The following is a 113,512-nucleotide window of genomic DNA, read 5'->3' as shown; positions in this document are numbered from 1 at the left end:
TGCGCGTCTGCCAGATCTACGAAGGCACCAGCGATATTCAACGTATGGTTATCTCGCGCAATCTTTGAACAGGAGTCCTTTTTGTGAATTACGAAACGATTTTGCTGGAAATCCACGGTCGTGTTGGCCTGATTACCCTGAACCGCCCGCAGGCGCTAAACGCACTGAATGCGCAGATCGTCAGCGAGCTCAACCAGGCCCTCGATGGTCTGGAAGCGGACTCGAACATCGGCTGCATCGTGCTGACCGGCTCAAAGAAAGCCTTCGCGGCCGGCGCCGACATCAAGGAAATGGCCGAGCTGACCTACCCGCAAATTTATCTCGACGACCTGTTCAGTGACAGCGATCGAGTGGCCAACCGCCGCAAGCCGATCATCGCTGCGGTCAACGGTTTTGCCCTGGGCGGCGGCTGTGAGCTGGCGCTGATGTGCGACTTTATCCTGGCGGGCGATAACGCTCGTTTTGGCCAGCCGGAAATCAATCTCGGCGTACTGCCGGGCATGGGCGGCACCCAGCGCCTGACCCGCGCCGTAGGCAAGGCCAAGGCCATGGAAATGTGCCTCAGCGGACGTCTGATCGATGCAGTGGAAGCGGAACGCTGCGGCATCGTCGCGCGTATCGTACCGGCAGATGAGTTGCTGGCTGAGGCGTTGAAAGTCGCTGCGTTGATCGCCGCGAAATCCCTGCCGATTGCGATGATGGTCAAGGAAAGTGTGAACCGGGCGTTTGAGGTGAGCCTGTCTGAGGGTGTGCGCTTTGAGCGTCGGGTGTTCCATGCGGCGTTTGCGACGCAGGATCAGAAGGAGGGGATGGCAGCTTTTGTGGCCAAGCGTGAGGCTCAGTTCCAAGGCAAGTGATTTATCGTTTTCGGCGGCGCCATCGCGAGCAGGCTCGCTCCCACAGTTGACTGCGCCTTTCCTGAAAAAACGCGGTCAACTGTGGGAGCGGGCTTGCTCGCGAAGCTTTTCAGATTTCACCCCGAAATACTGTGAACAGAATGAACAGCTTGAAGCCATCAGTTAGCCCGTATTCGAGCTGCAGATCCTCAATTACCGTGAGATTGCCTGGACGCTAACCAGGGCTTCAGGACGAAGCCGTCGTTTCAGGGCCAATCAATTCACTGTATTCAGAGGTTTCCATGGCCAAATGTCATTTTGTACACACTGCCTGCTGCACGCCGGTAAAGTACGCCCCGCAAGGCACCTTCCTGGACCGCGAGCCCATCGTTGGCGATATCGTCTACTGGCCGAGACATGAGGGCAAGGCGGTTCTGATCACTCAGCGCACCATCATTTTTGATGAGAGCGACAAAGTGATTTCGGTAATGTTCAAGGTCGATGAACTGCCTGCCGAAGGGCAGGGCGCCGCCATACGGGCATTTGCTCTATAGTATTTTCCCGCGCCCCCTCAAGGGCGCGGGATTAACTCGCTCGCGATGGGTACAGATCTTTAGAACTGGTAATTCTTCAGTTCACGGGCAATCACCATCCGCTGGATCTCGCTCGACCCCTCATAAATCTGCGTGATACGCGCATCCCGGTAATAGCGCTCCACTGGATAATCTTCCAGGTATCCATACCCTCCATGAATCTGCATCGCCGAAGAACAGACTTTTTCAGCCATCTCCGAAGCAAACAACTTGGCTTGTGAAGCCTCCGACAGGCAAGGCTTGCCGGCACTGCGCAGGCGCGCGGCATGCAGGATCAACAGGCGGGCCGCGTTCAGGCGGGTGTGCATGTCGGCCAGCAGGTTGGCGATGCTCTGATGCTCGATGATCGGCTTGTCGAACTGCACACGGTCACGGGAGTAGGCCAGTGCTGCTTCAAATGCCGCGCGGGCGATCCCCAGCGCCTGGGCGGCGATGCCGATGCGACCGCCTTCGAGGTTGGACAGGGCGATGGCCAGGCCCTTGCCCCGTTCGCCGAGCAGGTTGGCCTCAGGAATGGTGCAGTTGTTCAAGGTCACCGCGCAGGTGTCGGAGGCGCGAATGCCCATCTTGTGTTCGGTGCGGTCGACAATGAAACCGGCGGTAGCGGTCGGCACCAGAAAGGCCGAGAGGCCACGCTTGCCCAGGTCCGGGTCGGTCACCGCAAACACGATCGCCAACTTGGCCCGCTTGCCGTTACTGACAAACTGCTTGGCGCCATTGATGACCCACTGGCCATCGCGCAGCTCGGCGCGGGTGCGCAGGTTGTGGGCTTCGGAACCGGCCTGGGGTTCGGTCAGGCAGAAGCAGCCGATGGTTTGCCCGCTGGCCAGGTCCGGCAACCAGGTCTGTTTCTGCTCATCGGTGCCGTAGTTCAGGACAGGTCCGCAGCCTACGGAGTTATGAATGCTCATCAACGCGCCAGTGGCGCCATCGCCGGCGGATATTTCTTCCACCGCCAGCGCATAGGCCACGTAGTCGACATAGGTGCCGCCCCATTCCTCGGGGACCACCATGCCCAGCAGACCCAGCTCGCCCATTTTCGCTACCAGGGCGTCGTCGATCCAGCCGGCTTTTTCCCAGGCTTGTGCATTGGGCGCGATTTCGCCGCGGGCGAAATCCCGGGCCATGTCGCGGATCATGACTTGTTCTTCGCTCAATTCGATATCGTGCATGCTCAGCTCCCGCTCTGGTCGAAGCCTTCGAAGAAACCCGCCACATGCCCGGCGTCCAGCGCCTGCAGAGTCGGCGGGTTCCAGCGTGGGGTTTTGTCTTTGTCGATCAGCAAGGCGCGTACGCCTTCGATCAGGTCGCCACGCTCGAACCACTGGCGGTCCAGGTGCAGCTCAAGGGCAAAGCAGTCTTCCAGACTCAACTGGCGACCGCGGCGTAGCATTTCCAGGGTCACGCCCATGGCCAGCGGCGAACGGGTTTCCAGCAGGTCGGCGGTAGCCAGCGCCCAGTCGTGGCTATCCGCGACCGTCACTTCACGCAGTTGCTCAACCATACTCTGCACGTCGGGCAAGGCGAAGAAGTGGTCGATGGCCGGGCGCAATGCACTCAGCGGCGCATCAGGCAGTTGCTGCACCGCAAGCTTGGCCAGCACGCCTTGCAAGTCCTTAAGCGGCGCGTCGTGCCACTCCAGCTGATCAAGCTGCTGGTCCAGGGTGGCGATCCTGGCGCTGTCCATGCACCAGTCGGCCAGGCCGCAATACAGCGCGTCGGCGGCACGAATCTGTACCCCGGTAACGCCCAGATAGATTCCCAGTTCACCCGGAACTCGCGGCAGGAAATAGCTGCCACCGACATCCGGAAAATAACCGATGCCCACTTCCGGCATCGCCAGGCGGCTCTTTTCGGTCACCACCCGCAGGTCGGCGCCTTGCACCAGGCCCATGCCACCGCCGAGAACAAATCCATCCATCAGCGCCAGGATTGGTTTGCGGTAATGGTGGATAGCGAGGTCGAGGGCGTATTCCTCGACGAAGAAATCCTGGTGCAGCGTGTCGCCATTTTTGAAGCTGTCGTACAGCGAGCGAATATCACCGCCGGCACAGAAGGCTTTCTCGCCAGCACCGCGCAGGACCACTGCATGCACGTTCGAATCCTGCGCCCAGGCGTCGAGCTGGCGCTGCAGGTTGCGCACCATGTCGAGGGTCAGGGCATTGAGGCCGGCGGGGCGGTTGAGGGTCAGGTGACCTATGTGGTTGCGGACTTCGGCCAGCACGTCGTTGTGTGTGGCATCCATGGACTGAGTCCGCGGAGAAGAAACCTGAGCAGTCATCACTAACTCCCTGCTTTTATTGTTCTTTATAGAGAAGCTCGCGCGCGAGCGATCCCGGATCGTACCAGTGCAAATTTGTGATGTACAACCGAGATATCTGCAGGTCGAGTCTGCATATTTACCCGAGGGAGGATCAGCTTGGGCTTACTGGGGGCGTCCGCTAAACACATCGCCGATGCTGCGACGCCGGGCGTGCACTTCACTGGCGTGAATCAGCTGCTCCAGGTCTTCGGGGGTGACGTCGTAGAACGCTTCCAGGTCGGCCAACGCGAGCTTCAGGTCCTGAGCGGTGATGGCCTGGCTGTCGATCGCCGGCTGGGCGGCTGGCACCACTGCTGGAGCTTGGGCGGCGAGTTTCGGATAACGAATGCGTGTCAGGTTGTTGTAGAGCAGGGCACACAGCAGCAGGGTCGCAGCCCCAAGCATCACCGGGCCCAGGGCCTTCCAGTCGAGGGCGATAGTTGCCGGGTCGGCGAGCACCAGGGTCAGCGCCAGTGCACCGGCTGGCGGATGCAGGCAACGCAACCAGCACATCAGGATCAAAGCCATGCCGGCCGCCAGGCAGGCGCTGGTCAACGTTCGACCGAGTACATGCGCCACCAGCAACGCCAATATCGCAGCACTCAGGTATCCCCCCAGGATCGCCCAGGGCTGGGCGAGCGCACCGGAGGACACGGCGAACAACAGCACGGCTGAAGCGCCCAGCGGCCCGATCAGGTGCTGCGCCACTTCAATGCCAAACACCTGGCTGCACAGCCAGACGGTAAACAGCGTGCCAAGGGCCATGCCAATCGCGGCGCGGCTCCATTCGGTAGGGCGGGTATTGATAGCAGCAGGTAACCAGCGAGCGAGCATGAGGCAAACGATCCGTTGAAAATCCGGGCAAAAAAAAGGCTTGGCTGGAAACCCAGTAAGCCCTTGAAGAGTTCCAACTGTTGGGGGAGGAACTCGTACAGTTTGCCTGCCGCTGCCGGGCCTGACAAATTCATATTAATGCAGTTTGAATGCATTAATTTTGAACTGAACCAGGCTGACGCCCAAGTGATTCCAAGCACGCGGATTTGACTTTTACTACTACGACCGGCAGGGTTGGGAGCCCCTTCGGGGCTCGTCTGGTGGCCAGGGTGCTGCTCCCTGGACAAGCTCCGCAAAACTTCCGTGCTCAACGCACCGTTCCACTCAAGGCCGTTTCGTTTGACTGACTTACCCGATTCCGCTGTTCCCAAGGCCAATCCGCTGACCATCTACCTGGCGCGCTTGGCGCCCTCCAGCCAGTTGACGATGCGTTACGTCCTGCAGGATGCCGCCGATCGGCTGGGCTTCGAGGACATGAATGTCGAGGAAATTCCCTGGCATCAATTGCAGCCGGAGGACGTCGTGGCGCTGGTCGCGGCCCTGCGCGAGGACGGCTATGCGCCGAACACTTCCTCGTTGTACGTCAACGCGGTACGCGGGGTCATGAACGAAGCCTGGCGCATGAGCCTGATCAGTCAGGAACACCTGTTGAAGATGCGCTCGGTCAAGGGCATCGCCGGCACACGGCTATCCCAGGGCCGCAACCTGCGCCGCTCGCTGATCCAGGACCTGATGGAGGTGTGTGCCGCCGACCCAAGGCCCCAGGGACTGCGCGACGCGGCAATCATTGGCATTCTTTACGGTTCGGGCATGCGCAAGTCGGAGTCGGTCAACCTGGACTTGAGCCAGATTGATTTTACCGAGCGCAGCCTGCGCGTCACCGGCAAGGGCAACAAGCAGCTGATCAAGTACGCGCCGACCTGGGCGTTCGCCAAGCTCGACGCCTGGCTCGAACTGCGCCGCTCGCAACTCAAGGAAGGGGAGGTGGATGACCCGTTTCTGTTCAACCGCATCCGCCGCGGCAGCCACATCACCCGTGAACGCATCACCAAGCATGCGATCTACTACATCGCCCGCCAGCGCGGCGCTCAAGTCGGGGTGAAGATCATGCCCCATGACTTTCGCCGATCATTCATCACCCGGGTCATTGAGGAACACGACCTGTCGATCGCGCAGAAGCTAGCGCACCACAGCAACATCCAGACCACCGCCAACTATGACGTGCGTGACGACAACGAGCGGCGGCGGGCGGTGGATCGCTTCGATTTGTGATCGCTCCTACTGAGGGGCGGGGCAGGTTTTCTGCGGATTGTTGGCGGCCTGGCTGATTAGCGCGGCCAGGCGCCTCACGTTGTTCTGCTGGGCCGTGACCAGGTCGTCAATTGAAGGCCCGGACGGGGTCTGCAAGGTGCTGCGACAGGTGAGCAGTCCATTCTCGGTCTGCCCAACGTCCCGCAAGCGCCACTTGACGTCGATCAGCCCATATTGACCCGGGATCGAGTCAAAGCGCTGCACCTCAAGCCGCACCGAGATCTTGCGCCTGGGGTTGCTGTTGACCATCTGGTCGATCAGCGCACTGCGCAGCTCATCCACCAGACTGGCGCCCCACCATTGCGTCTCAAGAATGGCGATCCCGGTATTGCCCTGGCGCACGACAATCTGTGGGCGATCGACCTGGGGTGGCACCGTGAGTGTCTCGATCTGAATCTCCGCAGTGGACCTCGAATTGGCGTTCATCAGTGCCGGGGTCAAGGTATGAAACTGGATCGGCTCACTGCGGCAGGCGGCGAGCAACGCCAGCGCGGCGAGCAGGGTGATCTTCAGCGGGAAAGCCATGTTTGATGCTCCTGTGGTCATTTGCTCGGCGGCCCTTGCAGGTCGATAGGCGCGGCATTATTGGGACGTCCGCGAATCAGCGATTCGGGATGGCGTCCCAGGTAATCCGCCAGGTCACGCAAGGAACGCGAGGTGCGACCAAGATCGTCCAGGGTTTCGGAAAGCTGCTCACGTTGCGGTGAATCCTCGGCCAGCGTCGAGTTGGCCGATTGCAGGGTCTTGCTGACGTCGGCCAGGGTGCTTTGCACGCCAGGCAGGGTCTTGGCATTGAACTGGGTCAGGCCCTTGCGCAGCTCGACCAGATTGCCGTCGAGGTTGTTGGCGATGCGCTCGATCGGCAGTTTGTTGATCTTGTCGACCATGGCCTCAAGCTTGCCCTGGATCTCTTCCAGGCTTCCGGGCACGGTCGGGATACTGACAGGGCGGGCGCTGGCATCAAACGAGACCTTTGGTGCCTTCGGATAAAAGTCCAGCGCGATGTACAACTGGCCAGTCAGCAGGTTGCCACTGCGGGCCTGGGCGCGCAGGCCGTTCTCGACGAATGTGCCCATCAGGCGTATGCCGGCCGCTTCGTCATTGGGATCATGATTCAACACCTTGAGCATTTTGCTGTGGGCCGTGCCCAGGCGCTGCGGGTAGATGACGATGCCGACATTCACCGGGAAGGTGCGCTTCTGCGGGTCGAAATCGAGATTGACCGAGACCACCTTGCCGAATTCCATGCCGAGGAACTCTACCGGGGCGCCGACCTTGAGCCCTCGCAGTGCCTGATCGAAACGCAGGGTCAGGTACTGCGCCTTGCCATTGGGAGGGGCGAGGGCGGTCTGCTGATCGTCGAACAGTTCATAAGCATATTCTTCGGCAGCCGGCTTATCGTCAGGGCTGTACTCCGGTGCTCGAAAGGCGATCCCGCCGACCAGCATTGAGGACAACGACTCGGTTTTCAGCGCAAAGCCATTGGCGCCGACACTCACGTCAATCCCGCTGGCGTTCCAGAACCGGGTGTTTTCCGTGACGTAGGCGTCATTGGGTGAGTGGACGAACACGTCGATGTTCACCCCTCTGCCATCGGCATCCAGGGCGTACGCCACCACCTGGCCAACCGGGATCTTGCGGTAGTAGACCGGCGAGCCGATGTCCAGCGATCCCAGGTCCGGGGTGTGCAGGGTGAAGCGCTTGCCCGGCTCACCGTAGGTAATCGGTGGCGGGTTTTCCATGCCCTTGAAGTTCTTCGCCCGGGCGTTGGCCTGGCCGATGTCGGCGCCGATGTAGTCGCCGGACAACAGGGTATCGATACCCGAGACGCCGCCTGCGCCGATGCGCGGGCGCACGACCCAGAATTTCGAGTCTTCACGGGTGAAGCTTTCGGCCTGCTTGGCCAGTTTGATCGTGGCGTTGACGCTCTTCTGGTCGTCGCTCAGGTCCACTTCCGAGACATGGCCGATGACCACGTTGCGGTATTTGACCTCGGTCTTGTTGGCCGTGAGGCCGTCACCCGTCTTGAAGGTGACAACGATGGTCGGGCCTTCCTGCAGGATGCTGTGCACCACCAGGGAAAGACCTACCAGCACCGCGACAATCGGCACGATCCATACCAGCGAGACGCTGAACCTGCGGGTCTTGATCGGTGCCTGGCCCGGGGCCTGGGGCCCGTCAGTGACTTGCGACTTCATCCATGACCTCCTCGTAAATGCGGTTCATCGTGCGGTTCATTCCGCGATTCATTGCGCGTTTCATTCCGCTGTTCATCCCGCTGTTCATCCCGCTCTTTATTCCGCTCTTTATTCCAGATCAGACGAGGGTCGAAACTCATCGCCGCGAGCATGGTGAATATCACCACCAGGCCGAAAAACAGGATACCTGGCCGTGGTTCGATATCCGCCAGGGCCTGAAATTTTACCAGCGCGGCGACGAGCGCCACGACGATCACATCGAGCATCGACCAGTAGCCGATCACCTCGACGAAACGATACATTTTCGAACGCTCCTTGCGCGCCCAATCGCTGTTGCGCTGCACGGTCACCAGCAGCAGTGTCAGGGCCACGAACTTGATGCCGGGCACCGCGATGCTGGCGATGAAAATGATCAGAGCGATGTCCCACGCGCCACCTTCCCAGAACTCCAGGACGCCGTTCATGATGGTGCTGTCGGCGCCGTTGCCGACCATCTGGGTATTCATCACCGGCAGCAGATTGGCCGGAATGTAAAATACCAGTGCCGCCAACATATAGGCCCAGGTACGCGCGAGCGAGTTGGTCTTGCGCCGATGCAGTGGCGCGCCACAGCGCTCGCACTCATGGGGCTCATGGGTCATGTCGCAGGCCAGGCCACACGTGTGGCACAAGCACAGGTTGAGTTCGCTGGCCAGTGGAGGTCGGCTCATAGGATGTCCCACAGATCACGCACATCGCGCCCGGCGATGCGGATCATCATCAGGCTGAGCACGGCCAGGGCGAACAGGCCGATACCCGGCAGTACGTCGAGTAACCCCGCGAGTTTGATCACTGCAACCATGGCCCCCAACAGGCAGACTTCGAGCATGCTCCAGGGCCTCAGGGTTTCGAGCCAGCGCATGCAGAATTTGAACCCGGGGCAGCGCTGGTGGTTGAGTGCAAAACTGAGGACCCAGATCAGTAGCACCAGCTGGAAGATTGGCGCGATGATCATGGCAATTGCCGCCACCATGGCAATGAACGTGATCGGCCCCTGACTCAGGGCCAGTACCGAGTCCCACAGCGTGGCACTGTTCTTCAAGCCTTTGAGGCTGATGCTCATCACCGGGTAGAAGTTGGTAAAGATCCACACCACCAGCGCAGTGAGGCTCAGCGCCAGACGCTGTTCGATAGTCATGCCGCTGTAGCGCTGCAGCACACCGCCACACCGTGAGCACAAGGTTTTCTGATGTTTGGCGAGCGTTGCTTTTTCGTACACGCAATCACAATGCTCGCAGATGATCAGCTGGGCAGTCGAGGCCATGGGTCGCGCTCAATAGGAGGCATTAATGACAGAGCACCTCCTCAATATAGAGGTGAGTGGCGAATCAGCAAATCGAAATCGAATCAAAGGCATGGGAAATTATACCTGACGAAATTCAGCAACCCCTGTAGGAGCTGCCGAAGGCTGCGATCTTTTGACCTTGATTCTGAAAACAAAATCAAAAGATCGCAGCCTTCGGCAGCTCCTACGGGGGCGAATTTCAATTCGCGGAGTGTATTTTGACTCAGCCCAGGATTTCGCGCACCCGATACCACAACATCCCCAGCGCCAGCAGCGGCGAGCGCAGCATCGGGCCACCCGGGAAGGTCATATGGGGCACGGCACTGAACACATCAAATCCCTGGCTATGCCCGGCGTGAATAGCCTCGGCCAACAGTCTGGCGCACCAGTGGGTCACGTTCAGGCCATGGCCTGAATAACCCTGGGCATAGAACACATTTGGGTGCTGGCTCAGGCGGCCGACCTGGGGAAAACGATTGGCCGTGATGCCGATCTTGCCACCCCATTGGTATTCAATGCGCACATCGGCCAGTTGCGGGAATACCTTGAGCATCTGCGGTCGCATATAGGCAGCAATGTCCGCCGGATCCCGCCCGGAATAATGACACGCGCCCCCAAACAGCAAGCGGCGATCAGCCGAGAGCCGGTAATAATCCAGCCCGACCTTCTGGTCGCACAATGCCAGGTTGTGCGGGATCAATGCATTGGCCGCCTCTACGCTCAGCGGTTCGGTCGCGATGATGTAGCTACCGGCAGGCAACACCTTGCCCCCCAGTTTCGGCTCCAGCGCTTCCAGATGCGCGTTACACGCCAGCACCAGGCGGCCGGCGCGCACTGTGCCGCCGTCGCAGCGCACCTGCACCGTATCGCCGTGGATCAGCTGCAGCACCGGACTCTGCTCGAAGATCTGCACACCCAGGGATGCCGCCACTCGCGCCTCGCCGAGGATCAGGTTGAGCGGATGCAAATGTCCCGAGCCCATATCGACCAGGCCGCCGGCATACACGCCGGAGTTCACCACCTCCTGGCGCATCTGGTCAGGCTCCACCAGGCAGGTGTCGTATGCATAACCTGAATCATGCAGCGCTTGCTGTTCGACCTTGAACGCGGCGAACTGCGCCTGGGTGTTGGCCAGCTCGCAAAAACCCCAGCGCAGGTCGCAATCGATCGTGTTATCGCGGATGCGCTGGCCGACCAGCTCCACCGATTCAGTCCCGGCACGCTCCAGGTACCGCACGCCATCGGCCCCGACGTAGCGGGCAAACCCGCTGACGTCATGGCCGATCCCGCGGATCAGCTGCCCGCCGTTGCGCCCGCTGGCACCCCAGCCAATCCGCCGGGCCTCGAGCAAAATCACCGAGAGCCCACGTTGCGCCAGTTCGATGGCGGTATTGACCCCGGTGAACCCGCCACCGATCACGCACACGTCGGCGATCAGATCGGTTGCCAGGGTCGGGTAGGGCGTCAGGCCCCGGGCCGTGGCGGCGTAGTAAGAGTGGGCATGTTCCTGGGTGTACTGGTTCATTTGTTGGACTTCACTTTGCTCCAGGATCGGGTCATCAGACGCATGATTGCCTGGGGCGGGGTGGTCGAGATATAGAGTTTGTCGAGGACTGCCTGAGGTGGATACACCTCGGGGTTATTCACCAGTTCCGGATCCATGTACTGCTTGGCATCCGGGTTGGGATTGGCATAGCCGACCGAGGCACTGACCTTGGCGATGACCTGCGGGTCGAGCAGGTAATTGATGAACGCATGGGCTTCTTTCGGATTGCTCGCGTCGGCTGGAATCGCCAGCAGGTCAAACCACAGGTTGCTGCCCTCCTTGGGGATCGCATAGGCGATGTTCACCCCATTCTTGGCTTCCTTGGCGCGGTTGGCTGCCTGGAACACATCGCCGGAGTAACCGAAGGCGACGCAGATGTCACCGTTGGCCAGGTCCGAGACGTACTTGGAAGAATGGAAGTAGGTGATGTAGGGCCGGATGCTCAGCAACTTGGCTTCAGCTTTCTTGTAGTCCTCAGGATTTTCACTGCGTGGGTCGATGCCCATGTAGTTGAGAATCGCCGGGAACACTTCGTCCGCCGAATCCATCATCGCCACACCGCACTGGCTGAGCTTCTTCAGGTTTTCCGGCTCGAACAGCACGGCCCAGGAGTCGATGTGATCAACGCCGAGCACCTGCTTGACCTTGTCGACGTTGTAGCCGATACCATTGGTGCCCCACAGGTACGGCACCGAATGCTCGTTACCCGGATCGTTTTTCTCCAACAGCGCGAGGAGTTTGGGGTCGAGGTTCTTGAAGTTGGGCAACTGCGCGCGATCCAGCTTGAGGAATGCACCGGCCTTTACCTGACGGGCGAGGAAGTGGTTGGACGGCACCACCACGTCATAGCCGGTGCGGCCGGCGAGCAGTTTGCCCTCAAGGGTTTCGTTGGAATCGAAAACGTCATAGATGACCTTGATCCCGGTTTTTGCCTGGAAGTCGACGAGGGTGGTCTCGCCGATGTAATCGGTCCAGTTGTAGACACTGACGCTTGGCTGGGCCTGGGTTATTGCGCTGAACAGCAAGGCCAGTGTGGCCGGGACCACGGATTTCAATAGACGCATTCGACACCTCTTGGAATTGTTGGATTTTTTCAGGTGTTTCTATGGTGTCCTCGCGGCCTCATCGCGAGCAGGCTCGCTCCTACAGGGGGATGCGGTCACTGTAGGAGTGAGCCTGCTCGCGATGAGGCCCTCAAAGACAACTAAGCCCTAAACGCTGAACAACAGAAACTCCCGCTCCCACGAGCTGATCACCCGCTTGAAATTCTCATGCTCCGCACGCTTCACCGCCACATACCCGCGCACGAACTTGCTGCCCAGGATCTTCTCGATGGTCTGGCACTCTTCCATTTGCGTCAGCGCTTCCTCGATGGTGATCGGCAGGCGCAGGTTGCGCCGCTCATAGGCACGCCCCTCCACCGCAGCACTCGGCTGCACGCCTTCGATCATGCCCAGATAGCCGCACAACAAGCTGGCAGCAATCGCCAGGTAAGGATTCGCATCGGCACCTGGCAAGCGGTTCTCCACGCGCATCGCCTCAGGGCTGGAAGTCGGCACTCGCAGGCCGACCGTACGGTTCTCTTCGCCCCACTCGACATTCACCGGAGCCGAGGTGTCCGGCAGGAAGCGGCGGAACGAGTTGACGTTGGGCGCGAACATCGGCAGCACTTTGGGGATGTACTTCTGCAGGCCACCTATGTGATGCAGGAACAGCTCGCTCATCTTGCCGTCCGCGTCGACGAACACTGGCTGGCCGGTGGCAATGTCCACCACACTCTGGTGAATATGCATGGCGCTGCCAGGCTCATCGCCGATCGGCTTGGCCATGAACGTCGCGGCGACATTGTGCTTGAGCGCCGCTTCGCGCAGGGTGCGCTTGAACACGGTGATCTGGTCGGCCAGGTCCAGTGCGTCGCCGTGGCGGAAGTTGATTTCCATCTGCGCCGGGCCGTCTTCGTGGATCAACGTGTCCAGGTCCAGGCCTTGCAGTTCGCACCAGTCGTAAACGTCTTCAAACAGCGGGTCGAATTCGTTGGCGGCATCGATGGAGAACGACTGCCGGCCACTTTCCGCGCGGCCCGAACGGCCCAGTGGCGCCTTGAGCGGCAAATCCGGATCTTCGCAGCGCTGGGTCAGGTAGAACTCCATTTCCGGCGCAACAATCGGCCGCCAGCCTTTGTCGGTGTACAGCTGCAGTACTTTTTTCAGCACGTTGCGCGGCGACAGTTCGATCGGGTTGCCGAACTTGTCGAAGGTGTCGTGGATCACGATGGCAGTCGGCTCGATCGCCCAGGGCACCACGTACACCGCATCGGCGTCAGGCTTGCAGACCATGTCGATATCGGCCGGGTCGAGCAGGTCGTAGTAGATGTCGTCGTCGACAAAGTCCCCGGTCACCGTTTGCAACAGCACACTTTCCGGCAGGCGCATGCCTCGCTCATGCAGGAACTTGTTGGTGGGTGCAATCTTGCCGCGTGCAATGCCGGTCAGATCGCTGACGACGCACTCGACTTCGGTAATCTTGTGATCTTTCAGCCAAGTGGACAGCTGATCGAAAGGGACATTCATACAAACCTCGTTATTGGTTTTATTAACGCCGGGGAGGGTGGTTTGATTCACCACACACTTCCCCTGGGACGCGTTGACGACTATCTTGGGCGAGCCTTGCAGATCCATCTATCCACTTTCAGCAGCACCAAAACGCACCAAACGAGTGCGTAAGGTCCACCCATGACAGCGTGCAATCCATTACAAGTCCAAGCGTTCAACACCGCCGATGTGGCTGAGCAGATCCGCGCCACGCCCGGGTGGGTGCAGCAATACCAGCAAATGTCACCGGGGCATTTCGCCGGGCGCGTGCGCTACCTGGACTTGCAGGGCGTGGAGATTTACGAAGAGCAGATGAACACCCGGGTCGAGCAGAATTTCAGCGCGCCCGAGGGCTCGCTGGCGTTCTGTTTCGATCGCAGTGACAACGCGCTGTATGTGTTGAATGGCGAGAGTCGCAACATCTGGATCACCCCGGAGAACTACCAGGAAATCGCCGTGGTGTTTGGCCCGGAGTTCGTCCAGCGCCACGGCTTGAACGTCGCACGGCTGGAAGGGTTGTTTCTCGCGCCGTTGAATTCAGGGCAGAACGCGTTGTTCAGTCGCTGGCTCAGCAGCACTCTGACTCAACTCACGCAGACCCTCGATCCGCCAAGCAGGGAAGCCCTGACCCAGCAGTTGCTCGAAGACTGCCTGTACCTGCTCGACAACGCCTGCGTATGCCTGGACCACGGCGGTCTGCAGCGCCGCACTGAGGAACGTGCAGTAATGAAACGCATTGGTGAGTGGGCAGCGGATTCGCCGGAAGAAACCCTTAACCTGCTGGAACTCGCCCAGGTCGCCGGCGTGTCGTTGCGCCAGGTCCAGCACGCGTTCAAAGCCTACACCGGCATGACTCCGACCCACTGGCTGCGCTTGCGTCGCCTGAACAGCGCCCATCGCGAACTGCTCGGCCGCACACCAATGGAAACCACCGTGGCGGAAGTCGCGATGAAGTGGTCGTTCTGGCATCTTGGACGGTTTTCCAGCAGCTACCGTGCGCTGTTCAAGGAGTTGCCGAGCGAGACGCTAAAGCGAAGCGCTCAGCAACGATTCGTGACGTGATGCTTTGATCACGAGGACGCAGCAGGCGTCGCCAAGGCAATTCCTGCCGCGCCCAATCGCTTCAAGATCTCGAACAGCAAATCACTCTTAGTCGCCCCTACGATTCTCGGGCTGCTGACGTAGCCCGTGACCGTCAGCGTGATGCCTTCGGGACTGAGTTTGCTGAAGCGCACCATCGGCGCCGGTTTGTCGAGGATGGTTTCGTGCTCGCAGTAGGTGTCGTACAACAGGTTGCGCACCTGCTCAGGGTCGATGTCCAGGGGGAAGGTCAGCTCCAGGCTGGCCACGCCCTGAGCGCTGCCGCCCAGGGTCACGTTGCGCAGGTTCTGCGAGATCAGCTGCGAGTTGGGGACGATGACGATGGAGCGGTCGCTGAGCTGGATTTCCGTGGCTCGCACGTTGATGCGCCGGATATCGCCCTCGACCCCGCTGATGCTGATCAGGTCGCCGACCTTCACCGGTCGCTCGGTGAGCAGGATCAGCCCGGAAACGAAGTTCTTGACGATTTCCTGCAAGCCAAAACCGATACCGACCGATAGCGCACTGACGATCCACGCCAGGTTGGTCCACTTGATCCCCAGCGAAGACAACGTCAGCAGGATCACCAACGCATAGCCGATGTTGGCAAACAGCGTGCTGAGGGACGCACACATGCCCGGATCCATGTTGGTCTTGGGCAGGAACTCGTTATCCAGCCAGCGCCGCAGCGAGCGGATCAGGTAGATGCCAATCAACAGCGCCAGCACCGCGTTGAGCAAATGTGCGGGGACCACGTTGAGTTTGCGCAAGCCATCGCCGCCGAGGATGGCGACTACCTGGCTGAACAGTTGCCCCAGGGTGACCCCGACACCGCCAACAAACATCGAAATCATCGCCAGCAACAGCAGGGCAGCGCGACCCGCGCCGGACAGTACGATGGAAATCTGCTCCAGGCGCACGTCGCCGATGCCCAGCAGTTGTTTGATCGCCTTGCCGCTTGGGTTCTTGGCGGAAAACAGGTATTCGCAGCTGTCCTTGAGCAGCTGGATCAGCAGGTAAAAACCACACAGGATGATAAAACCCCAGACTAGCTCGTAGGTGATGAAGCGCGCCAGGGAGACATAGCCGATCAGCAGGGCAAACAGCGATACCACCATAGCCACGGTGGCAGCGGAATAGATCAGCCCGGCCAGGGTGGTGCTGGCCTCCGGAGCGTCGCCAGTCACTGCCACGGCCCTGCGCGCTTTGCTGGCACGATGGAACAGCATGGCGAACATCAGCGTAACCACTAATGCAATCACGCCGCGTCCCAGCAGTATCGCCGAGGCACTCATGCCGCTGACATTGGTGATTTGTGCGAGGCCGACCAGCACCAGCAGGGTGCTGGCCAATATCCGCGGGAATGGTTCGAGGGCGTGGGCCACGGGATCGGAGATCGCCGGCAGGCGCCACGACGGGTGTGCGGTCGACAACAGCGCGCGGCTCAAACCGGTAATCATCACGCACAGATAGATAAGCTTTTCGAACTCGTCAGCGAAACTTTGCAACATCGGCGTCAGCGGCAGTTGTCGAGTCAGGGCATAAAACAACAACTGCATGGCAATTGCCGCGGTCAATACCGTGGCGACCACCGAAGCCAAAGCGAGCGCACTACGTCGCAGACGGACCTCGGGCATGCGATGAATACACAACCAGGTCAACCCCCGGTCGGCAACTCGACGGCCCCAGATCCAGATGGCCAGCGCAAGCGTCGCCAGCAGTACGTTAACCAGGCGTTTGCCAGGTTGCCAGGCAGCGGTGAGGGCGGATTTGGTCTGATCAACGAAATCGGCCAAACGCTCCCGGTCCTCCTGGCGCGGGTTGAACAAAGGCGCCCAGAAATCCGGTCCCAGGATACTACCGCTGCGCAGGGTAACCTCGCTTTCAAGGAGACTGCGGCGAATCCCGGCAATCTGCGAGATCAGTCCGGCGGCACTGCCCCGTAGAGCTGCCAGGGTAGTCAGGCTGGCGTCGATCCGGCTCTTCTGCTCGGACAAATAGGCGCGTTGCGTGGAAATCTCCGACTTCTCGCCACCTACTTCGGTGGGTGATAGCGGACCGAGTACATCCAGTTGCGCCTGCAGCTGCTTTTGCTCCGGTAGCAGCGACGACTGCAAGGTGTCGATTTCGTTGATGTACAGCTGCACGGAATCCTGCAGACCGACCATCTGGCTGAGATTACTGGCCTGGGAAACCTGCTGTTTGATGCGATCCAGGCGAATCTGCAGGTCCTGCAGATCGCTCTGCGACACAACAAACGACGAAGTCCCCGCAGTAGCGGCAAGCGAAGTCGGTGCCTCTGCGGCCGAAAGTGCGCTGGCTTGAAACAGCATGAGTACGCTAAAACAAATCCACTTCAATCCATTACCCATCGGCGAGTCCCTTCTTGGCAGGCTGCGTTCCCCGGCGATCATCCGGTCGGCTCCAGGCGACAACGCATCGCCGCCGAGCCCGGTTTCTGGAACAGCACATCATCGCCGATTTGCGAAAAAATGTAGTAGCCAGTGTTGTCCTTGCCACTGTAACGCAGTCCCGAATCCGTAGCCTCCTGGTTTAGCGTGACCGAAGCATTTGCCCAGCGCAGGTAAACCACGCCCGGGTCCGCATTGAAAAAGGTGGCGGCAATCAGCGCGTTCAGCCCGGCACAACGAATCGCCAGCGGGCCTTCGGTCAGGCGGTCCGGGTCCTTGGTCCTGACAATAGCCGAGCCCTGGCGCAGTTGATCGGCGCGTTCCGCATAGCGGCTCACCGTGCAGGCCTTGGGGTCGGCCTCGGTGAAACACTGGTTGCGTGTGAGCGTCCAGATCTGCTGGTCGGTGGTGATCTTTTCCGGGCGTGGAACTGCGCGCTCGTCCGTGAGTGCCAGGCGATACAGCCGGTTCAGTTCGCGATCCATCCGGGCCAGTTGTGCGTCGCGGCAGATCAGTTTTTCAACCGGTGCCGTAGCGGTGGCGCAATCGAAGGTGGTCTGGAATAGCGGGGCAGGGGTGGCGGCCTTGGCACACGGGCTCGCCGCCGCGCTGGCGGCGAGCAGACAGGTGCAGATACCCGTGAGCGTTTTCATGATCCATCCAGTTTAATTGGAGATCGGCACCACCAGGGACAACCACGTATTCCAGCCTTCCGGACGATTCTTCGCATCAAACTCGTAGTAGCCCTTAAGGGTGTTTGCGCAGAATTTTATAGTAGACACAGTCTGAGGGCGCCGCCGAGCAAGTGCTGGACGGCAAGGGCAGGGAGGCATGGGGCCGGATGGAATGCTGCACAAGAGCGATCGAAAATACAACTGGCGGCGGTTTGACAACTAACGCCGTCGTTGCACCTAACGCCGGGGCACGGTGACCGGTAACTCAACCCTGGCCACCAACCCGCCACCCCTGCGATTACGCAAGGTCAGCTCGCCGCCCTGTTCGCGAATGATTGCGCGGGCGGCCGAAAGACCGAGACCGACCCCACCGGTGGCGCGGTTGCGCGAGGTCTCGAGACGGAAGAAGGGATCGAATACCCGTTGCAGCGCTTGCTCAGGAATACCCGGTCCCTCATCCCTCACTTCGATAAAAATCGCATGGTCGTCGCAGCTCAAGTCGGTGTGTGGGCGCTGCCCGTATTTCACCGCGTTTTCCAGCAGATTGACGATTACCCGCTTGATACCCAGCGGTCGACCGTCATACACAAGGTGCGCCGGGCCTGTGAAATCGATGGCGATATCCTGGTCCCGGTAGTCATCGATAATGGTCTGCAGCAATTCCGACAGGTCGAACGCGGTGGACTGCTCCAGGTGCGTGTCTTCTCGGAAAAACGCCAGGGCGGAATCGATCATCGACTGCATTTCCTCGATGTCGCGAATCATCTTGCGCTGGTTGTCCAGGTCTTCCATGAACTCGCTGCGCAGGCGCATCCGGGTCAGGGGCGCGCGCAAGTCATGGGAGATGGAGGCGAGCATGTGCGTGCGCTCACCGATGAAATGCTGGATCTGTGCCTGCATGGTATTAAAAGCGATGATGGCCTGACGGATTTCGTGGGGCCCCTGGATGTCGATCGGCGGGGCGCTCAGATCTCCGCCAAAACGCCGGGCGGCAGTGGCAAAGCGTTGCAACGGATTGGCCAGTTGACGCGTGGCAATCCAGGCGACCAGCAAGGCGGCGACCAGGCCCAAGGCAATAATTACGGCAATCCGCACGTTCAGGCTCAGGCCCCAGCTGCGTTCCGGCGGCGTGAACGACAACCAGCTGTTGTCGGCCAGACGCACAAGAGCGACATAGTGGGCATCAGGGTTGTCCCGCCCCCAATCACCCGGGTTGAACACCTCTATCTGGCGGTCATCGCCGAGCAACTGTCTTAGCGTCGGCACCTTGGATGCCTCAAAACGCGCGCCTTCACCGGGCAGATTGAAGTCGACTCGCTGCGCTCTCCACGACACATCAAGGGCCGGATTGCTGGCCGCACTTGCCAATTGCGAGCGCAAGGCAGCGGGGGCCGCCTCGATCACCCGGGTTGTCGCGGCAATTTGCTCGAGCAAGCCGGTACGCTCGATCGGGGGGCGGGCCCAGGTGCCGGCCACCTCAACGAACAAGGCATTAAGCAGCAGCGAGGCAAGCATGGCCGCGACAATCGTCAAGGCAATCCGGCGCCTGAGGGTGTCGAGGCGCAAGCTCCGGCAAATCATGAACGGCTGACCTTGGCAGTAAACATATAACCTCCGTTGCGCACGGTGCGGATCAAGTCCGGGCGTTTGCTGTCCGGTTCGATCTTGCGGCGCAGTCGACTGACTTGCACATCGATGCTGCGATCAAAGGCGTCGTGCCCCTGGCCGTGGGTCAGGTCGATCAGTTGTTCTCGCGTGAGAATGCGCTGGGGATGCTCGAGCAAAACCAGGAGCAAGTCGAACTCGCCACCGGACATTGGAATCATCACGCCTTCGGGCGAGCGTAGTTCGCGACAGGTGATGTCCAGGTGCCAACCGGCAAAGGTAATGATCGGTCTCGAGGGCTCGACGGCTCGAGAGGGCGCCTCGCCGCAGCGCCGTTGCAGGGCTCGCACCCGAGCCAGCAGCTCTTGCGGGGCAAAGGGTTTGGTCAGGTAGTCGTCCGCCCCCAGCTCCAGGCCGACAATTCGATCACTCAATTCGGCCATGGCCGTGAGCATGATGATCGGGATATTCATCTGCGCCCGAACCTTCTGGCACAGGCTCAGGCCGCCTTCTCCCGGGAGCATCAGGTCAAGAATGATGGTGTCCGGCCGCGCCTGCGCGATGGCCGCCCACATGGCCTCGCCATCCGCAGCCACTTCGACCTCATAGGCGTGCTGGACAAAGAACTTCCTCAGCAGGCACAGAATTTCCACGTCGTCATCGACGATCAGCAGTCTGCTCACGTTCGCAGGGTCCATGAACCAAAAAGAACGCATCTAAAACCATTTCGAAGCCCGGGTCATATATTTCAATCCTGCAACATTCCTTCCGGGCGGACACCAACCTGACATCGCCGGGTAAAAAACCTCGGGCACTCTGCGCATATTCAACAAGGGAAACACATCGATGAACAATAATCGCTCACTGGCGCTGGTGTTTGCAGCCTCCTTAAGCCTGTCGGCATGCAGCAGTAAAAAAGTGCCCGCTGAGGCGCCACCAGGGTTCCTGTCTGATTACACCGTGCTAAGGGAAGGGCAGACGCCCTCGGGTCAGAAGGTATTAAGTTGGGTCAGCCCGGCGTTGGCGAGCGGCAATTACACATCTGTTTACCTGGCGCCGAGCCAGCTTTATCCGAAGCCTCAGCCCACGCGAAGGATTCCACAAAGCACACTGGCCGGCGTGACCCAGTACTACGATGCAACCCTCGCAAAGGAGCTGAGCAAAGTGGTGTCGCTGGTGCCCAAGCCTGGTCCGAGAACGCTGATTGTCAGGCCCGCCATCACTCAGGTATCCGCCAGCACTCAGGGCCTGAGGTTTTATGAGTGGCTGCCCGTCACCCTGGTCGCGGCCGGGGTGAGCACGGCCAGCGGAATTCGCGATCTGGACAGTGAAATAGCCACTGAAGTGTCATTTCAGGACGGCGCGACCGGGGCTGTCGTTGCCGAGGTCGTACGCGAGGGTACAGGCGTGCCGCTGGAAAACGACAAGCAAGTCATGTTGCCTGATGATGTAAAGAGTGTGCTTGATGGTTGGGCCACGGACTTGAGTCAATCGTATGTTGCTGTGCGCAATGCTGCGTTGCGCTAGGGGATTGCGCGAGTCAGCGCTACCGAGCGCTGCTGCCAAATCATGGTGGTGTTTGATAACAAGAGTCGGGTATGCAGTATGTGAGAGTTTCAGGAGTTGGTGGTTTCAATATGTAACTCAACTAAATAGTTGTTTAGTTTAGTTATATATTTTGGTTATTTAGTTTCGCTGAAAAAGTCGGCCTTATCCAGGAACTGGGATGGCAGATCAAGTGTGATCTGTGCGGCTTTAATAGCCAGATCCTTTCGGGCATTTTCATCGTTGACCAGGTCTAGCAAATAGCTTTGATCGCCGCTGGATTGCATAACTATGCACCTGAATTTGGCGATCTCCACCTGGGTGGCTCCGACGGGTGTCGTCATTATCTGAGCTAGCAGTTTGGCGCTTGCGCACCGTTCACGTTTCCTCTGAAATTTGTCACAGCTCCAGATAACGAGTGCGATGATTGCAGCTGAAGCCGTTGCCACAGCAGCTACAGCGTCCCAGTTAATTTCCCATTCAGTACAAAGCCACATGCAAGTTCTCCATCGTTTTTAGGGACGGCATTCAAGCATGCTGTGATAACTGTCGCCAAGCTGTGCATGAAGCGACGATGGAGGCGTTACCAGGCTCCAAATCTGCCCCGAACGACCCTAAGCGGTAAATCCATGGGTTCGCATAATGTATATTATGTTAAATGATGGATGGCAGAAGCACGGCTGGCATCTGCCAACTTGTTCTTCAACGTGATCGCCAAACGGTACGAACATGGCAGCTTGGTGCTGACCAGCAACTTGCCGTTCAGCCAGTGGGCAACGACCTTCGCGGACGACTCGACACTGACCGCTGCGCTGCTGGATCGGCTTCTGCACCATGCGCATATCGTCCAGGTCAGCGGACAGAGTTATCGACTGAAGGACAAGCTGAAATCAGGTCAGGTGGTGCCGAGAGAAACGGCCTCGCCACAGAAATAAACAGACCTCAAACACCGCCGGGGTGGGTCAGTTTTACTTCGGTAGGGTGGGTCAGTTTTCAACCGGTGTTGACAGATACTTGCAGTAATGCCCTTGCATCGTCATTGAATAGAGGTCGCAGCGGAATGGCGAATTGGATGATTTTTTCCAAATAGCTTTCCCCCGTCCGTCGTCTATCCTCTGCGCTATCTCCCCTTCCTAGGGCTTGAGTCACGCGCTCTGGATCGTAAGCCACAAGGTAAGAAATACCCTTGATATCTCCCACTGCTTTGACGAGTTGGGCCACCGCGCGCACCTCTTCATCCTCTACGCGGTCAAGCTCGTCAATCAACACAACCACAGCCACATTCTCTTGTCCGAGCTTCGTCTCCAATGCTTTTCGCTCTTGGTTTACTGAAAGATCCTTTGGCTTCAAAAGGCCCTTCAATCCTTGGACGATCCATCTCTTCCAGAAGACCGTGGTCACCCCTCCTCCAATAAAGATGTCGACGATCCCCGCGGCGGTTGATCCCGCCACCTCGATGGCGGCTTTATAACGTTCTAGCTGTCCCTGAAGCGCTTTCGCCTTCTCTCTTGTACTTTGGCCCAGTGCATCCCTGAGGCTGTTGAAGTACGCCTGCATGAGTTCGTCTCGCCCCTTGAATAGCCAGGGGTTCAACGTCGCCACGACGACTTCGTCCATCGTTCGGAACTCTTCGCTTAGCATGTTGAGCACACTGGACTTACCCAGCCCCCACTCCCCCGTGAGGCCAACGACGAAACCTGTCGCCCTTCGAGTGGTGACCTTGCCGTCAGCATCGAGCTCCGTATGCACCAGAGTTCTCACGAGACTGGCGACGAAAGGCTTGCGCTCCAAAGCATCGGCCTGGGAGTCTTCAATGGCTCGGTCTTGGCGGGCCGTGTGATTGATGCTTTCCATACGTTGGGCAAATTCCATTATCGAGAGAAACATCGGTCGCCTTCAGGTCGTGAGAGCGTCCGCACTGCGTTCTGAGTATTGAAGATGGCTTAAGCCGCTGGTGCCAGCAATTTCCAGCTCTTAGTGCGTGAAAGGCGGAACGTGCAGGCCAGTGTCCGTCACAGCAGGCATTCGTCAGGTGTGGAAATGCATGGACGTGACCATCCTTTTGCATTGCCGCTGACCGTTCAATTGAATCTGTGCTGACCAATCGTTTGTATTCGTTTTGGCTAGCACAATCTGTAGTGAAGACAGGCAGAGGACTGCCCGAAGCAGACATTCAGTTTTGCTTAGGAAATGCGAGCCGATTCATCGGTATTAAACTCGGCTAGCCTGAATACCCGAGTTATTTAGCAGTGGTCAGATCAAAGAGGTGTTGGTCAACGCTTTTGCTGCTTTCGGGTAACTTCATTGAAAGCTCTTGGAGCAATGCCGAACAGTGGATAAGGAAGAACTCGCCAGCAATATCGTCTAGGTCGCCGCCGACAGCTTGGACATGCACGTCGACCAGTGAGCGTCGGGCTGACAGCAAGATCACAGGGCCATTTCCTGTGCGCGGGTAGAGATTTAACTCCCACCGTATTGCAGAGCGGAGGTTCAAGTTGCCGAGTAGCTCATTTAGGAAGGTCACATCTTCTTCGGTGATGGGTTCGACGCACCATGCTCCGATACCGACTGAAAGGTCTGGAATGCCAGCAGTAGCGGGTTTTACGTGGTCATAAATCTCGCCTGCTACGATCCCGCTCCAAAGCGTAAGATAGGCTTCATGCAGTTTATTGCCACCGTTACTTAACGCCCAACCAAAGAACTCGGGCGCGGCAAAGTAGCCGATGCCAGCCCCGTGCGGAGCTTTAAGCTGTTGCAAATCCACTTTCTGGAGTGAGACTTTCAGGCGGTTATCGGCGATTCTGCCAAGCCCAAATAGTCCATCAATGAGCCGTTGGTAGGCGGGATAGGCGGTAATGTCTTCAAGTGCGATGCGGGTGCCGCTCATGCCATTCTCTCCAAGGAACGAAGCCAATTGCTGGGTCAGATAGTCCAACGCGGTGGGCTTTACAGTCGGGCAGTTGCCCGCGAATGCTCGCAGGTAACGTTCAACGCTACGCCAGTAGATCGTCTCACGGTTCCACTGGGCGGGCGGCAGTGTAGAGTGTGTAATCAGGACAAGACCGCCGTAGGGCTCTGTCCGATCCTTTCTGTAAGATTCGTATAGGGATAGTTGATCGGCATCACCCAAAGTGTCTTGGTACTGAGTGAAGCCGGCTGCAATCTTGTTCTCGACGATTAGGAAAAAATCCTGGCCGCGCCCGATAAGGTCCGGTCGTTTCCCTGTTGCCCGGTGTCCGGGGCCAATGACATGCTGCGTTTCCCAGACGAGGTCATTAAGGTCGACTTGGTTACCTAACTGACCCGGTTTCAGCTTGAATAAGCCGGTCAGCACCTCGGTGATTCTGCCAGACAGGGTCACCTGACGCAGCCATTCGGCTAGCAGCTCAGTGAGAAAATCCTCGAAAGGCGAGCGTACATCGTTCTGGCGAAATGCGAACAGACGATCGAAAAAACTCATACCTATCCCTGGTGAATGGGGTCAATTTGCACATTCTGTCATAACGTTACCTTCGTCGAGGGCATTCTGCTTTTTTCGCTTTAATTAGCTGAACACGCGTGTCTCGAAGTAGGCCTCCCCCTTAGTGTCGCGCTTAAGGTGTGGCGCCATTACACCCGGTGATGAGAAAGACTCTATTCTTCCCTGGTTTATGTGATCGATCCCGTACCTAGTCGCGATCGAAGATCCAGGACCTTCACAAGAATCCTGACTTCGTGCCCCATTTCTTCCATAATTTTATCGGCTTCTTCCTCCAGCAAGGTTCTCAATTGCTCAAGGTTCATCATGGCGTGTGTGTCGGGGTGCTGCCATTGACGCGAAGACGCCACGGTGACCATCAGACAACCGGTTTTGCAACGGTCAGCTGCCATGTATTTGGTTAACAGCTGATCGCGCAACGTGCTCCGCAACACTGCACCGGACCAGCCTTGTTCACCGACCTTTAACTCAATAGTCGCTTCCTGGCCAGACGTTGAACGCATTCGGATGTCCGTCTCCTTTTCGTCGGCGGTCGCGCCCTCTTGATCAATGGTGTAAAGCCCGTTCGCAGTGTCCTTCAACCGCCGCGCAATTTCCCTGCGCATGAGTTTTTCGAGAGTGATATTCGCCCAAGCTTCACGCGGCGACGCATCCTGCAGCAGGAGATCATCAATATCGTCCAACCTGTCCTGCATCAAGGCAAACATTTCATCTCGCGTCTTGGGAGGGGTTTCGCCGATGTTATCCAAAAGCGAAATTTCGTCCTCAGTCATCTCAGCCTTGTCCATTTCCTCCGCTGCCTTCTGCTTGGCCAAGAGTGCAAGCCTGTCTCTGAAATGCGCAAAGAGCGGATCGACCACCAATTCCATTTTAGCGGCCCAGGCCTCGGGGCCTGTTAGCGTGAGCACAGCACTTAGGAGCGTATTACGCGCCTGCTGCGCATCGTCTCGCGGTGTAGGCGTGTACGACCCCTCTCTCCGCAAATCATCGCTGGGACGGACATGCTGATAGGCAAGTCTCAATAACCGTACGCGTTGACTGATGGTGAAACGCTCGAAACCCAGATCAAAAGGCCATCCGCTCCATCGGCCTCCAAACACACTGGAAAAAAAGTCGACCCCGGGTCCCTCGGCCGCCGGGACTATTTGTAGAAGAAGTCGTGTCAATTCGAGGGTAGCCGCTTCAGGGTCCAAGGCGAAAAGTGCAGACAGCCACAGGTGAACGAACACTGGTACGGTGGCCAACTGCAGTTTTTCCAAAACAGTAGCGCGAAGCACGTCTCGGTCGTTGCCGATGCTGTGGTCCATGAGTATCGTCAAGACCGTCTTTGGCCGCCCCCAAACACCAAGACCACTGTCGTCGGTCTCGGTTGGCTGTGTATAGGTGCTCAACCAGATTTGCAAATCAGGAATGAAGAGCTGAGTGACACCAGTCGATGAGTTTTTGATGACGTTTAATGACCAGGGATAATCACCAAGATCGGCAGCTCTATCGAGCTCCCACCGCAACTGCACGCGAATAATGCTCTGAACGACATCAGGAAACGAGTGTGCGAGTTGCTCTATCCAGCCGGGACAGCCCTGATATTCCAGTGGAATATAATGTGCAGCAATTCGTGCCTGTGCTTCGCTGATTCTTACTGCCCAATTCGGATCTTCGGCATCCGCCCACAACGCCGTCAGTCCAAGTTGCCAACGAACCTGAACAACTTGGACTTCGTCTTGCGGTCGATCCATGGGTAAGGTCGGACATTGTGTCGGCCATAGCGTACGCATCCTGGCGTGCAAATGATTGGTAACCGAGGTGCCAAAGTGCTGTTCCAGAAAACGTCTGTCCCAGCCAGACGTCTGGTTTGATCCAGAGGCTCTCTCCATGAGGTCCCACAGCTCTTTCAACGTACGCGCGCCGATAGAGGAGTCCAACACCTCCTCTGGATCGTTGATCAGTCGCTGCCAAAAGTCTATCCAGTACTGACGGTCGACTTCGGCACGTTGTTCTGCAGCGCGCTTGCGTTGCGCATCGCGCGCCTCAAACGTCATTTCTTGTACCGATTTCGGTCGTGGCAGTAACGCTTCATCTATCTGTGCCAACAGTATCGAGTTGTCACCTACCCTGGGTCTCAGCGTTTCTACATGGTTCGCCCATTCCAGAGTGGGGTCAGCTGCGTATCGAATGGACGCTTCTAACATCAGTTGGCGCTTGTCGAGAGCTCGCGTGCTGTCAGATAGGGCTTCAAGAATCCAGGCCGAGTCCTGAGCGTGATTGAGGTATATGGCACCAAACGAATTCAAGGCGAATAGCCGCTGCCACGGATCGTTTTGAAATTTCAGTCGTTGCCGCAGGTTGTCTTCGCAGGAAAAAACAAGCGCTCTTATTTGCGAGGGAGCACTGGCAAACAGCGATCCGATCGTTTTGAAGTACTCGCCACGAAGATGAAGCGATGAGGCTAACGCCATGGCGAGAACGAGTCCTTCGACCACCTCTTGAGTACCCTGCCCCAAGGTAGAGAGCCGCAGGCCTGTAATCGCAAGCATTGGAATCAGATCAGGACGGGACACGTAGATGTGGTGTTTTTCTTCTGACCAAGCCACGCTTTCATCGAGCAGTGCCGAGATCGCATCAAACAGCCGCCGGAGTTCATCGTCGCTGAGGCTGGCGTCCTGTATCGTTCGTGTCAAATAGCCCATTCGCCCTCTTTCCGGATTCGTCGGCACCGGTAGGCTGGCTAGCAATTGCACCAGCACTTCGGGCCCCACATAGACAGGGAAAAGCTCGATTACGGCTCCACGAATGAGCCGTTCTGGCCAGCGTTCAGAGTGTGCCTGCATCTCTTGCACGAGCGTTGATAACTGAGGATCAGCCAACTGCACGAGGGCATCGATCGCTGTCAGGCGTTCGTCGTCTTCAACAGAAGGATCCATGGCGATCGCAAACACGTGGTCACTGCACTCATGCATACCTGCGTACGCAACGAGCTGAAGTAGCAACTGCCGAACTTCCGGATTCTCAATCCTCCGTTCCAGCATCTCCTTGACGGTTGAAGATAAATCTAGCGAAGCGAAACGGCTGATCTGTAGCGACGGTATTTTCAGCCCGCGCCAGCCCCCATCGCCGAACCGAGAGACAAATGCTCGAAGCGCCTCAACTCGCTGTCTCGGGCTTAGAGATTCTGGATCACCCTCAGAGAGCAGAACTTCCGGCTCTCGATTTCGGACTTCTTCGAAAATGCTGGCGCTTGAATGTGCTAACCACCCGGCTATTGGTCGCATGGATGGTTTGATAATTTTGATCGTCTGCGCTGTCTCAGCGAACAACAGGCGCTTCACGGCCTTGATCGACATGCCTTTGGATAAGCGATCTGCGAGACGATAAGCCGCCAGGTACTCAACCACTGATCGGTGGTGAAACCGAACGCGGCCATAGCTCGCAAACCCAAAAATGCTGCGCTCCAAAAGTGTCTGAATTTCTTTGGCGCTCCAGTCGCTCAGTACGCGCCCAGGGTCTAATGCAATTGACTGCGGGTTGGCCTCTAAATCGGATTCCGTGTTGTGACGAATCGTCAACTTACGAGCCAGGAGCGCTGCGAGAGCAAGTCGGCTAGCGCCCTCCAATGCACGCTCAGGCGATATTTCACCAAGTTCAGAACGACCCGTGCGTGCTTTTAGTTTCACCTCGACGTTCTGCTGAACCTGCTCCCGGTGGGTTCGGATGCTTTTTGAGGCCCGCCAGTCAGCGCAGAGCTCGATCAGGTCTTGCGGACGCCTGGCAAAATCCTGAGCATTTTTATTGCGAATTGAAGCGACAAAATTATCGATATCCGTCACGTGCCGAGTGGCGGCCATCTCTCGAATTTGCGAGTCAGAAAGTGGTAGTAACCTGACGACGAGAAGCTCTGCTGCGCTCTCTTCTTCATCTGTCGACTCTGTTTGCTTACCTTGGCCTGATGCGATCTCAGCAAATCGTTCGGCGCTTGGCGCATCCGCCACTTCGGGGCTGCCCTGGTACGGGAAATATTGACGGATGAGATGCTGATCCACGGGAATCGGCCGAGTCGTAACGACGATACGTACCCTCTCCAGATTCCCTTGGAACTCTTTGCTCAGCTTGTTCAATGCCTGCTTGAAAGTACCCAGCGTGAGCTGAAGCTCGTCAATCGAGTCCAAAAAAAATGTCGCGACGTCCGACTGGCTGGTCTGCCAAGCATGAAGTCGGGTTTCTTCTTCGCGGGACAGGAGATCCACAAACGGTGACACCGCCAGAACTGATAATTCCAGGAAAAACGCCGGCTCGCCTCGCTCCCAGAGCAGCCGATGTTGAGCCTGGCACTCGAACGTTTTGCCTGTTCCGGCCTCAGAGACAATCAAAACACGCATCGACTTCAGCAGCTCATTCCAGTCGATGGCTGAAGCAAAGCCAAGCTGGTCGCGCTCCATCAGACTCTCAAGATCTACGGCTTTTTCTTGAGAGAGGGGGCCAAAGGAGCGTTTGATGCGTGAGGATCGCGTGGTGGTTGAGCTCATGAGGAAAGCGCCGAGGGACGAAGTAGCGCTTTTGTAATCCATTTTTCAAGCGGTGTCTGCAAAGTTGTAGGCGTTATTACAGCCTCAGGCACTTCCCATTCTCTTAGCTCTGCGGTGTAAGCGTCGCGCGCCTCAGGCCCTCTCCGGATTAGGCTCCGAAGCGTCATCGGCAACATCCATTTGCAAGATTATAGATGACTAGTTTAAGCCATATGGATGCCGCAAGCCAATACGCGGATGCCAATATTGTCCCTCCAGGAGCCCGTCATGGATACGTTTCAAACGATTCGCGAACGCCGTTCAGTCAAGCACTATGATCCAACACACCGCCTCTCTCCCGAAGAAGGGAATCTGTTGATCGATCTGGCACTCGAATCACCATCATCCTTCAACGCACAGCATTGGCGCTTGGTGGATGTGAAAGACCCAGCCATTCGCGCAAAAATCCGTGTCGCAGCTTTTGACCAAGAGCAGGTGACAGATGCATCGCTGCTCTACGTCATCTGCGCAGACATCAAAGCGTGGGATAAAGACCCGTCCCGATACTGGGAAAAAGCACCTGCCAACGTTCGGGATGTCATAGTTCCAATGACGAGATCCTTCTATGAAGGACGTGAGCAACTGCAACGCGATGAGGCGATTCGCTCTGCAACTTTCCTTGCTCAAACGCTGCTGCTCGCGTCCACGGCGATGGGCTATGACTCCTGCGTACTGATCGGCTTTGATGCGGACGAAGTGGCCAAAATCATCAGCTTGCCGGAAGATAACCTGATCTCCATTTTGCTCGTGGTTGGCAAAGGCACCAAGGCGCCCTGGCCAAAACCTAGCGCAATCCCAAAGTCTGAATTCATTTTCAGAGACGGATTTTCAGTCACCAAAGCGGCGTCTGAAGTAGCCGAAAGCCCAAGTGAAGTGGGTATCGGAGCAGGTTTTTGGACAAGTATGTGAATACGTTGAGGTACCGCCCGTAACCTCCCAGCCCACACTGCCCCCTATCAGATTCAACTCAACGACTAGCCGCTCTCGAATAGGAAAGGCTCGATGTAAGTCGTTCCTGTTTGAGCAATATCGTGTCGAGAAAAAGGTACTGGGCTGCAGGTGGTGGGCGGGTACCGGATGAAGAACCACCAGGAGATTAGGTGCGACAGCACCAAACGGGGCATCAACACAGCGCTTCAAACATTAGCTTGGAATGACGAGGTACCACGCTCATGATCCAATGCTTTTTGTGACTGACCATCAGACGATGAAATCGTACAAGGATGAAAAACATGTTTGAAAGGCTAAAATCAGACGACTCTGAGGTCGTCGACTTGCTCCTCACCCAAGCCTTGGTTGAAAGAGAACTTGATCGGGCAACGTTTCTGCAAACCAATGGCGTACTTGAACATTTCTCGCCTGGCAACGACCTGATCACGCTCGGAGATACCGCAACCGACGTCTATTTCCTGCTCACCGGCAAGGTAAGAATCAGCATCGGTAAGCGCGTCATTGTGGAATCGTATGCGGCCGGAAATCATATCGGCGAACTGGCAGCGCTCCAGGTCACCAACCGATCGACAACCGTCACGGCCCTGGATGACGTAGTCGCGTTAAAGATCACCAAATCCATCTTCAAGCAGTTCTTAAGAGACTTTCCGACCGCCGCCAACGCCCTGGCTCAAGAGCTGGCCAAACGATTGGTGATACGCAACGCCAATATTGCCAAGCCGAATCCTAAGCATCGTATTTTCGCCATCTCGTCGGCAGAGGCACTCAAGGTCGCGTTGGGTGGGACGGCTTACTTTCTTCACGACAACCAGTTTGAGTATGCGCCCTGGCCTTCTGCTGATGTCTTCCAGATCTCAAGCTACCCCCTCGATGACCTCGAAGATGAGTTGGAACGCGCCGACTTTGCTATTGCGATTGCTCAGGCTGATGACATCGTGCACTCGCGAGACCAGCAAGCCATGGTGCCGAGAGACAATGTCCTTTTTGAATTGGGCCTGTTCATGGGACGCCTGGGACGCAAACGAACAATTTTGATGGTGCCGAAAGGCAAGAATGTAAAGCTCCCCAGTGACCTTGGCGGCCTAACGATCATTTACTACCCGAGTGAGATGACGAAACCTGAAGAACTCGCTATTTGGGAGCAAATCAAAAGTCATTTCAGGACGTTGATTCAATGAATGCCGACGAACAGAAAAAAGTGCGTGACGCGGCAATCGCCGGACTTGATCAAGCTATCAAGACTTGGGGCAAGGTTAGGCAGGTGATGTTGGAGAACTACGGCATGGAGAGCCGGGGCATTCCTGTGATGGACTCGGCCACAGCGAGCAACATCCCTGGGCATCCCTTCGTCGATTATGGCAAACCCGAGGCTACGGAGTTCGTGGCCATGGTTGTCGACATGCGTAACTCCACAGACAGACTGCAGAATCTTCAGCGCTTTGAGGGCATAGAAGATGGCTTTCAGCGGGTGTACTACGAAACCTCTGCCCTCCTCCCAGCGCTCGCGACAACTGCACTGTTTAAGGGAGGCCATGTGACCGAATACCTTGGCGATGGCGCCTTGATCTTATTCAAGGTGGACACCGACGATCGCGGACAAACTGTCAAGGATGCCTACCGAGCTGCTTCGGATTGCGTGACCACTTCTCGCGGCATCGTCAACGAACTGTTGAGCAACCGATTCAGGCTGCCTGCGCTAAACATTGGGGCTGGTCTTTCGATGAGCCACGCAATTGTCACACTGGTAGGTACGCGCGACTTCATGCAGGCAAAAGCGATTGGCACCTGCGTTTGGGAGGCGACCAAGCTGAGTTCAGGGGTCAATGCGGTTCATGTTTCACAGAAAATGCGGGACGGTTGGCCTACTGGGAAAGTGGGTACTATTTCCTTCTCAAAATTAAATAATTTGCCTCCGAAGCTGACTGGATTTTCGGTATCGGAGCGTTAATTACATCGCTGTGCCGGATCGAGCACTCAGGCCTTGGGCGCGAAATGGGCAAATGGGGCATGAGTGCTTTTCTGGAACCGAAGACATTGATCACATACGACCCGTTGAAATGACCGGGCCCAAATCGCTCCTGATATTCAGGAGCGATTCGAATGATTGCTCGGGTTTGAAGTTGGCCATCCATGTTGTCGAACGCCATGCGTGGAAACCGCTCAATGCTCGCCCTGCTTCAAGTGATTGTGATCAAAGACCCAGATCCTTACTCAAGTGGTCCTCTTTCATTTCATCAATGGCATGACCGTTTTTCATAAGGTGCCACTGCAGATGGTAAGCAATGTGCGTTTTCAAACGAGATCTTATTTCCACGTAATTGTCAGTGAGTCCCACGTCGGCGTCGTGATGACGCAGCACTTTTCGTAAAATCTGGGCGCCCAGTAACCCTATATGCGAAGCATGCAGCCGCACGAGAGGATCCAGGCCAGGTGCTCTCTTGTAGCTGTCGACTGCCTCTTGAATCAACCGCTCGAATGCAGGCGCATCGAAGAGTTTTTGTACCAATCGCCAGACTTGAAACTCGAGTTCTCTGCGCATTTTCACCCCAATCGCCTGCGTCCAGTCGCGACCGCAAATGGGCTATCGCCAGACGGAAATGAATTCACGTGGGCTTGCCTTGCTTAACCTGATCGTTCAAACAGCACGAGACGAATCGGCATCAGTTTGAATCTTGACTAAGAGCACCGTACGTACTTTTCGTTTCCCCTATCCAGCGTTCAACCTCAGCTTTTGCGTCAAATATTTCCGAGTCAAATGGCATCAGTCCTTGGAGAAGCTTGAGCGCAGACCATGCCTCGAAATCGTGAAAGGGGTTCAGGCCGATTACGTTGCCTAAACTCAAATCCACAGCGGACACGTCTGACGCAATCTTGGCAAACAGGTTGCTCGCCCGGTTCAAATCCCATTCTGAAATAAATAGAAGCAGCGATGAGAATGCCAGGAGCGGTCGAGCCCCCTTCACGGATACGCCTGCATCGCTTTTCGATGTGGCCGAAGCTACTGGAGCGTAATTCCTGCAGATGAACGTCGCCAAGACTTGGGCGCGTTGATATTCATGCTGTAACGATGACGGATCGAAAACTGCCTTACCTTGATACTCAACCGCCAGTTTCTCAATTCTTGGCGCGGTTCCATGCATCCAGACACGCTTTTCCAGAAGCGCATCCAACAGTGCATGATGTCGACGCGTTACCGCTTCTCGCGCTGTAGTGGCTAGATCGAATCCAGGAATTTCGATGATTGCCTTGCTCAAAACGATGGCTTCGGAAGCTTTATTCCAGGGGCCCGCGCGCATTCTTTGAAGTGATTCGATCCATTTGGGAGCACGAGGATCCAGGATGACAACAAAGCGCGAGGTCACTTTCCTTTGGAAATACCACTCTCGCATCGCACGAATGTCACGCTGCCCTAAAACGCCCAGCTGAATCCCTCGACAAACTAGTTCGCGGATCGCCTTGGAGACACCGTCTTTAGCTGACGAAAACTGAACCAGGTTTTCTGGTATGTGGTCCGCAGGAACGTTGCCGGCAAAGTCGCAAAATAGGTGGTGGCCATCAGCACCGCTGCTTTTTGGAAAACGAAAATAGGCTTGGCGGATCGCCTGACCTGTCTCTTTGGAATTTGAGGCTCTCACCACCTCAGCGCCGCGGCAAAAACAAGCGGGGCATTCAATATCATCCCAAATGAAGGTTTTCCAATCATCCGGAATGGGTGTGGACTTGCCTGGAGTTGGTTGCTGTGTACGCTGTGCCAGGTCTTCCAACAATTGGTTAACATCCAGTTCGATTTCGCGTGACGCTGAGAATGCAGTGATTGGCACGAATAACCCCGTCGGTGTAAAGGGAAGACTTAGTGGAGAAACAGGGCCAAGTCCCTGTTGATTGAAAACATGACGACCCACGCCGGAAACGAATGATGATGCAGTTGAACGTCAAGCCGGTGTGGGTAGGCTCTCGGGCGCGCTTGCGTCCGGTGAAGCAATCGTGCCGACAGCGTTCATGCGGGAAGCTGTACGCCACACTGTCGACTGTTCTTGATCAATCGCGACGTTATCGAACACCCCCACACTCACCATGTGTTCATGCCATTGAATTTCTCACCTTCGGACTCCAGGGGCACACATCAAACTATCCGCAATTCAACGGACTGGTCAGTTGATCACGGGCCAAAGCCTCTATAAGGCTTCGGCTTAGGCCGAGGCGGTGGTGGGGCAAGCGTTGTGTGATCCAACCATTGTTTCAGCCCTCCTACCGACTGGAATTCTAAAAACTCTAACGTATTGCTATCTGGGTTATCGATCAGCAGTTCGATATCACCGCCCTCCTGTCCTTCAAGTTCAAGCAGCCAGTTGGTGTACTGCTCGAAAGCGTCGAACTCTGCACCTACTGTCCCTTGTAGAAATGCTTTAGCTAACAACTCCGCCCTTACCCGTGTTTCAAGGTCCGGAACGTCCCAATGAAGCCCACTGCTCATGCCAAAAATCTCACAATTACAGATTTCTGGATAATACTGATTGAAGTTCAAAATCCTTTGCTCGTGCATTTCCGACCAGGCGACAAAATGGCATTCCAAACTCAATTGGCGCCACAGCTCCGCCGTGTCCAGCGCTTGGCACAAATGCAGGCGTCGATTCTTTTTGCACTCGTCCTTCAGGTGGATTTTTTCATACTTAAATTCGACCAGAACAAATCTCGTGCTATTGGTGAAAATGTAATCTGCACCAAGAATTGAGTCCTGACCGTCCATCGAACATCGGGTTACCGCTCGCCCATTGTCGACAGCCACCCTGTTCAAATAGTTGAAAAAAGCATCAATCAACGATTGTTCTTTCCGCCTTCTCATACACCCCTCAATACACAACCAATATCATCTGATTTCAAAAAATGGAGGCCTAAAGCGGGCCATCCCAACCTTCTGTTCGGGCCAATTCGGTAGAAACGCGCCCTGTTTCATAACTCCTGGAACGACCAGCCCGCCGAAGTCAAAATCTGCCGTCTCGTCTCGCTGGGAGACCCCTCCCCCAAAGTGCTCCGTCGCATGGCCAGACACAGCATATGATACAACGCGCTTTTAGCCAGTTCTGACGCTTCACCAAACCGCTTCAGCGCGATCTTTTGTTGCAAGCCAGCAGCAACGTCACCCAGTTGTTCCTCGCTCAATCCCATCTTGCCGTAAAACGGCGTGGCGATCGCACCCGGGCTGATTGCATTGACGCGAATACCACGAGGAGCGAGTTCGGCACCCAGGGTACGTACCAGTGAACGTGCTGCCGCTTTTGTAGCGGCGAGAATCGACAACCCGGGCATGCCTATGGTGTTCAGGAAGGACGTGATTACGATGATGCTGCCGCCAGCAGGAATGAGCGGAGCGGTTTTTTGGATCGTGAAAAAAGTGCCGTTGAAATTTAAAGCCAGGTTGTCTTCGACGTACTCTGGAGTAATCGCCTCCAACGGAGCAACTGTGCTGGCGCCGCATTGGCAAATACGATATCGATATGGCCGAATTTTAAACGCGCTTCTTCGACTGCACGTTCAATGTCCGCCACTTTGCGCACATCAGCCTGGATAAGCGTTGCTTGGCCATCCAGTTCACGACCTGCTGCCTCCAGTCGATCAGCGTTAGAGCGGACGATCACCACCTCTGCGCCTTCAGCTCGAAAAAGCTTGGCCGTTTCCAAACCGATACCCGATGTAACACCCGTGATGAAAGCCACTTTGTTTTTCAGTTTCATTTCGTATCTCCTGTCGAGTAACCAACGCACGGATGCGCGCCCAATGTTGCAATCATCGCCTTCCAAATCTGCTAGAAGCGGAGCAGCGATGTTGCTGTGGGGAAATCATTCTTGCGGCAAGGGATTTGGATAATCCGGCAAGCACGGGTTACACCTTCCCGAAAATCGATTAAATGACAATCGCGTCGTAGCTCTCGACAGCCGCGCATAGGTGATCAAGCTAGAGGTGGTAGCAGCGAATCGTGTCGAATGGCAGTGCAAGCGCTATCGGCACTCAGTCTTGCTGGTCATCGGAGATCCGACAAAACGCATATAGATGATGAGATGAGACCGAATGTCCGTTTTAAGTGTGTGGATTAGATTAATTTGATAAGCTTTAATCATTATGGTCTGTTGCTGCCGCGCGGAGCCGCAGCGCCAGGTTGATAGGAGAGACTGTTGAAATGAGGAAATCGAAAGCAGAGACGGCAGAAACACGGAAGCGGATCGTGAACGTCGCGTCCCAAGTGTTCAAATGCAACGGCATCAATGCCACCGGTGTGTCAGAAATAATGGCCGCAGCAGGACTGACGCATGGCGGTTTTTATCGCCATTTTGAGTCGAAAGAGCAACTCGTTGCCGAAGCCTGTGCTGTGAGTATGGAAGAACTGGTGGGTGCCGCGGAAATCGCCGTTGATGGCGGCGATGAGACGTTCTTGCAGCACATCCAAGACTTTCTTTCTGCGGAATATCGTGACGATCGTTTGGGCGGTTGCCCTTTGGTTGCCATGGGTAGCGAACTGGCACGCGCAGACGCAGATACTCGTCGCGCCGCGTCATCGGGGTTTGAGGGTTTGATCGAACTCATGGCTAAACGTAGCCGTTACAAAGATCCTGAGTCGGCAAAGGCTGATGCGATTTTTACGCTTTCGTCCATGATTGGGGCCGTCACAATGTCGCGAATTGTCGATGATCCGGAGCTTTCCAATCTCATCCTTGAATCGACAAAGACACGTCTACTTGAACTGTCATCAGGTCCTAAAATCAAACGTGTCAAAGCAAAGGCAGCATGATCGGTTTAGCGCTTGGGGTATCAGATCGCGATCCTGCCAGTGCGGGTGTTCAACTTGCCCTTTGCTTACCTCTATAGGCTCCAAAACAAGGTTTTTTTGCTGGTTCTCTCCTTTTGTCGGCCCTGTACAGTTGAGGGCGCGGTCAAGCCGGGCATAAGCCCGAAGGAACGATGGCTGCAACCAACCTCAACAACCTTCGAAGCCTAAGCGAGGACCCCTCTCTCCAATCGACCGATTAAATCCAGGACTGCTGCTGTTTCGACTCTCGTCCCCAACATCTCAAGAGGACGTTTCGAATCAAGCCCTGGCACCAGTGAATCCATCCATTTGTTGGCCGCTTCGGCGTCGTCCTCGAATAAGGCAATGGCCTCCTGATAGACGATGACCAATGCAATCAATCGATCGCTTTCCGAGGCGTTAAAACGGCCAGCTTTCGCTCGGTTACGCAACTTTGCCGTCGATACCTGGATTGCTTTTGTCACACTCTCGCTATCCACCTGGAGCTCATTCGCTATCCGGTCGAGAATTGTGAACGGTAGCCCGCGGTGAATGTGGGCAAACAATTCGGTGCCCCGAGAGGGCAGCTTGAGGCTTGTCCAAATGTCTTCAGATGTTTGCGATCCAGGTTGGTAATCTCTAATTGATGAAAGCACCTACGTCTCCTTATCGGTCCAATTGCAAACACAACGACCTAGTAGCTGGACACTCGATAGGAGTATCAAGCAAATGCCTCGTCTGGCCCTGTCTGATGGCTAGCGAGCCCTATGCCGGACTGCGCGTGGATTCACTTTGATCCTGGTGATATAGACTTCATTGTTTGCAGCTCTCAACCAAAGAAGAAGGCTTCCAATAAAGGCACTGAAAATCATGCTCAATGAACTGGAACTGACAGGACGCACACGAACACACATACCCCTGAAGAAAGACGACAAATGCCGTAGATAGCCCGGCGTGAGATTTCTTTGATCACCATCAATGTAAAACCGTCTGCCGCGAGCAGATCAGTCAGCACCGGCACCAGGGTCTTCTGCTCGACGTCGGTTCGATACTCGGGAGAAAGGACGTAGGCAATCAGGTCGATGAAGCGCTGTCGTGAGCACATCATTGCCCCACAGTGCTTGAGTACGGTGGAGTTTGCGTAGTCGTTGTTCCGAACGAAATGTTGCTCAACGTCGCGGTAAAGCGTGTTGAAGAAGTGGCCTTCAGGCCCGGACATGCCCCCAATTTGGACGCAGTATTTCAAGCCCATCCAAAGGTGGAATCTCGCCAAAAAGCGGATTTACCGAGTCCAGGGCTCCGAGAATTGCACGTCTGGTGATATCAGAGATGCGATGATCTTCAGGAGTCATCAGCTCGCTGACAAAGTCCTGCAAGTCGGCGTCACCGATTTCAGCCAGGACATTTTTTGCCACAGCGATCAGGTCATTGAGGCTGTGATCTCGTAAACGAGAGCGAACGTATGTCCGCTTACTACGATAGGCCTCTTCCTCGGTGCCAGACTCAAGACCCAGCTTGGCGCATAGCGCGGGTAGGTCGTACGCTTTAACGCTGTGAAGAGAGGCGGCAATTGAGTCCCGGATCTCCTCCAAACTTATGTTTTTTGCGTACGCCACTGTTCACCCTCACAGATAATCAATTACGCGGCAACGTGTCAACACCGGTTGAAAACTGACCCACCCTACCGAAGTAAAACTGACCCACCCCGGCGGTGTTTGAGGTCTGTTTATTTCTGTGGCGAGGCCGTTTCTCTCGGCACCACCTGACCTGATTTCAGCTTGTCCTTCAGTCGATAACTCTGTCCGCTGAGCTGGACGATATGCGCATGGTGCAGAAGCCGATCCAGCAGCGCAGCGGTCAGTGTCGAGTCGTCCGCGAAGGTCGTTGCCCACTGGCTGAACGGCAAGTTGCTGGTCAGCACCAAGCTGCCATGTTCGTACCGTTTGGCGATCACGTTGAAGAACAAGTTGGCTTCGTCACGGCCAAACGGCAAATAGCCGATCTCATCAATCACCAGCAGTTTCGAGCGTTGAACAACGCGACTGAAATACTGAGCCAGGCGCCCTTGGTGGTGCGCGGCGACGAGTTGCAAAGTCAGGTCCGCGGCGGAGATGAATCGGGTGGAAATGCCTGCCATGATCGCCCGATGAGCCAGAGCACTGGCCAAGTGTGTTTTGCCAACACCCGAAGGCCCCAGCAGCACGACGTTTTCCTTACGCTCGATGAAGGCCAGCCCGGCCAGTTCCAGGATCTGACTTTGCGGTGCGCCGCTGGCGAATTTGAAGTCGTATTGTTCAACCGTTTTCACCGCCGGCAGCCCGGACTGTTGCAGCAGCGCTTGCCGCCGCCGCTCGTTTCGAGCGCGATCCTCGCTCAGCAGAAGCTGTTCCAGGAAGTCGGCATAGCTCGTTTCTTTTTCGGCCGCTTGCTGGGCCAGTGCCGGCCAGTCCGTTGCAAAAGTGTCCAGCTTGAACTGTTGGCAAAGAGACTCGATGCGCAGATGTTGAAGGTTCATGGACGTACCTCAAGCAGTGCCTGATAGACCGAGAGCGGATGCTGCAAGCTTTCCACCGGCATGGGTTGGACGACCGAAATCATGCTACTCGGAACCCCTTGGATCTCTGGCAGGGGCAACAAGTGGTGCACTTCGGTATCCAGTCGGTGTTGCGGTATTTCGCCCGTCGTCGCATGTGTTCGGGCGTTGGCGACCTCCATCAACCAAGGGCCAATCTTGCTGTTCGCGACCTCAACGTCCAACAGCAAGTTGACCTGGTTAAGTGACGCGGCCAGTGGCACTACGAAGCTGTTTTTCAGGTAGTGGTTGAAGCGCTCGACCTTGCCCTTGGTCTGCGCCCGATAAGGCCGGCAGACTTTCGGTGTGAAACCGTAGCGCTCTGCCAAATTCAATAGCGCGGTATTCCAGCGGTGCTGACCGGGGCCATAAACATCGTGTTCCTGGATGATGGTTTTGGCGTTGTCGAAGAGTAGCTTTCGCGGCGTACCGCCGAAGAAACGCAGCGCCTTTTCGATACCGGAACACCAGGCTGCGGAGTCTTCGCGACGGGAGAAAACGACGTAGGTCGCACGGCTCCAGCCCAACGTTGCAACGAATGCCAACAACGGATCGCGGCCACGTCGAATGACGGTGAAGTCCACCTGCATCTGCTCACCAGGCTCGGTTTCAAAGCGAACGACGGCTTCGTTTTCCTTGGATTTCAAGGTCAGCAGAAAGCTGGTGAGAATTGAGTACCCGCCTTCGTAACCCTGTTCGCGGATCTCCCTCAACAGCACGATGGCGGGAATCCAATGTGGTCGAGCGGCTTCTACGCGCTGGCGCAGATAGGCCTCGAAAGGCACAAGCTTGCCCACGCGTTGCGCGCGCGGGCCATAGACGACGGGCTGGCGCTGGGCCTGTAATTTGAGGTGGCGTCGAATGGTATTGCGAGAGCAGCCCATCTGCCGGGCGATGGCCCGAATAGACAAACCCTGACGAATAAGAACACTGATTTCCACGTGTTGCTCCTGGGACAGCATGGGCAGCTCGCAAAAGCTGCATTTTGCCCAAGTGGGTCAGTTTTCAACCGGTAGGGTGGGTCAGTTTTGCATCGGTACTGACAGCAACGCCCTTAAGGCTAGCCCCATTGGGGTAAATTTTTACCTTTAAAGCCATCCAGGTACCTCAGGTCGTTCGCCGAAAAAACCGAAAATAGCTTACCTACACGCAATCGGATGCATCAGATCGGGGTTACTGACTCCACCGTGATGTATTTGTACTTCTTCTTAAAGGTCTTTTTGGCATCCATTTCTGCGACGATTTTGCTGAGGCTACTGGTGTCGTAGTGGACGACTTCATAATCGCCCTCAAATACATTCGACACATGCAGGGTAACCCGCAGCTTCGAAGATACAGCTTTTGCAGAGGCCGCAGGCTTGCGTTCGGGATTCACCTTGGGTACAGCGGTAGGATCAGGGTGGCCCGACGGCGTAGAGATTTGAATAGTATTCGTTGCTCCGAAGAGCGCCCGACGCATCTCCTCTTCACTCAACTGTGTAGTCATTCTTTTTTAACTCCTCATTACGGCAGTTGGATGGAGCCTTCTCCACAGTAAGTACTCCATTGCAAGCATGCCCTTGATAGAAGCTTACTCGAATTCAAAATGCCGAATCAAAAATATTAATGAGCTCCTCATTTTCCGCGACGACCGAATTCATATTAATTCGCTCGATAGCAGCCATTATTACCATTAACAAAAACAACACCACTGCGAAAAACGGGATGGGCTTATCCATATAAAATGGCGCTTTATCACTAAATGTAGTCAGCCCCAACAGTGAGATTATGCTAACCATGATTACGAGAAAATCACTTCTCTGCTTGTATTTCACATTTGCGCCCTTTAGCGCCGCCTTGTATTTTTTTATATCGGTTTTAGATATAACTTTAGCATCAAAATCGTTTTTTACGATGCTGGAATATTTATTAATCATTACTTGTTCGGCCATAATGACACCCGACAAATATTTCTTACTTCGTATTAGTCGGCTCCATAATCCGTAGAGGGTCATCAGAATGGTCTCAAGGTGAGATTTGCGTTCTACCAAGTAATCACTCCGAAGCTTATTAAAATAATTGACTGTCCCGTTCCCGGTTGTTTTGTTACTCACGAAATTATCCTTTATTTTAGATCAATCTATACACAACATCAGGCCCCGCCCCGCCCCTCATCATGAAGGTCTGGTACATCAATGATGCGACATTCCTAGACAAGATCAATGATGACTGCGCGAAGCCTTCGATATTCAATGCCTATTGTCCGCAGCCAGCACAACGATCACTTAGTTACTTGCCTACGACTGAGCAGCTGCAGATAGGTTATCGATGGAGCCTTTGTTTAAGCCTTGTTCATGAGGCTGGGGCAAGAGTTGCTCAAGCCCTACGCCTTCTTGTGGCAGACAGTTGCCCTCATTCCACAGATCGTGGACTTCCTGGTGGAGTTCAGGTAACCACGAAGTCACCGCCTGGTTGTCACCTGCGTAAAGGATCGGCAATGGCCTGTGGCGACCGATAGTTAGCAGCTTTCGGTAGAGCCAGATCGCCGGGTACAGCTGGGTCTTATGCTTCGAGTTGTAACGCAGCGGTATTGAAACACCCTCGGGGTCCAGATCTCCGAAGTATTCCGCTCCGTCACCGTCAACCTCCCTGATGACTTCATCCAGCGCGGTTCCAGTCGACGTGATGGCGCTACCCGCGCCATATACGACGGCCGCGTAACGATGTGCGGTGTCGTTCCATTCGCCAAGGCTGAAGAACGTGTGATGGTTCTCTACGACCAGCACCGGCCGCCCAGGTTTACCAGGCTGCTGTCGGTAGGGCAAGGGAAGGTCCACCCCTCTGGCACCAATTGCTGACAAAGCAAGCCTGCCGCCAAAAAGTGAATTGGATCGCACCCTGCCATCGAGGTATTTCTCATCCCCAAACATCTCAAGCGATCGCTCGCGCAACGGCACCATCATAAAGCGCCCCTTGCGGCGGATGAGCCATTCGTTGATGACCTTGGCAGTGACCTTTTCGCTTTCCGTCAGTTGCATCCAGAACCCCAGTACCGGCATCCAGGAAACGGCTGTCCAGTTTGGCTTCATCACCGAGATCGTTTCAACGATGACGGTGATAAACATGGGCATGGCCGGATTGCCAATACGCTCGAAACTGCGGGGAGAAGGAAGTCTCAGGATGCCTTGCTCATCGCCAGCCCTAAGGGCCTCCATGAGTAACCTATCGCGATTGGGATGCTGTTGGAGTTCTGGATGGTGTTCTATCCAGAGGCTCCTTAATTTCAGCAGCTCTATGCGCTTCTTACGGCTACCGCGCAGCGCTTCAAAAAAAGCAATGTTCATCAATTTGTACCTGCTCTTTGCACCGCCGTGTTAAAGGTTGCAGTCGCCATCTGAATGTGAGACCGGCCACTTTTCACGCCCTCCTTGCGCAGTCGGATCACCCGCTGAAAACCGGCAAGAATATTCACATCTTTCATGGCTGTGAAAAAAATCAACTGCACACCAATGGCCTCGGCCAGCATGATCTGGACATCAATCAACGCCCGAGTCTGTACCTTGGCAAACGGGTTATCAAGAATGAGGGGACAACCGCCTCCGCGTTTAGTGACGGCCTGATGGGTACGTCGCAACTGGCTCATCATCAGGTACATGAACATGGCGATGACCACCCCTTGGCCGCCGGACTTTTTCAGCCGCCCGGCATCCTGGTACTGGTGATCGGCATTCTGTTCCATTTGCAGTAATTGCAAGCCGAACGCGCGTTGTGGGGAAAGATTGATCATGCCAGCCGCGACCAAATCCGCGCCATGTTCAGGAATGACCTTAGTCTCGATCAGCGTGTTCAAGTAATGCCGAATAGAAGCCTTCCCAATTTCCGTCGAAACACCTGTAATCGGGTGGCGCATCTTCATGATGACTTTTCCACCGACATAGGGGGCACCTTTTGGCACCATGACCTCGCAAGCTTTCTTCAGGACACTCATGCCCTCTTCTACCAACTGATGCACTTCGCCCACGCAATTCTCAAAATCAGGCAGCATGCCGTCTAGCTCAGACTGAGAGGCTTCCGTACGCTCAACTATGAGCAGCATCAGTCGCTCAAAATCGCTGCAGGTGGTTTCAAAGGAGTTGCTCGACAGCTCGTGCGCAAGACCCGGATCAACGTCCTGCACCGCCTTTGACTTCACCACATCCGTAAACCCATCGAAGTGCGACTGAGCCAATTTTCGGGCTTCTTCCAGACCGACGCTTTGCTGCTTATAGCGGTCGAGCACCGCCATCACTTGCGCTTCACCGTCACCTTCAAGCTCAATAAAGTCAGGAGCGGCAGCTTCATGAGGAACCGCAGAAGTGAGCATTTTCTTATGCTTGTTCAGCACATCGACGTTCTTCTTGCTTTGAGCACGCCCCTGCGATGCTTTCTCGGCTTCTTGCTGATCGGAAACCAGAGTTTTCTCAAGCTGATCCGTATTGTCCTGGACCATCACGATGTGATGCGCAAGTTCATCATCGCTGAGTGATAGGACATCGTCAGAGGGTTGAGGGGGTTCAACCTTGGCGAAGAAGGCATCTCTGTCGCTGCTGGCCACCGCATGTGCATTCGATGATGATACAAATGCCTGTTCGTACAAACCGACTTGCGTTATCTGGGCCGTGCGTTCATGTGCCAGATCGAGGCTTAGCAGGTTGATCACGGCCTCTTCGCGCAGATCGGAAAATTCAAACCTGTACTCCTCGCGGGACGTGGCTTCCGCTTTACGCAACTGCTCAAGGGCTATCCGGCGAACGCCCAATCGCTGAGATTCCTCAGTATCAAATACGGCTTTGTCGGAATCGTAAGTCTTGATCAATGCCTGCAGATCGAAACCAGATTCAAGAGCTGTTCGATAATCGAAGCTGGGATCGAAAATCTCGGTGAGGTCTTTGCGATTCAGCAACTGCTGGGCGCTTCCCGCAAGATCGAACTGCAATTGCCTCGAGTGGGCGATGATCTTTGCTTTCGAATCGATCAGTTGCTCAAGGCCTTCATTTTCTGTATCCGCTTCTTCCAGAGACGCTTGCACTGATGCCAACTGTTGCTTCCATTGCGCAAGCGACTGTTCATACTCGCGCAAATAACGCTCCAGTCGCTGGACCCTGCTGGCCTGGTTGGCGATTTCACTTGGAATTGGATCTATCTCTTTCTCAAGTCCCTTCGCACGCTCTAGCACTTCAGCAGCTTCTTCCAGGCACCCTGCCTGCAGGCTCGTGAACGCCTGTTCTTCCTCGTAGTGAGTCTGAATGCTTCGCTCAAGCTCCGCGATTCGCACGGCGCCGAAGCGCTCTTGATAGTCCTTGAGTTTGTTGGCCGCATCACGAGCGTCGTTGCGGCGCTGAATGTGTGCGTCGCGCGTACCTGAGATTTCAGCGATTCGTCGTTCAAAACCGATCAGCGCGGCAGCCGCGGCCTCCTGGTTATAGGCAGAGTCGTCTTCCGCCGATATCACGACCCGATCGAATGCCGCGACGGCCGCATCAACGGTGGCGAGGGCGACAGTTACCGGGGCACTCAGGGAGAAGTCAGCACCCGCAACAATCTTGCATGATTTCTCCCACTCTTCGGAGCCCACGCAGACGCCGAGAAACCGGGCGGGGTCGGAGTCAACCAGTCGACGGGCCTCTTCAGCATCGGGGACAACATTGGCAATGTAGGAATTGGTTGCTCGCGCAGAATGAATGCCGGCAGTCCGAAGTAACCGGACAACTTGATCGACGTCATCACTTTGGCCCGCAAGTTCGGATTCTTCGATGGACTGCTTAGCGCGCTCGAGGTTGGCTAGGCGAATGTCCCGCTCCAGCACTTCACGGTCCATGGATTGGATAAATTCGTAAACGGTGCCCAGCAGAGTCAGGGAATCAGGGTCACATAGCTCAGCTTCGACCACCGAACACAGCAACCGATTTTGCTGAAGGTCTTCTTGAAGGGTTCTGACATCACCGACTTCTCTGTTCAGATTTTCTCGGATGTGCGCTTCCGCTTGAGCCCGCAATCCATGCTGCGTCGCCTGGTCACGAAGAAGGTCGACGTGTTGTAGGTAGCCCGTTCGTTCAGCGCGCAAGGTGTCGAGGCGATTTTGCGCCTGGGCAATGGCCGCCGTGATTCTTTCGATCGCAGCAGCGGCATCATGATCGAACGCACCAAGTACCCCGTCGTCCAGCAAGCTGGTGCGTTGTATCTCGGCATTATCGATGCCGGCCCCGACTTTTGCCTCCTCTTGCTGAAGCGCCCTGATGGATAAGCTCAACGTTTTAATGTGGGCCTTGGCTTGCGTTACTGCCTCAGCAGCCGCCAGCTCAACATTTTTCTCCGCCAAGCGTTTGTCGTCGTTCTGCTTCAGTAAAATATCGATAGCGCCACGAAGCAGCGCGCCCTGTCTTTCGAGTGCTTCTTTGATAGGGCGCAAGCCCTCAACTTCTTTTGCCAGCGACCGCTCCTCAATGAGAACCTGCTCATGAGCGCTGGTGATCTTCTTGTACGAAATGGCACCATTGAGATGCCTCAGACGCAATTGAGCCGCGTCCTTACCAGCCGTGGCCTCTTCAAACGCCGCTGCAGTGCGATCCACACGGCGCGTGTGCTGCAAAGCACGCATTGAAAGCGTGGACGCGCGCTGATGTACCAGTTGCGCCTGGTTTTCCAAAATGCGTGAGTTGAGGGTATCGATCAAGTCACCAAAATTAGTGACCTGCTTTTCTTCACTTAAACGAACCAGCTCCATGGCGGCGGCCAGTCCCGAGGCACGGCGTAATAACCCGGTTCGCGCTTCAAGTGCAAGCTCAAAAGCTTTAGAAGATTCACCCAGGGGCTTCATGGACGACAGGATTCTGGCCAACTGTACAAGCCGCGCCTCAAGGCGAGGCTTATTCTGGTATTTGTCCGCCACATTCACCACGGTGTTGCGCACCGTTTGAGCGCGCTCGGGATCCATCGTAAGTGCCATGAGCTTACGAACCAGATCCTCTTCATCCTTGAAAGTCAGGAAGCCGCTTTCCAGGCCACCCTCCTGCCCATTGAATTGACGCTGCATGACCAGAAGATCGAGATCCAGCAGTCGTGTGGTGGCAAGATGGGTGGTCCAATCGTGTTGATGGCGAGTGTGGTAAAAGTCTTCAGGACACTTCCTGTACATTTGAGTCAGCCATTGGTTGAGCTCCGCCATCGTGCTCACCCCCGGCACACCCAGCGTGTTGATGCCGGGTGCCGGGATATCTTCAAAGGTGATGCCGTGGTGGGATTCGAACGCGAAAAATACCCGATCGATGTCGTTACCACGTTCAATGACATCGCGCGTTGCAACAGCTTGACCAATAACCAAGTTGTAGTCCTTGCCCCCCGGCAAACGTGATGGCATTGACCACTCGATGATGATGAAAGATGGCTTGCCGTCTTTGTAGAAATAATCATTGAACTGATGGTTGGGGTTCTGCATGTGCTGAATGAACAGATCCCGCCGCGGCTCAAAAATGCTGAACACGTACGACAGTAATGAGGTTTTGCCGCCGGTGTTCTCCAGGTTGACGATGGCATTAACCGCCTCGTGCGTATCCGGCGCAGTGAAGTCGAGCAAGGTCTGGTCGTACCAGGCCGTGGCGGTACCGTAGCGGCAAACATGCATTCGGGTGATTTTTTGCATACAAAATCCTCAGGCCGTTGCGCCGGAACGCACATAGTCAAATAGTCGCGGTAGCGTCCGTTCACGCAACTGAATACGCAGTCGATGGGTGGCGGTAAATTCAACCGCTTCGCCCTCATCCTGAGCCCCCACGTTATTCACCAGCCCGTACTCAATCAGGTAGTTGAGTGCCATGCGCACCAGTCCTTCAATCGAGTTGGGTGACGCGCGATCGGCTTGGGGGATCGAAACCGGCAGGCTGTGAATGTAGCTCCAGCCTGGTCGCAGCTCCTCTCGGGAATAATCATTGGAATCTTCGAGTGCACTCATGCGCCCGGACAAACCCGTCAAGGTGTCCCTGAACATGGCCAGCGTCGCCGGCATTGGAAACCGACTGTCATCTTCAATCAGAGCGGTCGTTGGATAAAACACCGCGCAGATGGCCAAGAAGCTCAGCGCCAGCGCCACGCGTTGGTCTTCAGACAGGATTTTGCGAAGATCGCCAAGTCGTATGGAAAAGCGGCTTTCCTTACGTGCCGGGGCGATGATCAAGCCTCGCTCGCTGACATCCAGCACCATCAATTCCATTCCTTCAGCAATTTCCGCGAGGACCTGCTGCAGTTCTGGGCTGGCGCGGTACCGAGCCAATAGCTCGCGATACTCCACGTCATTGGCCGGGGTCGCACTTAGATTGAGTGCCCGATAAATCAGACGTGCAGCGGCGCTGTTCTGGTTATCCAATTGAACCTCCTAGACCTTTGTCTTGACGTCGAACCTGAGGTTATCGCCTCGGACCACCCGGGTTTCATATTCACCATCGAGCACGGCATGGTGGTTTTCAAATTCTGATTCGCTGTCGGGGAAGCTGCGATAAAGGCAGAACGCAATGCACTGTTGTTCAATCGCACTGAAGCCTTCGTGTGTTCCCGCATCGATCAGTTCATCAATCCGCCAAGAGCGGTTTTCTTCAAATTTTGCGGATAGCCATTGAGAAATTTTGACGACCAACTGATCTGGAAACGGATCTGGCCAGATCTGGAACGGCTCGAACTCGTCGTCATCCTCGTCATCATTTGCGTCTTTGGTTAACTGACGTCGCTCCATCAGGATGCTAAGCAGGTTCGATAAATCAGGTGTTTTGGGAAACACGGCCGGGAACAAACTGACAATGAGATCTTCGGCCGCCTGAGCCAACTGCGCTCCTGGGCGGATCATTGCTTGCGGAAGAAGATGTGTCTCAAGATCAGGAATGCCGGAAGATTTTCGGGCTCGAAACGCGGCTGTCTGAGCCTCGATGAAACGCCCTTCGGCGCTGCTAACTTCAAGCTGCAGCCGGGCTCTTACGGTGCCGGCCTTCGACAACAAGTCATGCAGGCTTGAAAGCTCTTGCTTGCTCTTGATGTTTTCGACTTCACCCATCTTGTTGCGAATCGCCATGAGCAACCGCCCCTCTTCTTCTTGACGGGCTTTGACGTGTTGGCGAGAGTCGTCTAACTGAGGCTTGATGTCCGTACTCCACCTCACCGTTCCCGGCGCGCGGATTGCCTGAACGATTTGCCCATGAATGTGTTGCCGATGCTCAATGGACAGCACCATGGCGCGCCTGGCGAACTCCGCGGCCTGCTCAAAACGCCCCCTTTCGATCAGGATCTGCATCATCTTTTCCATAAGAATCTGCTGATCTTCAACATCCACATTCAGCATGCCGATCAGAAGCAGATAACCCTCTGGTGAGGGGCGATACCGATAGACATCATCAAGATCCGGCTCAAGAGTCACCAGGCGAAAGCGGTACACGAGGGTTTGCAGTGTGGGCGCGTGAAAGTAGGTGAATTCGAATTCTTTGTAGTTCTCCGCTTTATTGCTCAAACAGCCAATCACGACATCGGCTGCCTTTGCACACGCTGAGCTGGATTTTTCTGGCCGGATCCGACAGATCAGTGAATTCACATAGGTGTGCACATCCGCCATGCTGTACCCCGCGCCGACAGCAGATCCCTCCATCATGAAATTGAGGGTGGCCATGCACAGGTAGTGGGTGTCCAGCCCATCAAACAGAGGCTCTCCATCCTCGTCTTGATGGAAATTACGAGTCGCATGAAGCTGATTCATTGGTTCCAGCAACCGCTGATTTCGCAGCTGAGGCGATAAGTCGATCAACTCGCTCTTGGGCTCGCCCAGCGAATCGGATGCATCGGGCAGCTGTTCGTTTGGCATGGAGTTCTAATCTGCTCAGCAATGAGATCAATATTATTCCTAATGCTAATCATTTTGATAGCAATGCCAGAATTCTATTGATGATCGTGTAACATGACAATCCCCTTCATCACAAAAAGTTCGACCATGCTTGAACACCTCAGTCAGCCACAACGAGACCGCCTCGCCTTCATAGATCTCAGACTGCGTATGCTAGGTGAGCTCAAACGTCAGCATTTAATCGAGCGCTTTGAAATTCAGGAAGCGGCTGCTAGTCGGGACATCGCGCTGTACAAAACGCTCCGTTCGCACAACCTGGTGTATGACGCGAGTTCGCGTATCTACAAAGCCAGTGAGTCCTTCGAGAACCTGTTCGATTCCACCGCGGAACAAGCGCTAATTTGGGTCACCAAAGGGTTAGGCGATGGGGAACCCCGAAACACCACACCTGGGATCACGGTCGATTTTCCTGATCAACTGTCGTGGCCGAAACTCGATATCCTGGCTCACGTCACCCAGGCAATTCATCAGAAATGCCCACTGCAGATTGATTACGAGTCGTTGAACGGTTCCAGCCAACGCGTCATCGTGCCTTTTTCTCTGATCGACAATGGACTTCGCTGGCATGTTCGTGGGTTTGACAGGAAGTCGGGAGAGTTCCGAGATTTCGTCATCACCCGGATCCGCAAGGCGAGCCCTCTTCCCGATGATCCCGTTGCTGTTCACGAGACGAGCGATCGAGACATCCAGTGGACGAGAATCGTTGAACTGACACTTATCCCTCACCCAGATCAACTGCGACCGGAAGTCACGCTCATGGATTACGCAATGGTTGATGGAATGCTGTCGCTGAAACTTCGGGCGGCTACGGCGGGCTACACCCTACGCAAGTGGAGTGTGGACTGTTCACCAGATCACAGCCTCAGGGGTCCAGAATTTAGGTTGTGGTTGTCCGACCCCTTGGCACTGTACGGCGTCAAGAACGCGATCCTTGCCCCTGGTTATGTCGCACCTGACGCGCGCTAATTTTGAATGGATGGTAGGTGGCACTGGCGATGGTTTTCTCGTTTGGATAATCAATCGACAGCGTTGACCTCGGACTAATCACCTTAAGGCTCGCCGGTAAAAGCCATTGACGATTGATCAGTTGCGCGAACTCGTCCCAGAGACACCGTTTCAAGGAAGCGATGGCTACCCTTTCGTCATCGTGTTGGACCAACACATCCCTCAACCTTGGCGGATGAGGTTTGAAGCTGCGAGCGCAGGATCCACTCGATTGCACGAGGGTAGCTACGCGAGCGATTGGCGGCGTTTTTTACGGCTGTGGATGCGAGAGATGGAGCACCTTGCCGCACACAGGAAAGGTGGATTTCATGATTGAACTTGATTTGAATACAAACGATGCAGAAGCGCTTTTGAGGCATTGCGAAAGCTATGTGCCTACGGATGATGACCCGCGGGAAAAACGACGCTTGCAGGCTGCTCTAGAGGCTCTTCGAGAGGCATTGATTCAGCATCTTCACTCGGATTAAATATCGCCACACACTGAAGCAACCACGTGCAATGCAAATTACTCCAGCCGCTTGAGCTCCACAGTCCCAACCAGAAAATCGAGGAAAATGCGAACACGAACCGGCTGCGCACCATTGCCAAGAAACACAGCGTGGATGGGATCTGTGTCCCCAGGGTTGAAAGCTTGCAGTACTAGCACCAGTGCTCCTGATGCAACTTTGGCGGGAAATTGCTGAGCGCCACAATTTGGTCCAGCCTGATCTGGCAAAGCTGGTCGGCTGGGGGTTCGGGGATGCAATCTTTCATGTTGAGACGGACATCATTTCGGATCTGAACAAGATCTACCGATACGGTTTCACCGAAAGGGTCGACTCAAAAGCTTCGCTGTTCGAGGCACTGGACAGCTTGAAGAGAAAGCGCGTGCTCCCTTAGTCACCTGGATTGCCGCTGGAGGACAGACTTCACCAGCGCCCTTCTCGAGGGCATGCTTCAGAAGATTGGCGGTTCCCAACCTTCAAATTGTTTCAGCGCATTCAACTCACCAATCAACTCTTTCGCCTGGGCCAATCGCTCCAAGACAGCGTTTCGTTCCACATCACTGAGGCTCTGTGCAGATTGCTCGATGTCGTCAAAGAACGCGCGAATACTGTTCACTTTCGCCCAAGTCTGAATCACAGACTCAAGCCGATCTCGGCTATCCTGAATCACCTTGAATCGGCGCTTTTCCTCGTCTTGTCTGCGCCTCTCCTCACACGCTAATAAAAACTGTTGATGCTCGCGCTCGCTCCGCTCACGCTCGATTTCGACTTTATTGGCCAGCACCGGTGCCTCGGTAATCAGCAGCTTAATGATGCCGGAAATTTTACTGACCAAGTCGCCAGGCTTATCCTCGATCCAACGCTGTATCCATTCTGCGCGGTAGTAGGGAGAGTAAGCTTGTAGACAAAGGCGTCCGGTGGGCATGTCATCGCTCATTACCCAGCCATCATGAAACGGAGATCGCCGTTGACTGGCAGGAAGTGAGTTGAGTCGAACGTATTGCTTGCCAACACTCTTCACAGGCACATACTCACTGATCTCGTAGACTGTTAATCCGAGTTTGACGCTTCCCATGTAAACCACGGTGGGGCGCTGCGGATGCCAGAGTGCAGGATGAAAGTACCTCTTGGACTCCTTTTCACGGTGATCCACAGGCGCACGACTCATGTGCGTGGTGGAATCAGCGAGCGTTACGGAAAAGCCTTTTTTCATCAGTGCCAAGTACAACTGGTTGGCAAAATCGACGGCGTGGGCGAGTCCGGTGCGGCTCACGATGAGATCTGCCATGGCGCGTTTTGTCGGTCGCAAATAACCGTTTTCGCCTTCCCGAGCTTTTCCAAAATGCTCTTCGATACCCAGCAACAATGGGTGTCTTCGAGGCAATGTTGCATTGGTGTTTGCTGGTTGGCGGCCCAATTTCTGTGGCGCCTTAGGCAATGTCTGTGAAACCTTGATAGGGGCACCATTACGACTCCAGACGATCAGGGCGCCTGGTAGCGCTACTGGCAGAGCCGGGCGAACTTTTGCTTTTCCCGCCGCAACTTGAGCCCAGTACCCCACTGGCGGTCGAGGGATATTCAAGCTTGTATAGACCCGAGCCAAATAACTGGAGGAGACACCATATCGTTCTCCGATTTTGGTCATTGGCGTCGACCAAGCTTGTTCGAACAGTGACTCTCTTGTCACGACGTCTTCGGACGAGTCATCGGCTGGAACGGGAGCGTCCGGCGTGTCTTCCATGGATAATCGCTTCGATGAAAGTGATCGTTGAAATCAGCTACAGCTACATCATACTAGCCTAAGCGTCATGACGATCCGAGGCGATTGCAGACCAAGATTGTCATCTCAGCCGCCCTCCCCTTGATTCAACACTATCGAACTGGTAGTGAGCGCGGACAACGATTCGTGACTTGTTTCAGAGTATTCATTGACGCCCCTTTTTCATGGACATAACTCACGGAAGTATGGCCCTAAAGACGCTTCGTCATGATTTCCATACTTAAGCGGCGCCACATCATTGAGTGTGATTTCCTACCTCATTTCTGCACCTACACTACGAACCCGGACGGTTCGCTGATGTTCAAGGAGTTCGACTCTTCAACTGATCGCGTCGATAAACACCCTTAGCAGCCGTTAGCGTTTGGCATGAGTAACTTGACTCGACTTGCCGTGGCTAGCCCTTTCGATGAAAGGGTTAGGCGTCACCGGCCCGCCGCTTCTTGAATTGTTCAAAACGATCCCTGTACGAGAACATGTAATCGAGGATCGCGTTCGTGAACTCAATGGTGTCCCTGGCATCTGGCTGTGCGATGGAAACGCCAACGCCATGAGCAGCTTCATTGCCAACAATTCGCAGCGCATCAGACCATTCGAATAGACGCTCGTCGATGAGGCCAACCTCTTTCATTTTCTTCAACGAGAGGCTGAGGTTTCGCTCCGCAACGCCATGCTCTGCGCATACACCTTCAATAGTCTTGCGGCACATGATTGCGGATGCTGTATAGGCCTGAGACCGATAGCATGCGCAGGCTTCTTCGAAGGCGGCGCGAATCTACTTGGGGGCATTTGGATTGACTCGGACATCGGTTTGGGGGAAGACCACAAATGGGGTATCCCATTTATCGCCTTCAGCCATGTTTCCGACATTTGTCTGTCGTACCAGTATGGGAGAGCTGCAAGCCGTGCATGACAGCAGCGTGTAGCGGCAAGAGGGTTCTTTGCCATCAAATTGGCGCCCGTATCCGCCGGTCTCTTCGGCGTCAACGTACTGCCGGCATTCTGTGCATTGGATGATCATGTTGTTTTGGGACACTGAACGATTAGTAGGCGACCTAAGCGGAGTAACGCTATCGTCGTTTGCGTTGCATAAGGCCCTTGTCCACGTAGATCCCTGAATGATTGGAATGTCGCGCCAAAAATCCAACATGAGCCAATGAGATGAGAAACGTGACAACGCCCGCACGCAGATTACGAGGCCATTAGCAGCGTGTCTATGGCCTGCCTTTTTCGCCGATCGCAGTCCGCCGCAAAAGGCCGCAAGCGCTCCAAAGCCGACCGTGACAGCAGGTAGAATTGATCAATTATTATCCGCACCAATATGCAGCGTTGAGTCGAGGGAGTAATTTTCAGTTGGCGCAATCGTTGCGCATTACACATCCGGCCAATGTTATCGGCTAGGATGCTGATTTCCCGCAGACAGGCGTCTATCCGCTGTGTTTTTAGCCGCCTTGATGCCCCCTACTTATTCAGCTTGAGCCCAAAATACATAGTAGATGCCACTTTGCTATCATGCGGTAATTGTATATAGTCAAAATTGAAATTACTGATATCAGATTTTTAAACAACAATCAGCCTCGCAACTATGATGGAGACGTCCATATGATAAAATTTGGTAACCAGGCTTACGACAGCTTGATAACGGAGCTACTAAATGATGCTGTTTATTTGGAAGGCAGATCAAACAGAGGCATAATATCAACCGTGCGACAATACACTGAAGTTGTCGTGCGAAGAATTCTGGATCTAGAGCCTAATGCAAGCATGACCTTGGGTAAAAGTGATGTCAGCTCAGCTCTGAAAGCGATAAGCAATAATAATGAATTGTTATTAAGTGCAGTTGAAAATATTAGAGTCCTTGGCAATAAATGCACTCACACTCAAGAACTAGGACCTATTACAGATGAAGACGTATCGAATATATTTGATTGCCTATTCGATCTTTATGCTTATTTGTTTGTGAATTTTTTTACCAAGCATAGATTTGGGCAAAATGGAGAAATATTGTCCTCGTTCTCTATTTTGCCTCCGATTATTCGATACAAAACACTAAAAAATCTATACGAGTTGGACCCGAAAAATCTCAATGTAATAGATAAATACACGCTGGCTATTCTTAAGGCTTTCGATGAACACGAAGCAAAGACTTGGATTATAGAGCGAAAAGAAGAATTAGTTGCAATGTCGACCCTCACTGAACAAAACATTGAAGACATAAAAAATAAATACGGACAAGCATTTGCGCTAGAAAACAAGCTCAAAGCGCCCAATATGTTTGATTGTTGCATGGATCGAATTGATAAGGTTGCGTTAACTATTTCAAAAAACGGCTTGCTTTATAATGACTTCGAAAGTGCTATGGAGCTTTTCAAGAGCAAAGGCTTCGTCAACGGCGACACGGCTGAAACCAACGAATTTAATGCCACAATGCAATTTGTATATCTAGGCAGAAAACCCAAGCCTAATGATCGGCTAGATGATAAGGAAAGATACTTAACCTTCTTATGACATCCTACGTAGAATTTTGTGCGGGTGTGAGTTGCCAGTCACGATTGGCCAATTTCGGCTAATCGTGGCCGGATGCTTTTCGCAGATAGCCGTCTATCGTGCACAGTGATTTTCTCGTTCGAGTGAATTTTCACAATTTACTATTAGGCTTGCCCGCATGAAGCGAGCGAGTAGAATCAGAAATTAGGTGCTGCTCCGCAGAGCCTCCAACTCCTCTGGAGCAAGCCTCTTCGTCTGGGCATAGCCTTGTATATACCTAGAAAGAATGGACGTCGCTTCTCTGAAACAATCCAAAATTTCCACCCAACTGAACTCAGGAAACTTCAAATCAGACGCGGATATATGGAACTCAATGGTACGCTCTTCTTCCTCGAAGTTAGAAATTGCATCGCTGATATGTGAGCCAGAAAAATGAACATAACCAGAGAGGTTCGCATAAACATCAGGAAGCCAAGGATGGTCTTCCTTGTGCGTTTCAACAAGGTATGCGTCCATGAGTCTATTGCCATTTCTGTCTTTCAACTTATCGATGCGGACGCCCTCTAACACGCTTGTGGCAAAGGCGTGCGGTTCTGAGACTAGCCACGCTGCCGAGAATCGTAGCGCAGTGTCAATATGCATTCGAAGCAACGATCGTGCACAGACCATGTTCCATGCTCGGACCATCGCAGTGACCGCACTCGCTGTACTAACGCTCCTTTTAATGGCCGCAAACACCATCCAGTCAAGTGGGAGCATCGGGCTGCCATTGGGACCGACAACCTGCATGCCCAATTTGAGTAATGCGTCGCTGTCTTGATCGAGCGCCTGTAACAGTGCTTCGACGTGCTCGCTCGGTAGAGGGTGGTCATTGCTCATTCCAGAGGCTCCTAACGTTCAGATTCAGGGGGATATCCAATAGCCTGTAACTGCTTTCTCGATATCGAATACCAAGGCGTTCAATCATCATCAGACAACAGCGGTGAATCGATGTCTATCTCAACACCTTTGACTAGCCCATCGATCCGAGAAATGAGCGCTGGGGATATCACTTCCAGTCGGTTTGGGCAGACCGCAATGTCATGTTCAAGAAAATCCAGAAACCGGCTTAAAACGGATTCCTCGACACCTGTCGGCTCGCCGTCCTCCTCCCTGTCAGTAAGAGGCAAGCTTGGGTTAATGGGTATGAGATCTACCATCGCTCAGGCGTCTTCTGCTCCGAACCTTGAGCACCTAAGCCTTCAAATCTCGATGACCAAATCAGCCCTGAATCCTGTTTGTTCACCTGGATAACCTCTTGGGTTCGAAATCAACCGGCAGCCATTTTCAATGAAGTCAGCAGAGGCGTGGGTATGGCCATATACCCACACATCCGCCTGACTCACCAATTCAGGCCAGTCATTCGCATACGCCGCCTCCAGGTGCATGCCGAGCTTTTCGGAAAGCCCTGACGGGGTCGGAGCATGATGAGTGATGACCACCGTTTTCCCATCGAATGGTTTTTCGAGTTCCGCTGATAACCAGGCGTACGTCGTCGTTGATTCACTAACCAGATCATCGGGCCTGAGGCGTCTAAAGTTGTTCGCCGTGCGAATGACGGCATAGTCGTTCATGCATTCCAATGCCGCTTTTTTTGCAGCGAACACATCGCCCATAAGTGAAAAGTCAGTCCAGGCGGTGGCGCACAAAAAGCGCGTCTGATTGAACACGAATGCCTCATTGTTCAGCACATGAACGTGCGACCGAGCACTTCCCTTCATTTTTATCAGGGTGAGCTCCAGGTGGCCTCTGTAGAATTCATGGTTCCCGCACACGTAAAGCACGGGGCAATCGAATGCGTCATTGACCCAATCCACCCCGCGTGCTTTCGTGTGAATATCACCGGCAAGAATGACGATGTCGGCATCAGCCGGACCGGGATCAAACGACGCAAACTCGAGATGCAGATCAGAATAGATTCTAACTTTCATTAAGAAATACCATTTCAGGGTGATCAGAAGTAGCAAGCAGTACACAGCATCAGCTTTGGCTAGCGGCTCTCAACGACTTGATAACCGGCCAAGATGCGTGCGTTCTCGAGCCTTGGCCGGCCAGGACGTACAGCTTGTTTTTACTTTCAAAAAAGCAACTGTTGAGCGGAACAATCACATCAACTTCCACCGGCGAAACGCATCTTCGAGACGCCTGAGCGGAATCATCGGCGAGCGCCAGGCTCCCTGGGGCAGTCCTAGATCCTGTAACAAATCCGGCATCGCCAGCAGCAACCGAGCATCTGCCTGTAAGCGTTCGAACAACCATTCCGGGTCTGCCCTATGCGCGAAGTTAGTACACACAGCCCCCCAATCGACTGAACCTAATCGTTCAATATTTGTTGGCCACCGTGTGATCCGCACAATGCCCTCGATATCCATCACCATGGGCGCAACATCGTAGATGGGTGCAAAGCTCACTCGCTCCTTGCCCCGAAGGATCGAGAGATTTCCGCCATGGTTGTCGGTGTTCCCGGCAATCTGATTAATCAAATCCCGTCGCAAGTATTCGCTAACCATGTCAGGTATTTCAGATTCTTGGCCGGCAGCAATCCATGTTTCCGCTAGCCGATCCACGACATCGAAATGATTCAAACAACCACCTCGATTGCTGACGCCACATAATGAATACATGGATTCGACTGCGATGCGCTCCACTCCCCCCAGAGAGACCTTCCGATCGAATCTTTGCATCCAAATGCTAGGCATCTTCGCTGCTTCGTGGGTCAGACCATCGGCGGCGATCGTGTCGATCCCCAGCTCGCCCAGCGCGCGGTAAAAGCAATATTCGCTATGCAGGATGTCGCGGTCTAATTGAGTGGCGGTGTTACGCGGGAACTTAACAAACCAATGTCGGCACACATCAGCGTCGCGTAGCGCCCCCTCAGGATAAAGCTGCCCCCAAGCATCTTCGACCAGCAGCATTTTTGGAGCTTCGCCGCCAGCGCCAAGGGCACCGCTTATCGCCATTCCCGATTCCCTGGCCTGGTCGAGAAAGCCCGTACCTTCCTGAACAACCTCGTCTCGATTAAACCCACCAGTTAATTTCTGTGCGGAACACAGCGCTCCGGCCGCACTTTTTATACGCATATGCCCAATGGGAGCAGCAGCGAATTGCTGCAGCAGAAAGAGATCAATCGACATCCCTGGTGGTACTACCACTCTCGACAACAAGTGCCGACGTCCGGCACCGGCCGGGATGATATCGCGCAGAAAAGCTGGGGCAGATTCACGCCAAATATCCCATTCCAGAGGGAGGTTCGCACTGACGGCCGGCGCTTTAACCGTACCCAGTTGAATGTGCTGATCCACAAGATATTCGGGCTGGTAGTTGATCGTGCACCGGCTTCGCAGGCTCTCTCTAGGTGAATCGAAGCTGACCACCAGTGCATCGCGCCAACAGCCATCCGAGTGAATTTGAAGCGTGATGGATTCCATACGTCTCGGCCAATTGCCGAAGCCTCACTGTGCCTTGATCAATATCAGTCCGCCGGGCTTTTGGGGGGCTGACGGTCCCCCTGAACAGCGGGGAATAGTTTCTCGATCAGCGTCGCCGAATCACTCCAATCGCGAGCAAGGCGTTCCGCCCAAGCAGGGAGCTTTTTCCAATCTCGCACTACTTGACGAGCCCTAACAAATATTCGTGTAGCGCTGCAACAGCAGGCACACTTACGTGCTTTCTCGCGCCACGGCCGGCCAGGATGTACAGCGTGTCTTTGCTTTCAAAAATGCATCCATCAAGATCCCGTTGGTAGCCACTTAACACGCTTTCGCCAGGGCGGTGCTTATTCTGGCTATCGAACACCATCAACTGGGCAAACAGGATGGTTGTCTCAAGACCCTGCGCTTTGATGTCTTGCTCTATGGATGGCGGAGGCAGCACATCCAGCAACATCCAATGTCGAACGACGCAAAAATGCCTTTCCTTGAACGTATCGCTGGCGACGCTGATCAGTTCATCATCGGCGAGCCTTGAGCCTCCCACTATGTGTGCTGCCCCGTAAAACAAATCGCCAAGTAACTCGGTGTCAGTAACGTTCGATTTTTTCATTGCTACCCAAACCTGCTTTCCCCCTGTGATCGCCATGTAAGGAGCCGTCTTCACGATGTCCATTACGATGACAACTCGAAAGTTCCAGTGAGCTTTCTTCGTTGCACGCTCACCATTCCCGGGTAAGTCAGTGATAAATGCGATTCATATAAATATTGCTGCCGGGCGGAATCCAGCTCACCACGACGTAAAGACTCCCGCCGACAGTGCGGAACAAAGAGTACCCGTCGATGAAAAACACCTTCAGAATCCTTGATGTTCTGATACTCGCACCTTCTCTGAAACGGCCAGTGGTATCGCCATACACCGTCCCCATGAGTATTGGGGGGCTTTCAACAGCCGCCAGCAAATAGGCAGTCACTGGCATACCGAAATCCACTTCCATTGCCGCGGCAACAGCTGCAGGTACGGACGGAGCTAGCTTTTCTTCACCCATGTCGCGATGCACCTGAGGAGTGAACCAGAGTCAAAAAACGCCTTTCTCGATGCTTCATGAAATTCCCCGCATTCATCAAATTCAAACGCCAACAGTCACGCTCACAACGCAGTGGTAAGCACTCAGCGTCGTCTCTGTCTCGATTTCGATTTACTTCTAAATTGAAAGAGCGCACACATGGGCGAAACTGGATTTATGTGCGTTGTGAATTCTACAAACGCGCCATGGCCGCCACACATATTAATATATAGATTTGAGTGGCGGATAGCAAACGCGGCATACAACTCTGTTTTTACGGAACGGAAAAATGTCTGTGCGAATCGCATTCGCCGCGGCGCTGAAGCTTCTGAGAACAGGACGCGGTCTTAAGCAACAGGATCTGAGTGCAAGCCTCACTCAATCGCACGTGAGCCAAATTGAAAGTGGAAAGACATCGCCCAGCCTTGAGGCAATCATCGACCTGAGCAATGCACTGCAGCTGCATCCTGTTGCGCTGATGGCTCTTGTTTGTGCAGCGCATGAAGAACTGACTCCCGGCGATATCCTGGAGCTCGCAAAAGAAGACCTTCAGTCACAATCGCTGCTCGGGATTACCATTGCACTGGAATCCGAAGAAAAGCCGCATCCTCGCGTTGCAGCAGCAGCGCTAGCACGAGAGCAAGTCCAAGCGTTGAAAGATCAGGGTTATTCGCAAGCTGACATCGCGCGGGAGTTGGGGATGGCGGAATCAACGGTTCGACGTCATTGGCACCGTGTAAGTTAAGGTTGGCTCGCAGGGTTTGAGTATTTCCACCAATCGCTCAAGGTCGCCAGCAACGGCACTGCTATGCTTGGTTCTCCATTCGAACGGAGTCGAGTCATGGCTGAGCAATATTCCCTTCCTGATGTGCTGGCAAGAATGTACGAGAACCAGCTTGCGGTCGAAGCCGCACTCATGGAGCTTGTGCTCCTGGAGGAGCAGCGCGGGTCTTCAGAGGCGTGTGAAAACGCTCGAGGAGCGCTTGAAAAGATCGGTGAAAATGCTGGACATATCAAGCAGGGCATCGCCCGATTGAGGGGAGCTGCGGGCACTTCTGAATATTAAGCTTTTTTTCCTGTGGCTTTGTCGCTCGAACGAAGCCGTACTCTGCAACTGTGTGGCGCGTCCCTGTGTAACCTACCGAACAGCTCCCTCCCCTGTTAGGCACTGCTCACTAGGCGACAGAGCCGTGGCTGTTAGGACTAAGACCCGAACACCTGACCGTTGGCCTACCCAGGCTCTTCATTTTCTCGCCATGACCTGTGTCATTGGGACGAAAACATGAGCCGCTTTGATGATCACCGTGGGTCACGGTGTCCTGGTTCAATGGCGCCGATCAGATGACTCTCCAGATCGAATGAAGGGGGTACTTTCACGCTGTAGGCCTCAGCCCCCTTAAGCTTGATGTCTGCCAAATCACAGTCGCTGAAATCACATCCGTTGAGCACGCTGCTTCGTAAATCTGCTCCCTTGAACGACCCGTGACGAAAATTGCTAGTCATCATCATCGCTCCCCGGAGTGAGCAGCCATCAAAGCGTCCATGATCAGCTGTCACTTGAAGCAAGTCCGCGCTTGTCAGGTTGCTCCGGCTAAATTGCGCCCAACTCAATTTGGAACCCTGAAATCTGGCTTTCGTCAAATTACACAAATGAAAACTGGCAAAGCTGAGATCGGAATGCGTCAACGAAACCCGTTCCAGGCGCTCCTCGCACAAATCCAATCCTCGCAAGTCGTCCAAAGCTTCGGGATATGGAGCGGCAACCCCAACGTTGGGCAGCTGCGAAAGCAGATTGGGCCAACTGTCGTCTGCATTACGCAGGGCCAGTAAAAGCTGCTTCTTTACGCGCAAACCGGCCTCGGTTTTCCACCGATCTCGAAGCTCAGCTATCTCTTGAACTGATGGTTTTTGTTCTTCTGCCATTCTTCCAACTCCAAAAAGCGTCTGCCCTTCTTCACTCGGGCTCCCCTGCGAATCATCGAGGGCAATATTCTTGCATCGACTGAGCACTCGAGTTCACCGGGATAAGGTGTCCCCGTATAACCATTGATCGTCGAAACGCGCCCCTCCAAAAGGCGCTCCAGATCCCAGCCGATCATTTCACCCAACTCATAAACCCAGCCACCCGCTTCGGCCCAATAGATAGCGCCTTGCCCCATGGGGTGAGACACCACCGAGGTTAGCGTGGTGCCGCGAAAGCGCGTGCCCCGTCCTCGGCTTGCGTGCCTTAGAAGATCAATGCAGGTGCCTTTGAGCGGGATTCCGGCGCTGAAAGCTTCAGCAGGATCGATTAGCGAAGTCCCATAAAACCTGTCACCAATTCCTACCGGCCTCACCAACTCACCACTGGGTAATTTGGCCTTTAAATCTATCATTGGATTGGAGCTGTCACAGGTGCAACAGGTATCGTCACAATATTGTTTTTTTCGTAGATCCATTACTAGCTCTTGAATTGGAAACTGCGCTTCATCTGCGATCTGTGCCTAGGGGCCGATCGCGTCAACAGAACTGACAGACGTTGTTTGACATCTCGCTCAGCTAATTTAGGTTGTAGCCGTTAATCCTGGTGAGCAGCACTGCTTTCCAATGGCTTTCACGAGCTGAAATTTCGCTTTTCATTGCATGAATATCGGCAATTTCCAGGATGGAAAATCGCAGGTCGTATTTACGATCAGGCGATGCCTCGATGCCGAATTCCTTTTTCAGTGCAACGTTACCGCCGTGCCCGGTCGCAGCGTAGGTTCGCCATCGCCCCCAGATACCCTCCTCACCATCGGCCTTGCCCACATAAAGCTTGCCTATGGCACTGTCAGTGATCAGATAGACCCCCTTCACGTTAGCGAGCGCCGCGCGCCAACTTTTTACGTCGTGACGAACCACAATATCCAAGTGTTCCTTGGTCAGGTTCACGGCTTTGTAGCCTGGAAAGTCGCCGACACTCAAACGCTTAGGTAGTAACTCCCTCACAACGAGATCTGCGGCCATTGTTGTGCCCAGCGGGTACGAATGTCGCTTCTTGTACGCGCTGGTGAGATAAAGTCTGCCCACCCACTCCTCTGCCGCGTCAATACGTTGCAGCTCGTAGATGTAATGCTTACGTGGTGTGCTGTGCTTGGTGCAGCTCACCTTTCGGAAAAGCCCTGCGAAAAGCCAGCTATTTGGGCGTCCTGCCTGAATGAGCGACACCACAAATTCTTTTTTGAAGTTTTGATTGGCTTGCCAGGATTGCCACCGATCAAACCGGCCTTCAAGGAACACGTCCAATGGATGTTCCTCGCCGTTGTGCCTCGCGAGATGGACCTTCGCGGTTGTGGGAGTGAACGTGGGCTCCCACATTTTGAGTAGATCGAATAGCAGCATTTTTGCTCTCTTATGCAGCTTGGAAAGAACGTGCGCGCGAGCATACGGCGTCGCTGTCTCACCTAATCCAAATGTGCACTAAGTGCCGAGGTGCTCCGAGAGAACCAGATGGAGGCGGAGTTGATTGCGTATTTCGCTCATCGTGACCGGTCATTTCGCTAACAACGTGACCGGTTTCTCCACCCGATTGCGCGGGGTCTAAATTCTAACCGCATCGGTCACGATGCCGCTTCTTCTTCCGTCTTTTTACGTCGCAGTGACTCGCCCTTCATCACGATTCGATACGCACTGTGCACCAACCGATCCAGCAAGGCGTCGGCCACGGTCGGGTCGTTGATCCAGCCGTGCCAGTGATCGACCGGCAGTTGGCTGGTCAGTACCGTCGACCGCGAGCCGGCTCGGTCGTCGATCACTTCCAGCAGGTCGTGCCGGGCGTTTTCTTCCAGCGGTGCCAGACCCCAGTCGTCCAGGATCAGCACGTCGACTTTGGCCAGTTGTTGCAGCGTACGGCCGAAGCTGCCGTCTCCGTGGGCGATGCGCAGTTGTTCCAGCAGGCGCGGCGTGCGCAGGTATAACGTGCTGTAGCCTTGGCGGCAGGCTTGGTTGCCCAAGGCACAGGCGAGCCAGGTTTTGCCGACGCCGGTTGGGCCGGTCAGCAACAGGTTGTGCTGTTGGCGGATCCAGTCACCGCTGGCCAGGGTTGCGAGCTGGCGTTCGTCCAGGCTTCTGCCTTGGCGGCGGTCGAGGTCTTCCAAGCCGGCGCCGGCGTATTTGAGCTTGGCTTGTTTGCGCAGTCGCTCCAGGCGTTTGTTGTCGCGCCAGGCCAACTCGCGGTCGAGCAGCAGGCCGAGCCGCTCATCGAAGCTCAAGCTGTGGCAGGCCGGCAGTTTCCATTGCTCTTCCAGCGCCTTGGCCATGCCGCTGAGGCGCAGTTGATGCATCTGGTTAAGGGTGTGTTGCGTCATCATTGAACAGCTCCTTTTGGGTGTAATAGTCAGCACCGCGCACGTTCTCGTGGCGGCTTGGATAGGCGGCGGCGGTGGCCTTAGGCAGCGGTTGCTGGTCGAGCCCTTGTTTGAGCAGGTTGCGTACGGTGCGGCTGTTGAGCGCGCGCAGCTGGACGGCGCGATGGGCCGCCGCTTCAAGGCGCTCGTTGCTGTACTGGCGAGCCAGCGAGAGCAGCCCCAGGCAGGATCGGTAGCCCATCTCCGGATGGGGTTTGTGGGTCAGTTGATGTTCGACGATCTGCCGGACGTGTGGGCCGATCCGCTCGCCCCAGTCGAGCAGGCGCTGGGGTGTCCAGTCGCGATGGGCCTTGTGCGAGGCCGGCATGTGTTCGCTCTGGGTGCTGTAGGCGCCGCGCCGCGGGAGCAACAGGTGGCTGGCGACTCGCCGGTGGCCATGCAGGATTTCGACGGTATGGGCGCTCACTCTGGCGTCGACGCTTTGCCGGGCCAAGGCCGAGGGCACGCTGTAAAAGCCGCCATTCACTTCGACGTGGTAGTCGATGTTGACCTTGCAGCGTTTGAAGGTCACGACCTCGTAAGGGTGCGCCGGTAACGGTTTCAGCGCCGGCTGGTCGAGTCGTTCGAACCAGTCCCGTCGGCATCCGTCGAGCTTTTTGAAAGGGCGACGGTTCAAGTCCTCCAGCAAGCCAGCGATGGCCTGATTGAGGGCATGCAGGCTGAAGAACTGCTGATGCCGCAACCGCGCCATGATCCAGCGCTCGACCACCTGCACCGCCACCTCTGCCTTGGCTTTGTCCTGCGGCTTGCGCGGTCGCGCCGGGAGCATGATGGCGCCGTAGTGCTGGGCGCACTCCAGTGCGGCGCGGTTCAGGCCAGGCTCATAACGGTCAGGCCGGGCGACCAGGGCGCGCGGGTTGTCCGGTACGATCATTTCGGGGACGCCACCGAAGTAGCTGAGGGCCTGGCTCAGCGCCGTCAGCCAGTCCACTTGGGTCTCGCCTGGCGTGGCGCACGCGTAGGTGTAGTTCGAGGCGCCGAGGGCCGCGACAAAGATATGCGCCTGGCGGATCTCGCCGGTGGCGGCGTCGATCACCGGCAACGTAGGCCCGGCGTAGTCGATGAACAGCTTTTCGCCCGCGCGGTGCTGCTGGCGCATCGAACGTTTGAGTGTCCTGGCGTAGCTGCGGTAATGCTCGACGAACTGGGTGTAGCGGTAGGTCGGCTGGTCGGGATGAGCGGTGGTGTATTCCTCCCACAGCAGTTGTAGCGTCACGCCTTTGCGACGTAGTTCGCGGTGCAAGGTGATCACGTCGGGCAACACGCGGTCGCCGCGTGTGTGGACGATCTTGGCGGCGGGCACCAGGGCGGCGCCGAGCGCCACCTCATCCAGTAGAGCCAGCGCGGGCCATTCGATGCCGGTGTCGCGCGCCGCCTTGATGTACTTGCTGACAACGCCCTTGGACAGTTGTAAGGCACGGGCGATTTTCTCGAGGGACAGGTCGGCCTCGAACTTGAGGCGCAGGCATTCTTTGATATTACGCATGGCTACTCGCTGCGCCGCCATCCTTCGATTCCCCGAAATGGGACTGAGGGTGGCGGCGCGTCAGGTCATGCGCAACGGAGTGGAGGGTATTTCGCTAACAACGTGACCGGTCATTTCGGTAAGGGCGTGACCGGCTGTTTCGGAACAGGCGGAAATCGGTCACGTTGTTAGCGAAATGAGCGGTCACGCGTTAGCGAAATGGTCGGTCACAATGTACCGAAACGGGCGGTCACGATGGGCCGAAATACGCAGTTGATTGAATGAACAACTTCGTGGGGTGAATCCAGCATTCGTGACAACAGCGGGTAGCGCGCTCATTCCACTGCAAGGTCATGGAAGACCTCTGCTTGCCGCCGTTTGTAGCGTCCTGCTGCCCAAAATATAAAATCGAGGGCCTTATGGTCGGAAACGTATCCCTCAGTGTCTCGAAATTTTGATCGGAACTGAACTCTGACTTGCTTGAATGTGCCCTCCTCTATGATCTGATCATAGAGCTTCTGCAGACCTGAATAGAAGAGAAGATACATCTCTAATCGGACCTCAAAAGGTTTGTAGGGAGGCGGCCTTTGGAAGCCGAAGATCGAGGCAACCTCAGTATCGTAGATCGGTTTGTGGGGGCAGACGGTCGCCGCCATTTTGGTGGCAAATGAAAACTGGAGAGAGGACTGACCTTTGAAATTTGGAAAGTCTCCCAGCTCTCTTGCGATCTCACATAGATCGACGGTGCCGGCCGATTTCGCGATGCTCATGAGCTCAAAATAACGCTCCTTGAATTCAGCGCTCAGGCCTGCACTGTCCAACCGATAAAATGACCTATATACGAATTTGAAACAGCCTGTCTTGCGCGGGATCTTCAACAGCAAAACGGTCACTGAGGAAACGATAAACCGCGATTGATTCGGCTCCAAGCTCACCCAGCACCTCAGTGGCCTGTCCTTCAACCCAGATAGGTGACTCCAATATCATTGCTGTTCCTTGCACCATTGAGGTCTTCCTGCCAAGGCCCCTGGAAGCGCCCTGTATCAGCGGCGCCTGACGTGTAACGTTCAATGTGATATTCGCACATCGAAGCGCGCTTTCAGAGCCTTAAATAGCTTCGCTTTTGACCTATCGGCTCGCAGCATTTAGTCCAGGTCTTCCTTGGAGTGACGTTCTCAAATGAGCCCAGGCACATCATCGCTTGTGCGGTTGACTCGGATGCCACGCTGCACCGCAGGGCGTTGCTCAATCGCTTTGGCCCAGCGCTCGACATTGGGGTACTCGGAGTTGTTTAGGAATTCAGCGTGGCCATAACCCCAATCGAGAAACACCCCGCCGTACCAAGGAAAAATGGCAATGTCCGCAATCGAGTAGTCTTCGCCAAGGATGAAGGTTCGCCCCTCAAGGCGTTGATTCAACACATCGAGCTGCCGTTTCACCTCCATCGCATAGCGGTTGATCGCATATTCAATTTTTACCGGGGCGTATTTGTAGAAATGAGCCAGGCCTCCCGGGAGATAGGGTGTGCTGCCAACCTGCCAGAAAAGCCAAGACAGGCACTGAGCGCGCCCAACCGGATCCTGTGGAATAAATCGACCGAATTTTTCCGCCAGGTGCAACAGAATGGCGCCCGCTTCGAAGAGCTTGATGGGCTGCGCACCGCTGTAGTCGATCATGGCAGCAATCTTGGAGTTCGGGTTCAACTCAACGAATCCAGAGCCAAACTGATCGCCTGCGAAGATGTCGATCATCCAGGCGTCGTACTCGGCATCATGCTCGCCAGCTGCCAGGAGCTCTTCAAGCATGATCGTTATCTTGCGCCCGTTTCCTGTCCCCATAGAGTAGAGCTGAAGTGGATGCTTACCACGGGGCAGCGGTTTCTCGTGCGTAGCGCCCGCTGTCGGCTTGTTGATGTTTGCGAAGGTGCCGCCATTGGGCTGATCCCATACCCAAACTGCTGGTGGGACGTATGGATTGGACTCGTTCATCGCCTACTCCTATTCATGGATACGCAGCTAGCGTCTATCCGGTGCGCAACACGGATCGGGCTGAGATCGCCCGGGACAAGCCGAGAGGTAATCAAACACAGGAGATTTTATAGATGACAAAACCAATCTAATCAACCTTCCAGCCGACTCATTGGTCAGGTACCCACCTTGACCACCTTGCAGGAGGATGATCGTCAATATCGGATTGTTGATCCCATTCCCTCAAAAGCGGCATTGCTAATGAGCAGGTGGCAGGTTCTGATCCTTCGCCACGGCAATGCCCGAATAGCCAAATGACAGGAGGACAACCGCCGTATTGCTCTCCTCCACGTTTTCCAAGACATTAGAGGAACACAGTGCCATGCCCGGCCTATTGGCAGATGGCTGTAATCGGTTCGTGAGCCAGCGCCATGAAACTGAGTCTTCAACTCGATCCAGTCTTCGACCTGCTTGACCTTCAGTTGGCTCTCATAAATTCCACGTGGACTTCAGTTGAATCATCGTCGAGCATCCATTTTTCAACCTCGGCTGACCATCCAGGCTTGCAGAACTCAAGGGTTGTCCAGAAGTTTTGATAGCTTTTATAGTCAAGTTCTTGGGCGATGGTCTGATGGTTTTTATTCAAGAGATACCATGCGGAGCGCATCCTGGTGCCCCAGTTGTGCGCACTCAATAATATCTGACCGGTTTCTTCTTGAAAGCCGAGCATGGGCAGACGGGAGATGAAAAAAACAGCGGCAACCTGGCCATATTGCGGCTGTTGATATACAAGTTCGTCAACCAGTTGATACAGCAGCCCGACACCTTGGAATATGCAAATATTGGCAGATTCTTTCTTCTGCGTAACATGTGCAACCTTAAGCGTTGGCCCTCTAAGAGAAGGCGTTACGTTGACGTTGATACTGAAGTCTTTCAAAGTGAATCCTCAATTGTTTTTATTATTGGAGTCAATTTAATGACTGCAGATCATTCGATGCAAACTATTTGCGCTTGACAGCAATGCCTTTAAAGGTAGGAATACGACCTTACTTCTTCGATTTCGCGCAATAACCACGCTGAAGGCGTCGGCGTACGCCTCTCAGCAATTTATGTGATTTTATCTGTTTGCGACCGACAGGCTATAGATTGCTCCGGCTCTGTCGGTCTGGCTTTCAGCAGGTCAATGCTGGGTAAGATTGAAAATCTTCATCGATGTCATCGCCGAGAATCCACCTTTCAACTTTCTCTTGCCACTCGGGATTACAGAATTTATCGGTAGGCCAATAATTCTGGTAAATTTCGTAGTCAAGCTCTTGGGCTTTGGTCTTGTGAGCGTTGTCCAAGATGTACCATGCACAACGTATCCTGAGATTCCAGGTGTCCGCGTTCAGCAGTATTTGGACAGTTTCTTCTAGAAAGCCGAAAAGGCGCAGACGAGACGTGAAGTAATCAGTGACGACCTGAGCGAGTTGTGGTTGCTGCTCAACAAGCGCGTCCGACATGCGGTATAACAAGCCGATGACTTGAAATGCTGAAACGTCCGCCGACTCTTTTTTGTGTGGTGAGTGTGAAACTTCAAGCTTCGTTCCATTAGGCGTGGACGTAACAATGGCATCCATAGTAAAGGTGTTCATAGGCGTCTCTTTTTATTGTAATTGTTATATCAATATAATACTCGCCATCCAAGCAATGCAAACTATTTGCGATTGACGCTGTTCTGTTTTGACGTATAAAAGATCGTGTACCTAAACAATAATGACCTAAAATCATTGTTACAGTCATTGATGTAATTTAAGTGCTAAGCTAGCGACACACCCTCGTTATCACCCTGAGCGCAAGCAATATTGTGACTCATATGTTCCACAGTGTGCCAAATCATTTAGATTAGAGCAGTCGTTGAAACAACATCGTGGCTGTGAAGTCCGCTATCGAGTGGGTGTCAATCAGAGACAATGCGGGAGTCGTTTTCCAAACTGCCTCTATTCAATGAGGGTAAGTCTTCACTTTTTCCGAAGCTCAAGCAAAAATGACAAGTAACTCTCGTCAAGAAGCATTCCAGAGCGCTTATGGTATTCCCGCTCGCCACTACGTCAGTGAAAAGCAACGGTGATACGACACACCGTGTTGGCCTCACAAGGCGATCATGACAGCTCGGCATTATCTGCGCTCTGAACCACGATTCTTGCGCGCTGAAGACGCGTCGTTACCCGGAGTAAACGGTACCTGTCCTGCAAATCGGGACTTTGCTTCTAGGGATAATTGTTCGTGAGCTGGAAACGTTGATAACGTCTTTTGACGAGATTCGGAGGGGGGGCTCGCCAAACAATGCGGCGGCATTTGAAACGAAGATAGGTGAAAGTGCAGCTACCACATCGGCACATCATTTACCGGCGCGGTAGGGAGCGCGTGTGCTGGCACACGGTCTCCCATTGCCCAAGCCGGAAACGGTCATACTGGCGAACCAGAACAACTTTTCCATCTTTCATGGCATTTTCTCCATCTGATCTCAGCGGGCCGCTGACAGCCTTTGCACTTCATGAGCAAAGCGAGCCAATGAGCGCGGGCGAGAGGGAGAGTGCTTCGGTGGTAGCTGCGGCGGCAATGCTACCAAGGGTTGTCGAGCTTTTCCAGGGTTATCCTTCACCGCCGGTTGCGACCCAAAAAAGAATTGAAAAACCGCCTTGAATCAAGAAATCCGAACACGAAAAAAAGCCCGGAGAGCATGCGCTTCCGGGCTTCGTAGGTTGCCAGTCAACTCATCATTTTGTCGAAATGCGACTCGAAATTCGTTTTCACAAACACGTCCCTGAAGCGCGCAACGTATTGTGCGGGATCAATTTCACCGAAATCGGTCAGGTTGACAGCATCCGAATGGGATTGGCGACTGATATACCGGTACAGCGCTCGGAACTCCGGATTCTCATCGGCCAGGTCTGCGAGTGCCGCTCCAAGTGAATCCTGACGGTGCACAAACGAGAAATAATACTCCAGGATATTTCTCATCATGTTCGGGATCACGTTGGTGGATGTGCGCCCGGCCAAAGCGTCCTTGATGGCCTGCCAGAACGATTGATAGTCGTTCTGCACTTCCTTCTCCAGCATGGTGGTGACCGAGCTGAACTGCGACTTGGTGATCCTGAACAATGCGAAAGGCGGTTCCTCATTCTTGGCTGCCGGCATCAGCTTGATCATTTCGTGAAAGAAAAACAGGTTATGCGTGAGAATGATGACTTGTTTGAATCTCGTTTTGGGGGTCAAGACCTGTCGTCTGATCAGCGAGGCAATGTCGTAGATGTAGTTGTGGGACAGGCTGGAGATTGGGTCATCGATCACGATAATCCGATTGCTTTTGAGCTTGCTGGTTTTGTCATCCAGGTCGCCGTTGCAAACCTCCAAAAAATACAAAAACGAAATCAGCGTTTTCTCACCTTCGCTCAGTGTCTTGAACACGTCATCTTTTTGGTCAGGTCGGTGTAGTCGATACTGTGGAACCTCACCCTCCTCCCTCAGTAGCTCAAAGCCCTTCAGACCCAGCACGCCGAGCCATCGGTTGATACTCCCAATTGCCTGGTCGATATTCGTGATTTTGGCGCGGCTTTCGACGATCGTTTCCTGATGCGTTTTGATTTTGCCCAGTATCAGCCTTACTGCATCTCGCTTCGCGGCCAATTTGTCATCGTATTCACGATGCTCCTTGGTAGCTTTAATGATCATGGCATCGCAGCCGCCACGCAAAACATTCCAAAAACGCTCCTTGATCTGCTCAAGGTGAGTTTTCTTGTCCCTGATCTTCAGGTTTATGGCATCGATTTTGTCCTGCTCGACCTGGACGGCAGCGTTTAGATCGGCGATCAATGTGACGGTCACCGTGAGGCTGACGGGGGCCGAAGGGCTAGCCATTTTGGCTTCAATACGCTGAATATTCTGCAGCAGTGCAGATTTCAAAGTGACCACGTGCGCGATAAACGACTTGCCCTGGTATTGAGGTTTATCAAGCTGAAGAAGCAGCTGATCAACACCGCTTTTATAGCGGGTTTCCAGCGCTGCCAGCTCCGCGATGCGAAGCTCGTACGTCTTATCGAATACCTTTTCAAGCTGCGCGTAGAAGTCATTCGGCAGTGCTTGCTGGCAGAATGGGCAATGCTCGTCATTTTTGTCGACAAACTTGAAGGATTGCTTGATCCAGTCCGAGTTGCCCAATTCCTGAATCAGAGCCGACAGATAAGAGTCGCCAGAGCCCGCAATGGTCTCTTGGAAAATAGGCTTCGTTTCTATGTCGCCTGCAGGGAATGCGAAAGAAGCAATGCCCTCAAGCTCCGTATCACTGGCGGACTGCAGCTCAGAGGCTTCTGCTGCCAATGATTCAGCAGTATCGGCCGTCGACTTGAACTTCAGCGGCACGAGTTTATCGTGTAACCGATCCTTGGTATTGATTCCGCCAAGGCAGTAGCTCAGCGGGCCACTGTCATACGGCTTTTTTTGCAGCCACATCTGGTCTTTAAGCGCAGCGGAAAGCGCTTCCTGCGCCGTTTTCAATTCCTTCCCGTCAGCAATTTCCGTCTGCTGCTCCTCGCTAAGGACTTTGATCGCGTCCTCTGCTGCCTTCAACGCAGCTTCCGCCTCAATGTTGCCTTCATTCAAGGTGAAAACCCCCGGCTGGACACTAGCGTGAAAGTTTTGCTCCATGAATGTGTGGTTGTAGACCAGTATTTCCCGTTCGGCGTCGACAGGGTCGATACGGCACGACGTGTGATCCGATGAGCTCGGATTTTGCAGAAAATTGCTGATGGTGGTTTTGCCCGTTCCATTCTGTCCGTAGAAGATGTTGACTCGAGTCAGCGGGCCAATGGACGTGTCTACGTTGGGGTCGTAGCTTGAAACGTTGCGCAGAACAATATTCTTGATCATTGTGCTGTCCCTGCGAGGCGGATTAGTTACAAGGCATCATGTTAATTCGCGTTTTCCTGTTTGAACAGCGCCGGTGATGAGAATGTGCCATCACGAATCGCCGGAGCGTTTATGCTGGGGCTTTGTGAATGCCGCACTGCACAAGCACAGCAGATACTCCTAGCGGCTTTATTAATTCAGGGGGCAAAATGAAAAAAATAATAACGGTTAATTACACCCACGCACGATCCATCGAGCTACGGTCGAAACGAGAAATCAGTTTGACTATTGTGGAGGGTGAATCGTCTATTGAAGACCTGATGCTTGGCGAATACGTATTGATCGTAAATGACCGTGGGATTCCTCACTGGGTCGCACAAATCAGCCGTTTCGTCATCACATCTGGCGATTATCCAAAGACCATAACTGCCTCGTTAGGTCGTATCGCTTCTCTATCGGAAGGCTGGCTTGAGGTCTCGAAAATCATTCGAGACAAATGGCTTCAGCACGCTAAGATTGAACTGCTGGACGTTGAGGCGCTGTTCCAGGTTGGAAATCTCCTTACGTCAAACGTAGAGAAGCCATTCGAGTCATTGACGGCCAAGGACGCTGCTACTCGGTTGGCATGGACGTATGGAGTTGAAACTAGCCAGGTCAAAATCTCGATCGAGTTCTAACCTGATTTCCTCATTGCCCCAGTTATTTGAAGCAACGCAACGCAACGCATCGCATCGCATCCATGCGTCGTATCTCAGTCACGGTTAACTACGAACGCTGCAAAGCCACTTCTGAGCAACCGCAAGCCAGCAATATGGACACCGAGGATGATTTGTGACATGTCGCCGTCATGACCATTCGCGGCTTTTTTTGCATCGAATTGGCCCGCAGGATTGAGGAAGTGAAGGCAGGTGTCGCCGCGGGCTTGGGCCCCCGGCGCATAAGAAAGACGCGGCCATCTCGGAGCTCAGTACCTAGGTTAACGCTTAAGCTGTCGATACATCTCCTGGGCGGTGCGAGAGTCAGCTTTCCTCTGCTGGCTTTTCAGCGGCTGGACGCTCCAGAACATGAATGAGGTACTCCAACATCTTCTGTATTGACTCGGGAGTCTCATTGATTTCGTCGAGTCGACCTGAAAGCTCTGCTGCAGCGGTCTTGGCTAGGGTAATCCAGCCTTGGCACAGGCGAGTCCACGTGTCGCAGCGTTTAATAAAGTTGAGAAGAAATTCCTTGGGATTAGGTAGTGTTCTGCCACCGTTGATCTTAGCTCGAGTCAGCCGCCAGTAATCGTGAGCAATCAGGTTCCGATCAATCACGAATCGCATCAATTCATCACCATCAAACTGAAACTGAGCCCCGTAGGTCTGAGCAATAGCCCCCAAAGTCTGTTTAGTTTTTGTGCCATCGCCCCGTAGAAACTCTTCAGCTGTCAGGTCTTTGAATCTACGATCGTGCGCCTTCAGATGTGATGCCATGCCATACAAAGCGAATTCAAACTTTTGTGCGCCCAGCATCGCCAGGCCCAGCAGTATCATCTCGTCAGAGAATTCTTCCAGTCCATCAGGTTGCAGGTTTTGGCCATCGCCGATTGACATAGCTTGCTCCTTGAGTTCGTCATGGTTGATCCCAGGAATGGGAAAAAAGCTTTGCACTATAGGATGCATACCCGTACAGGCGACGCCTTGAAATCTCATAACGCAACGCGCGTTAGCATCGCATGCTGGCGAGCGATGTGAAGGAAAACAACATCGGCCGCTAAGATTGGCATTATCATCTAAAACGATTCTACTTGCGGTCCAAATTGCACGATGATTGCTATCAAGCAGTCGGCGAACGCTCTCCAGGGCAGTGCCGATATCTTCGTCAAACTGTCATTGTCACTTGAGAACGGAGAACACCATGAAAGCAGCTACCCATCCGAACTATCGTACAGTGCTGTTCCACGACACCGCTGCGGATGCATTTTTTCTCATCAGCTCTACCGCACACACCAGCAGCACGCAAAAGCACAGCGATGGCAACACCTACCCCTATGTCGCGTTGGATGTGTCGAGTGCTTCGCATCCCGTGTATACGCATCAGCAACGCAAAGCGACCAACGAGGGGCGAATTGCTGGCTTCAACAAACGCTTCGCAGGCTTTAGCGCACGCTAGGGGCCCTTATGGATGACTTTCATCAACCGCCAATCAGCAATCTCTAGCAGCCCTTTGATTCAAGGGGCTGTTTTTTTTGACCGTCGACAGCGCTTGAGGCCAATAGCGGATTCCACGCTGGGATCCTGCTGGGATGTTCAGTTGTGCAGGATCCTTGAAACCAATTTTAAAGACATTGAAGCAGCCAATCGCCTGGCTCAAGGTCGTTGATGGCGCTGATACAAAGTGAGCCGCCAGAGTCGCCCGACTTTCGGTTGATTCCGTTAGCCGAAAACACACTTAGCGGTGGTTGTTCTTCACCATGCAGCAGGAATGTTCAATGCTCATTTGGCATTGATGAAAAGCCCTAAAGGGCCTGGGCTAGCGTCTCACTATTTATTCGACGAATAGCGCATTCCAACATCTGCTTCAGCGTACCCAGCATGATGTTATAGGGATCAGCCACCTGCTCCAGTTCATGTCGCTGCCAATCATAGAACATTCGCAACCATCTCCTTTCAAAATCCCCATTAAAATCCGTCCTGCTGAAACGAACAGGGCCTAACGAATTTCTGAGGGAGTCAGTTTCAAGCTTCAAAAGATGTTTCTTGTAGTCCATCCGTAACGCATTGGTCTTGGCGAATAGCTCGCCACTGTCATGTTTCACGAACGGTATCCGATGGACATTTGTGATCTGATCTCCGAAGGTAATCGAGTAGGACAATATTTCACCGGTGACTCCGTTCACTTGCAAACACACGATCATGGCATAGCTCGCATATTCACCGGGTAAATGGACACGAAATGCCGGGCGCCAGTACCACGCAAACACATACTTCATTATGTTGGCCTCCAGCAGCGAGGAATGTCGGCAAGCAGTGAAATGTTAAGACTTATACTTTCGTAATGACGAAGCTCGTCGCCGAGCAACGTCAACAGGTTAAAATGCTCCTCCATTAGTTCCCAGATAACCCATGCTCGAGCTGGCGTAAAATAACCTTCTGAGTTGGTCGAGTTCCCCTCTTCTTCTGTGATCCACCCCAAAAGCAGTCCACACAGATAAAGCGCGCTTACTCTTGCAATAGACGATGCGCGATAAATCTCTTGGTAAAAATTGAGATAGAAAGCATCACGGCGATAGACGTTAGGTCCGCCCCAATCTGAAAACACAACTTTAGGAAAAGCATAGTGCAAGCAAGGCATCATGACCGCTCGCATTAGAGACAGTATGAATCCTTCAATCTGAGCTCGCTCCACATGATCTGTTGCCTTTTCACGAAGAGCATCAATGCGACGTTGCACATCGAAAGCGAATGCGTTTCGAAGCGGCCAAGCGTTACAAATACGCTCATGGTGCTCTTTGGCATGCAACGAATCCCAGTACCAAGTAAATGCACGCGCTGGGTGATCAAGTGTCAAGGCAAACGAAACAGGAGCGTCCAGAAGAGGAACGGCATGCACGCTACACATGGGTTGCGCAAGATGCCGCCAGTCTGACTTCCATGCAGGCAATCCCGTCGCTTGCATGCTCTGCGCAAGGCATTGGTAACAGAAGGCTCGTCGATACCGCAAAGGCGTGTAGGGACGCTCAAAAAAAGGAAACTGACATTCGAACCATTGGCGAGGAATGTCTAGGGTTTGGACGCAGTTGTCTACCCAATCGTTGGATGCCACCCCGTCGGGGTCAACGAATCTGATCCCGGATGAATCAGGGGCGTCACTTTGTACAATTCCGCGAGCATCCGAAACATACTTTGGATGATCGAAAATGGGCCCATTGATTTGTAGATTAATCCGATAACTCCAGGACGACAGGCATTCTCCAACAACGGGCTTGCTGATCCCCAACTGTTCCAGACGTCGCAAACCTTGGAGCAGGATCGCTGCTTCACCATCTTGCATCGATTCACCCGAACAAGACACGCTGCACCTCCCATTTCAGATCTTCCGTTGCCCTCGCCCCTGACATCGCAGTTGGCAGTTGATCGTGAAGAAGCTCTGTGCAATAGAGCACTTCGAGCAATGACATAGCTCGGTCAATTTCAAGCTCGTCCGCCGTTGTCGCAAATTGATCCCGGTCCTGCACTCGAATATTCAAACCGTATCGAGAGTTGGACCAGTGACAAAACTGAGCCTTCAGATCAGACCAGTTTTGACCCGTCAGCGCGCCACTTAGTGAAATATCTGATGTTTGAACCGTTTTGATTTTGCAGAATTCGTTTTGTAATGGAACGCGGCGTGTTGAAAATATCACCTGCATCCCTGCGGCACCCATAGCGAATTTGAGCATGTCGTCAATTATATTTCCCACTGAATCCCTTTCGTTAATGATGATTTCTGCGTCATCAATCACAATTGTCCTGCGGTTGGTCAGTTTTACGAATTCAACCAGACTCTTCGGAACCTGTTTAAGCCATCCAAACTCGCTGGTAGGGAAAACCATCTGTTGAACTCGATCTACCAGACTCACACGGCTTAAGAATATGTCGTGCCGAACAACAATCACCGTCGTTGAATGATTGGCGACAAACGCGTCCAACAAGCTGGTGATGCCTGCGCCGGCCGGTCCTCGCACCATGACGACAGCGCTTGCTGTTGATTTAGAGATGGAATCAAGCGCGTCATGCGCTTGGTTCCATGAGTCCCAGCGAAACTGGAAGCCATGACGGCCTTCCAGTACGCTGCGAGCGATATCGCGACGTGCATCCAGATTCACGCTGCGCCAGCCTCGTCTGCGGCTTCAGGATCAGAGATCGAAAGCGCGTAGTTGAAATTGGCCATGATCTCTTCGATGTTGTCGAGATGGCGATGATTGATGTGTTCCGAGCCATCCAGGATGCTGGCCATAGCGGAGGCCTGGATAATCTTGACGACATTGTCCATGAGGCCATCACCCTTTTCCATGATCTTCAAAAACAGCACTTGATCTTTGAAATTCGTCGGTTTCTTCAACGGCAAATGATGGATATAAGTCGCCACAAAACTGCGAAACTCGGGGCCGTTGTCCCAGCCGGACAGCGACACCACCGGATAACGCCGCTCCAATTGAAGATCGCGGCGAAGCACCTTTGCAGCATCCGGAATCCCAAAGGCAAAAACTGATAAGCCGTAGGTCGAGCCCGAAAGATTTTTCAGAAGCGACAAGTTGATTCGCTGCTGGACTTCAGTCAGTGTCAGCGCATCATGGACTTCGTCGATCACAATACCTCTGATGTTCTCAGTACGAATTTTGTACTGCATCTCAGGGGTGATGTTGTCGCCTTGTCGGGCCCTTCGCCCGACGCCAAGCCCCATCTCACTCAGGATGAGATCGCGAAGCGAGTACCCATTTGGGCTTTGGTGCATGGTGACGAATATCATCTTGTTTTCGGAAGTTTGATTATCCATTTTCATTTTATCGATCAGCGCCGATTTGCCTCCTCCTGGAGGCGCAATGATCAACATACTTGGCGCATTAATCTTGTTCCTTGTTTTCATTGCCATCTGCACCCTCAAGAGGATCTTTTGTGCATTCGGATGATGGACCCAAAAATCATTGGCACACGCCAAAAGCCTATCTTCATCAGACTTGTCGAAGTGTTGTAATGCCGAAATATGGACGTGCGGGTACTTTGACATAAAAATGCCTCATGTTTTAACGTTAAGAATCTGTTCAGATGAACAGGGTTTGCAATCCATGCAAACATATATACAAATGCGTGATGCACCGCGTGTATCGAATACTGATTAGATTCATGCAACAGATCGAATGAGAGGATGCCGCCCCATCGCTTGATGGATGAAAGGCGAATAATGCGACTAACGGGTGTTACTGTCATAGATGACCACTGGAGCATCATCGAAATCAACAATGGTTTCGGATTGAAACAATTTACTAATGTTGTACACGTTGGACGCCTCTTTTTTCTGGCCTTTCGGGTTTGATTTTGTCGTTGTGGTCGCTCCTGGTTTCAAGGACGTATTGAGGTCTTTGTGAATGGGAGCTTTTTTATGAGTAGACGCTTGTTCTTTGTAGTCCTCCTTACCCTTTTCCGCTTTCCTTTTGCGTTTCTCCTGAGTGGTTAATTTCACCTCGGCCTTTTTAACCTTGTGCGCTTCACTGAATGACTGCGCCCCTGCCTTGCCCATCGTGCCGTCTCGAGCCCCTTTTTGTTGGCGTTGCCAACGGTACGTTTCAAAATCAGCGCTTTTATTAAAGTTGTTCCTCTTACACGGAATTTTCGTCCAAGTACCATCCAGGTTTACAAAAATAAAACTGAGATCGTACGGATCGTACTTAACCAGCACTTTTTCTCGGACTCTATTCTTGATCGCTGAATCGAAGTAAAACCTGCGAAACAGTTCAATGCCCTCAGGAACGATCTGCTTATCATGGATCTCGGGATAAAACCGGTACTTGAAGTCTTCGTGCTGCGCCGCATCGAGCATCTTAGGTCCCGAGTATTTCGCGTAATGCTCGTTCCATGCCTCCTCGGGTGATTTGCCCAGGGCAGAATGCTTGGAGTCGTGATAGGCATGGAAGTGATAGCAAAGGATTTCCCGCAGGCCTGTCAACGTAATGCCTGCACGCTTCGCGCTTCTCAGATGCTTGCGCTGGACAGTGTTCGATCCCGTACTGCCAGGTAGCCCGTGAACCGTGTTGAGCATCAACTTGCCAATCAGACTTTCAATGTGACCCCCTTGGTGCTTTTGAGGGATGTCCCTGTGCTGTACATCGATACCAAAATCCTTGGCGTTCAGCACAAAGACATCGGAGATGAACTCCTTTGCGTTGTCGGTGTGAATCACCTCGGGTAAGCCATGCATCGGCAGCAAATGCCCAGGGAGTCCAAGTTTCGCGAGAAACGGGTCCTTGGGCAAAACGCAGCTTTCCATCAGCATGGCCACCGAGACGGCACTTGGCGGCAGGAACGACAGGTAAAACCCCAGAACCACACGGGTGTGTAGATCCACAGCGAGGCTGATCCAAGGTCGCCCGATGATGACGTTACGATCGTTTTCATCCACGACGAGTAGATCAACGACGGTATGGTCGAACTGCACCCATTCCAGAGGCCTTGTAGTGACCTTGTACCCTGCCCTTGCCTCATACTTTTGCTTGGTCTGGTCACTGGAGTGTGTCATGGCGTGAAGCAACCGCTCGCCTTTGGAATTAATCCAACGTTTGACCGTGTGATAGCTGGGTCGCAGCATCCTTCTGTTGTCTGCTTGTGCCTGACAAGCTTTCCAAACGACTGAGATCTTCTTCGAATCCGGATAGTGCTCAAGAAACATCTCTTCGATGAGCTTTAGCACCTCTGAATTTGTCACCATAAGACCGTCTTTGCGTCCCGGGCTATCCGTTACGATTGTCCGGTAGCTGGTAGCGCCTTCCATGCGTTTAACCAGCTCGTAAAACACTGTTTTCTGTAAACCAAGCATGCTCATTGCTTTGTCGGCTTTCAGATGACCATCTTTGTAGTCCCTTAAAATGGCATACCGTGTTGCGGCCAACTTGTGTCGCCCTACTTCGCTAGCGGTACTCTTTGAGCTCAATGCAGTCTTGGCTCGTGAGATGCATTCCTTGGTTACTTTTTTCATTGATCATTGCCCATACAGAATGAAGTCCTTCTGGCGCAGTGCGTTTATTGCGCACACTGACGCCGCGATGATGGCCTTCGATCTATTGCATTAGTTTTTTAAAGAGCGGTAGTTACAGGCTTCGATTGCGTCGAAGCAAAATCAGTTAATCTCATCTGAACGAAGTTCGCAACTGGCCGACCAAGAGCACTAAGAGTCGGAGAAATAAATAGTAAATTTGATTTGAAATTAGATTAATTTTAAATGGAAAGCCGTCTAGATCGCGGCCTCTAGAAATTCGAGAACACTATATTTTTAATTTTATTCACGCTTCAATTTTTGGCTTAATCGCTTACGATTGCAACTTCCGATTTGTCCAATCGAAGCATTCCATGCAAACTTGACTTGAAACAATCAATATTTTCGATCAAAAAACTTGAAATTTCATTTTGAAATCGAACTTGCCGAGCAAGATGCTTGGATAATATATATTGATGGTTGCAATGGTTATAATTAGTCGAATTATAGTTATATTGATGCGCATCTGATGAAGTTATCCATCCTCATCTCAGACACCCTCTCTGGCTTGCCACCGAACTGAGGCTGTTTACCTGCTGAAAGCTTGATTTGGAGTCAAAGAGCAGGCGACGGCTTTGCCGCCGAAAAGACGATGTTTCCTAGCCCACTCTTCGCTCAGTACGGCTGCACGTTCAACTCACTCTGCATGAATCCAGTAGGACGAGTTAGGCTGTCGTTGCTCCCTCGTTTCAAGGAAGCCCGCCTTCGTTTTTTTGCGATGAGGGTGGATGACCTCACCAAAGGGACTGATGGATTGCTTCGACCCCACCGGGAGGATGCACCGGGTCGTCTTGGGTATTTACCATCACGAGAATATCGATCCGGACTGGTTTGCCCGTCGGATCGCGTATTAGCCTTTCGTGCAGGCCTTCAGCCGCTCACCAGCCGATCCTGCCAGGTTGAATCATGTCTGCCAGCTGTACTGTAGTGCGGCTCTTTCTTTCATTAGCGCTCGGTACATTGCCGCGAGGTACAGGCAGTAGTTACCACCATGCCGAGGGCCTTAATGTTCACCGCCAGGATCATCTGGCTATCCTCGCGATCTAGCCAGTTGGCCGAGGGTGGAGCGCTTATCCATCCTGCGGTAAAGGGTTTATTGGCCCTTAGCTTAGCCAATGAACCCTCTGAATTAATCAGCGGACATTCCCGAAAACACGAAAATTAATCTACGGACATTCCCGTAACATTTGCTTTCTTCAGCGGTAATTCCCGGAAAAAGTCCGCTGATTGATCACAACAAATATGTTTAATCAACAAAATCATACACTTAGGAATGTCCGGTCATTTCGCGATTGGAGCACCAGCCAGTCACGGCACTACTCGCGGTATCTGGCGCTGCAGTTTAAAGCGCGCTTCAAAGGCATCGACACCTCCGTATACGGCCTTGCCGAAAGTCATCACACTGGCTGAGTCAAAGGCACCCAGCCGAGGTTGGGTCATCACCTGTGCAGCGCATGGAGAAAGGCAATGACACGACTATTGGTTTTACTGGCTCTGGTACTCAGCATCGCAAGCTGTGGCAGCGTGGATGTCACCCGCTATGCAGATCAGCAGCCGACCTTGAACCTGGAGCGTTTTTTCAGCAAACCGGTGAAAGCCTGGGGGATGTTTCAGAAGCGCTCCGGTGAAGTCGCCAAGCGCTTCGAGGTTGATATCGTCAGCCGTCGGGAGGGTAAAAACCTGATTCTCGATGAGCGCTGCCTGTACAGCGACGGCACGCGCCAACGTCGCGTCTGGACCCTGACGCCCGAGGGTCAGGGCCGCTGGAGCGGTCGCGCGGATGATGTGGTGGGTGTCGCCCAGGGCCAAGTCGCCGGCAATGCGTTGCACTGGCGTTATCGTCTGAACCTGCCGGTCGACGGCTCAACGTACGAAATGAGCATGGACGACTGGATGTACCTGATGGACGAGGACACGTTGATCAACCGCACCAGCATGTCCAAGCTCGGCGTGGAAGTCGGTCAGGTGACTTTGTTCTTCCGCCGCCAGGGCTCAGAAGAAAGCCAATGAACAGTGTAGGTTACTCGAACGCCATGCTGTTCAGGCCAGCATGCGTCGAGCGAGGTTGGCCTGATAGCTGTACACCTCCCCGGGTACCGATAAATCACTGAGCTTCCCAGGTTCCTGATGATCGTCTCTGTTGTTGAACGCAACATTGAAGACGGCACGCTCAAAGGCCACAGCCATCTCTCGCCCGTCGTTGGTTCAAGATCCGTAATTCCTTAATACTGTGTCTTATCGACGTAAAGTAGCCGATAACCACAACATAATGGATTTACCCTCCAATCGCACAGGAAGCCGTCATGTCCATCCGCCCGTTTAAGCTGGATATCTCCACCGAGCAGCTGGACGATCTTCATCGCCGCGTGCGTTCTTCAATCCTGCCGAACACTCTGGCACCCGGAAGCTGGGATGACGGCACCGATACCATTTTCCTTCAGCGATTACTGGATTATTGGAGCAATCACTTTGATTGGCGCAGCCAGGAGCGGCGAATCAATCGAATGCCGCAATTCCTGACAGAAATTGACGGCCAGACCATTCACTTCGTGCATCAGCGCGGCATCGGGCCCCGGCCTATGCCTTTGATCATCACCCACGGCTGGCCGGGCTCTTTTCTGGAGATGGAGCGGCTGCTTCCTCTTCTCACAGATCCGGCGAAATACGGGGGTGACGCCGAAGATGCCTTTGACGTAGTGGTGCCATCGTTACCCGGCTACGGCTGCTCCCCTGCCCCGACTAGAACCGGTATCAGCTCGAAGCAGATTGCCGATCTGTGGGCATCGCTGATGGGGAAGTTGGGCTACAACCGATTTGGCGCTCAAGGAGGGGATATTGGCGCCGGTGTGTCGATGTGGCTCGCTCGCAACTACGGCGCCAATGTGATCGGTGCCCATCTCAACTACATCCCTGGTAGCTTCAGGCCTCCACTGGAGGGAGACCATGACGCCTTGAGCGAGGAAGAGCAGGAATTCCTGAATCGAAGCGCGCAGTTCGCAGCAACCGAAGGTGCGTATGCTGCTTTGCACAGTACCAAACCCCAAACCCTGGCTTTTGCACTGGCGGATTCACCCGCCGGGCTCGCTGCGTGGATCGTCGAGAAATTTCACGCTTGGGTGGATCATCCCAATGATCTGGAGCGCGTGGTGCCGATGGAAACCCTCCTCAGCGACATTGCCCTGTACTGGTTCAGCGGAAATATTCCAGCGGCCTTGAGGCTGTACAAGGAAAACCGACAAAATCCGCTGATTTTCAAAGCCGGCGAGCGAGTGGAAACGCCACTGGGAGTGGCAATCTTTCCCAAAGAACTACCGATGCCACCCCGCAGTTGGGTTGAACGTGTGTTCGCTATCCAGCGTTGGGAGTACATGCCACGTGGAGGTCATTTCGCAGCACTGGAGCAGCCGGAAATTCTGGCTGAGGAGATCCGCGAGTTCTTCAGGCCGCTGCGGACCTAGATGATTACAAAATATAAATACAAGAAAGAGGCAAACCTTCATGACTACAACGCTGCGCCGTATGGAAGTCGACTCCATCGCAGAAATCGTCTGGCACCTGTGTGAACATCGCGGCCAGCCAGAAGCCAGAGCCGCGGTTCTGCCGCTGGTCACGCAGTTGGATGCGCTGATTTTTCCGACAACTCCGGATCTCGCCCTCCCCAGCTCACCTGAAGCGACCAGCTTTGCGGCGTTCGCGCGGATGATTCGTAACACTGACCCTGGCGCAAACGCCGGACTCCCCGGCATCAGCCTTCCCATAGGAATCGCTGGAAACCCCGCCCTGCCCGTCGGCCTGGAAATCGACGGACTGCCCGATAGTGATGATCGGCTACTGGCTATCGCCCAGGCGCTGCAAAACGTTTTCGGTCGGCAAGCGTCGCCAGCTCGTTAATGCCGCATTTCGGCGACCCTATAAATATCGGAAACTACCTGCATCGTTGCGTCTTTGATGGTTCCTTCATTACGGCACAAAACCCAGCCGTGCTCTGCAACCGCCCGCTCGAACGCCTCGGTACAAGCGACATGTTCTTCCAGCCTATGGATTACAGTACTGCTCAGCCCACGCCCACGTGCCGCTGCCCTCGCCCATGAAATCTCCGGGGCGGTGACCACCCCGACATGCAGGTCTGGAACTTGCACGTTCCGATCAAGGTTCAGCTGAAGTATCTCTGCAAACGGGACGGTCCGGCGAAACGCGGCATCAGAGGGGTACCAGCGATCGATCAGGATGATGCTGCCGAGAGGTTGCTCAGGCAGCACGTGCCTGGAAATCCAGGCACGGCTATCCGCAAAGCGCTGACAAACCTGCCACTCCAGATCCCGGTCGGGCGTTCTGACGAGTTGGTTAACCAGGGCCATTGTTTCACCCCTGTAAGGATCGCTCTTTTTCTCACACAGCCGGATCACCTTCCTGTTGTCTGCCCTCAGTACTTTGGTGATGGCTTCCAGAAGTGTGGTTTTACCGGCGCCCTTGGGGCCATCCAGAGAAACAAACAGCGGACGATTCATTGTTTATATTTCTCCTTTTCACGTGCTTCCATTGGGCTCCAGTGTCACTCAGCGCTTCTCAATCAGGCGAATGCCGCCTATTATACGGTAAATGCCGCATTGATCAGGAGCTGACCATGCTAGCTGAAATTCTGCGTGAACCAGCCTACGGCCTCTACCGTCTAAGGTTGAACACTCTTCTACAGATTCCGGAAGAAGCTTCCGAGTTGGAAATCCACGCGCTTATTGAGGTCGGGTTTGCAGCCACACGTTTGATGAAGCTCTTCGAAGATGGAGACGTGAGCACCATTGAGCGTGATCAGATCATTCCTCTCAGGACGCTCAAGACCCGGGTGGCAAAAAACCAGAACCTGACTGTCGACGAGAGCGACCGTCTTTTTCGCGCAGCCCACATTACCGCAATGGCGGACGCGGTGTTCGGCAACGATGAAAAGGCCAAGCGGTGGTTATCGAAACCCAAAGAGCGGTTTTCCGGCTCGAGTCCGATGGCCATGTTGTCGACGGTCCAGGGAACGCGTCAGGTTGAAGAAGCGCTGATCCAGATGGCAGAAGGTTTTTCTTTTTGATCCTCTGGAGAATCAGCAGCTATGCCGATCTGACAGGGCGCGGCGGAGTGCTCGCAGGTGGCCGCTGGCACACTGCCGGACGCCCGGTAGTCTATCTGGCGGGAACCCCGGCCGGTGCCATGCTGGAAATCCTGGTGCATCTGGAGATTGACCAGGAAGACCTGCCCGAGACATTTCAATTGCTCAAGGTTGAGTTGCCTGACGATGTCAGCATTGCGCCCTGCCCCACACTAAAGAAACAGTGGGCCGAAGACCCACGCTATACCAAGGCCCTGGGCGACCCTTTTCTGACCGGATGCAGCGCGCTGTTGTTGCCTGTACCTAGCGCGATAATGCCCCACTCCCTCAACTACCTGTTCAATCCGATGCACATCGATTCGGCCAAGGCGACAATCGCTGCCGAGCCGTTCAGGCTCGACAGCCGACTCATCAAAAAGCGTTGAAACTCATCCTGAACCGCTCCAGCTGAGTTCATGGCCATAAATCCTTAATTCTGTACCGTTGCTGCGCACTTTTTCTTCAGCGTGCCAGGAAAATCTTAACTTTATGCGATTGTCCTGATTTTTTCTTAACTGGCTACGGCGGATTTACCCACGTCGTTGTTCTCGGCGTCGGACAGTGCCGAGGCAGAGGGCGGCGCTGCCTGGAGCAGAATGCAATCCAGCAAACCTGGGAATCGTGCATTGAGCTCCTGCGACCGCAGCGAGTTCATGTGCGTGGTTCCGACATTTCGCGTATGCACGAGCCCGGAATCACGCAATACCCGGAAGTGATGGGACATGCTGGACTTGGGGCGACCACCATCGAGCTCACCGCACGATGCTTCCCGGACGCCAGCCAGGTACCGGACGATTTCCATGCGCACGGGATCGCTCAAAGCGTAAAGCAAACGCTCTAGGACGAAATCTGCTGGGAGGGGATGTTTGAAGGCGCGCATGTGGCCATGATAACCAAGGGTTCCATTCAACGCCATATTTCGAATACTATCGAACAAGCGAAACTATCCATGAGGTATCAGCGCATGTCAGCTCTATTCGAACCGTTCACCCTGAAAGACGTCACCCTGAAAAACCGCATCGCCATTCCGCCGATGTGCCAATACATGGCAGACAACGGCATGGTCAATGACTGGCACCACGTCCACCTGGCGGGTCTGGCGCGAGGCGGCGCAGGTCTGGTGGTGGTCGAGGCGACTGCCGTTTCCCCTGAGGGGCGCATTACCCCCGGCTGCACCGGTATCTGGAGCGATGCCCATGCCCAGGCGTTCGTCCCGATAGTCAAAGCAATCAAGGCCGGCGGCGCGGTGCCGGGGATTCAAATTGCTCATGCGGGTCGCAAGGCCAGTGCCAATCGCCCATGGGAAGGTGATGATCACATCGCGGACAACGATCCGGCAGGCTGGAAGACGATTGCGCCCTCCCCGATCGCATTTGGCGCGAACCTGCCGAAAGTGCCGCAGGAGATGACCGTGGAAGACATTGCCCGCGTTCGGCAGGATTTCGTCGATGCGGCGCGCCGTGCCCGGGAAGCTGGCTTTGAATGGATCGAACTGCACTTTGCCCACGGTTACCTGGGCCAGAGCTTCTTTTCCGAGCACTCCAACCAGCGTACCGATGCTTACGGTGGCAGCTTCGACAACCGCAGCCGGTTCCTGCTTGAGACATTGGCAGCCGTGCGTGAAGTGTGGCCGGAGCATCTGCCACTGACCGCCCGCTTCGGTGTCATCGAATACGATGGTCGCGATGAGCAAACCCTGGCCGAGTCGATCGAACTCGCGCGGCGTTTCAAGGACGGTGGCCTCGACCTGCTGAGCGTCAGCGTCGGCTTTACCATTCCTGAGACCAACATTCCGTGGGGCCCGGCCTTCCTCGGTCCGATCGCCGAGCGCGTGCGCCTGGAAGCGGGTCTGCCAGTAACTTCCGCTTGGGGCTTTGGTACTCCGCAACTGGCGCAAACCGCCATTGACTCGGGTCAACTGGACCTGGTGTCGGTGGGGCGTGCGCACCTGGCTGATCCACACTGGGCGTATTTTGCAGCCAAGGAGCTGGGCGTCGAAAAGGCCTCCTGGACGCTCCCTGCGCCTTACGCTCATTGGCTTGAGCGTTATCGGTAAGACGACGTGGAAGTGCCGCGCGATTCGGAAATTACGAATCGCCGGCATCAGGTGAATTCGAGCCCACCCCCGTCAGCTCATCAATCAACAAAACCATCGGCGCCGTATATTCCACATCAGCCCGGGTGACGATTTCATACGGCTCACTGGTCGACTGGATCGTCAGCGCCAATTTCACCAGCATGCCGTGGTCCAACGCCATCTGCGCGACGTCGTTGGGCATCACGGCCACCAGGTTCGGGTCCTTCAGCAGCAAGGACAACGTGGTAAAGGTCGAAGAAGTTTCGATCGCGTACAGCGGAAAACTCAAGCCCAACTGCCGAAACTCTCGCTCCAGGGTCAAGCGCATGGGCATGTTGACCGGAAACACCACCCAACGACTGTCCATCAGATCGTCAAGCTGCAGCTTTTTCGCCCGTGCCAGACGATGTGCCGGGTTGGCCACCACCACCAGCGGTTCCTGCGCGCGAAAGCGTGTTTGATAAGCAGTGGGCCGCGGGCTGACGCTGGTTCGGCAGATCGCCACATCCAGTCGCCCCTGATCCAGCAAGCTCAACAACCGCGAACTGGTGTCCTCGACGATGGCAATCGACAGCTCCGGCTGCTTCTCGCGCAGGCGCGCCAGGCTGTCCACCAGCGCCGGCACGGCGCCCATGATCGTGCCCACCGTCAGGCGCCCGCCGTGGCCCTTGAGGATCCCGACCATCTCTTCGCGCAGGTGCTCCAGGTCGGTGTGAATCAAGCGCGCATAGCGAATCACGCAGCGGCCCAGGTCGTTGGACTCCAGGCCCTTGCTCGTGCGCTCGAACAGGCTGGAGCCAAAGATCGCTTCGATTTCCTGCAGCGCCTTGGTCGCGCCCGGCTGCGACAGCGCCATCATCTCCGAGGCCTTGCGCACCGAACCGTGCTCGTCGAGGGCGATCAACAGGCGCAGTTGCTTGAGCCGCAGGCGCGCCACGATGGAGGAGAAGGACGGCAGCATGGGGTATACCTTAAGGTTATCGCTTGGGTCGTAACTCTCATTAGGCAGCAACAGCCCGGAAATTTAAAGTGGGCCCAACGATAACAACAAGCCGAGACCCTCCCATGCGATTAATCCAGTTTGAAGACCACACAGGCCAACGCCGCATCGGCGTCGTCGAGGGCGACTCGATTCAGGTGGTCAATTCTGCAGCCAGCACTCGCACCCTGGCCCTTGCAGCCATTGCCAACGGTCGCAGCCTGCAGCAGGAAGTCCAGGCGCTGGGCACCACCCTTGGTGCCGAGGGTTATACCCAACTGCTGGAGACCCACCGGGTACTGCCGCCGCTGGATCATGAAGACCCGGCCCATTGCCTGATCAGCGGCACCGGCCTGACTCACCTGGGCAGCGCCTCGACTCGCGACAAGATGCACCAGCAGAAAGTCGACGATCAGGCTGCGCTCACCGATACCGCCCGGATGTTCCAGTGGGGCATCGAGGGTGGCCGTCCTGCCGCGGGTACCGTGGGCGCTCAGCCGGAATGGTTTTACAAAGGCGACGGTTCGATTGTGGTGCGTCCGAACCAGGCGCTCCAGTCGCCGGGCTTCGCTGAAGATGCTGGTGAAGAACCCGAGCTGACCGGCCTCTACGTGATTGGCGAAGACGGCAAGCCTTACCGCCTGGGCTTTGCCCTGGGCAACGAATTCTCCGACCATGTGATGGAACGGCGCAATTACCTGTACCTGGCGCATTCCAAGCTGCGCAACTGCTCTTATGGCCCGGAGCTGCGCGTCGGTGAACTGCCCCGGCACCTGGCGGGCACCAGCCGGATCTGGCGCGATGGCCAGGTACTCTGGGAGAAGGAGTTCCTCAGTGGCGAGGACAACATGTGCCACAGCCTGGAGAACCTTGAGTACCACCACTTCAAGTACAGCCAGTTCCTGCGCCCGGGCGATGTGCACGTGCACTTCTTCGGCACGGCCACCCTGTCGGTGGCGGACAACGTCAAGACCCAGCCAGGCGATCGTTTCGAAGTCAGCATGAGCGAGTTCGGTGAACCGTTGTGCAACACCATCGAAATCGCCACAGCTGCGTTCAATGTCGGGGAGATCAAAGCGCTGTGACCGATGAGGCCCTTGACCGGGCCGCTGGCAAAGGATGCATTTCATAATAAACATAAGAGTGAGATGAACATGACCACTGGCAACGTACAGGTCGTCACCCCCCCTGCAGCCGCTGCAGCGAGTCCCGCCACCAACGCCCGTCCGACCACGGTGCGCTGGCGGATTTTCCTGCTCCTGCTGCTGCTCTCGGCCATCAACTACATCGACCGGGCCTCGCTGTCGGTTGCACTGCCGTTGATCTCTGCTGACTTCAACATGACCCCGGCGCTGGAAGGCCTGATGCTCAGCGCATTCTTCTGGTCCTACGCGCTGATGCAGATTCCTGGCGGCATGCTGCTCGACCGCTTCCAGACCCGCAACATTGTCGGCATCGCCACCATTGGCTGGGGTCTGTTCCAGGCCTTGGCCGGCGGCGCGCACAACTGGATCACCCTGCTGATCACCCGGATCGGCCTGGGCGTCGCAGAATCGCCAATCATGCCGGCCGGCGCCAAGCTCAACGGCGCCTGGCTCACCCCCAATGAACGTGGGCGCGGCGCGACCCTGGTCGACGGCGGTGCGCCGCTGGGTACCGCACTCGGTGCGATCCTTATCGCCGGCCTGATTACCTGGTTTGACTCCTGGCGGATCGCCTTCGTCATCGCCGGTGTCGGCACCATGGTCGTCGGCGTGTGGGCCTGGTGGTACATCCGCAACCATCCGAGCGAACATCCGAAGGTCAACGCCGCCGAACTGGCCTACATCACCGATGCCAATGAAGCTGCAAGAAAAGCCACCGGTGGGCGCAAGGCGGTCCTCAAGGAGTTGCTCAAGAGCCCATCGGTACTGGCCATGTTTGCCGGCTACGCCTGCTACAACAGTGTGTTCTACGGCCTGCTGACCTGGATGCCGAGCTATCTGCACAAAGCGCACAACCTGGACATCAAGGCCATGGGCGGCGCCACGTTCCTGATCTTCATGTGCGGCTTTATCGGCGAACTGTTCGGCGGCTGGCTGTCGGACAAATGGAAAGCCGCCGGCGGCCAACCCAACACCGTGATGCGCAGCATGTTCGCCGGCTCCGCTGCCATCGCCGCGATCTGCATTCTGGCCGTGGCTTACAGCGGCGACGCCGCGGTGGTGATCTCGCTGCTGTGTGTTGCGCTGTTCTTCATCCGCTGGTGCGGCATGTACTGGTGCCTGCCGGCGATTCTCGGCGGCCAGTCCAAGGCCGGAGTGCTCGGTGGCAGCATGAACTTCTGCGGCAATATGGTCGGAGTGATCGTGCCGATCCTCATCGGCCTGATCGTGCAGTTCACCGGGTCGTACTTCCTGGCGCTGATCTTCTTCGTTGTCATGGCGTCCGGCCTGATGCTGTTCTCCAGCATGATTGATTATCGCGAGCGTGGATTGGCCTGACCGGGCCAGTTCCGTTGCGCTACTGAAAAAACGAGGGAACCGTCATGCAACTTATAACTACAACAGGCAGTGAGACCGCTGCCAATGCCGTGATCAGACTCAACCCGCTGGACGATGTGCTGATCGCACGGCAAGCGCTCACCCAAGGCCTGGAACTCAAGGCCGAAGGCATCCGCGTACTGGAATCCGTGCCCTCCGGTCACAAGGTCGCTGCGCGTCACATCGATGTGGGCCAGCCGGTACGCCGCTACGGCCAGATCATCGGCTTCGCCAGCCAGCCGATCGAAGCCGGGCAACATGTGCACGTGCACAACGTGGCGATGGGCGATTTTTCCCGGGATTACGCGTTCGGCGTCGATGCCAAAGGCAGTCCGGCACCGACCGCAGAAACCTTCATGGGCATCGTGCGTGCCGATGGCCGTGTGGCTACGCGCAACTACATTGGCATCCTGACTTCGGTGAATTGCTCGGCCACCGTGGCGCGAGCCATCGCCGACTACTTCCGCCGTGACATTCACCCTGAAGCACTGATCGAACACCCCAACGTCGACGGCGTGGTGGCGCTGACCCACGGCGTCGGCTGCGCCGTCGACCCGGGCGGCGAAGCACTGGCCATGCTGCGCCGGACCCTGGGCGGTTATGCCGTGCACCCCAACTTTGCCTCGGTACTGTTGATCGGCCTGGGCTGCGAGACCAATCAGATTCCCGATCTGCTGGCGGCCCAGGGCCTGACCAGCAGCGATTCGCTGCGCACCTTTACCATCCAGGGCACCGGCGGCACCTCGAAAACCATCGCCAGTGGCATCGCCCAAGTGAAGTCGTTGCTGGCAGAAGCCAATAACGTCAAACGCGAACCCGTCAGCGCCAAACACCTGATCATCGGCCTGCAATGCGGCGGCTCGGACGGCTACTCCGGCATCACCGCCAACCCGGCGCTGGGCAATGCGGTAGACCGCCTGGTCGCCGCCGGCGGCACCGCGATTCTTTCGGAAACCCCGGAGGTCTACGGTGCCGAACACCTGCTGACCCGCCGCGCCGTCAGCCAGCAAGTCGGTGAAAAACTCATCGCGCGCATTCATTGGTGGGAAGCCTACTGCAAGCGTATGGATGCCGAGCTGAACAACAACCCATCGGCAGGCAACAAGGCCGGCGGCCTGACCACCATCCTCGAAAAATCCCTGGGTGCCGTGGCCAAGGCAGGCTCCACCGACCTGGTGGATGTCTACGAATACGCGCAAACCGTCCGGGCCCACGGCCTGGTGTTCATGGACACCCCGGGCTACGACCCGATCTCTGCCACCGGCCAGGTTGCCGGCGGCGCTAACCTGATCGCTTTCACCACTGGACGCGGTTCGGCTTATGGCTGTGCGCCCTCGCCCTCCATCAAGCTCGCCACCAACAGCCGCCTGTGGGAAACCCAGGAAGAGGACATGGACGTCAATTGCGGTGGAATTGCCGACGGCACCATGACCATCGAGGAGCGCGGCGAGTACATCTTCCGCATGATGCTGCGAATCGCCTCGGGCGATAAAAGCAAAAGTGAACAGCATGGCTACGGCCAGAACGAGTTCGTGCCGTGGCAGATCGGTGCGATTACTTGAGACCGCGGATCAAGGGTGTCGAACTTTCATCATTCAATCAGGAACCCTGACATGACTCAGATTTTCGGTCATAACTACATCGGTGGTCAGCGCCTCGGCGCCGGCGACGTGCAGCTGCAAAGTTTCGATGCGACAACCGGCGAAGCACTGCCCGGCCTGTTTATCCAGGCCACGCAGGATGAGGTGGACGCAGCAGCCAAGGCCGCCAGCGCAGCCTTCCCGATTTTCCGCAACTTGCCCGCCACCCGCCGCGCTGAATTCCTGGAGGCGATCGCCGACGAGCTGGATGCCTTGGGCGACGATTTCGTCAGCACCGTCTGCCGTGAAACCGCGTTGCCTGCTGGGCGGATCCAGGGCGAGCGTGGCCGTACCAGCGGGCAGATGCGCCTGTTCGCCAAAGTGCTGCGTCGTGGCGACTTCTACGGTGCACGCATTGATCGCGCCCTGCCAGAGCGCAAACCCCTGCCCCGCCCTGACTTGCGCCAGTTTCGCATCGCCGTGGGCCCGGTCGCCGTGTTCGGCGCGAGCAACTTCCCGCTGGCATTTTCCACCGCCGGCGGCGACACCGCCTCGGCCCTGGCAGCCGGCTGCCCGGTCGTGTTCAAGGCCCACAGCGGCCACATGGCCACGGCCGAATGGGTTGCCGATACGATCATCCGTGCAGCCGAGCGCACCGGCATGCCCGCAGGCGTGTTCAACATGATCTACGGCGCAGGCGTCGGTGAGTGGTTGGTCAAGCATCCGGCGATTCAAGCGGTGGGCTTCACCGGCTCGCTCAAAGGTGGCAACGCCCTGTGCAAGATGGCGGCAGAACGTCCCCAGCCGATTCCGGTGTTCGCCGAGATGTCGAGCATCAACCCGGTGATCATTCTTCCCCAGGCCCTCAAGGTGCTTGGCGACACCATCGCCAACGAGCTGGCCGGCTCGGTGACCCTGGGTTGCGGGCAGTTCTGCACCAATCCCGGGCTGATCATCGGCATGCAGTCGGCAGACTTCACCGCGTTCTTGCAGCGCTTCACTGCGCAGATGAACGATCAACCGGCGCAGACCATGCTCAACGTCGGCGCCCTGGCCAGCTATGGCAAGGGTCTGCAGCACCTGCTCGCTCATCCGGGCGTGCAACACCTCGCGGGCAGCCCGCAACAAGGTAAACAGGCGCAGCCGCAGTTGTTCAAAGCCGACGTCAGCCTGCTGCTCAGCGGTGACGAGCTGCTTCAGGAAGAAGTGTTCGGGCCGGCCACCATCGTGATTGAAGTGGCCGACCAGGCGCAACTGATCGCCGCGCTCAATGGCCTGCGCGGGCAGCTGACGGCCACCGTGCTCGGCGAGGCCGACGAGCTCCTGGAATACAGCTGGTTGACCGAGCTATTGCAGGAGAAGGTCGGGCGAATTCTGTTGAATGGCTATCCGACTGGGGTAGAAGTAACTGACACCATGGTGCATGGCGGGCCGTACCCGGCGACGTCGGATGCACGAGGGACGTCGGTGGGCACATTGGCGATTGATCGTTTCCTGCGCCCGGTGTGCTTCCAGAATTATCCGGACGCGCTGCTGCCGCCGGCCTTGCAGGATGCCAATCCACTGGGTATCCAGCGCCTGGTTGATGGGCAACACACAGATGGAGCGCTTTGACGGATTACTCGAGCGAGCAAAAAAACCGCCCACTCTGGGCGGTTTTTCAGTCGGGGTGACCCTGCCTGGTTTCAAAATAAATTCTTCAGATCACGGCGTTATCGCCACTTTCATCACCCCATCCCTCTGATGTGCAAACAGATCATAAGCCGCTTCGATATCATCCAGTTTGAAGCGGTGAGTGACCAATGGCGACAAGTCCACTGCGCCACTTTCCACGACGGACATCAAGCGCCGCATCCGTTCCTTACCGCCCGGGCATAACGTGGTGACAATGCTGTAATCCCCGAGCCCCGCTGCGAAGGCATCGAGAGGAATCCGCAGGTCGCTGGAATACACGCCCAGACTCGACAGCTTGCCCCCGGGCCGAAGAACCCGCAGCGCTGACTCGAAGGTGCCCTGTGTGCCTAGTGCTTCAATGGATACATCGACTCCACGACCGTCGGTCAACGCCATGATCTGGTCGACCACGTCGCCGTCCTTGAAATTGACGACATGGGTGGCTCCCAACTGCTTGGCTACGGTCATGCGCTCGGCGACAGCATCCACGCCAATAATCGTGGTTGCGCCTTTAAGACGCGCACCGGCAACCGCACACAGGCCAATGGGCCCAAGCGCAAACACGGCGACGGTATCACCGATTTCGACCCCGCCTCGTTCAGCACCGGAGAAGCCGGTAGACATGATGTCCGGGCACATCAGCACCTGCTCGTCAGACAGGCTGTCAGGTATCGGACTCAGGTTAGCCAGCGCATCCGGGACCAGCACATATTCGGCCTGGCAGCCATCAATGGTATTGCCAAATTTCCAGCCACCGGTTGCCCGAAAACCATGTCGAGTATCCGGACCGTCCTGGGAACCGCATCCACACAGGCAGGCATAAGACTGCCCGCTGGGGGTAATGGCACCGGCGATCACCCGTTGCCCCTCGACGAAACCACGCACCTGTGAACCCAGTCGCTCGATGACACCGACCGGTTCATGCCCCACGGTCAACCCTTTGGCGACCGGGTATTCACCCCGTAGGATGTGCACATCGGTGCCACAGATCGTGGTGGTGGTGATACGCACAAGCGCATCAAGTGGCCCGACCTCCGGCACCGGTTTGTCGTCCAGTACGATTCGGTTTTTTTCGACAAAGACTGCTGCTTTCATGACGGCCATAGAGATCCCTTCCCTGTCAGTAATTGGGTAGAGTTCAGCAGGTAATCAAGCAAGCGTGGAAATGCCGGACCAGAGGTTAGCCAATGCTGTACTGCCCGCAGGAGATAGCCTCTCCTACATCTCTACCTGCGTTCCCAATTCAATCACCCGGTTCAATGGCAGTTTGAAATACTTGAGATTGCTGTTGGCATTCTTCAGCAGGAATCGGCCTGGAGCCCTACGACTGCCTGTCCCCGGACTTGATGGACGCACTGGCGTCTCATGTCGCTAAAAAGAAAGGTCTGCTCCCTGCCGCCTGATTAATGAAAAACCCCGCCGAAGCGGGGTTCAAATCAGACTCGCCGGTAGGCGGCTTCGTATACTTCATCATCACGCCAGTGACCTGCGCGGCGCGATTATCCAGGAGTGTGGCCACTTTGTGATGGAGGAGGCAGCGGATGAGTTCAACTTGCATCTGCTGGGGTTCCTTGAGGCATATGTCGATATATGATTAGCAAAGTCGCGGCCTTGCCGGGCCGCGACTACTTTAATAGTCCTCCCCGAACTCGGAAGTACCCTGATGAGAGGTGGGGACCGAGCCGCACAGGTGAACTAATCTTTAAGGGTCCGGGCCCGGCGCTTCGCGATCAGGACCTCGTTCCTTCATTAACCGCAACTCCAAAGCACACTAACAGCAGTGGGGTTCACCATGAAAATCGTCTTCGTCCCCTGCATTACCCTGGTCCTGTCCGTGACCTGCCTGAGCGCCAGCGCTCAGACCCTAACGCCACTAAAAGGACAAACGCAGGACATCATCCAGCAGGACATTGGCGCTTGCCAGTCTCAGGCCGGTAGCACCACAAGTTCCAACACAACTCCTCAAGCCGGTGGTCGAGTTAAGGGTGCTGCTTCCGGCGCCGTTGCGGGCGCCGCTGTCGCCGGTGCCCGAGTTCGTCAGCACGATGAAATTTCCGATCGGGTAGACGACGACGTTAAACAACAATATCGTCAGAACAAGGCCAAGGATGCTGCTGTGGCGGGTGCAGTAGTGGGTGGGTCCCGGCAGAGACAAGATCGTCGTCAGGATCGCCGCACTACCGAGCAAAACACTGCGAATGCGTCATCTGCCTACACCAGTTGCATGCAACAACGTGGCTATCAGGTATCTCCATAAGAGCGCGACGGAGCTTGTTGCGTAGCGCAAGGCGAGAGATCAAAACAGCTTGGTTACCAGAGCGGCAACGACGAAAGTCGTCAAGGCAAATACCGCGCCCATGCTGAACGGAAATAAAAACGCACGCCCCGCCGTCGGGGTGGGCCTGCTCATTTCTTCGGCCACGGCGGCCATTTCCTGACGCAACTGGTCAATACTGGCTTGGTTTGTGGATTTTCGGGCCATCTTGCTTTCCTTCTTTTCGTTGCTCAGGTCAATTCGGGGGCATGGCGCTCGTCAACCAATGCCGGCGCTAGCGCATAACCCGCGCGCTAGAGCCTGGACAGTACACCCACAGCAGCAACGAGCGCAGTCACCAAACCGCCCCCTACTGCAAACGGGTACCAGAAGGCTTCCAACTTCAGCTTACCCTCTTCCGCCCTGAATTTGCGGGACTCGGCCCCGAGTTTCCGGGTTTCCTCTTGTAGTTTATCAAGCTCCAGATTGTCACGGTCGTTTTGCAGCATAAGCCATCCTTGCCTCTTTCTGCGGGAGTCCAGAGCTCGGTTTCCAGGCAGTGACAAACGTTGTTCAACGCACCTCGATCACTGCCCAAACCGCATCCTTGAGCTGCCGACCACTATCTCTCTAGAACCCTCAGTCAGATAGAAGGTAAATCCTGGAACTCTGTAGGAAAATTCCGAAATCTGCGAACTCCAGGAACACGGTACAGCCCGAACCGACTGCGCCACGTCTGTATCAATGCGGCGCCCGAGGGATCGTCTTCAGCAAATCTTCAGGGCTGATGTAACCCACCACCGGTTCCGCAGCACTGCCGGGCAATGGCAGGTCGAGGATGTGGCCCTTGATCTTGCCGATGACGTGCATTTCGCAAGGCTTGCAATCGAACTTCAGGGTCAGGACTTCGTCGCCGTGCACCAGCTGCATCGGCGCGACTTTGGTGCGCACGCCGGTGACGCCCTTGGCCTGTTTGGGGCACAGGTTGAAGGAGAAACGCAGGCAGTGTTTGGTGATCATCACCGGCACTTCGCCGGTTTCTTCATGAGCCTCGAAGGCTGCGTCGATCAGCTTGACGCCGTGACGGTGGTAGAAGTCGCGGGCCTTCTGGTTGTAGACGTTGGCCAGGAACGACAGGTGCGACTCCGGATACACCGGCGGCGGGCTGGTTTCGGCCTTGCGGCTGCCCCGTGGATGGGCTCGCAGGCGGGCCGCAGTCAAAGCTTCAATCACGCCGCGGCGCAAGGTTTTAAGCTGTGAATTGGGGATGAAGAATGCCTGGGGGGCATCCAGCTCGATGGCGGTCGCGTGATAGTCGGTGGTACCCAGCTGGCCCAGCAGGTCACGCAATTGCTCCAGAGCCTGCTCCGGCTTGTTGGCCAGACCGAACGGGCCGTCCAGGGACAGGCTTGCGGTGATGCCCTCCTCGCTGGTCGCGGTCAGTTGCAGGCGCTGCTCATCCAGGCGGGCGACCCAGGCCAGACCGATGCGCCGCTCGGCGGAAGTCTTCTGCAAGGCTTGCTGCCAGTCATGGTCGAGGTTGCGACTGAGAGGATGGTTGGGGCGCAGCTTGTGCATGTCCTGCGGCATCTCATTGGGCTCAACCCGGTAGCGATAGCGCTTCTGGCCGTCTTCGAGAAACTCACCCTTGGGCTCGGCGATGTTGGCGCGAAAGCCCACTACTTCGCGTTTGATTTGCACGTTGAGGCCGTCGCCATTGGACAACGGGTCAGTGGTCACTACCTGCAGGTCGCGCTTGCCGACTTTTTCCACCACGCCCACCGGCAGGCCGGTGAAGGTTGGCGAGTCGAAGGCGCCGATGTCGATCTTGCGGTCGGTGACAAAGTAGTCGGTGCTGCCACGATGGAAGGTCTTGTCCGGGTCGGGCACGAAGAAATGCGCGGTACGGCCACTGGAGGCCCGCGCCAGGTCCGGGCGATCTTCCAGTACGTCGTCCAGGCGCTGGCGGTAGTAGGCAGTGATGTTCTTCACATAGCCCATGTCCTTGTAGCGCCCTTCGATCTTGAACGAACGCACGCCAGCTTCCACCAGGGCGCGAATGTTCGCGCTCTGGTTGTTGTCCTTCATCGACAGCAGGTGTTTTTCGTAGGCGACCACCCGTCCCTGGTCGTCTTTGAGCGTATACGGCAAGCGACAGGCCTGGGAGCAGTCGCCACGATTGGCACTGCGACCGTTCTGGGCGTGGGAGATATTGCACTGGCCGGAGAACGCTACGCACAGCGCGCCGTGGATGAAGAACTCAATCGCCGCGTCTGTTTCGTCGGCGATTTCGCGAATTTCCTGCAGGTTCAGCTCGCGGGCAAGTACCAGTTGCGAGAAGCCCGCCTGGTCGAGAAATTTTGCCCGCGCCAGGGTGCGGATATCGGTTTGGGTGCTGGCGTGCAGCTCGATGGGCGGGATATCCAGCTCCATCACACCCAGGTCCTGGACGATCAATGCGTCGACCCCGGCATCGTACAACTGGTGGATCAGCTTGCGGGCCGGCTCCAGCTCGTTGTCATGCAGAATCGTGTTGATCGTGGTGAAAACCCGGGCGTGGTAACGACGGGCGAACTCCACCAGTTGGGCGATCTCGCTCACTTCGTTGCAGGCGTTATGGCGGGCGCCAAAGCTCGGGCCACCGATGTAAATGGCATCGGCGCCATGCAGGATGGCCTCGCGAGCGATGCTCACGTCACGGGCGGGGCTGAGCAGTTCCAGCTGATGTTTAGGTAGGGACATGAGTTTTTTTTAGGTTTGGTCACGGTCGAGGCACGCATTGTAGCGGCCAATTGCGTGACCGGCACCCGTGGGCGACCGAATGGCGCCATTGCATGACCGCCTTTCGTCAGTGGCGATGCCCATATATTCGCCCGACCATACCTGATTGATGCTCTACTGGCTTCTCGAGCCCGCGCCCTGCCCGGTTCAACTTTATGGTCTGAACCGCTATGCGTTTATCAGCGTTTATCCTCGAAAATATCGAGCCCATTGTTCAGGAATGGGAAAACTTTGCCCGAACCATGGACACGCCGGGCAAGCCTTTGAACACCGAGGCCCTGCGCGATCACGCAGAATTGATGTTGCGCACGATTGCCGCTGACTTGCGGACCGAGCAATCTGCGCAGGAGCAAGTAGACAAGTCCCAGGGTCATGGCACTTCCCAGGAAGAAACCGCAGCCAAGACCCATGCAATCACCCGGTTGATGTCGGGATTCACCATCGATCAACTGGTCTCGGAGTTCCGCGCCTTGCGGGCCAGTGTGATCAGCCACTGGATGAAACAGGTAAGGTCCGGAACCGAGTTTCAAGTAGAAGACATGATTCGCTTCAACGAAGCCATCGATCAGGCCCTCGCCGAGTCAATCAATAGCTACACGGAGGCCGTACAGGCCTCGCGCAATGTTTTCCTGGGCATTCTGGGGCATGATTTGCGCACGCCATTAAGCGCGATACTGCTCGGCGCGGATGTATTACTGCGCATGGATGACCTGAGCGCTCGGCCGACCAAAATTGCCTCGCGGATCTATTCAAGCGTCAAGCGCGCCAGCCAGATTGTTGGCGACCTGCTGGACTTTACCCGTTCTCAAGTTGGCCCGGGAATTCCGGTGAGCAAAGTTAAACTCGATATAGGCCCTGTGTGCGAACGGATTGTCGATGAATCCCGCACCGTGTATCCCGATACCGATATTCATTTGAACTCGGTAGGGCACGCCGTCGGTGATTTCGACGGAGATCGCCTGGAGCAGGTATTTTCCAACTTGATCAATAACGCAGTGCAGCACGGTGATGGTCGTGATCCGGTGACCGTTACCCTGGAAACTGCAGCGGGAAAATTACTGTTCAGTGTTCACAACAGCGGCAGCGCCATACCGGAAGAGGTATTGCCGTTTATTTTCAATCCGATGGGCCGCTACTCACCCCAGGCATCAATTGACCACGGCCCCTACTCCAGCCTTGGGCTGGGTTTGTTTATAGCTGACCAGATAGTAGGCGCCCATGACGGCCGCATCGAAGTCTCGTCGGACAGCAAGTCCGGTACCAGGTTTGTGGTCTCCTTGCCTTTGAACGCTAGCGCCGAGGACGGACCGGCGCTCGACAGACGTAAACCGAAGGGCGTATCGGGCAACGGTTGAGAAAGATAACAAAAAGCCCGCTTTCGCGGGCCCTTTATGTATCTCGACAAGTTCCAGCGCTATCAGCACTGAATCAGGCGTAAACCGGAATTACTTGGCCAGCCACGATTCGACCACGTCGGAGCCGTGCTTGGCTTTCCATTCTTTCAGGGTTTTGTGGTTGCCGCCTTTGGTTTCCACAACTTCGCCCGATTCCGGGTTTTTGTAGACTTTGACCTGACGCGGCTTGCGCGTGCCGGTCTTGGCTTCGGCGGCTGGTGCGCGACGGCCGGCTTGTGGGTCGAGCAGGTTGACGATGTCTTTCAAGCTATAACCGTACTTGGCCAGCAAAGCGCGCAGTTTGGTTTCGAATTCAATTTCCTGCTTGAGACCAGCATCACCTTTCAATGCTTCCAGCGCCTGGAGTTGTTCGGCCAGGTGTTTTTCCAGTTGGCGAAATTCTGCGAGTTTGGACATGGGAGATCTCTACGTGATGTGTACCCTAACATTACACTAAAAAACCGAGTTTGAATTAGTTGTAGGTGTCTTAGTTGTCATTTAGTGAAAAATTTGAATCCCCTGGACGTACCGGGGCCACCTTAACTAGTCGTGTTAGTACGCGAGAGTTACAGCTAAGCGTCCTGCCCATCCACATCCGGCCATTGAGGCACTAAACTCAGCCATTCAGGTCTCACTCATCGAACGCGCATTCATGCACCAAATTGAGTACGGTACACTGCAGCTGTCGATAGACGTATAAGGAAAATGCATGCTCGGACGCGAAAAGCCAAAGTCCACGGTCGATGGCTCCATTCAAACTCCCGCGGCGAAGCCACGCCGGGCGGGCGCTACATTTCGGCTGATCGTCAGCTTCATGCTGGTGGTGGTCCTGGCGTTTCTCTTGGTCGAAGGCTGGCGCACCTGGCGGGACTATCGCGCAGCGTTTGCAGCCGCGCGCGACTCGGTGACCAATCTGGCCCGCGCGACGGCCCAGCACGCTGAAGATGCCATTCGCCAGGTCGACATCCTCACCGCTGCGCTCGGCGAGCGTGTGGAGGGCGACGGCATACAGAACATCAACGTCCCGCGCATCCACAAGCTGCTGATCCAGCAATCGAAGATCATGCCGCAACTGCACGGGCTGTTTATCTACGGCGCCGACGGCCAGTGGATCGTCACGGACAAGGAAGTCACTCCCGACACCGCGAACAACGCCGACCGCGACTATTTCGAATATCACCGCACCCACGCCGATCGCGGCGTGCGCATCGGTGAAGTGGTCAGAAGCCGCTCCACCGACGACCTGATCATTCCCATTTCCCGCCGGTTGAATAATCCGGACGGTTCCTTCGCCGGCGTGCTGCTGGGCACTATCAAGGTCAGCTATTTCGTCGACTACTACGGCGATTTCAAGATTGACGACAAGGGCGCGCTGGTCCTGGCCATGCGCAGCGGGACCATCCTGGTGCGCCGCCCGTTCATTGCCTCGGTGGTCGGCAAGAGCCTGGCCAACAGCGAGATTTTCAAGGGCTACCTGCCCAACTCCAACGAAGGCATCGCCGAAGTCAAAGCCGTCGTCGACGACACCGAGCGACTCTACGCTTACCGCGCATTGACCACCTACCCACTGGTGGTGGAGGCCGGCCTGTCGCGTGATTCCATCACGGTCGCGTGGCGCCGGGATTTGCTGAAAACCGGCTGGGTGCTGGTCTGCCTGATCGGCGTGTTGGGGACTTTCGGGATGATCGTCCTCAGCCAGTTGCGCCAGAGAATGGTCATGGAGCGAGAGCTGCGTCACGCCCACCAGGCCATGCGCGACATGGCACTGAAGGACAGCCTGACCGGATTGGGCAACCGTCGCCGCCTGGACACCGCGTTGATCGACGAAATTCGTCTGGCCCGACGCCAGGGGTCTTCGTTGTCATTGATCATGATCGACGTCGATTACTTCAAGCGCTACAACGATCGGTATGGTCACGCTGGCGGCGATGACTGCCTGAGCGCAGTCGGCGCGGCGATCCAGCAGGCGGTCAAGCGGCCTGGGGACCTGGCGGCCCGCTATGGCGGAGAAGAGTTCACCGTGCTGTTGCCCAACACTGAAAGCGCCGGCGCAAAACAGGTAGCAGAGGCTATCCTTGAGGCCATTCGCACAATGGACATCGAGCACGCCGAGCATCCGCTGGGCCGGGTCACCGCCAGTGCCGGCATCACTACCAGCCAGCCAAGCCTCGAAGAAGTGACCCCCGCCTCGTTATTGAAAGCGGCGGACGCACAGCTCTATCTAGCCAAACAGCACGGGCGTAATCGTTGGTGCTGTGCTGATGAGCCAGTGCTTTGAGCAACCATCAGCACAGTTGTTGCATGGCCACACTCAGCGGGTGAAACGGCGCGCGCTGGCCTTGCGCGTCGGCGTAACCCAACACAAGCGCGAACTGGACTGGAGTGCGACTCGGGAACTGGGCGATATGCTCAGGGATGCCTGGCGCTGGCAGTGCCAGAGCCCCAGCGGCTATGAAGAGGAACAACGGGTTTCGTGATGTGCTCGCTCTGGAATGAATCAAGCCCCACTGGGCAGCAGGGCTTGATCTGAATCAAACGGCATCAGGATTTGCGCCCGTCGCCGCCGTGTTCTCCTCCTTTCTTGCCTGCTTCAGAGGCTTTTTGAGGATCATCGGCAAAGTTTCCACCGCGACCACTGCCCTGCCCGCCGCCGGTCGACTTACCCGCTTGATCGGACTTTTGTCCGCCCGAAGCCTGGCCGCCTTTCTTGCCGGCTTGCGAGGCTTTATCCCGGTCATTTGCGAAGTTGCCGGGTTTATCACTTCCGCTGTTAGCCATTTCTGCATTCCTCTTATTGTGGGTTACGAGCGCCAGGGCTCGTATAGTTCCGAGGACAGGGAAATTCGAAAGTTTGAATAAATTTGCTGGCTTCACGACGAACGGAACCGAGCCTATAGTTTCTAAATCCGGGTGAACCAACGAGGGCACATCGGTCTTGCGACCGGAGGTAATCCGATGACCGAACACATCATTCATTTTCACTGCCAGATCGATCAATCGACTACCGAGCGCTTTCGTGATTGCTGCCTGGAAGCCATTGAACAGGGGGCTACTTCCCTGCTGTTGAATTTGTCTACCAGCGGCGGCAGTACCAACTTTGGTTTTACGCTTTATACGTTCCTCAAGTCGCTGCCGGTGCCACTTTGCGCGGTCAATGCTGGCAACATCGAATCGATGGGCATCATCATGTTCCTCGCGGCTGACCGGCGGATTACCTCGCCACATTCACGATTTTTGATTCACCCGATGAATTGGTATTTCAGCCAGAACTCGGTGGATCACCAGCGTCTGCGCGAGTATCTGTCCAGTCTGGACAATGATCTGGCGAGGTATGTGCAGATTTATGCGCTGGAGACGGCTGATGCGGCGACCAAGCTGGATATTTTTCATTGCCTTTCGGCGGAGGAGAAAGTGATCGCCGCACATGAGTCGTTGGCGTATGGGATTGCGCATGAGATGCGCCAGGTGATCTTTGCCGAGGATATCAAGCATTGGAAGGTCAGCGGTGGTTAAACCCGAACCGCGAACCGCGAACCCCAAACCGCAAACCCCAAACCCTGTAGGAGCTGTCGAGTGAAACGAGGCTGCGATCTTTTGATCTTACTGTGTACATATCCATTCCTGTGGTAACGGCTTCCATTGGTTCCGCTTTTACAGCGGGTCACTTTGAAAAGCGCAAAGTAACCAAACGCCCTTTGCCCCTCCACTCGGCACCTCGCCTAGGCTCGGTGTGCCCTCACTCCGGCATTGCTCCGCGGGCCGCCGCGATGGCCCGTCCATGGGCCAGCGCGGCTAAACCGGCATCCTTGCCGGTTTACCCGCTGCGCAATACCTGCGTTCGGCCATCGTGGTTTACGGGGCGTCCGCGATCACAAACCGAGCCGTGGCGGCCTTCGGGCCGACCAAGGCGTCAAGCCGGCACGCTGCGCTTGTTTGGTCGTGCACATCCTCCAGCCTCAATGTGATCCCCTGTGGGAGCGGGCTTGCTCGCGAAGGGGCCGGGTCAGTCGACATCAATGTTGAATGCCAGACCGTCATCGCGAGCAAGCCCGCTCCCACAGGGAATATGTGTTGGGCATGACATTTACGTTCACTTAACGCCGCCAATGTCTCGCCGAACTACCGGCCAGGTCGGCTCTCAGGCCGCCTCGGCCTGGTTCTTGATCGCGGACGCCCCGTTAACCACGATGGCCGAACGCAGGTATTGCGTAGCGGGTAAACCGGCAAGGATGCCGGTTTAGCCGCGCTGGCCCATGGATGGGCCATCGCGGCGGGCCTGCGGAGCAATGCCTGCGTTCGGGCACACCGAGCCTAGGCGAGGTGCCGAGTGGTGGGGCAAAGAGCCCTTGGTTACTTGGGGCTGTTCCAAGTGACCCGCTGTAAAAGCGGAACCAATAGCAGCCGTTACCGCAAGAATGGATATGTACACAGCAAGATCAAAAGATCGCAGCCTCGTTTCACTCGACAGCTCCTACAGGGGTTGGCGTTAATCCAGAGCGGGGGTCACCCCAGCGCTGTATCAAGAAACATCATCACTCCAAACCCCATCATCAAGCCAAGGGTGGCAGGCGTCTCATGCCCGTTGCGGTGCGTTTCGGGGATGACCTCGTGGGACACCACAAAAATCATTGCCCCCGCCGCCAACCCCAGTGCCACGGGGTAACCCAGGGCAAATGCCGATGAAACACCCAGGCCAATGATCGCTCCCAACGGCTCCATCAATCCGGAACCGATCGCTACCAACGCCGACTTCAACGCCGAGATCCCCGTCACCCGCAGCGCCAACGCAATGGCCAGCCCCTCCGGAATATCCTGGATAGCAATCGCAGTAGTCAGTGGCAACCCCACCTTCATGTCACCGTCGGCGAAACTGACCCCGATGGCCATGCCCTCCGGCAGGTTATGCAGGGTGATCGCCAGGACAAACAGCCACACCCGGTTGAGTCGTTCAACGTCAGGGCCGCGCCTGCCGCTTGTCTGATGTTCGTGGGGCACGAACCGATCCAGGCCGACCATAAGCGCAACGCCCAGGGCCATGCCCAACACCACAACTGCTGCAGACACCAGCTTGCTGCCACTGATCGCTTCGGCGGCGGCAATGCCGGGCAAAATCAGGGAAAAGGAGCTGGCGGCCAGCATCATGCCTGCGGCGAAACCGAGCATGATGTCCTGGGTGCGCACTGCCACGTCTCGCAGGACCAGCGCAAGCAAAGCGCCGAATGCGGTAGCCGCGAATCCGGCGGTGCCGCCGAGCATCGCGTAGTGCAAAACGTCCGAGTCGGCCTCGGTCAGTGCGCTATAGCCGCTGAATAGCAGCAGGCAGGTTACGACGATCAGCGTCAACCAGAACAGTACGCCAGACCAACCGCTGTTGCGGGCCAGCTCAAGCCAGGAACGCGAAGCGCCAGTGCTCGACGAGACGGGATCGGACATGGAAACTCCTATCTTGGATTGGCTCGCTTACTGGGCGCCCTGGAAGCGCTTGGCAGAAAGTGTTTTGAGATACGTTGGGCATCGCGCTCGAATGATCGTGCGGTTGCGTCGAACAACTCAGTCAGATTCCCAAGGGAATCGAACGCCATGCGCCGGGATTTGGCAATCATTACATTCACCTTTACGAAAAAAGCCGTGCCCATGAAAAAGCGCCGCACGCCATGATGACGTGCGGCGACACCGTCACACATCCGACGCCAACTGCACGCCTGCACCGAGGTCAGCACCGGTAATCGGATTGCTGTCCGGGTCCGACATGGTCCGTGCCTTCAGGTCCATCAACAGCGCTTCGTCATCGGCGCTCAGCTCGACACTGGCAGTACCATCACCGCCATCCACGGCCGGCATAGGCTCTTCCACGTAGTCCCAATCGTCACCCTGGTTCCACGGCCCGCGAGTACTTTCGGCGCCCTGGGACATGTTGAAGTACACGTTGGTGAACTCCGGCATGCCTGGCAACTTGCCTTGGGGGAAATTGGGCTGGATCGAATGCAGGGCTTTTTCAAACGACAACTGGTGAGCGATCTCCCGGGTCATGAGAAATCCCAGAGCCTCTTTGACGCCCGGATCATCGGTCACGTTCATCAAACGCTCGTAGACGATCTTGGCACGTGCTTCAGCAGCGATGTTGGAGCGCATATCCGCCGTGGGTTCGCCAATGGTGTCGACATACGCCGCCGACCACGGCACGCCCGCCGAGTTGGTCAGTGGCGCACCGGCGCCATACAACAAAGCGGTGATGTGCGAGTCGTTGCCGGCACCATTGATGGCACGGTACAGCTCGCCCTCCTCCTCGACACCTTCCGCCAGACGGCCTTTGGCGCCCTTGTTGAGCATCACGATGATCGAGCCGACGATCTCCAGGTGACTGAGCTCTTCGGTGGCGATGTCCATCAGCAGATCCTTCCTGCCCGGATCCTCCTCGGCCAACGCCTGGGTAAAGTATCTGGACGCCGCCGCCAACTCACCCTGGGCCCCGCCAAATTGCTCGAGCAGCAGGTTGGCCAACCCTGGATTGGGTTGGGCGACGCGCACGGTATATTGAAGTCTTTTGTTGTGTAGAAACATGGTGATTTCTCCTCAGGCCTTCAAGGCGCCGCTACTCACCCGGTGATAGACCGGATGCGCCGCCTACAGTTATCTGAAGCAATCACCACCGGGATAATTTGATAAAGATCGGCGGCTCGCGACCGGCGGCAAACTATCGCGGATTTGCTGCCGGCCGTCGGTACGTGCACAACTAAATGCAAACTTTCAATCGCCCCTCTAATCTATTTGCAGCGCCCGCTAAAAGATCCAACCCATGGACGAGCCATGACGGCACAGCAAAAATCCAAGATCGTACTTTTTATCGTTGGCCTGGTCGTTGCTGCGGTCGGCGTCCTCTCCTATCAGCTGATTCAATGGAAAGTCGCCGACAGCCAGAAAAAAGCTGCGCTGTGCGTTGATGCCAAGCAGACCATGCAAAACCTGGAGATCCGCGCCCGGGCGCTGGCCTCCGGACTGACTGTCGAGGCGTATGCCAAGGCTGAAGCCGATGAGGTGGCGGCGCTGATAGAGGCACTCGATGCCGCGCGCGACGATGCCGAAGTCAATGCGGTGATCGACGCCCACGCCGCGGTGCTGGAGGCCAAGGGTGCAGCGATTGATGCGCAGGTGGGTACCGGAGGCGATCAGACATTCCTCGAACAACGCCTGGTGAAGCAGCGTATCCCGGTCGACGTCAAACAGGAACTGCGCCGCACTGCAAAGGCCGTGAGCGACGCTTGTCGCTAACCCAGGTCAACGCTCTGCGGTGCATGCAGGGCCAGGGCCATTCCCAGCGACGCCAGGTACTCGCCAAAACCACCCTTGCACTTGTAATCCTTGCGCGCACTGGTCACCACCGGGTTGGATGCGGTCCAGACGATGCGCGCGCTGATTCGCTCGAGGTCCGCCACCAGGTGCACGTCTTCATGGGCCGCCAGGTGCTGGAAACCCCCGGCGTTTTTATACGCATCGGCACTCAGGCCGAGGTTGGCGCCGTGGATGTGCCGATGATTCTCGATGAATTGGTAGCGTTCCAGGTACCGGGAGCGAACGCCCTCCCCATGTTCCCCCCAACTGTCCACTTCAACCGTGCCGCACACGGCGTCAGCCATGCAGTCGAGTTGTCGGGCAATCCAGTCGGCCGGCACCACGGTGTCGGCATCGGTAAACGCCAGCCATTGCGCCCCCGCCTCCAGCAATTGTTCGGCGCCAGCCGCCCGGGCCTTGCCGACATTCCTGAAGCAGACCTTGAGCGTCGGCACTTGCATCGCGCCGACCCGTTCGACGGTGTCATCCGAACAGTCATCCAGCACCACCAGCACGCGCACCTCGCGACCTTGCAGGCCAGGGTGTTGCGCGGCAATCAGGATCGACGCCAGGCACGCGCTGATGTGCTGTTCTTCGTTGTGAGCGGGTATGACAACACCGATCATTGGCGGCCCCTCGGATGCGCGAAGTATGGGTTCCCAGTTATCGACACTTCGCGTCATCAGAAGGTTTAAAGAATGTACGGTACGGTTTCAAGGCAGCGGCTCTGGCTCCGGCCGATCCTGCACCCACTGCCAGAACAGCTGGTACCCGACAGCCAGCACCACCGGCCCGATAAACAGCCCGATGATGCCGTTGGACACCATGCCGCCCAGGGCGCCGATCAGGATCACCGGCATCGGCACATCCACCCCGCGGCCCAGCAGCATCGGCTTGAGCACGTTGTCCACCAGCCCGGCGACGAACACGTAGATGGCAAAGATGATGGTCCCGGTGGTCGCGCCTTCAGTGGCGAACACGAAGGCAATCACCGGCAGGGTGATCAGGGTCACCGGCAGCTGCATGATGCCCAGCAGCAACACTGCCAGCGCCAGCAGGCCCGCACCAGGCACGCCCTTGAAGACAAAACCGAGGCCCACCAGCAGCATCTGGATAAAGGCGATGCCGACGACTCCGAGCGCAACCGCGCGAATGGTCGCTGTACACAATTCGGCAATTTTCGGCCCCCTGGCCGGGCCGCTGAGCCGCGAAAAAATCTGCACCGCACTGCGCGCGCCGCCTTCGCCGTGGGCCATGAAGATCCCGGCGATGATCAGGGCGAAGATGAACATGAGGAAGCCCATGCCAACCCCCGCCAACTTGCTCAACAGGCCCAGGCTGTAATGCTTGATCTGCGGGATGTATTTGGCGGTCAAATCTGGCAGGTCGGTGGAGGCCTGTAGCCAGAGGTCGGAAAGCGGCTTGCCGATTACAGGCCAGTCGGCCACTGAGGGAATTGGCGGCGGGACGTGAACGCCTCCTTCCTTGACCAGCACCATTGCATGCTCAACCGAATCGGCAATCGAAGTACCGAGCAGATAGACCGGTACCATCAGGATCACGATCGCGATCAGAACGATCAGGGTCGCCACATGCCCGGGCTTGTGCCCGCCCCGCCTCATCAGCCGGGTTTGCAGCGGGTACAGAGTGATCGCGAGAATCAGCGACCACAGCATCAGGTCGCGAAACGGGCTGAAGATCTCGAAGCAGAACAGCACCAGAACGGTAATCAGCCCTGCTCGAATCAGGACGTCGAGAAGGGTGCGGGTTAGCGCCTTCTCGTTTATCAGAGTGGGTACCATTGATGGCTCCATTGGGGGGTCTCGTAAGTGTTCGCTCAGCATAGACGCTCGATGAACTGTACGTGGGCTCAGCGCAGCTTCAGCGGATCGACCAGCCCCGCCGCAATGGCCATGCCGACCAGGTCGGGCAAGGTGGTGGCCTGCATGCGCTTCATCACGCGGGAGCGATAGAGGTCGACGGTCTTGGCACTGACCCCCAGTTGCTCGGCAATTTCCCGGGTGGTGTAGCCCTGCACCAGTGGCACCAGTACATCGCGCTCGCGGGGAGTCAGGGTCAGCAACCGCGCCCGCAAGGCGTCGTGGCCCTGGTTGCCGGAGCGGTTGACCGCGCTGTTGCTGAGCGCCTGTTGCACGCTGTCCAGCAGCAGCTGCTCGTTGTAGGGCTTCTCGATGAAATCGTGGGCCCCGGCCTTGAAAGCCCGAACTACGATCGGCACATCAGCGTGGCCGCTGACGAAGATGATCGGCAGGTTGAGCCCGCGAGTGCGCATTTCTTCCTGCACGTTGAGGCCGCCCATGCCCGGCATGCGCACATCGAGCAGGACGCAGGCGTCGAGGCTGGCATCACAGGCGTCGAGAAACTCGACGCCGCTGGTGAATGCCAGGGCCTTGAGACCGACGGACTCGAGTAACCACACCGTTGAATCAAGCATCCCCTGGTCATCGTCGACCACGTAGACCACGTGCTCCATCAGAGCTGCCATTGCATTATTCCTGTTGTTGTCGGGTCGAGCCGGCAAGCGGCAGACGGCACATCATTATCAGCCCACGCGGCTGGCGCCTGGCCTGCAGCGCACCACCGAAACCTTCGATGATGCTGCGACTCATGGACAGGCCCAGGCCCAGGCCATCGGCCTTGCTGGTGTAGAACGGAGTGAAGATCTGTTCCAGTTCGGCTTCGCTGACACCTGGCCCCTGATCCTGCACATTGATTTCCACGGCTGCACTGCCGCCAAGCTGCGCAGCCATGACGATCAACGAAGGCTGGCCGGGATGTTGTTCGCGATTGGCATCGATGGCATTGCGCAGGACGTTGAGCAGCACCTGCTCCAGCAAGACGCGGTCGGCGTAAACCGGCGGCAGATTATCCGGCAGTCGGTCCTCGATTGTCACTTGGCAATTGCTCGCCTCCCAGGCGCACAGGCGTACCGCTTCGCGGGCCACGTCGGCGATGTCCAGGGCCTGCATGCGGCGCTGGCCCTTGCGTAAAAAAGCGCGCAGGCGGCGGATCACTTCGGAGGCATGGGTAGCGTGATGGTTGATGCGCTCCAGGCCCTGTGCAACCCGTTCAGCGGCCTGGGGATTGGAATCCAGCGACTGCAGATAACGCTGGCTGGCGCTGGCGTAATTGACCACTGCGGCGAGTGGCTGGTTGATTTCATGGGCAATGCCCGAGGCCAGTTCCCCCAGGGTCACCAGCCGCGCGGTGTGCGCCAGTTCGTCCTGGTGGCGGCGCTGCTGGGTTTCGCGCAGTTCGCGTTCGGTCATGTCCCGCGCGACCAGTGAGTAATAGCGCTCTCCGCCGGCAGCGCGGTGAGCCAGCAGCACCAGCGAAACCGGTACGCCAGTGCCGCCGCCGCGCGGCAGCAGCCGGGCATCGGTGCTCCACACGCCATCGCGTTCGGCGGCGTCCCAACCCTGGCGCTGCAGGCGCACCAGGTCGGCGCTGGCGAACAGCTCTTCGAGGCGCGGCATCGGATGCGCCTCTTCAATGCCAAGGATGCGGCGCGCCGCCGGGTTGAGGTAGGTGACGTGGCCGTCGGGGTCGATAAACAGCACCGGGTCGGTGTTGGCCTCGACCACTTCGGCCAGGCGCCGTTTGTTCTCTTCGGCCTGGACCCGGGCGGTGATGTCCCGCGACACGCTGACCACTTCCACCACGGTGCCGGTGTAGGTTTCTCGAATAGCGCGGCTGGCGGTTTCGAACCACAGGTAGTGGCCGTCGCGATGGCGAATGCGATAGGTCATGGTGTGATAACCATCTTGCTCGAGCGCATCGCGCGCCCGTTGCACCAGGCCGGCCAGGTCCTGGCCATGGAACAGGCCCTGGGCGAGTAGCCCGCGCAGCTCTTCCGGCCAGTAGCCGAGCAAGGTCCAGGACGCCGGCGAGGCATCGAGGAAACGCCCGTCGGGGGTGTGCCGGGAAATCAGGTCGGTGGTATTTTCGATGATCAGCCGATACAGCCGGCGCGCCGTGGCGGCTTCACGCTCGGCCAGCACCTGTGCCGTAGCATCGCGACAGCGGGCGAGTACGCGGTTGTCCTGGGGGTCGGGGATAAACGTCCAGATCAGCACCTGGGACTCGAACTGCGCCTCGACGCCTTCGATGGCGCGCTGCTGGTCAAGGCAGGCGCGCACCAGCACCCGATGATTGACCGGCAGAAAGCCCAGCACGTCGCTCAGCGGCTTTTCCGCCAGCATCGCCAGCAGCGCCGCGTTGAATTCTTGCGGCCGGCCCTGAGCATCCAGCAACAGCCCCGGTTGCGGGTCGTGGCCCAACAGCGGCGAACCGCGCAACATGCCGTTGACGCTGCTGAGCAAGGTCGTCAGCAAATCGCGCACCCAGCCCAGCCAGTCGAAGCTCACCCCCTCGCAGACTTCCACCAGCAACAGACCCGCCTGGCCAGGCTGCAACGCCAGATCGAACACCTGACCATGGCTGATGGCCGCTCGACGCAGGCGCCCGGCCAGCCAGCAATCCAATTGCCGCACTTGCGCCAGGTCCAGGCGCCCGGCGTCGACCAGGGCCTCGAACAGCAACTGGTCGCTGGCCAGCGCCGGATCGCCCTGGCCCGGCGGAAAATGCTGAGCTGCGCCCTCATGACTGTAGATGCCGGCCTGGGGCTGCCAGCTCAGGTACACCGCACGCCGCACCTCGGGACAGTCCTGCAAGGCCCGGCACAACGCATCGGCGCGGGCGGCCATTGGCACACCCTCGCGTTGCAGGCGCAACCAGCTGTGCAGTCGAACGGGAGTCAAGGTCATCGCAGGTCCGCTTTGAGGTGGAGGACAAGGATATACCGGCAATGGAGGCTCGGCGGCATAGATTTGGAAGAGCAAGAATAACATATAGTATATATACTATACGCTATAGGTTGTACTTCCATATCCATGGCTGAATGTTATATAAAGCACACCGGACATAAAAGATGCACGCAGCGGCGACGCTGACGGGCCATCTGTAGAGCTAACAATCAGCCACCGAGTACCCGCACATGTCGATCTATGAACAAGGGCTAGGCCCTTCGGCTGTCAACCACATCGCTCTATCGCCACTGAGCTTCATCGAGCGCACTGCCAGCGTTTATCCGCACTACCCTGCCGTGATCCACGGTTCGATCCGCCGCACCTGGGCGCAAACCTACACCCGCTGCCGCCGCCTGGCTTCGGCACTGGCGGGTCGCGGCATCGGCAAGAACGACACGGTGGCGGTGATGCTGCCGAATATTCCGGAAATGCTCGAAGTGCACTTCGGCGTGCCAATGATCGGCGCCGTGCTCAACCCGCTCAACGTGCGCCTGGACGCCGAAGCCATTGCGTTCATGCTCCAGCATGGCGAAGCCAAGGTGCTGATCACCGACCGCGAATTCCATGACGTTATTCACGCGGCGATCGGCATGCTCGACCATCCGCCGCTGGTGATCGACGTCAATGACCCGGAATATGGCGAAGGTCAAGCCGTCAGCAAACTGGACTACGAGGCATTGCTGGCCGAAGGCGATCCGGCGTTCGACTGGAAATGGCCGGTGAATGAATGGCAGGCCATCTCGCTGAACTACACCTCCGGCACCACCGGCAACCCGAAGGGTGTGGTCTACCACCATCGAGGCGCCTATTTGAATGCCCTCGGCAACCAGATGACCTGGGCCATGGGCAACCATCCGGTGTACCTCTGGACCCTGCCGATGTTTCATTGCAACGGCTGGTGCTACCCCTGGACCATTACCGCGCTGGCGGGTGTGCATGTGTTCCTGCGCCGGGTCGATCCGCAGAAAATTCTCACCCTGATCCGCGAACACCAGGTCACTCACCTGTGCGGCGCGCCGATTGTGCTCAACGCGCTGGTAAACATGCCGGAATCGGCCAAGGCCGCCATCGATCACCCGGTCAACGCCATGGTCGCCGGCGCTGCGCCGCCGGCCAAGGT

104 protein-coding genes and 8 pseudogenes (2 of these 112 cut by a window edge) are annotated in these 113,512 nt (G+C 55.8%); 36 read left to right on the top strand and 76 right to left on the bottom strand.

The window, feature by feature from the left end; translation table 11 throughout:
* The 3 genes from ACYZTK_RS01975 to ACYZTK_RS01965 all read left to right on the top strand — a co-directional run.
* A protein-coding gene (locus ACYZTK_RS01975) for an acyl-CoA dehydrogenase (protein WP_462012880.1) crosses the window boundary here: on the top strand, window positions 1–68 show its 3' portion. Its footprint begins 1,060 nt before the window's first position; the window shows 68 of its 1,128 coding nt (coding positions 1,061–1,128); its start codon lies beyond the left edge, outside the window; it ends in the stop codon at window positions 66–68.
* Window positions 69–83: 15 nt separating this feature from the next.
* The gene (locus ACYZTK_RS01970; protein ID WP_462012879.1) at window positions 84–857 is read left to right on the top strand and encodes an enoyl-CoA hydratase; all 774 of its coding nucleotides are present in this window, start codon (window positions 84–86) and stop codon (window positions 855–857) included.
* 281 nt (window positions 858–1,138) lie between these two features.
* Window positions 1,139–1,390, top strand: a complete 252-nt coding sequence (locus ACYZTK_RS01965) for a hypothetical protein (protein WP_462012878.1) — start codon at window positions 1,139–1,141, stop codon at window positions 1,388–1,390.
* A gap of 59 nt (window positions 1,391–1,449) precedes the next feature.
* On the opposite strand, the gene ACYZTK_RS01960 is transcribed toward ACYZTK_RS01965, so the two are convergent.
* The 3 genes from ACYZTK_RS01960 to ACYZTK_RS01950 form a co-directional block, all read right to left on the bottom strand.
* A complete protein-coding gene (locus ACYZTK_RS01960) occupies window positions 1,450–2,601 on the bottom strand; it encodes an acyl-CoA dehydrogenase family protein (RefSeq protein ID WP_462012877.1) in 1,152 nt (383 codons plus the stop codon).
* A 2-nt stretch (window positions 2,602–2,603) separates the two neighbouring features.
* Window positions 2,604–3,710: an enoyl-CoA hydratase/isomerase family protein gene (locus tag ACYZTK_RS01955; protein ID WP_462012876.1), complete on the bottom strand. Its 1,107-nt coding sequence runs from the start codon at window positions 3,708–3,710 to the stop codon at window positions 2,604–2,606.
* A 144-nt stretch (window positions 3,711–3,854) separates the two neighbouring features.
* Window positions 3,855–4,565, bottom strand: coding sequence for an HPP family protein (locus ACYZTK_RS01950; protein WP_462012875.1), 711 nt, complete (start codon window positions 4,563–4,565; stop codon window positions 3,855–3,857).
* 339 nt (window positions 4,566–4,904) lie between these two features.
* On the opposite strand from ACYZTK_RS01950, the gene ACYZTK_RS01945 reads away from it, so the two are divergent.
* Window positions 4,905–5,837, top strand: coding sequence for a site-specific integrase (locus tag ACYZTK_RS01945; protein WP_462012874.1), 933 nt, complete (start codon window positions 4,905–4,907; stop codon window positions 5,835–5,837).
* Window positions 5,838–5,843: 6 nt separating this feature from the next.
* Here the strand turns inward: ACYZTK_RS01945 and ACYZTK_RS01940 are convergent, their stop codons facing one another.
* The 7 genes from ACYZTK_RS01940 to ACYZTK_RS01910 all read right to left on the bottom strand — a co-directional run bounded on the left by ACYZTK_RS01940 (window position 5,844) and on the right by ACYZTK_RS01910 (window position 13,514).
* Window positions 5,844–6,401 carry a PqiC family protein gene (locus ACYZTK_RS01940; RefSeq protein ID WP_462012873.1) on the bottom strand — a complete coding sequence of 186 codons (558 nt, stop codon included), beginning with the start codon at window positions 6,399–6,401 and terminating at the stop codon, window positions 5,844–5,846.
* Between the two features lie 17 nt (window positions 6,402–6,418).
* On the bottom strand, window positions 6,419–8,074 hold the full coding sequence (locus ACYZTK_RS01935; protein WP_462012872.1) for a PqiB family protein: 1,656 nt from the start codon (window positions 8,072–8,074) through the stop codon (window positions 6,419–6,421).
* A complete protein-coding gene (locus ACYZTK_RS01930) occupies window positions 8,071–8,784 on the bottom strand; it encodes a paraquat-inducible protein A (RefSeq protein WP_462012871.1) in 714 nt (237 codons plus the stop codon). Before ACYZTK_RS01930 ends, ACYZTK_RS01935 begins: the two co-directional genes overlap by 4 nt.
* Window positions 8,781–9,377 carry a paraquat-inducible protein A gene (locus tag ACYZTK_RS01925; RefSeq protein ID WP_462012869.1) on the bottom strand — a complete coding sequence of 199 codons (597 nt, stop codon included), beginning with the start codon at window positions 9,375–9,377 and terminating at the stop codon, window positions 8,781–8,783. The genes ACYZTK_RS01930 and ACYZTK_RS01925 overlap by 4 nt, the downstream gene beginning before the upstream one ends.
* Window positions 9,378–9,621: 244 nt before the next feature.
* On the bottom strand, window positions 9,622–10,923 hold the full coding sequence (locus ACYZTK_RS01920; protein ID WP_462012868.1) for an NAD(P)/FAD-dependent oxidoreductase: 1,302 nt from the start codon (window positions 10,921–10,923) through the stop codon (window positions 9,622–9,624).
* Window positions 10,920–12,008: a polyamine ABC transporter substrate-binding protein gene (locus tag ACYZTK_RS01915; RefSeq protein WP_462012867.1), complete on the bottom strand. Its 1,089-nt coding sequence runs from the start codon at window positions 12,006–12,008 to the stop codon at window positions 10,920–10,922. Before ACYZTK_RS01915 ends, ACYZTK_RS01920 begins: the two co-directional genes overlap by 4 nt.
* 147 nt (window positions 12,009–12,155) lie before the next feature.
* Window positions 12,156–13,514, bottom strand: coding sequence for a glutamine synthetase family protein (locus ACYZTK_RS01910; RefSeq protein ID WP_462012866.1), 1,359 nt, complete (start codon window positions 13,512–13,514; stop codon window positions 12,156–12,158).
* 162 nt (window positions 13,515–13,676) lie between these two features.
* On the opposite strand from ACYZTK_RS01910, the gene ACYZTK_RS01905 reads away from it, so the two are divergent.
* Entirely contained in the window at window positions 13,677–14,597 is a 921-nt protein-coding gene (locus ACYZTK_RS01905) for a helix-turn-helix domain-containing protein (protein ID WP_462012865.1), read from the top strand.
* 8 nt (window positions 14,598–14,605) lie between these two features.
* Here the strand turns inward: ACYZTK_RS01905 and ACYZTK_RS01900 are convergent, their stop codons facing one another.
* From ACYZTK_RS01900 to ACYZTK_RS01885, 4 genes are all read right to left on the bottom strand, one after another.
* On the bottom strand, window positions 14,606–16,987 hold the full coding sequence (locus ACYZTK_RS01900; protein WP_462014997.1) for a DUF3772 domain-containing protein: 2,382 nt from the start codon (window positions 16,985–16,987) through the stop codon (window positions 14,606–14,608).
* Window positions 16,988–17,025: 38 nt separating this feature from the next.
* Entirely contained in the window at window positions 17,026–17,679 is a 654-nt protein-coding gene (locus ACYZTK_RS01895) for an MliC family protein (RefSeq protein ID WP_462012864.1), read from the bottom strand.
* Between the two features lie 258 nt (window positions 17,680–17,937).
* The gene (locus ACYZTK_RS01890) at window positions 17,938–19,281 is read right to left on the bottom strand and encodes an ATP-binding protein (RefSeq protein WP_462012863.1); all 1,344 of its coding nucleotides are present in this window, start codon (window positions 19,279–19,281) and stop codon (window positions 17,938–17,940) included.
* Window positions 19,278–20,003: a response regulator gene (locus ACYZTK_RS01885; RefSeq protein ID WP_462014996.1), complete on the bottom strand. Its 726-nt coding sequence runs from the start codon at window positions 20,001–20,003 to the stop codon at window positions 19,278–19,280. The genes ACYZTK_RS01890 and ACYZTK_RS01885 overlap by 4 nt, the downstream gene beginning before the upstream one ends.
* A 148-nt stretch (window positions 20,004–20,151) precedes the next feature.
* Here ACYZTK_RS01885 and ACYZTK_RS01880 point away from each other — a divergent pair, with 148 nt between their 5' ends.
* A complete protein-coding gene (locus ACYZTK_RS01880; RefSeq protein ID WP_462012862.1) occupies window positions 20,152–20,832 on the top strand; it encodes a DUF3313 domain-containing protein in 681 nt (226 codons plus the stop codon).
* Between the two features lie 155 nt (window positions 20,833–20,987).
* On the opposite strand, the gene ACYZTK_RS01875 is transcribed toward ACYZTK_RS01880, so the two are convergent.
* On the bottom strand, window positions 20,988–21,347 hold the full coding sequence (locus ACYZTK_RS01875) for a hypothetical protein (RefSeq protein WP_462012861.1): 360 nt from the start codon (window positions 21,345–21,347) through the stop codon (window positions 20,988–20,990).
* 192 nt (window positions 21,348–21,539) lie between these two features.
* On the opposite strand from ACYZTK_RS01875, the pseudogene ACYZTK_RS01870 reads away from it, so the two are divergent.
* Window positions 21,540–21,785, top strand: a pseudogene (locus ACYZTK_RS01870) (ATP-binding protein); the annotation flags it as partial.
* A 58-nt stretch (window positions 21,786–21,843) separates the two neighbouring features.
* Here ACYZTK_RS01870 and ACYZTK_RS01865 read toward each other — a convergent pair.
* From ACYZTK_RS01865 to ACYZTK_RS01855, 3 genes are all read right to left on the bottom strand, one after another.
* Window positions 21,844–22,704 carry a KAP family NTPase gene (locus ACYZTK_RS01865; RefSeq protein WP_462012860.1) on the bottom strand — a complete coding sequence of 287 codons (861 nt, stop codon included), beginning with the start codon at window positions 22,702–22,704 and terminating at the stop codon, window positions 21,844–21,846.
* Window positions 22,705–23,089: 385 nt separating this feature from the next.
* Entirely contained in the window at window positions 23,090–24,310 is a 1,221-nt protein-coding gene (locus ACYZTK_RS01860; RefSeq protein WP_462012859.1) for a hypothetical protein, read from the bottom strand.
* Window positions 24,311–24,498: 188 nt separating this feature from the next.
* Window positions 24,499–28,848 (bottom strand): NACHT domain-containing protein, encoded by a 4,350-nt coding sequence (locus ACYZTK_RS01855; protein ID WP_462012858.1) that lies wholly within the window; start codon window positions 28,846–28,848, stop codon window positions 24,499–24,501.
* A 267-nt stretch (window positions 28,849–29,115) separates the two neighbouring features.
* Between ACYZTK_RS01855 and ACYZTK_RS01850 the strand changes: the two genes are divergently transcribed.
* The 3 genes from ACYZTK_RS01850 (at window position 29,116) to ACYZTK_RS01840 (ending at window position 31,786) form a co-directional block, all read left to right on the top strand.
* Window positions 29,116–29,796 (top strand): nitroreductase family protein, encoded by a 681-nt coding sequence (locus ACYZTK_RS01850; protein ID WP_080932027.1) that lies wholly within the window; start codon window positions 29,116–29,118, stop codon window positions 29,794–29,796.
* 323 nt (window positions 29,797–30,119) lie between these two features.
* Window positions 30,120–31,016 (top strand): TIR domain-containing protein, encoded by an 897-nt coding sequence (locus ACYZTK_RS01845; protein WP_052962707.1) that lies wholly within the window; start codon window positions 30,120–30,122, stop codon window positions 31,014–31,016.
* Window positions 31,013–31,786 carry a hypothetical protein gene (locus ACYZTK_RS01840; RefSeq protein WP_462012857.1) on the top strand — a complete coding sequence of 258 codons (774 nt, stop codon included), beginning with the start codon at window positions 31,013–31,015 and terminating at the stop codon, window positions 31,784–31,786. The genes ACYZTK_RS01845 and ACYZTK_RS01840 overlap by 4 nt, the downstream gene beginning before the upstream one ends.
* A 243-nt stretch (window positions 31,787–32,029) precedes the next feature.
* Here the strand turns inward: ACYZTK_RS01840 and ACYZTK_RS01835 are convergent, their stop codons facing one another.
* From ACYZTK_RS01835 to ACYZTK_RS01820, 4 genes and pseudogenes are all read right to left on the bottom strand, one after another.
* Window positions 32,030–32,377 (bottom strand): hypothetical protein, encoded by a 348-nt coding sequence (locus ACYZTK_RS01835; RefSeq protein WP_462014995.1) that lies wholly within the window; start codon window positions 32,375–32,377, stop codon window positions 32,030–32,032.
* 121 nt (window positions 32,378–32,498) lie between these two features.
* Entirely contained in the window at window positions 32,499–33,659 is a 1,161-nt protein-coding gene (locus ACYZTK_RS01830) for a hypothetical protein (RefSeq protein WP_462012856.1), read from the bottom strand.
* A gap of 338 nt (window positions 33,660–33,997) precedes the next feature.
* A complete protein-coding gene (locus ACYZTK_RS01825) occupies window positions 33,998–34,657 on the bottom strand; it encodes a hypothetical protein (RefSeq protein ID WP_185753177.1) in 660 nt (219 codons plus the stop codon).
* A 131-nt stretch (window positions 34,658–34,788) separates the two neighbouring features.
* Window positions 34,789–35,570, bottom strand: a pseudogene (locus tag ACYZTK_RS01820) (SDR family oxidoreductase).
* 488 nt (window positions 35,571–36,058) lie between these two features.
* On the opposite strand from ACYZTK_RS01820, the gene ACYZTK_RS01815 reads away from it, so the two are divergent.
* Window positions 36,059–36,622, top strand: coding sequence for a TetR/AcrR family transcriptional regulator (locus ACYZTK_RS01815; RefSeq protein WP_221174440.1), 564 nt, complete (start codon window positions 36,059–36,061; stop codon window positions 36,620–36,622).
* 203 nt (window positions 36,623–36,825) lie between these two features.
* Here the strand turns inward: ACYZTK_RS01815 and parS are convergent, their stop codons facing one another.
* The 11 genes from parS to ACYZTK_RS01760 all read right to left on the bottom strand — a co-directional run bounded on the left by parS (window position 36,826) and on the right by ACYZTK_RS01760 (window position 49,044).
* The gene (parS, locus tag ACYZTK_RS01810) at window positions 36,826–37,275 is read right to left on the bottom strand and encodes a type II RES/Xre toxin-antitoxin system antitoxin (protein WP_046054965.1); all 450 of its coding nucleotides are present in this window, start codon (window positions 37,273–37,275) and stop codon (window positions 36,826–36,828) included.
* A 218-nt stretch (window positions 37,276–37,493) separates the two neighbouring features.
* On the bottom strand, window positions 37,494–37,838 hold the full coding sequence (locus tag ACYZTK_RS01805; protein WP_462012855.1) for an AbiJ-related protein: 345 nt from the start codon (window positions 37,836–37,838) through the stop codon (window positions 37,494–37,496).
* On the bottom strand, window positions 37,825–38,235 hold the full coding sequence (locus tag ACYZTK_RS01800) for a hypothetical protein (RefSeq protein ID WP_462012854.1): 411 nt from the start codon (window positions 38,233–38,235) through the stop codon (window positions 37,825–37,827). Before ACYZTK_RS01800 ends, ACYZTK_RS01805 begins: the two co-directional genes overlap by 14 nt.
* 110 nt (window positions 38,236–38,345) lie before the next feature.
* Window positions 38,346–39,134, bottom strand: coding sequence for an IS21-like element helper ATPase IstB (istB, locus tag ACYZTK_RS01795; RefSeq protein ID WP_462012853.1), 789 nt, complete (start codon window positions 39,132–39,134; stop codon window positions 38,346–38,348).
* Window positions 39,131–40,153, bottom strand: coding sequence for an IS21 family transposase (gene istA / locus ACYZTK_RS01790; protein WP_462012852.1), 1,023 nt, complete (start codon window positions 40,151–40,153; stop codon window positions 39,131–39,133). Before istA (ACYZTK_RS01790) ends, istB (ACYZTK_RS01795) begins: the two co-directional genes overlap by 4 nt.
* Window positions 40,154–40,353: 200 nt before the next feature.
* Window positions 40,354–40,677, bottom strand: a complete 324-nt coding sequence (locus tag ACYZTK_RS01785; protein WP_046054966.1) for a hypothetical protein — start codon at window positions 40,675–40,677, stop codon at window positions 40,354–40,356.
* A 94-nt stretch (window positions 40,678–40,771) separates the two neighbouring features.
* Complete coding sequence (locus ACYZTK_RS01780) at window positions 40,772–41,284, bottom strand: hypothetical protein (RefSeq protein ID WP_462012851.1); 513 nt, start codon at window positions 41,282–41,284, stop codon at window positions 40,772–40,774.
* A gap of 183 nt (window positions 41,285–41,467) precedes the next feature.
* Entirely contained in the window at window positions 41,468–42,514 is a 1,047-nt protein-coding gene (locus tag ACYZTK_RS01775; protein WP_046054968.1) for a Wadjet anti-phage system protein JetD domain-containing protein, read from the bottom strand.
* Window positions 42,514–46,848: a coiled-coil domain-containing protein gene (locus ACYZTK_RS01770; RefSeq protein WP_462012850.1), complete on the bottom strand. Its 4,335-nt coding sequence runs from the start codon at window positions 46,846–46,848 to the stop codon at window positions 42,514–42,516. The genes ACYZTK_RS01775 and ACYZTK_RS01770 overlap by 1 nt, the downstream gene beginning before the upstream one ends.
* 9 nt (window positions 46,849–46,857) lie before the next feature.
* Window positions 46,858–47,568, bottom strand: coding sequence for a hypothetical protein (locus ACYZTK_RS01765; RefSeq protein WP_046054969.1), 711 nt, complete (start codon window positions 47,566–47,568; stop codon window positions 46,858–46,860).
* A gap of 9 nt (window positions 47,569–47,577) precedes the next feature.
* Window positions 47,578–49,044: a hypothetical protein gene (locus ACYZTK_RS01760; protein ID WP_462012849.1), complete on the bottom strand. Its 1,467-nt coding sequence runs from the start codon at window positions 49,042–49,044 to the stop codon at window positions 47,578–47,580.
* A 189-nt stretch (window positions 49,045–49,233) separates the two neighbouring features.
* On the opposite strand from ACYZTK_RS01760, the gene ACYZTK_RS01755 reads away from it, so the two are divergent.
* Complete coding sequence (locus tag ACYZTK_RS01755; protein WP_462014994.1) at window positions 49,234–50,049, top strand: WYL domain-containing protein; 816 nt, start codon at window positions 49,234–49,236, stop codon at window positions 50,047–50,049.
* Between the two features lie 347 nt (window positions 50,050–50,396).
* On the top strand, window positions 50,397–50,555 hold the full coding sequence (locus ACYZTK_RS01750) for a hypothetical protein (protein WP_185753180.1): 159 nt from the start codon (window positions 50,397–50,399) through the stop codon (window positions 50,553–50,555).
* Window positions 50,556–50,593: 38 nt separating this feature from the next.
* On the opposite strand, the pseudogene ACYZTK_RS01745 reads toward ACYZTK_RS01750, so the two are convergent.
* The 3 genes and pseudogenes from ACYZTK_RS01745 to ACYZTK_RS01735 all read right to left on the bottom strand — a co-directional run.
* Window positions 50,594–50,752: pseudogene (locus ACYZTK_RS01745) on the bottom strand (LysR family transcriptional regulator); the annotation flags it as partial.
* Between the two features lie 272 nt (window positions 50,753–51,024).
* Entirely contained in the window at window positions 51,025–52,314 is a 1,290-nt protein-coding gene (locus ACYZTK_RS01740; RefSeq protein WP_462012848.1) for a hypothetical protein, read from the bottom strand.
* A gap of 454 nt (window positions 52,315–52,768) precedes the next feature.
* Window positions 52,769–53,059 (bottom strand): DUF4145 domain-containing protein, encoded by a 291-nt coding sequence (locus tag ACYZTK_RS01735; protein ID WP_462012847.1) that lies wholly within the window; start codon window positions 53,057–53,059, stop codon window positions 52,769–52,771.
* A gap of 893 nt (window positions 53,060–53,952) precedes the next feature.
* Here ACYZTK_RS01735 and ACYZTK_RS01730 point away from each other — a divergent pair.
* Window positions 53,953–54,858: a hypothetical protein gene (locus ACYZTK_RS01730; protein WP_462012846.1), complete on the top strand. Its 906-nt coding sequence runs from the start codon at window positions 53,953–53,955 to the stop codon at window positions 54,856–54,858.
* A 183-nt stretch (window positions 54,859–55,041) separates the two neighbouring features.
* On the opposite strand, the gene ACYZTK_RS01725 is transcribed toward ACYZTK_RS01730, so the two are convergent.
* The 6 genes from ACYZTK_RS01725 to ACYZTK_RS01700 all read right to left on the bottom strand — a co-directional run bounded on the left by ACYZTK_RS01725 (window position 55,042) and on the right by ACYZTK_RS01700 (window position 59,353).
* On the bottom strand, window positions 55,042–55,716 hold the full coding sequence (locus ACYZTK_RS01725) for a hypothetical protein (protein ID WP_462012845.1): 675 nt from the start codon (window positions 55,714–55,716) through the stop codon (window positions 55,042–55,044).
* Window positions 55,717–55,796: 80 nt separating this feature from the next.
* A complete protein-coding gene (locus ACYZTK_RS01720; RefSeq protein WP_052962712.1) occupies window positions 55,797–56,036 on the bottom strand; it encodes a type II toxin-antitoxin system PrlF family antitoxin in 240 nt (79 codons plus the stop codon).
* A 42-nt stretch (window positions 56,037–56,078) separates the two neighbouring features.
* Complete coding sequence (locus tag ACYZTK_RS01715; protein WP_462012844.1) at window positions 56,079–56,807, bottom strand: metallophosphoesterase; 729 nt, start codon at window positions 56,805–56,807, stop codon at window positions 56,079–56,081.
* Window positions 56,808–56,981: 174 nt separating this feature from the next.
* Complete coding sequence (locus tag ACYZTK_RS01710) at window positions 56,982–58,304, bottom strand: type II toxin-antitoxin system HipA family toxin (protein ID WP_462012843.1); 1,323 nt, start codon at window positions 58,302–58,304, stop codon at window positions 56,982–56,984.
* 178 nt (window positions 58,305–58,482) lie between these two features.
* A complete protein-coding gene (locus ACYZTK_RS01705) occupies window positions 58,483–58,980 on the bottom strand; it encodes a DUF6957 family protein (protein ID WP_259674573.1) in 498 nt (165 codons plus the stop codon).
* A gap of 64 nt (window positions 58,981–59,044) precedes the next feature.
* A complete protein-coding gene (locus tag ACYZTK_RS01700; RefSeq protein WP_462012842.1) occupies window positions 59,045–59,353 on the bottom strand; it encodes a hypothetical protein in 309 nt (102 codons plus the stop codon).
* A 307-nt stretch (window positions 59,354–59,660) separates the two neighbouring features.
* Between ACYZTK_RS01700 and ACYZTK_RS01695 the strand changes: the two genes are divergently transcribed.
* Both ACYZTK_RS01695 and ACYZTK_RS01690 read left to right on the top strand, forming a co-directional pair.
* Entirely contained in the window at window positions 59,661–60,116 is a 456-nt protein-coding gene (locus ACYZTK_RS01695; RefSeq protein WP_046054976.1) for a helix-turn-helix domain-containing protein, read from the top strand.
* Between the two features lie 96 nt (window positions 60,117–60,212).
* On the top strand, window positions 60,213–60,437 hold the full coding sequence (locus ACYZTK_RS01690) for a hypothetical protein (RefSeq protein ID WP_462012841.1): 225 nt from the start codon (window positions 60,213–60,215) through the stop codon (window positions 60,435–60,437).
* Between the two features lie 233 nt (window positions 60,438–60,670).
* Here ACYZTK_RS01690 and ACYZTK_RS01685 read toward each other — a convergent pair whose 3' ends face one another.
* From ACYZTK_RS01685 to ACYZTK_RS01640, 10 genes and pseudogenes are all read right to left on the bottom strand, one after another.
* Window positions 60,671–61,294: a pentapeptide repeat-containing protein gene (locus ACYZTK_RS01685; RefSeq protein WP_462012840.1), complete on the bottom strand. Its 624-nt coding sequence runs from the start codon at window positions 61,292–61,294 to the stop codon at window positions 60,671–60,673.
* Window positions 61,258–61,809, bottom strand: coding sequence for a hypothetical protein (locus ACYZTK_RS01680; protein WP_462012839.1), 552 nt, complete (start codon window positions 61,807–61,809; stop codon window positions 61,258–61,260). Before ACYZTK_RS01680 ends, ACYZTK_RS01685 begins: the two co-directional genes overlap by 37 nt.
* A 100-nt stretch (window positions 61,810–61,909) precedes the next feature.
* The gene (locus ACYZTK_RS01675; RefSeq protein ID WP_462012838.1) at window positions 61,910–62,731 is read right to left on the bottom strand and encodes a GIY-YIG nuclease family protein; all 822 of its coding nucleotides are present in this window, start codon (window positions 62,729–62,731) and stop codon (window positions 61,910–61,912) included.
* Window positions 62,732–62,949: 218 nt separating this feature from the next.
* A complete protein-coding gene (gene istB / locus ACYZTK_RS01670; protein ID WP_462010764.1) occupies window positions 62,950–63,699 on the bottom strand; it encodes an IS21-like element helper ATPase IstB in 750 nt (249 codons plus the stop codon).
* Window positions 63,700–63,718: 19 nt separating this feature from the next.
* Window positions 63,719–65,263, bottom strand: a pseudogene (istA, locus tag ACYZTK_RS01665) (IS21 family transposase); the annotation flags it as partial.
* 293 nt (window positions 65,264–65,556) lie between these two features.
* On the bottom strand, window positions 65,557–66,114 hold the full coding sequence (locus tag ACYZTK_RS01660; protein WP_462012837.1) for a hypothetical protein: 558 nt from the start codon (window positions 66,112–66,114) through the stop codon (window positions 65,557–65,559).
* Between the two features lie 282 nt (window positions 66,115–66,396).
* Window positions 66,397–67,209 carry a glutathione-dependent disulfide-bond oxidoreductase gene (yghU, locus tag ACYZTK_RS01655; RefSeq protein ID WP_046054981.1) on the bottom strand — a complete coding sequence of 271 codons (813 nt, stop codon included), beginning with the start codon at window positions 67,207–67,209 and terminating at the stop codon, window positions 66,397–66,399.
* 457 nt (window positions 67,210–67,666) lie between these two features.
* The gene (locus ACYZTK_RS01650; protein ID WP_046054983.1) at window positions 67,667–68,125 is read right to left on the bottom strand and encodes a hypothetical protein; all 459 of its coding nucleotides are present in this window, start codon (window positions 68,123–68,125) and stop codon (window positions 67,667–67,669) included.
* 235 nt (window positions 68,126–68,360) lie between these two features.
* A complete protein-coding gene (locus ACYZTK_RS01645) occupies window positions 68,361–68,822 on the bottom strand; it encodes a hypothetical protein (RefSeq protein ID WP_462012836.1) in 462 nt (153 codons plus the stop codon).
* Window positions 68,823–69,939: 1,117 nt separating this feature from the next.
* Window positions 69,940–72,096, bottom strand: coding sequence for an AAA family ATPase (locus ACYZTK_RS01640; protein ID WP_462012835.1), 2,157 nt, complete (start codon window positions 72,094–72,096; stop codon window positions 69,940–69,942).
* Window positions 72,097–72,284: 188 nt separating this feature from the next.
* Between ACYZTK_RS01640 and ACYZTK_RS01635 the strand changes: the two genes are divergently transcribed.
* A complete protein-coding gene (locus ACYZTK_RS01635; protein ID WP_046054986.1) occupies window positions 72,285–72,752 on the top strand; it encodes a hypothetical protein in 468 nt (155 codons plus the stop codon).
* 342 nt (window positions 72,753–73,094) lie between these two features.
* Here ACYZTK_RS01635 and ACYZTK_RS01630 read toward each other — a convergent pair whose 3' ends face one another.
* Window positions 73,095–73,667, bottom strand: coding sequence for a hypothetical protein (locus ACYZTK_RS01630; RefSeq protein WP_052962714.1), 573 nt, complete (start codon window positions 73,665–73,667; stop codon window positions 73,095–73,097).
* Between the two features lie 304 nt (window positions 73,668–73,971).
* Between ACYZTK_RS01630 and ACYZTK_RS01625 the strand changes: the two genes are divergently transcribed.
* On the top strand, window positions 73,972–74,226 hold the full coding sequence (locus ACYZTK_RS01625) for a type B 50S ribosomal protein L31 (protein ID WP_462012834.1): 255 nt from the start codon (window positions 73,972–73,974) through the stop codon (window positions 74,224–74,226).
* Between the two features lie 346 nt (window positions 74,227–74,572).
* On the opposite strand, the gene ACYZTK_RS01620 is transcribed toward ACYZTK_RS01625, so the two are convergent.
* The 5 genes from ACYZTK_RS01620 to ACYZTK_RS01600 all read right to left on the bottom strand — a co-directional run bounded on the left by ACYZTK_RS01620 (window position 74,573) and on the right by ACYZTK_RS01600 (window position 79,785).
* Window positions 74,573–75,046, bottom strand: coding sequence for a hypothetical protein (locus ACYZTK_RS01620; RefSeq protein ID WP_046054988.1), 474 nt, complete (start codon window positions 75,044–75,046; stop codon window positions 74,573–74,575).
* Window positions 75,046–76,107: a hypothetical protein gene (locus tag ACYZTK_RS01615; protein ID WP_185753182.1), complete on the bottom strand. Its 1,062-nt coding sequence runs from the start codon at window positions 76,105–76,107 to the stop codon at window positions 75,046–75,048. The genes ACYZTK_RS01620 and ACYZTK_RS01615 overlap by 1 nt, the downstream gene beginning before the upstream one ends.
* 4 nt (window positions 76,108–76,111) lie before the next feature.
* Window positions 76,112–76,921, bottom strand: coding sequence for a hypothetical protein (locus ACYZTK_RS01610; RefSeq protein WP_462012833.1), 810 nt, complete (start codon window positions 76,919–76,921; stop codon window positions 76,112–76,114).
* The gene (locus tag ACYZTK_RS01605; protein ID WP_462012832.1) at window positions 76,918–77,823 is read right to left on the bottom strand and encodes a TniB family NTP-binding protein; all 906 of its coding nucleotides are present in this window, start codon (window positions 77,821–77,823) and stop codon (window positions 76,918–76,920) included. Before ACYZTK_RS01605 ends, ACYZTK_RS01610 begins: the two co-directional genes overlap by 4 nt.
* A 180-nt stretch (window positions 77,824–78,003) precedes the next feature.
* Window positions 78,004–79,785, bottom strand: a complete 1,782-nt coding sequence (locus tag ACYZTK_RS01600; protein WP_462012831.1) for a transposase — start codon at window positions 79,783–79,785, stop codon at window positions 78,004–78,006.
* 1,524 nt (window positions 79,786–81,309) lie between these two features.
* Here ACYZTK_RS01600 and ACYZTK_RS01595 point away from each other — a divergent pair.
* Entirely contained in the window at window positions 81,310–81,852 is a 543-nt protein-coding gene (locus ACYZTK_RS01595; RefSeq protein ID WP_462012830.1) for a DUF3833 domain-containing protein, read from the top strand.
* 117 nt (window positions 81,853–81,969) lie between these two features.
* Here the strand turns inward: ACYZTK_RS01595 and ACYZTK_RS01590 are convergent.
* A pseudogene (locus tag ACYZTK_RS01590) lies at window positions 81,970–82,047 on the bottom strand (phosphatidylinositol kinase); the annotation flags it as partial.
* Window positions 82,048–82,145: 98 nt separating this feature from the next.
* Here ACYZTK_RS01590 and ACYZTK_RS01585 point away from each other — a divergent pair.
* A complete protein-coding gene (locus ACYZTK_RS01585) occupies window positions 82,146–83,300 on the top strand; it encodes an epoxide hydrolase family protein (RefSeq protein ID WP_462012829.1) in 1,155 nt (384 codons plus the stop codon).
* 40 nt (window positions 83,301–83,340) lie between these two features.
* Entirely contained in the window at window positions 83,341–83,733 is a 393-nt protein-coding gene (locus tag ACYZTK_RS01580; RefSeq protein ID WP_462012828.1) for an amidase family protein, read from the top strand.
* Here the strand turns inward: ACYZTK_RS01580 and ACYZTK_RS01575 are convergent.
* Window positions 83,730–84,350 (bottom strand): dTMP kinase, encoded by a 621-nt coding sequence (locus ACYZTK_RS01575; protein ID WP_462012827.1) that lies wholly within the window; start codon window positions 84,348–84,350, stop codon window positions 83,730–83,732. The genes ACYZTK_RS01580 and ACYZTK_RS01575 overlap by 4 nt on opposite strands.
* Window positions 84,351–84,466: 116 nt before the next feature.
* On the opposite strand from ACYZTK_RS01575, the gene ACYZTK_RS01570 reads away from it, so the two are divergent.
* Together ACYZTK_RS01570 and ACYZTK_RS01565 are read left to right on the top strand one after the other, a co-directional pair.
* Window positions 84,467–84,916 carry an antitoxin Xre/MbcA/ParS toxin-binding domain-containing protein gene (locus ACYZTK_RS01570; RefSeq protein ID WP_462012826.1) on the top strand — a complete coding sequence of 150 codons (450 nt, stop codon included), beginning with the start codon at window positions 84,467–84,469 and terminating at the stop codon, window positions 84,914–84,916.
* Window positions 84,913–85,359, top strand: a complete 447-nt coding sequence (locus tag ACYZTK_RS01565; protein WP_462012825.1) for an RES family NAD+ phosphorylase — start codon at window positions 84,913–84,915, stop codon at window positions 85,357–85,359. The genes ACYZTK_RS01570 and ACYZTK_RS01565 overlap by 4 nt, the downstream gene beginning before the upstream one ends.
* 200 nt (window positions 85,360–85,559) lie before the next feature.
* On the opposite strand, the pseudogene ACYZTK_RS01560 reads toward ACYZTK_RS01565, so the two are convergent.
* Window positions 85,560–85,889, bottom strand: a pseudogene (locus ACYZTK_RS01560) (ArsR/SmtB family transcription factor); the annotation flags it as partial.
* A gap of 48 nt (window positions 85,890–85,937) precedes the next feature.
* On the opposite strand from ACYZTK_RS01560, the gene ACYZTK_RS01555 reads away from it, so the two are divergent.
* Window positions 85,938–87,029 (top strand): NADH:flavin oxidoreductase/NADH oxidase, encoded by a 1,092-nt coding sequence (locus tag ACYZTK_RS01555; protein WP_462012824.1) that lies wholly within the window; start codon window positions 85,938–85,940, stop codon window positions 87,027–87,029.
* 31 nt (window positions 87,030–87,060) lie between these two features.
* Here ACYZTK_RS01555 and ACYZTK_RS01550 read toward each other — a convergent pair whose 3' ends face one another.
* Window positions 87,061–88,011: a LysR family transcriptional regulator gene (locus ACYZTK_RS01550; RefSeq protein WP_462012823.1), complete on the bottom strand. Its 951-nt coding sequence runs from the start codon at window positions 88,009–88,011 to the stop codon at window positions 87,061–87,063.
* Window positions 88,012–88,115: 104 nt separating this feature from the next.
* On the opposite strand from ACYZTK_RS01550, the gene araD1 reads away from it, so the two are divergent.
* The 4 genes from araD1 (at window position 88,116) to ACYZTK_RS01530 (ending at window position 93,745) form a co-directional block, all read left to right on the top strand.
* A complete protein-coding gene (gene araD1 / locus ACYZTK_RS01545; protein ID WP_462012822.1) occupies window positions 88,116–89,114 on the top strand; it encodes an AraD1 family protein in 999 nt (332 codons plus the stop codon).
* Window positions 89,115–89,183: 69 nt separating this feature from the next.
* Entirely contained in the window at window positions 89,184–90,512 is a 1,329-nt protein-coding gene (locus tag ACYZTK_RS01540; RefSeq protein WP_462012821.1) for an MFS transporter, read from the top strand.
* 44 nt (window positions 90,513–90,556) lie between these two features.
* Complete coding sequence (locus ACYZTK_RS01535) at window positions 90,557–92,113, top strand: UxaA family hydrolase (protein ID WP_462012820.1); 1,557 nt, start codon at window positions 90,557–90,559, stop codon at window positions 92,111–92,113.
* 51 nt (window positions 92,114–92,164) lie between these two features.
* Entirely contained in the window at window positions 92,165–93,745 is a 1,581-nt protein-coding gene (locus ACYZTK_RS01530) for an aldehyde dehydrogenase (NADP(+)) (RefSeq protein WP_462012819.1), read from the top strand.
* A 90-nt stretch (window positions 93,746–93,835) separates the two neighbouring features.
* On the opposite strand, the gene ACYZTK_RS01525 is transcribed toward ACYZTK_RS01530, so the two are convergent.
* Window positions 93,836–94,909 carry an NAD(P)-dependent alcohol dehydrogenase gene (locus ACYZTK_RS01525; protein WP_462012818.1) on the bottom strand — a complete coding sequence of 358 codons (1,074 nt, stop codon included), beginning with the start codon at window positions 94,907–94,909 and terminating at the stop codon, window positions 93,836–93,838.
* 114 nt (window positions 94,910–95,023) lie between these two features.
* Window positions 95,024–95,113, bottom strand: a pseudogene (locus tag ACYZTK_RS01520) (KUP/HAK/KT family potassium transporter); the annotation flags it as partial.
* On the opposite strand from ACYZTK_RS01520, the pseudogene ACYZTK_RS01515 reads away from it, so the two are divergent.
* Window positions 95,113–95,208 (top strand): annotated as a pseudogene (locus ACYZTK_RS01515) (S-(hydroxymethyl)glutathione synthase); the annotation flags it as partial. The pseudogenes ACYZTK_RS01520 and ACYZTK_RS01515 sit on opposite strands and share 1 nt — an antisense overlap.
* Here ACYZTK_RS01515 and ACYZTK_RS01510 read toward each other — a convergent pair.
* On the bottom strand, window positions 95,169–95,363 hold the full coding sequence (locus ACYZTK_RS01510; RefSeq protein WP_462012817.1) for a hypothetical protein: 195 nt from the start codon (window positions 95,361–95,363) through the stop codon (window positions 95,169–95,171). The pseudogene ACYZTK_RS01515 and the gene ACYZTK_RS01510 overlap by 40 nt on opposite strands.
* Before the next feature lie 234 nt (window positions 95,364–95,597).
* On the opposite strand from ACYZTK_RS01510, the gene ACYZTK_RS01505 reads away from it, so the two are divergent.
* Window positions 95,598–96,062: a hypothetical protein gene (locus tag ACYZTK_RS01505; protein ID WP_462012816.1), complete on the top strand. Its 465-nt coding sequence runs from the start codon at window positions 95,598–95,600 to the stop codon at window positions 96,060–96,062.
* 39 nt (window positions 96,063–96,101) lie between these two features.
* On the opposite strand, the gene ACYZTK_RS01500 is transcribed toward ACYZTK_RS01505, so the two are convergent.
* From ACYZTK_RS01500 to ACYZTK_RS01490, 3 genes are all read right to left on the bottom strand, one after another.
* Window positions 96,102–96,287, bottom strand: coding sequence for a hypothetical protein (locus tag ACYZTK_RS01500; protein WP_462012815.1), 186 nt, complete (start codon window positions 96,285–96,287; stop codon window positions 96,102–96,104).
* Between the two features lie 86 nt (window positions 96,288–96,373).
* Window positions 96,374–96,568 carry a hypothetical protein gene (locus tag ACYZTK_RS01495; protein ID WP_462012814.1) on the bottom strand — a complete coding sequence of 65 codons (195 nt, stop codon included), beginning with the start codon at window positions 96,566–96,568 and terminating at the stop codon, window positions 96,374–96,376.
* A 232-nt stretch (window positions 96,569–96,800) separates the two neighbouring features.
* The gene (locus tag ACYZTK_RS01490) at window positions 96,801–98,801 is read right to left on the bottom strand and encodes a peptidase U32 family protein (RefSeq protein WP_462012813.1); all 2,001 of its coding nucleotides are present in this window, start codon (window positions 98,799–98,801) and stop codon (window positions 96,801–96,803) included.
* Between the two features lie 209 nt (window positions 98,802–99,010).
* On the opposite strand from ACYZTK_RS01490, the gene ACYZTK_RS01485 reads away from it, so the two are divergent.
* Complete coding sequence (locus ACYZTK_RS01485) at window positions 99,011–100,195, top strand: ATP-binding protein (RefSeq protein WP_462012812.1); 1,185 nt, start codon at window positions 99,011–99,013, stop codon at window positions 100,193–100,195.
* Window positions 100,196–100,285: 90 nt separating this feature from the next.
* Here the strand turns inward: ACYZTK_RS01485 and ACYZTK_RS01480 are convergent, their stop codons facing one another.
* Window positions 100,286–100,651, bottom strand: a complete 366-nt coding sequence (locus ACYZTK_RS01480) for a histone-like nucleoid-structuring protein, MvaT/MvaU family (protein ID WP_462012811.1) — start codon at window positions 100,649–100,651, stop codon at window positions 100,286–100,288.
* A 292-nt stretch (window positions 100,652–100,943) separates the two neighbouring features.
* Between ACYZTK_RS01480 and ACYZTK_RS01475 the strand changes: the two genes are divergently transcribed.
* Together ACYZTK_RS01475 and ACYZTK_RS01470 are read left to right on the top strand one after the other, a co-directional pair.
* Entirely contained in the window at window positions 100,944–102,512 is a 1,569-nt protein-coding gene (locus ACYZTK_RS01475; RefSeq protein WP_462012810.1) for a sensor domain-containing diguanylate cyclase, read from the top strand.
* Window positions 102,496–102,711 carry a hypothetical protein gene (locus ACYZTK_RS01470; protein ID WP_462012809.1) on the top strand — a complete coding sequence of 72 codons (216 nt, stop codon included), beginning with the start codon at window positions 102,496–102,498 and terminating at the stop codon, window positions 102,709–102,711. Before ACYZTK_RS01475 ends, ACYZTK_RS01470 begins: the two co-directional genes overlap by 17 nt.
* Window positions 102,712–102,775: 64 nt before the next feature.
* On the opposite strand, the gene ACYZTK_RS01465 is transcribed toward ACYZTK_RS01470, so the two are convergent.
* On the bottom strand, window positions 102,776–103,012 hold the full coding sequence (locus tag ACYZTK_RS01465) for a con-10 family general stress protein (RefSeq protein WP_462014993.1): 237 nt from the start codon (window positions 103,010–103,012) through the stop codon (window positions 102,776–102,778).
* A gap of 177 nt (window positions 103,013–103,189) precedes the next feature.
* Between ACYZTK_RS01465 and ACYZTK_RS01460 the strand changes: the two genes are divergently transcribed.
* Window positions 103,190–103,747 (top strand): ATP-dependent Clp protease proteolytic subunit, encoded by a 558-nt coding sequence (locus ACYZTK_RS01460; RefSeq protein ID WP_462012808.1) that lies wholly within the window; start codon window positions 103,190–103,192, stop codon window positions 103,745–103,747.
* 990 nt (window positions 103,748–104,737) lie between these two features.
* Here the strand turns inward: ACYZTK_RS01460 and ACYZTK_RS01455 are convergent.
* Both ACYZTK_RS01455 and ACYZTK_RS01450 read right to left on the bottom strand, forming a co-directional pair.
* A complete protein-coding gene (locus tag ACYZTK_RS01455) occupies window positions 104,738–105,667 on the bottom strand; it encodes a ZIP family metal transporter (RefSeq protein ID WP_462012807.1) in 930 nt (309 codons plus the stop codon).
* A 243-nt stretch (window positions 105,668–105,910) separates the two neighbouring features.
* The gene (locus tag ACYZTK_RS01450; RefSeq protein WP_462012806.1) at window positions 105,911–106,795 is read right to left on the bottom strand and encodes a manganese catalase family protein; all 885 of its coding nucleotides are present in this window, start codon (window positions 106,793–106,795) and stop codon (window positions 105,911–105,913) included.
* Between the two features lie 246 nt (window positions 106,796–107,041).
* Between ACYZTK_RS01450 and ACYZTK_RS01445 the strand changes: the two genes are divergently transcribed.
* The gene (locus tag ACYZTK_RS01445; protein ID WP_462012805.1) at window positions 107,042–107,503 is read left to right on the top strand and encodes a hypothetical protein; all 462 of its coding nucleotides are present in this window, start codon (window positions 107,042–107,044) and stop codon (window positions 107,501–107,503) included.
* Here ACYZTK_RS01445 and ACYZTK_RS01440 read toward each other — a convergent pair.
* The 4 genes from ACYZTK_RS01440 to ACYZTK_RS01425 all read right to left on the bottom strand — a co-directional run bounded on the left by ACYZTK_RS01440 (window position 107,500) and on the right by ACYZTK_RS01425 (window position 112,350).
* The gene (locus tag ACYZTK_RS01440) at window positions 107,500–108,189 is read right to left on the bottom strand and encodes a glycosyltransferase family 2 protein (RefSeq protein ID WP_462012804.1); all 690 of its coding nucleotides are present in this window, start codon (window positions 108,187–108,189) and stop codon (window positions 107,500–107,502) included. The genes ACYZTK_RS01445 and ACYZTK_RS01440 overlap by 4 nt on opposite strands.
* 87 nt (window positions 108,190–108,276) lie before the next feature.
* Window positions 108,277–109,365 (bottom strand): AI-2E family transporter, encoded by a 1,089-nt coding sequence (locus ACYZTK_RS01435; RefSeq protein ID WP_462012803.1) that lies wholly within the window; start codon window positions 109,363–109,365, stop codon window positions 108,277–108,279.
* Window positions 109,366–109,433: 68 nt separating this feature from the next.
* Window positions 109,434–110,069, bottom strand: a complete 636-nt coding sequence (locus ACYZTK_RS01430; RefSeq protein WP_462012802.1) for a response regulator transcription factor — start codon at window positions 110,067–110,069, stop codon at window positions 109,434–109,436.
* A gap of 4 nt (window positions 110,070–110,073) precedes the next feature.
* Entirely contained in the window at window positions 110,074–112,350 is a 2,277-nt protein-coding gene (locus tag ACYZTK_RS01425; protein ID WP_462012801.1) for a PAS domain-containing sensor histidine kinase, read from the bottom strand.
* Between the two features lie 230 nt (window positions 112,351–112,580).
* Here ACYZTK_RS01425 and ACYZTK_RS01420 point away from each other — a divergent pair, with 230 nt between their 5' ends.
* On the top strand, window positions 112,581–113,512 hold the 5' portion of the coding sequence (locus ACYZTK_RS01420; protein ID WP_462012800.1) for an acyl-CoA synthetase. Its footprint extends 691 nt past the window's final position; the window shows 932 of its 1,623 coding nt (coding positions 1–932); it begins with the start codon at window positions 112,581–112,583; its stop codon lies off the right edge, out of view.

This window comes from Pseudomonas sp. LB3P31 (assembly GCF_054897945.1).
Note: the sequence above shows the minus strand (reverse complement) of the source record. Positions and strands in the feature narration are given on the sequence as shown.

Excerpts from the sequence above, each read along its gene's own strand:
- ACYZTK_RS01730 (WP_462012846.1), top strand. The coding sequence starts at position 53,953 with ATGATAAAATTTGGTAACCAGGCTTACGACAGCTTGATAACGGAGCTA.
- ACYZTK_RS01755 (WP_462014994.1), top strand. The coding sequence starts at position 49,234 with ATGCTAGGTGAGCTCAAACGTCAGCATTTAATCGAGCGCTTTGAAATT.
- ACYZTK_RS01890 (WP_462012863.1), bottom strand. The coding sequence starts at position 19,281 with ATGATTTGCCGGAGCTTGCGCCTCGACACCCTCAGGCGCCGGATTGCC.
- ACYZTK_RS01860 (WP_462012859.1), bottom strand. The coding sequence starts at position 24,310 with ATGAGTTTTTTCGATCGTCTGTTCGCATTTCGCCAGAACGATGTACGC.
- ACYZTK_RS01635 (WP_046054986.1), top strand. The coding sequence starts at position 72,285 with ATGAAAAAAATAATAACGGTTAATTACACCCACGCACGATCCATCGAG.
- ACYZTK_RS01640 (WP_462012835.1), bottom strand. The coding sequence starts at position 72,096 with ATGATCAAGAATATTGTTCTGCGCAACGTTTCAAGCTACGACCCCAAC.
- ACYZTK_RS01555 (WP_462012824.1), top strand. The coding sequence starts at position 85,938 with ATGTCAGCTCTATTCGAACCGTTCACCCTGAAAGACGTCACCCTGAAA.
- ACYZTK_RS01955 (WP_462012876.1), bottom strand. The coding sequence starts at position 3,710 with ATGACTGCTCAGGTTTCTTCTCCGCGGACTCAGTCCATGGATGCCACA.
- ACYZTK_RS01630 (WP_052962714.1), bottom strand. The coding sequence starts at position 73,667 with ATGTCAATCGGCGATGGCCAAAACCTGCAACCTGATGGACTGGAAGAA.
- ACYZTK_RS01540 (WP_462012821.1), top strand. The coding sequence starts at position 89,184 with ATGACCACTGGCAACGTACAGGTCGTCACCCCCCCTGCAGCCGCTGCA.
- ACYZTK_RS01460 (WP_462012808.1), top strand. The coding sequence starts at position 103,190 with ATGACCGAACACATCATTCATTTTCACTGCCAGATCGATCAATCGACT.
- ACYZTK_RS01715 (WP_462012844.1), bottom strand. The coding sequence starts at position 56,807 with ATGAAAGTTAGAATCTATTCTGATCTGCATCTCGAGTTTGCGTCGTTT.
- ACYZTK_RS01960 (WP_462012877.1), bottom strand. The coding sequence starts at position 2,601 with ATGCACGATATCGAATTGAGCGAAGAACAAGTCATGATCCGCGACATG.
- ACYZTK_RS01535 (WP_462012820.1), top strand. The coding sequence starts at position 90,557 with ATGCAACTTATAACTACAACAGGCAGTGAGACCGCTGCCAATGCCGTG.
- ACYZTK_RS01915 (WP_462012867.1), bottom strand. The coding sequence starts at position 12,008 with ATGCGTCTATTGAAATCCGTGGTCCCGGCCACACTGGCCTTGCTGTTC.
- ACYZTK_RS01475 (WP_462012810.1), top strand. The coding sequence starts at position 100,944 with ATGCTCGGACGCGAAAAGCCAAAGTCCACGGTCGATGGCTCCATTCAA.
- ACYZTK_RS01585 (WP_462012829.1), top strand. The coding sequence starts at position 82,146 with ATGTCCATCCGCCCGTTTAAGCTGGATATCTCCACCGAGCAGCTGGAC.
- ACYZTK_RS01615 (WP_185753182.1), bottom strand. The coding sequence starts at position 76,107 with ATGCAAGATGGTGAAGCAGCGATCCTGCTCCAAGGTTTGCGACGTCTG.
- ACYZTK_RS01900 (WP_462014997.1), bottom strand. The coding sequence starts at position 16,987 with ATGGGTAATGGATTGAAGTGGATTTGTTTTAGCGTACTCATGCTGTTT.
- ACYZTK_RS01495 (WP_462012814.1), bottom strand. The coding sequence starts at position 96,568 with ATGCTGCAAAACGACCGTGACAATCTGGAGCTTGATAAACTACAAGAG.
- ACYZTK_RS01910 (WP_462012866.1), bottom strand. The coding sequence starts at position 13,514 with ATGAATGTCCCTTTCGATCAGCTGTCCACTTGGCTGAAAGATCACAAG.
- ACYZTK_RS01500 (WP_462012815.1), bottom strand. The coding sequence starts at position 96,287 with ATGGCCCGAAAATCCACAAACCAAGCCAGTATTGACCAGTTGCGTCAG.
- ACYZTK_RS01840 (WP_462012857.1), top strand. The coding sequence starts at position 31,013 with ATGAATGCCGACGAACAGAAAAAAGTGCGTGACGCGGCAATCGCCGGA.
- ACYZTK_RS01440 (WP_462012804.1), bottom strand. The coding sequence starts at position 108,189 with ATGATCGGTGTTGTCATACCCGCTCACAACGAAGAACAGCACATCAGC.
- ACYZTK_RS01965 (WP_462012878.1), top strand. The coding sequence starts at position 1,139 with ATGGCCAAATGTCATTTTGTACACACTGCCTGCTGCACGCCGGTAAAG.
- ACYZTK_RS01760 (WP_462012849.1), bottom strand. The coding sequence starts at position 49,044 with ATGCCAAACGAACAGCTGCCCGATGCATCCGATTCGCTGGGCGAGCCC.
- yghU (WP_046054981.1), bottom strand. The coding sequence starts at position 67,209 with ATGAACGAGTCCAATCCATACGTCCCACCAGCAGTTTGGGTATGGGAT.
- ACYZTK_RS01920 (WP_462012868.1), bottom strand. The coding sequence starts at position 10,923 with ATGAACCAGTACACCCAGGAACATGCCCACTCTTACTACGCCGCCACG.
- ACYZTK_RS01425 (WP_462012801.1), bottom strand. The coding sequence starts at position 112,350 with ATGACCTTGACTCCCGTTCGACTGCACAGCTGGTTGCGCCTGCAACGC.
- ACYZTK_RS01455 (WP_462012807.1), bottom strand. The coding sequence starts at position 105,667 with ATGTCCGATCCCGTCTCGTCGAGCACTGGCGCTTCGCGTTCCTGGCTT.
- ACYZTK_RS01935 (WP_462012872.1), bottom strand. The coding sequence starts at position 8,074 with ATGAAGTCGCAAGTCACTGACGGGCCCCAGGCCCCGGGCCAGGCACCG.
- ACYZTK_RS01685 (WP_462012840.1), bottom strand. The coding sequence starts at position 61,294 with ATGGCAGAAGAACAAAAACCATCAGTTCAAGAGATAGCTGAGCTTCGA.
- ACYZTK_RS01490 (WP_462012813.1), bottom strand. The coding sequence starts at position 98,801 with ATGTCCCTACCTAAACATCAGCTGGAACTGCTCAGCCCCGCCCGTGAC.
- ACYZTK_RS01595 (WP_462012830.1), top strand. The coding sequence starts at position 81,310 with ATGACACGACTATTGGTTTTACTGGCTCTGGTACTCAGCATCGCAAGC.
- ACYZTK_RS01895 (WP_462012864.1), bottom strand. The coding sequence starts at position 17,679 with ATGAAAACGCTCACGGGTATCTGCACCTGTCTGCTCGCCGCCAGCGCG.
- ACYZTK_RS01605 (WP_462012832.1), bottom strand. The coding sequence starts at position 77,823 with ATGTCAAAGTACCCGCACGTCCATATTTCGGCATTACAACACTTCGAC.
- ACYZTK_RS01530 (WP_462012819.1), top strand. The coding sequence starts at position 92,165 with ATGACTCAGATTTTCGGTCATAACTACATCGGTGGTCAGCGCCTCGGC.
- ACYZTK_RS01690 (WP_462012841.1), top strand. The coding sequence starts at position 60,213 with ATGGCTGAGCAATATTCCCTTCCTGATGTGCTGGCAAGAATGTACGAG.
- istA (WP_462012852.1), bottom strand. The coding sequence starts at position 40,153 with ATGCTGTCCCAGGAGCAACACGTGGAAATCAGTGTTCTTATTCGTCAG.
- ACYZTK_RS01775 (WP_046054968.1), bottom strand. The coding sequence starts at position 42,514 with ATGAACATTGCTTTTTTTGAAGCGCTGCGCGGTAGCCGTAAGAAGCGC.
- ACYZTK_RS01695 (WP_046054976.1), top strand. The coding sequence starts at position 59,661 with ATGTCTGTGCGAATCGCATTCGCCGCGGCGCTGAAGCTTCTGAGAACA.
- ACYZTK_RS01465 (WP_462014993.1), bottom strand. The coding sequence starts at position 103,012 with ATGGCTAACAGCGGAAGTGATAAACCCGGCAACTTCGCAAATGACCGG.
- ACYZTK_RS01550 (WP_462012823.1), bottom strand. The coding sequence starts at position 88,011 with ATGCTGCCGTCCTTCTCCTCCATCGTGGCGCGCCTGCGGCTCAAGCAA.
- ACYZTK_RS01445 (WP_462012805.1), top strand. The coding sequence starts at position 107,042 with ATGACGGCACAGCAAAAATCCAAGATCGTACTTTTTATCGTTGGCCTG.
- ACYZTK_RS01720 (WP_052962712.1), bottom strand. The coding sequence starts at position 56,036 with ATGGTAGATCTCATACCCATTAACCCAAGCTTGCCTCTTACTGACAGG.
- ACYZTK_RS01865 (WP_462012860.1), bottom strand. The coding sequence starts at position 22,704 with ATGGAAAGCATCAATCACACGGCCCGCCAAGACCGAGCCATTGAAGAC.
- ACYZTK_RS01505 (WP_462012816.1), top strand. The coding sequence starts at position 95,598 with ATGAAAATCGTCTTCGTCCCCTGCATTACCCTGGTCCTGTCCGTGACC.
- ACYZTK_RS01735 (WP_462012847.1), bottom strand. The coding sequence starts at position 53,059 with ATGTGCCGCAAGACTATTGAAGGTGTATGCGCAGAGCATGGCGTTGCG.
- ACYZTK_RS01470 (WP_462012809.1), top strand. The coding sequence starts at position 102,496 with ATGAGCCAGTGCTTTGAGCAACCATCAGCACAGTTGTTGCATGGCCAC.
- ACYZTK_RS01880 (WP_462012862.1), top strand. The coding sequence starts at position 20,152 with ATGAACAATAATCGCTCACTGGCGCTGGTGTTTGCAGCCTCCTTAAGC.
- araD1 (WP_462012822.1), top strand. The coding sequence starts at position 88,116 with ATGCGATTAATCCAGTTTGAAGACCACACAGGCCAACGCCGCATCGGC.
- ACYZTK_RS01700 (WP_462012842.1), bottom strand. The coding sequence starts at position 59,353 with ATGGGTGAAGAAAAGCTAGCTCCGTCCGTACCTGCAGCTGTTGCCGCG.
- ACYZTK_RS01710 (WP_462012843.1), bottom strand. The coding sequence starts at position 58,304 with ATGGAATCCATCACGCTTCAAATTCACTCGGATGGCTGTTGGCGCGAT.
- ACYZTK_RS01835 (WP_462014995.1), bottom strand. The coding sequence starts at position 32,377 with ATGCGCAGAGAACTCGAGTTTCAAGTCTGGCGATTGGTACAAAAACTC.
- ACYZTK_RS01855 (WP_462012858.1), bottom strand. The coding sequence starts at position 28,848 with ATGAGCTCAACCACCACGCGATCCTCACGCATCAAACGCTCCTTTGGC.
- ACYZTK_RS01645 (WP_462012836.1), bottom strand. The coding sequence starts at position 68,822 with ATGAACACCTTTACTATGGATGCCATTGTTACGTCCACGCCTAATGGA.
- ACYZTK_RS01625 (WP_462012834.1), top strand. The coding sequence starts at position 73,972 with ATGAAAGCAGCTACCCATCCGAACTATCGTACAGTGCTGTTCCACGAC.
- ACYZTK_RS01435 (WP_462012803.1), bottom strand. The coding sequence starts at position 109,365 with ATGGTACCCACTCTGATAAACGAGAAGGCGCTAACCCGCACCCTTCTC.
- ACYZTK_RS01930 (WP_462012871.1), bottom strand. The coding sequence starts at position 8,784 with ATGAGCCGACCTCCACTGGCCAGCGAACTCAACCTGTGCTTGTGCCAC.
- ACYZTK_RS01845 (WP_052962707.1), top strand. The coding sequence starts at position 30,120 with ATGTTTGAAAGGCTAAAATCAGACGACTCTGAGGTCGTCGACTTGCTC.
- ACYZTK_RS01485 (WP_462012812.1), top strand. The coding sequence starts at position 99,011 with ATGCGTTTATCAGCGTTTATCCTCGAAAATATCGAGCCCATTGTTCAG.
- ACYZTK_RS01480 (WP_462012811.1), bottom strand. The coding sequence starts at position 100,651 with ATGTCCAAACTCGCAGAATTTCGCCAACTGGAAAAACACCTGGCCGAA.
- ACYZTK_RS01525 (WP_462012818.1), bottom strand. The coding sequence starts at position 94,909 with ATGGCCGTCATGAAAGCAGCAGTCTTTGTCGAAAAAAACCGAATCGTA.
- ACYZTK_RS01805 (WP_462012855.1), bottom strand. The coding sequence starts at position 37,838 with ATGTCCGGGCCTGAAGGCCACTTCTTCAACACGCTTTACCGCGACGTT.
- ACYZTK_RS01940 (WP_462012873.1), bottom strand. The coding sequence starts at position 6,401 with ATGGCTTTCCCGCTGAAGATCACCCTGCTCGCCGCGCTGGCGTTGCTC.
- ACYZTK_RS01785 (WP_046054966.1), bottom strand. The coding sequence starts at position 40,677 with ATGACTACACAGTTGAGTGAAGAGGAGATGCGTCGGGCGCTCTTCGGA.
- ACYZTK_RS01950 (WP_462012875.1), bottom strand. The coding sequence starts at position 4,565 with ATGCTCGCTCGCTGGTTACCTGCTGCTATCAATACCCGCCCTACCGAA.
- ACYZTK_RS01575 (WP_462012827.1), bottom strand. The coding sequence starts at position 84,350 with ATGAATCGTCCGCTGTTTGTTTCTCTGGATGGCCCCAAGGGCGCCGGT.
- ACYZTK_RS01580 (WP_462012828.1), top strand. The coding sequence starts at position 83,341 with ATGACTACAACGCTGCGCCGTATGGAAGTCGACTCCATCGCAGAAATC.
- istB (WP_462010764.1), bottom strand. The coding sequence starts at position 63,699 with ATGATGACGCAACACACCCTTAACCAGATGCATCAACTGCGCCTCAGC.
- ACYZTK_RS01740 (WP_462012848.1), bottom strand. The coding sequence starts at position 52,314 with ATGGAAGACACGCCGGACGCTCCCGTTCCAGCCGATGACTCGTCCGAA.
- ACYZTK_RS01905 (WP_462012865.1), top strand. The coding sequence starts at position 13,677 with ATGACAGCGTGCAATCCATTACAAGTCCAAGCGTTCAACACCGCCGAT.
- ACYZTK_RS01510 (WP_462012817.1), bottom strand. The coding sequence starts at position 95,363 with ATGCAAGTTGAACTCATCCGCTGCCTCCTCCATCACAAAGTGGCCACA.
- istB (WP_462012853.1), bottom strand. The coding sequence starts at position 39,134 with ATGAACCTTCAACATCTGCGCATCGAGTCTCTTTGCCAACAGTTCAAG.
- ACYZTK_RS01770 (WP_462012850.1), bottom strand. The coding sequence starts at position 46,848 with ATGCAAAAAATCACCCGAATGCATGTTTGCCGCTACGGTACCGCCACG.
- ACYZTK_RS01850 (WP_080932027.1), top strand. The coding sequence starts at position 29,116 with ATGGATACGTTTCAAACGATTCGCGAACGCCGTTCAGTCAAGCACTAT.
- ACYZTK_RS01725 (WP_462012845.1), bottom strand. The coding sequence starts at position 55,716 with ATGAGCAATGACCACCCTCTACCGAGCGAGCACGTCGAAGCACTGTTA.
- ACYZTK_RS01430 (WP_462012802.1), bottom strand. The coding sequence starts at position 110,069 with ATGGCAGCTCTGATGGAGCACGTGGTCTACGTGGTCGACGATGACCAG.
- ACYZTK_RS01680 (WP_462012839.1), bottom strand. The coding sequence starts at position 61,809 with ATGGATCTACGAAAAAAACAATATTGTGACGATACCTGTTGCACCTGT.
- ACYZTK_RS01925 (WP_462012869.1), bottom strand. The coding sequence starts at position 9,377 with ATGGCCTCGACTGCCCAGCTGATCATCTGCGAGCATTGTGATTGCGTG.
- ACYZTK_RS01620 (WP_046054988.1), bottom strand. The coding sequence starts at position 75,046 with ATGAAGTATGTGTTTGCGTGGTACTGGCGCCCGGCATTTCGTGTCCAT.
- ACYZTK_RS01885 (WP_462014996.1), bottom strand. The coding sequence starts at position 20,003 with ATGGACCCTGCGAACGTGAGCAGACTGCTGATCGTCGATGACGACGTG.
- ACYZTK_RS01570 (WP_462012826.1), top strand. The coding sequence starts at position 84,467 with ATGCTAGCTGAAATTCTGCGTGAACCAGCCTACGGCCTCTACCGTCTA.
- ACYZTK_RS01450 (WP_462012806.1), bottom strand. The coding sequence starts at position 106,795 with ATGTTTCTACACAACAAAAGACTTCAATATACCGTGCGCGTCGCCCAA.
- ACYZTK_RS01705 (WP_259674573.1), bottom strand. The coding sequence starts at position 58,980 with ATGGACATCGTGAAGACGGCTCCTTACATGGCGATCACAGGGGGAAAG.
- ACYZTK_RS01875 (WP_462012861.1), bottom strand. The coding sequence starts at position 21,347 with ATGTGGCTTTGTACTGAATGGGAAATTAACTGGGACGCTGTAGCTGCT.
- ACYZTK_RS01750 (WP_185753180.1), top strand. The coding sequence starts at position 50,397 with ATGATTGAACTTGATTTGAATACAAACGATGCAGAAGCGCTTTTGAGG.
- ACYZTK_RS01600 (WP_462012831.1), bottom strand. The coding sequence starts at position 79,785 with ATGAAAAAAGTAACCAAGGAATGCATCTCACGAGCCAAGACTGCATTG.
- ACYZTK_RS01675 (WP_462012838.1), bottom strand. The coding sequence starts at position 62,731 with ATGCTGCTATTCGATCTACTCAAAATGTGGGAGCCCACGTTCACTCCC.